The organism is Novosphingobium sp. RL4, from assembly GCF_035658495.1.
Taxonomy (GTDB): domain Bacteria; phylum Pseudomonadota; class Alphaproteobacteria; order Sphingomonadales; family Sphingomonadaceae; genus Novosphingobium.
This window is the reverse complement of the sequence record NZ_CP141945.1, coordinates 575438-688980: the sequence shown is the minus strand read 5'-3', so window position 1 is coordinate 688980 and position 113543 is coordinate 575438. Positions and strand designations below refer to the sequence as shown.

Here is a 113543-nt window from a genome sequence, read left to right as displayed (position 1 = left end):
GCCATCGCGTTTGTATATTCCAGAATTCTGATCGTTCGGCAAATCGCTCGGTGCAGAACCATATCAAAGCCAGATGTCAGCGGTGCCCGCTGTCGCGCCGGAAAGCCCCTTGAAACAATGTCATATGCACTAAGTCTCACGGCCCAAACGCACGAAGAGCTGAAACGGCTTGGTGATCTTCAGGCATTCGATCTCGAAGGGCTCGAGGACAACCCTGTGCTGAAGTCGGTGACAGATTTTGCCGCCAATTTGTGTGACACGCCGATTGCCTTGGTCAGCTTCGTCGAGCGCGACCGGCAATGGTTTCCGGCCAAAACCGGCCTGGATGCCCGGGAAACGCCCCGAGAAACATCGTTCTGCGTGCATACGATGCAAGGGCAGGGTATCATGATTGTGTCGGACGCCGCGAGCGATCCTCGGTTTCTCGACAATGCACTTGTCGTCGGGGAACCCGGCATCCGGTTCTACGCCGGAGCGCCTCTGGTCTCGGAAGACGGCGTTCAGCTTGGTGCCTTGTGCGTAATCGACCGGAGCCCGCGCAGCGATCTGACTCCCGTTTAGCGTGAAGGCCTACAGGTGCTTGCGACGACTATCGTGGTTCAGCTTGCCGAGCGGCGATCCCGTCGCCGCCAGAATGCGGAACTTGGAGAGCAGGAATCCAAGTTCCGCATTCTTGCCGATACGATGCCGCAGATGGTGTGGTCGACCCGTCCGGACGGTTTCCACGACTATTACAACGCGCGTTGGTACGAATTCACAGGTATGCCGGCCGGCTCCACCGATGGGTCCGGGTGGAACGGCATGTTTCATCCTGACGATCAGGACCGGGCATGGAGCGCTTGGCACCATTGCCTGGAGACCGGGGATCCCTATGAAATTGAATACCGGCTCCGCGATGCCAGCGGTGAGTACCGTTGGACCTTGGGGCGAGCCTTGCCGATCCGCGACAGGAACGGAGCTATTACCCGGTGGTTCGGAACGTGCACGGACATTCACGATCACAAGATGAGCCAGGCTCAGCGCGAGATCGTCGCGCAGGAACTGAGCCATCGGATCAAGAACATCTTCTCAGTCATCAGCGGCCTCATCAGTTTCTCGACACGCCAGCGCCCCGAACTGGCGGACGTGGCTGGTGACCTGCGCAATCGCATCCTTGCGCTCGGGCGGGCCCACGACTTCGTCAGGCCGCACAGCGAAGCATCGCGACCCGAGAAGCGACCGAACAGCCTGTCGGGGATGCTGGCCGATCTGTTAGCCGCCTATGCCGAACGCGTCACCATCAGCGGCGAGGAGATGATCATCGATGACCATTCCGCGACGCCGCTGGCTTTGACGTTCCATGAGTTGGCGACGAACGCGGCCAAGTACGGCGCACTTGCAGCCACTGACGGTTCCGTGTCGATTGTCTGCACGATCGAAAACGATCACGCCTGCATCGTATGGATCGAGCGCGGAGGAGCTGTGGTCTACGAACCTTCCGACTACGGCTTCGGCAGCAAGCTTATCGAACTGAGCGTGATGCGGCAAATGGGCGGCACGATGGAGCGCACCTGGTCGCAACAGGGGTTGGAGGTTCGCTTTGAGGTTCCGCTTTCCGCAATGCTGAGACGATCAAATCGCGGTCCGTAGTTCAATGACGCCCTCGTGGGTGAGGGAGACATTCTCCGCTCCCGCCGCGACCGCAACTGCTGTCAGGATGGCATCGTCCGTGAATGGCTTGCGGATGCAAGCGAGCGCAGTGGAGGCAGGATTGCCGATTTGGGCAGGATTGGCCGTCACGTAAACCACGCGCACGCCGTACTGCTCGGCAAGTTCGCGCGCAATAACGGGACCCGTCGGGCCATCGCGGAGATTGAGATCGATAAGCGCTAGATCGGCTTTGTCGCCGGCGCGCAATGCCTCCTGGCGATCGGCGGCGATCGCAATCACGCTATAGCCGGCTTCCTCGAGTATGCGTTCAATTTCCATCGCTATGAAAATTTCGTCTTCGACGATCAGCACCGACTTCAATGTTTGGATCCTTGCAGCCTAACGGATGACAAATGCCGGAAGCGGGATGTCGTTCCCCATACATGGCCAGTTCGGCCCCAGTCCTATTGGCGCCACAGGGGCATTCTCGCGGTAAGGTCCATTCATTACGAAAGGCCGGTTCGTCCGATGCACGCTGGTAGCTAATGATCTCGCATTCAAGGCTCGCTGCAGATTTCGGCAATTGTTTTGTCGGTTGGCGACCAACTCAAGCCATTTCGACACCGAAACGCGAACGACCGGTTGCATCAGGTCCCGACATAGCGGCTTTCACCTGATTGTCGTCGCTCAATGCCGCTTTCCTGCAAAGGATCGGATTTTGAAAAAAGCAGATACCCTTCCCAAAATCCGTCAATGACCTGGCAATTGAGAAAATTTACCGCCTCAGATGGCTGGCCCATTCGGCGATGACGTTAGCGACGGCTGGATCGCTTTGCGTTTTTAGGCCCATCGATTGCATCGGCGTCAGGCCCGGAGGAGCGACCTTGTAGAAGTGCGTTAGGTTCGGGAATGTCGCGACCTCCGTTGGCTGGGTAGTCCTGCCGGCACGCAGCATGTCGGCGTGCGCTGCCGGGACGGAATCATCTCGGCCGCCTTGAACGATCAACACCGGGGCTTTTACTTGTGCCAGCGCGACAATCGGATCGACCCGATCGGCGCTGCGCAAATAGGCGAGCCCAGGTTCGGGCATGGATGCAAGCATGCCGGTCTGCGGGTCGGACTTTGCCTCGTCCGAGGGAGCCTCGCCTGCCCGGATGGCAGCCGCTGTGCAATCGAACATCGTCATATCGGGCGCGACGTCGGGAGGTGGCATGCCAGCGACTTGCGCGCGGAGGATCGACAGGATTGGCAGGGCGGGGCCGGAAAGGCTGACGACACCATCTATCCCGGTGCCAGCGCGGCCTGCTGCGAGCAGCGATGCGACCACGGAACCCTCACTATGCCCAGCGACGATGACCGGCCGCGTCTGGACGGTACGGCGCAGTAGGTCTAGCCCGGCCTGTGCGACCTCGACCCGAGTCAGAAAGTCGATATGCCGTCGCGCCGCCTCGGCATCGATCGTGCGCGAGCCGGTGCCAGGTCCGATCTTGGCCATTCGCAGGACGACAAAACCACGCTCGCCGAGTTGCCTCGCAAGGTCGGCATAGGCGTGTGGCCGTACGTTCATAGACGGATAATTGCCGTCCACGTCGCTGTAGAGCGATCCAGGCAAGAGGAGGACCGCGCCGTGTGCGGTGCCCTGCGGCATCGTGAAACGGCCCGCGATCTCGACACCCGACACAGTGACGGTCGCATCGCGCTCCTGCGGAGCGGCGGCCTGTAGATTACTCCCGGTCATGCATGTGACTCCGACAATCATGGTAGCGAGGAGGGCGCGGCGGTTCATCGAACGCCCTCGTGAAGAGTGGTCCGGGCGTAGTGGGCCATCGCCTGTTCCATGAAGACGGCCATGCGGGGATGCAGGGCATCGTACATCGATCGGAAATCCGCATGATCGGCGTACATCCGGCCCAAGGAGGCATAGGCCTCTGCATCGGGCAGCCATGAACGACATACCCAGCGGTAGTGTCGGCCGATCCATCCGTGCGCCGCATCCGAGGAAGGGGTGCCCCCTGCCTCGATCAGAGCGATTATGCCTGCGTGAATGGCATTGATCTCCGCCTTGAAATCGAGCAGTTGGGCCGGTGACAGGCCGTCCATCCTCGTCTTGGCATCGCGTATCGCTGCATCACCAACATCGCCGAAACGGGCCACGATCTCCGCTTCCCATTGGACCTGTTTCTCAGCCGACACTCCATAGAAGAGGCGGTAGTCATCCAGCGCCTTGCCAGCATCGAGCGATGCTAGCGTCCGGTCGATCGTCTGCGCCAGATCGCGTCGCTGGGCGATCTCTTCTTCAACGCGACGGCGCAAATCGAGCAGCGCGGCGCGGGTGTCGAAATTGGGATCATCGAGGATGCGGGCGATCTCTGCAAGCGGCAAGCCAAGTTCGCGGTAGAACAGAATGTGCTGAAGGCGCATCATCTCCGTCTGCCCGTAATAGCGGTATCCATTCTTACCGACGTCGGGCTTCAGTAGTCCGATATGATCGTAATGGTGCAAGGCGCGAACGCTGACGCCCGACGCTTTCGCTACCTGTTTGACCGTCCGCATGACTTCGCTCCGAATCGCTATGCCACGTTTGTGGGGGATGACGTTGCGTCAGTGTCAAGGCGTCGGTGCGACTGTAGTTCGCTTTCCCTGGTTGGGAACGTTCAGCGAGTATGCGTGCCTGATAATCGAGTTTACGGTCGCGGACGGACCCTATTTTCCTATAATCTGTCCCCAAATTGCCAGTTTCCTAGGCTCAGGACCCATTGATTGGCAGGCGGCGATATGATTCAGGCTCCGCGAGGAGACTGAGTATGAGCGACCTGTATTGGCTGAGGGATGAGCAGATGGCGCGTCTGTCGCCGTATTTTCCCAAGAGCCATGGAAAGCCACGGGTTGATGACCGGCGGGTCCTGAGCGGGATTATCTTTGTCAACCGGAACGGCCTGCGTTGGCTGGATGCTCCCAGGGAATACGGGCCCCACAAGACATTGTATAACCGCTGGAAACGGTGGGGCGAGATGGGTGTGTTTGCTCGGATGATGGAAGGCCTGTCCGCCCAGAGGGCCGAACCCCAGACCACCATGATCGACGCGACCTATCTCAAGGCTCACCGCATGGCTTCCAGCCTTGGGGTAAAAAAGGAGGCCTCGGGCGCCTGATCGGGCGGACCAAGGGCGGCATGAACACCAAGCTTCACGCCGTCACCGTTGCCAACGGCCGTCCCTTGAGCTTCTTCATCACGGCTGCCCAGATCAGCGACTACACGGGCGCGGCGGCCCTGCTCGACGACCTGCCAAAGGCGAAGTGGATGCTGGCCGATCGGGGTTATGACGCCGAATGGTTCAGGGACGCGCTTGAGCAAAAGGGCATCAAGCCGTGCATTCCAGGCCGCAAATCCCGCTCCATGCCGGTCAAATACGACAAGCACCGATACAAGCGTCGCAACCGCATTGAGATCATGTTCGGTCGCCTCAAGGACTGGCGCCGCGTCGCAACCCGCTACGACCGCTGCCCAACCGTCTTCTTCTCGGCCCTCGCTCTCGCCGCCACCGTGCTCTTCTAGCTGTAATCAGTGAGTCCTGAGCCTAGTGGCTCGTCGCATGCCGCCGGCCAGATAGGCATTGCGCTCCGCCTCGACCCCGTTTTTGCAATTGATGGCGGGAGCGATCTGGCGGCAGGTTCCCACGAAAACAAACGTTGCAAACGACACCGCGCTGTCTGATCGCTGTGTGTAGCACGAAGTCCTTCGGTTCGAACATCTGTTGACGCCTCGATATCGAAATGCCCCTGAAGCATTTGGTCAAGGCTTGTTCAGCTGGCGATGATTGCTCCATCGCTGCTCCACATGCCGTGTTTAAGAAGACGGTCGGTTTTCAACCTGACTGGAAAAAGCGATGCATGCGGACCTTGCGAGAATTTCAATCGAATCGGCTTCACGATCTGAATTCTGGAATACGTCAAGATCGCCAGCTCCCTCCTGCAGGCGACCGTTACTGTGGCCGCTGACGGCAGGATTGGCTGCCGGTTCGGTATGTTTTCTGTCGGGGTGCGGGCTGGCGACATTGCCGGTTAAAGCAGTGAGCAAGACGGTCGACTGGACGACCACCAGTCAGGACGAAGCGGATCGTAATCGCGGGCGAGAGATGCGCAAACGCGATGCGGCCTATAGTGAATGCGCGCGGCGGCACTTGTCGGACTGCTAGTTACGCGCCTTGTACTCTAATCATTCCAAATAAACTGGCAGGCTTGGCCGTGCGCGAATGCCACGCCCGGGTTTCATTAAGCGTCGGGACTTGCGCGATCGTCGGTGTCTGCCTGAAACAGTAAGGCAAGAAAATGTATTGTCTTCGCCATAACGCCTGGTCGTCGCGTCTGGCGTACTGGCTCGTTTTTGCTGCCCTGACGATAGGCTCTACCGGACAAGCAGTGCGAGCCGAAGTCTTGAGCGACGACACCGGTACATTCCATCATGGAGCTATGATGTCGGCACCGGTCGTTGTTGAAGGTGCGGTGAATATCATCGGTTTCGCTGGTTTGGCGGCAGGCACGGCCGGGCGGCTGGAGATCGATGGTGATCTCATCCGCTTCACCGGCAAGACGGCGTATGGCGTGATTCCCATGGATGCGGTGCGCGGCATGTCTCTGGAGCACTCCAACAAGGGGCTGATGCGCGGCGTCAAAGGCAATGTTGCGAGCATGGCGCCGCAGGCAGGGCAAATTTACAGCATGATCAGGCCGGGTGCGGAGACACTGACACTGTTCTACGTCGATGAGCGCCAGGGATTTCACGGCGCCGTCCTGCTCTTGCCGAAGACGAGCAGGCAAAGCGTGCTTCAGGCCTTCGACCAGGCGGGCATCCAGCCTGCGTCGGTTATGGACGATCGCCTTGGTGATAGTCTGCGACCTGATGGCGTGCGCTTAGCGGCACGGGGTCACCGCCCTCGCGAGCATAGCGTTCGGATAAACCTGCCCGGTTCCAACGGTAAGCTGCCACCAGCCTTTGTAGCGGCGACTTACGAGGAACTGGTCGTACAATTGAGAAAGAGCAGCATGTTCGAGACCGTCTGGCGGCAAGGTGACATACGCAGCGATGACGATGCTTCCATGCTCGACCTGGACGTCACGCAGTACAAGAAGGGCAATGCTGGAGTACGTGGGGCGTTGCCCGTTGTCGGCATGGTAGCCGGCAAGACGCTCATCCGGGCCGACCTGCGATTTACCGACGCCCAAGGCACCGTGGTTGTGCAGCGGGAAGTGAAGGGTTCGGTGCGCATGATGGGTGAAAGCATCGCTGCGAGCAAAAGTCTCGCGCAGCGTGTCTCCGCTGCGCTCAAGAAGGAAGCGGGCCATTTTGAGGACGCTGCGCTTGGGTATGACACGTCTCATGCTTCCGAGATTGCCAACCAGGATCGGTGACGAGGCCGACCTGGCTGATATTGCTATGGGGCGAGGGTCAGCTGCAGCACACGGCCCTCGCCTCCAGTCGCAGCCGTGATCGCAAGTGTTCCGCCGTGAGCATCGACGATCGCCGCCGCCAGAGCCGGGCCGATGGCGCAGGTCATTTTTGTGCCCGCCCTGCCGTCGGCGGGCGAAAAGGGAATAAGCAGGTCCTCGTCTTCGCCGGGCAAAAGCTGATCCGCCGCGCCCGTGATACGCAGTACCGGCTGCGGGAACACTTCCACTTCGACAGTCAGGCACCCGCCTGACGGCGTGCAATCGACAAGATGTCGCAGCAGGATCGAGACAGCCTGAACAAGGCACGCGAAGTCTCCCCGTCCCCGCGCCGTTCTCGTGTTCCCTACAATTTCCACGGCGGCCGCCTGCGCGATCGGCTGCACATCCGCAATGGCACGCTCCACGACAAGCGCCAGATCAATAGGCCGGACGTCCAATGATATTTCGCCCGAGTGGGCCCGGGTGAACAGGCTGACTTCCTCGACGCTGCGCAGGACCTGATCGACGAGTTGCAGCAGACGGGCGCATTCCCCCGTAGATGGCACCATCACCGCATCGTCCAGCGCATGAAGCCTCCCTTTCAGGATCGTCAGCGGGGTTCGCAGTTCGTGGGCGAGGGCGGCTGCGAAGATATGGCGGTCTTGTCGCATTACCCTTCCAGCCAAAGGCGATACCCTACACCCCGTACTGGCTCGATAATGTCCGCGCAGCCGGCTACTACCAGCTTCTGGCGCAGTTTGGAGAGGTGACTGTCAATGACGCGGTCGTAGGCTTCGCTGCCCGGCGCTGCCGCCTCCAACAATTCGGCGCGGGTGAACGCGCGGCGCGGATAGCGTGCCATATGCGCGAGAATGGCGAACTCGGTCGGCGTCAGGTTGAGACGTACGGAGATGGCATCCTCGCCTGCACAGCTAACAACCCTGGCCTCAAGGTCGATCTCTAGCGGTCCGATCGTCAGCCGCTTGGGTTCGCGCTCACCATTCGCGCGGCGCAGAACGGCGCGGATGCGCTCGATTACCTCCGAAGGATTGAAAGGCTTGATGACATAATCGTCGGCGCCGATGCGAAAGGACGATAGCTTGGAGACGTCGTCGTCGACGGCCGTCAGCATAATGACCGGCGTGTCCGTGCGGCGCCTGATTGCGGCAAGAACGTCCAGTCCGTCGCCGCCGGGCAGGCCGATATCCAGGAGCACCAGATCCGGCCCACCCTGGTGATGGGTCATCACCGCCTCGTTGACCGAGGAGGCCCTCAATGCCTGCATTCCTGCCCGCTCGATGTACGCAACCAGAAGTTCGGCGATCTCCCGCTCGTCTTCCACCACCAGAATCTTCGACGTCATTCTTCCACCTCGCGCCCCATATGGACGCGATCGATGGAGGAATCGTGGAGAAACCGCGCTGCTGGCACCGCGCGGTCAAATCGGAAGCGCGACGAGCGGAATAAGTTATCGATCAAGTGAAGGTAGGGTGAGAACGCTGCCGGGCCGTCTCCCGCTTGGAAAGACACTCTTTCGTGACGGAACAGGCATGAAACCTTCATCGCTATTGACATTCGGCGGCCCTACAAGCGGCAGTAGTGGTGCTCAGATTGCTGTCTCGCTGCGGTATTCGCAGACAGGCGCCCGTCTGCAGCGAAGCGCCCGTCTGCCCGTTTTCCTTCCTGCCTGGAGCGCAATGTCGGTACCAGATGCCGTTCATCCGGCGCAGCGCGGGTCTGGAACCGGTGAGGGCGCGTGCAAAGAGCAGGGCAACCGGTGGCTGGCGGCAACGCTGATCGCTTTGGGATCCGTCGTTCACAATCGGCTGGTCCTGGATGCCGTGCGTGTAGTGGTCCGGTGGCTGCGGCTTAAAAGAAAAGCCGTGGCAACGCAAAAGACCTCCGAGGCGGCGCATACACGCGATCGGCGCATGATGATAACGGCAGGTGTGACCCATGAGCTGCGCACGCCGCTGACCATCCTCAAAGGGCGATTGCATGGTATCGAGGACGGCGTCATCAATCCTGATGTCGGTGAAACGTCGCGCCTCCTGCGTCAGGTCGAGCATGTGCTAGCCATCGTCAACGATCTCGATACCCTGGCCCAATACGAGCTCGGTCGCATCACGATGAACCGCCGCAGCGTCGATCTCTGCGAGATCGTGGGCGGGGTGGTGGCCGACCTGAAACCGCTGCTCGCGCGCCACGATGTGACGATCGTCGAGGACTATGCCCCCGTCGTTCTCTATGCCGATCCAGTGCGGCTCACGCAGATCGTGACTAATCTGGTCACCAACGCGGCAAAACATTCGGTTGCCGGTGGCCAAGTCCTGGTCAGGATCACCGTCCAGCGAGGCGATGTAGTGATCAGTGTGCTCGACGAGGGGCCGGGCTTTGCCCCTGAAGATAAAGAGAGCTTGTTCGCTCCGTTCTGGCAGTCGGAAGCCACGATCAGGCGTCCGGGATGTTTCGGCACCGGAATGGGTCTGGCGCTGTCGGCTCGGCTAGTGGAAGCCCATGGTGGGCGCATCACGGCTGAAAACCGCAGCGATGGTCCTGGAGCCCGCTTCGACGTGATGCTCCCTGTCTCCTGAGGTGCTGTGCCGATAGGGCCAGGCGCTCAGAAGCTGCGCTCGATCCGGATCATCAGCGTGCGCGGTCTGGGCGGCGTGCGCTGCGGCTGGGTTCGATAAGTAAAGGGATTACCGAAGGCAAATGTGTTCCGGCTACTATCCAGGAGGTTGGAAACGCTTGCTACGAGACGCCAGCCATCGCGGCCGGCCATCATCCCTGAGCCGAGCATCCACAGCGAGGGCATGTCAAGCGGACGGGTGGGATCATACCCCAGACGCGAGCTCCCCGAATAACTCGCGGACAGGTATGCTCCCAGATTCCAGCTTCCGATCTTTCCGTCCCAACTCAGCCTTGCCTTGGCGGACCTGTCCGGTAGCACGGGCAGGCGTAGATCGTCATCCTCGATGAGACCGGAACGCAAGCGCCCGTGCTGCCTGATCAACGACACGTCGAGACCAAAGCCCCCCCAATGCCCCTTGGATCCGAATTCCACGCCGAGATTGCGGGCATCGCCGATGTTGGTCGTGACCACCAGGCCATCGAGGCCGACGCGGTCGCTCTGGACATTGCTCCAGCGCAAGGCGAAGGCGGAGAGATCAAGATCGAGATGGCCGTCGAGCAGTGACATCCGGCTCCCCAGTTCAACGTCCTGCAGCCTGTCTGCCTGAAACGTCGTCAGCTCTCCGGCCGCATCCAGGCTGCGGCCTCCCGCGCGCACTGCCGTACCATATCGCAGCCAGACCAAGGCGCCATCACGGGGGCGCCACGACAACGAAAGGCTGGGGGAAAAGCCGTTCTGGTCTATAGACGGTCCCGTGGTCGCACGCGGATCATCCCAGATGTTGGAAACGTAGGCTCTCAGGCCGGCAGTGAGGTCCAGCACCGAGTTCAAGGCCAGTGTACCCTCTGCATACGCCGAAGCCTGCAAATTGAGATTGGCCTGGATGCGACTGGCGACGGGAGCGGTCGACGGCGCTACGAACAGGCCCTGAGTGACGTTGATGGCATCTATGACCGAAACGCCGGCCAACCAGTGAAACCGCCCTTGCGCTCGGCTCAGGCGAAATTCCTGGCTGATCAGATAGACGCGCCGCGTCTCGTCATAGAAAGTCGCTTCAGCTGCGGACTTCGTGCTCCCCGTGCTGCCGGCATCGTAGTGGCTGACCACGCGGTTGTTTTCGATCGTCGTGGATGACAGGAAATCCAGCCCGCCGATCGGCCCGCTGGCTTCGATCCGGACAAGCGTGAAGTCGTTTTCGCTGGGCTCCAGTATCCGGGAGACGCGGGCCATTCCTTGCGTCGCATACTGCGCATCGCGGGTCTTCAGGTTCTGCTTTACGATCGACAAGTCGATGGTCCAGTCAGGGCCAGGCTTCCAGCGGAGATTTAGGCGCCCTCCTTCCATATGCGAACTGTTGGTATTGGTTCGGCCAAGAGCTGGATGATCGATCCAGCCTCCCTCCTGCTCGGCATAGCCAACTGCCCGCAGGCCGAGCGTGTCCTTCACCAAGGGGATATTCACCCAGGCTTCGCCTGCGCCACCCATGCCGCCATGGGCGACGTCCGACGCTTCGAGAGCTATCGAGCCGGCGGTGCGGTCCAATTGCGGTCGATTGGTGACGATGCGCACGATCCCGCCGAGCGCCCCCGCTCCGTAAAGCGTTCCTTGTGGTCCCCGAATCACTTCCACCCGGTCGATATCGACCAGGCGCAGGTCGGGGTCAGGCAGTGCGAAGTTGATCCGGGCATCGTCGAGAAACAGGCCGACGGTGGACTGCGTGGGACCATTGAACGGACTGTCGGCCACACCGCGCAGGAACAGGCGTTCGCGCCCTGGGCCCAGATGGGTCGAAAAGACGCTGCCGGCTTCCTCGGCGATATCGCTCGAGCCGCGCGCACTCGATGCGCCGGCGAAGCGCTTACCGCCCAGAACTGAGATCGAGACCGGCGCATCCGAGAGCCGGAGGTCGCGCTTCAGCGCTGTCACGACGATGTCAACTGGAGGGGGCAGTGGAGGAGGAGGCGGCGGTGGGGACGGTCGGGGCGCCACTACCTTGGGCACAGGGCGCTGCCGCACTAACTGCCATAGTGTGGGCGCAACCCGGCGGGCCCGCCAGTCCGAGCCGGACAGAAGCCGATCAAGCGCGGTCTGAGGCTCCATCCGCCCGCGCACGGCAGGAGTACGCAGATCGGGGAGTCGCCCCTGGACCGCCACCGAAATACGCAACTGCCGAGAGAGGACGTTGATCGCCGACTGCAGCGAGCCGGCAGGCACATCGACGAGTACCGTATTGGCGGCTGCCGGGTCAGCGACCAGCGCGAGCGACAAGGCGAATACGCCCGCCGCTACGCTGTGCCTCGACCGGGAGTATCGCGGTAATCTGGTCGACAAGATCGGAGCCATTCGTAATGGAGAATACGCCTGAAAGCTTGAGATTGGCGACGCCCGGATCGACTTCTACCGGAACATTTACATGGCGCGCGAGATCCGAAGCAACCGTCGAAAGCGAGGCTTCGTCATACACCAGCCTGCCGTTCCGCCAACTTCCTACGGCTTCCGGGGTAATTCGCTCGACCGTACTGGAGCCGGTCTGCTCGTCGCCCTCGAAAGCTTGCCCTGCCTTGAGGTGTGCCGCCGCGTCGCCGTGCCATGATATATCGACAAGCCCCTGTTCCACGGCCACGAAAAGCTTGCCCTGATTGCGGGCCACGGTGAAGCGCGTACCGATGTCGCGCACGATGAAGTCGCCCGACGCGATCTCCAGCTTGCGGGGTGCGTTGCCGCGTATGTCGAAATAGGCTGCGCCCTTGTCCATCCGCACGTGTCCGCCCGATCCCATCGCAAGCTGGCTTCGTGCGTCGAGATGTATCTGGCTGCCCTGGCCCAAATCGATAGTCTTCTGCGCATTTGCCGTCGCATAGACGGTCGCGTTGACGCCCGCAGGGCGTGTGAGGAGGGGAACGCTGGCGACCAGCGCCACAAGGGAGGCGGCAATGGCGCCACCGATCCACCACGGACGCATTGATTTTGTCGAATGGGGCACGACCTTGGCCGCTTCGAGCACACCGTTGTACCGCGCCCATTCAGCCACCTCGGTGTCCAACATCGCTAGCCGGTCGTAGGTCGCCTGGTGACTGGGATCGGCATCGAGCCAGGCGGCGAATTCTTCCCAGTCGACGTCGCCGCCCAGGACCTGCGCGTGCCAGTCCGCTGCGTCATACTCGGTTCGGGGGTCACGCATCTGCATCACCGCTGGGGCCTTATGTTGTCCGGACACCTGTATCTGTAGAGAGACGACGCGGTCATGGTTCCACCCCAGCTTGCTTCTATCGTCATTCGCTGATTTCCCTGCCCAGGTGGCGCAGGGCGGTCGCCATGTGTTTTTCCACGCCCTTGCGCGAAATTCCCAGCTGGCTGGCAATCTGGGAATGACTGAGCCCATCGATGCGGTGCAGGCGGAAGACCTGCGCCGCGCCTGGGGGCAGTGCGGCGATCGCGGCACCGATCTGCTCGGCCCGTTGGCGCGCCGCCACTTCGGTGAAGGCAGATGGGCGCTCATCAACGTAGTCCTCACCCAGACGGGAGGTGTTTACTTCTGCCCAGTCCTGTTCTCGCCGCGCCCGGCGCTGCCGCTCGCGGGCCCGGTCGACCACGAGATTGAGGCCGACGCGGTGGAGGTAGCCCAACGGATCTCCGACCGGCCCGGAGCTGAGGGCGATGCGTAGATAGATTTCCTGAACGATTTCCTCGGCCTCGGCACGATCGCGCGTGCGGCTGGTGAAGAAGCGCAGCAAGCGATCCTTGTTCGCGATGAACGCGCCCGCGAGACCGGGGGTAATATCGGGCGGCAGATCAGCCATAGTCTTCCCGCATCATCCTTTGCGTCCGATGTCGCTCCGAGCGTGATCTATCAAGCGATGCGTCCCGATCCATACGCCGACCTATGGCGCGACATGATGGAGGAACCGTGGAGACGGCGTTCTTCATCCTACGTCCATCAAAGCCGCGTCCAAAATCCATCCCCCTCCGATAGCTGTCTCCCACGCGGCGGATACAGGCTCGTCAGCACCTGTGCTTACGCATTTACAAGGAGCAGTCAAAATGAAGTTACCGGTTTTTGCGGCATTGGTCGCCATTTCCCTGCCGGCGACCGCAGCAACCTCGGCCGCGCAAACTCACGAACTTCGCCGAGATCGGCAGGATATACGTGAGGCCGAGGACAACCTCGACCGCGCTCGGCGCTACGGTGAACGCCGTCATGTGCGAGAGGCGCAAAAAGATCTGCGGGACGCCCACCGGGAATATCGCGCAGACTGGCGAGAACATCGTGTGCGAAACAGAAACCTTTACGCGCGCGGCGATTGGCATGCACCTTTCCGCTACCAGTGGTTCGTGCCGGGCGCGGGCATCGGGCCGGGCTATTACAGCCGCAGGTATGACATCGGCGACTTCCGCCGCTATCATCTGCCTGTTCCGCCGCGCGGCGCCCGCTGGGTCCGGCACTATGACGACGTCGTATTGGTTGATTTTAAGAACGGTCGCGTCGTGAACGTGATCCACGATTTCTTCGGATAGCAGGCGCAGCCCGCCGGCGAGCCGAAAGGCTCCTCGGCGGGCTTCTCGCGCGTATTGTCGCTGATGCTACCTGTTGGACATCATGAAGCCGCCTAGGCCGTTGAGGTACTGCATCCTGACGGCAACGCTGCGGGGCGTATTGCCCACGAATATCGTGGCCTGCTGCACCTTCGGGCGTGACCTGCCGATCGATCGCGCCGCGGGCAGGGCGGCCCCGTCCTTGGATATGCTGAACTTGTCCTTTCCGTCCCGGTTGTGGATGATGATGAGAGCGTAAGTCCCAGCTGCCGGAGCGATGACGCACAGCCTTGGCGGGTCGGTGGGGCTGATCGGGATGGTGACGCGCCGGAAGGTCTTGCCGCTTTTGACCAGGTCTTCGGCGTCGTCCAGGAAGTCGGTCTCGTTGGCGGGATAGAGTTCTGCCACCAGCATGCCGATGCGATCCTTGAGACCTTCTACCTCGATCTCGAGGGCAGGACCCTTGCAGTTCGCGATCGTAGCTGCATGTGCGGGCTTGCCGCTGGCCGCCATCAGGATCGTCATCCCGGCAAGAGCGTACGAGATAGGTTTGCGCATCACGCGTCTTCCACGAATGGGCAGGGTGATGCCACGCCGCCCCGAGGGCGACGTGGCATTCCTTCGGAGCGACCCGATGGCTTATTTCGAAAGCTCCGAAAGGGCGAGGCGATCAGAACTTGTAGCGAACGCCGAGCGTGCCCGACAACGTGCGCATGGTTGGCTCGTAGACGGCCGGAACGCCGTTGTTGACGCCGTCGAACTTGAGCCCGCTGATCTGCGTGTAACGGCCGCCCAATTCGACCGTGACCTTGGGCGCGACCTTGATGCCGACGCCGGCGTCGACATGCCATAGCAGGCCCCAATCCTTGCCCGAATAGCTGCTGGTGTCGCCCAGGAGTTCATCCGTACGCCCCAGGCTCGCATCGACGCGAGCGGCGCCGACGCCGCCGCCGATGTAGGGTTCGACGATCGATCCGGTCGGGATGTCGACGAATGCACCGATCGAAGCGAACGTCGCCTTGTTGCGGCCGCTGCCAGAATAGTCATCGTCGCCAAGGCCCTTGGCCTTCAGGCTCATGTAGCCGCCAGTCTGCTCGACACGGACAGGGCCGAAGTCGTAACCGCCGCCAAGTTCGCCAGTGAAGCCGGATTTGTATTTCGTCTTGTCGTCGAAGGTTGCCGAGGCCGGAAGGTCGCTGTCGTCGAACCTCTGATCAGGCTTCACCGCCATGCCGACACGTGCGACGGCGTAAATGCCTTTGTCGTCCTCGGCATGCGCCGCCGTTGCCATTGCCGGCAGCATCAGGGCACCCGCCACGCTCAACATCGTCCAATTACGCATTTGCTTGTCTTCCTGTTTGCACGACGTTCAACTGCGAACGGCGTTTGTCAGCAAATGGGCGCGAGCCGTGTAGCCGGTTCGTATGTTCGATGGAGAGTCGATGGATATCGGCAGATTTTCGGGCTTCGATGAGAAATCGCGAGTTTCCAGCTCCTTGTAAATCAAAAGCAACGCCTGAGCGCCGCAAAACCACGGTTCGCCCCTATGCGGGTACGTCGCAACAAGACCTCCACCGGCTCTCCACGACGCGGTGCTGACGAGGCGGCGCATCGCGAACTGTCTGCAACGCGGCAGCCGGGCGATGCGCAACGCACCGGAGAACCATCATGAAGAAGTCAGTCTTTTCTATTGTTCCCGTCGCCGCCCTCGTCGCCATCTCGGGCTTCGCTGGTAACGCTTCGGCGCAGACTGCGCAGGAGGCCCGCCAAGCCGCCATCGTCGCGACCCAGGTAACACGCGCGGCGGCCGTGAAGACAGCAGCCGACGCGCGAGCTTTGGCAACCGAATCGTCGGCAGAAATCCGCGCCGCCGCCAAGCAGGCGGCTGCAGAGGCGCGTACGAAGGGCGCCGAGTCCGCCCAGTCGGCGCAGGAAGCTCGTGTCGCAGCCCGGCAGTCAGTGGAGGAAGCGCGCGCCAGCGCAAAGCAGGCTTCGCAGGACGCCCGATCCGCCGCGCGCCAGGCCTCCGATGAGGCCCGCGCCGCTGCCAAGCAGGCGGCGCAAGACGCCCGCGCCGCCATAGCGGCAGCTCGCGGCTGACAGCCATCGGCAGCCTGTAATCCAGGAAGTGGAGCGCGCTTCCGCGCGCTCCACTTAGTTCAATGGGTGCGAACATGACAAAGTACAAAGCGCTGGCGGTCACCGGCGCGATGCTGGGGCTGATCGGCGCAGCTCAGGCCAAGGCAAATAGCGGCGACGGCATTGCCGCGAGCGTCGGCGGTGACTTCTCCAGCGGGACGTATGGCGGCGACACAAGGACCGATATTCTCGTGGTGCCGTTGGCGTTGCGTTACCGCGCCGGGAATTTGCGCGTTACGGTCGCTCTTCCGTGGCTGCATATCGCCGGCTCGTCTGCCGTGGTGTCCGACGGCGACGGCGGCGTCATCATTGATCCGCATGCGCCGGGTTCATCGCGCAGCGGTGTCGGCGACATGAGCATTGCGGGCGCCTATTCCATTCCGGAAGAAGCTCTTGGTCTAAGGTTGGAGATGGGCGCTAGGGTGAAGCTGCCGACCGGTTCGCGGGCCAAGGCGCTCGGCACCGGTAAAGTGGATTTTGCATTGTCCGCCGAAGTCAGCAAGACGCTTGGCAAATTCACGCCTTTCATTAGCGCGGGTTACCGTCTCCCCGGCCAGCCCAAGGGCTCAGATCTGCGCAACTCTTGGTCAGCTTCGGCGGGCAGTAGCCTGATGATCGGCAAATCGGTGCTGATTGGATCCTACGACTACCGTCAGGCAAGCAGCGCGTTGGCTAGCGGTTCGCATGAAATCTTTGGCGCATTTAGCGCGCCTGTGTCGCACCGCCTGACGTTGACCGTCTATGGCAGTGGCGGATTGAGCAAAGGAGCACCGGCCTACGGCGTCGGATCCAGCCTCACTCTGAAAATTTAAGGTGGCGATCCTCGTAGCCCTCCGAAGAAGAATGGCGTCCTGCCTCCACACAACCTCCATCGTGTCTGGGTATGCACAACCACAATACTTCAACACGTGCTTTGAATGAGGATATCACCCATGCGTTTGTCGATCATCACGGCCTCGACCTTCTTGGCTTCGGCTGTCCTTCTCCCAACGTCGGCTAATGCCCAGGCTGCCGGTAAATGGCGAGTGACTGGCGAGATCAACGGCAAGGCTTTCACTGTGGACTGCCAGTTCGGTGAACAGGGCGTCCGGCTCGCCGGAGCGTGCATCGATGTATCGTCCGAGGAAGGTAAAACCAAGCCGGGCAAGTCTCACGTCCTGACCAAGGGCATGGTGCAGGGCCAGACCGTCAGCTGGACCTACCCGACAAAAGTCATGATCATGTCGGTGGATATCAACTTTGCCGGCAAGCTTGATGGCTCGCATATGCGCGGCACTGTCAGCGCCAAAGGCCGCGAAGGGACGTTTTCTGCAACTCGGCTTTGATGCTTGAAGCGCTTGAACGCCGATCACTCGGCAGCCGGCATTTCTGCGAGGCGCCGGCGAGGCTACCCGAGGCCGCCGCGCTCGTCACCGCCGAGTTCGCAACGCTACGTCTGCGGCTCATTGAGTAACCCCTAGATTTTTGGATGCCTTCTATCCTAATTTTGACGACAGGAGACGACGATGGGGAAGCCGAACTTCAGCGATGAGTTCAAGCGCGATGGGGTGGCCCAGATCACCGAACGTGGGTATCCGGTAGCGGAGGTATCCGAGCGGCTCGGCGTCAGTCAGCATTCGCTGTATGCCTGGAAGCGGCAACTGGCGGAGGTGGTGTCTGGCGATGCCGGCAAGGATGCTGAGATCCGCCAGCTGAAACGCGAGCTCGCCAGGGTGACCGAGGAGCGCGAAATCCTAAAAAACCGTCCCGGGTCTGGCCCGGCTGCGCGCGGTAGAAACGGGTTGTGTTATGGTGCCAACCGGAGGGTCGCGGCCGATAGCTTATTGGTAGCATGATACCCCGTTAAAAAACGTGGCCCGCGGGCATTTGCGCACTTGAGAGTGGTGGCGCCGCGTCGCGGTGACCCCGGTTAGGAAAATGACGGTTTGCATCGCCCATACCCTCCGGACCTGGAGGAGAATGTGGAATGACTGGACCAAAATCGGGGAGCATGGACGCCCTGTCCATGGTCAATCCGGGCGCAGCCGCCGTTGATATCGGCTCGACCATGCACGTGGCAGCCTGATGCTGACGATCAGGTCTGTCGCCGCGCGGCGCACTTCGTCGGGCCTTGGGCCGTGGGCGAGGAATTCGGCCATGATAGCATCGAGCCGGGCGGTTACTGCCGCCGGGTTCACACCGGGGCGGACCATCACGCGAATGTCGAACATACCCGCATGGGCATTGCTGGCATTGCCGGCGGTGACGCTGACCGCCAGCTTTTCCTGCCGCACCAGCGCTTCGGCAAGGCGCGAACTGGCAAGGTTGCCGAGGACGCCTGCGGCAATGTCCAGAGCCGAGGAATCTGGGTTGTCCATGCCCGGAACCGGCCAACTGCGATCGATCATCACGGTAGCCACGCGGTCGGTCATGGTCTCGGTGACGGCTTTTGCCAGCGGCGTGACGGGCGCGATCGTGGCCTTTGCCTGAGGCCCGCGTGCAATCGCGCCGAAGTACTTGTCCACCAGTGGGCGGGCGGCAGCGGCATCGATATCGCCGGACAGCACGAGCACGGCATTGTTGGGGCCATAATGATCGTGGAACCACGCCTTGACGTCGGCGAGGCTGGCGCCGTCGAGATCCTTCATCGATCCGATGGGATCGTGGGCATAAGGATGACCTTGAGGGTACAGAGCCGCCACCTGACGGTACGATACAAGCCCATAGGGCTTGGTTGTCGCGCTGGCGCTTCTCGTTCTGGACCACGCCGCGCTGCACATCGAGCACGTGCTGTGTGACGGCGCCGAGCAGCCAGCCCATGCGGTCGCTCTCAAGGTAGAGCGTGCGCTCCAGCGCGTCAGTCGGTACCGTTTCGTAATAGTTGGTTCGGTCGAAATAGGTGGTGCCATTGTAATCGGTGGCGCCCATCGCTTTGAGCGGGGCGAAGAAGTCTCCCGGCACGTTTTCCGTGCCGTTGAACATCAGGTGTTCGAAGAGGTGGGCGAAACCGGTCTTGCCCGCCGGTTCGCTGGTCGATCCGACATCGTACCACACGCCGACCGCGACCACCGCAGTGCGCCGGTCGGTATGGACGACGACGCGCAGGCCGTTGTTCAGCGTGAAGGTTTCGAACGGAATGTCGAGCGGCGCGATCAGGGCGTGCAGCGGGGCGATTGCGGAGGCCGGTGTCAGCTTTGGGGACGGGGGCGCAGATGGAGCTGCTGCCACTGCCATTGCGTGCACGCTAAGGATGGCCGTCGTGACGGCGGAGAGTAGAAACCTGGTCTTCATGGCCGATAATCTTTCCGAAAGCGGATGCGGGGAGGGGGCTCCGCGCAGCGGTCAGTCGAGTATGTCTTGGCTCACTTGGCTTGCACCAGTCTTGCAGCGCAGACTCATCAGCAGATCGGTTACGCTTGTTTCCCGCTCGTAACAGGGATCGCCCATAGCGGCGCACGACCTGACCCTAGGGGAGAGATGGAATGCACAGCGCAACAAGCCCGGCTAGTGCCCATCACTGGGCGCGTCCCGACCTTGATCTGGCGTGCCGCAGCGGGAATGGTCGGTATGGCGTCACCGCGGGTGGGCTTACTGTTCGGCCTACGGGGGTGAACAAGGATGCCAATTTGACGGGAATCTGGATGACTTGTTCAAGGGGGGATGGCAATGCCTGTTCCTGCCATCTTGCCCTGCCGGCGCGGCAAGCGAGGTTTAGCGAATTCGTCTATTCCGGCGTGCACTCGGTTTTCATGGCCTTGAGTGGCTGCACGCCGGAAGCGCTGCCTAAAAACAAGGTTGAGGGCAAGGCTCCGCTCGCGATGAGCCGGGCTGCTGCTGGTTTAGAGTAGAGGCCGGTGACTATCCGGGGGCGCTATCTTCGGTAGCGGCGACCACAACCTCGCACCCGCGCAGTTGGCGATGGGCCGAGCATCGCGCCCGCGAGACAGACGTGCCAGCATGGGTGCAGGGGCCAAAAAAGGCCGGCTGGGAAAGTATTTGGGAGAGGATGCCTGAAAGCCACCCGCCATATGTGGCGACAGGTCCCATTAGACAATCAAGCAATTTGCAATCTCGGTTGCCTGTTTTGCTTGCGTTTCAGGAAACCGGCGAATGCGTGAGATAACGGCTGCGGGCGAAGCGCAATCGATTGACCGCTCGCAGTGGAAGTGGTCTGTGCGAATGCGGCGATAATCCTTCGGGAATGTGCGCGCTGACCGCTCGCATAGGTCCGTGGATCGGGATCTGATCCGTATCTGCATCTCTACTGTTATTGCCGGCGATGCGGATTGCTTCGAGGAACGCCCTATTCTGAAATAGACTTATTTTAAAATATCAATCAATGGGTTAACATCTACTCCGAATCCCGATTTCCGTAGGTCGATGCCGGCGGGTGGCAGTATTTTAATCATGAAGGAGTGCTCTGTTCGGTTTGGCTTAAGGGCCGGTTATTCGGGAGTCTGGTGATGGTCGGACTCGTTATCTTCAAATATGCATCGGCGGCCCTCAGGCATGGGGCATTCCCAATGCCGTGATGAGCCCGCCGGATGCTCTGTCCATGGGGCTGGCGCGAGATGATCGAGGATCCCCCCGATCCGAATAATTCCAACGCTGCGCGCAAGCATGATGCGTCTCCCGATGAAGAACCCAACGAGGTTCTCGAGCGCACATTCCTTACCATGTACCGCGAATTGCTTCCCTATCTCGAAAATGCGCTCGGCTCGAGTGACGCAGCGCTGGACGCGCTGCAGGATACCTCGGAAAAACTGGCACGTCGGCCGGCGATCGATACGGTTCGCGATCCGCGGTCCTACCTTCGCAGAATGGCGCTCAACTTTGGACGAAATCGACGCAAGGCGGGAGCCCGTTTCCTGTCCGTTCAGCAAGCCTGGCTGGAGGGCATCGTCGATCCTGCTCCCGATCCCGAAATGAGAGAGGCCGCTCGTCAGGATCTTGCGATTGTCCTGGACGCGCTTGCGGAATTGCCTGGCCGGCAGCGCGCGATCTTTTTCGACAAGTGGAGAGACGGCCTCGCGCTTGGCGAGATCGCAAAACTGCGGGGTTTGCATCGTCGGACTGTCGAGAAGGAACTGAAGCGCGCCATCGATCATCTTCGCCTCAGGGTGGGCAGGATGACGTAACCCTTCGGCTCCATGAATAGGAGGGTTAAATGAAAATGGCGGAATTCCGGGTTTTTTTTTGGGTGTTTTTCGAGTGGTTTGCGGATTCACGATCTGTTTCCTCGCTCCAATTTGATGATGGCCGCCTCCGACAAAGCTCCCTGATCGACCTGCTTGGCATAGTGCATTACCATTTCGACGCTCTGCCCCGTGATGGCCTGTACCTCAGGGATGGTGCATCCGGCGCGCAAGAGGCTGTTGACCGCGTTCTTGCGGAGACCGTGCGGCACAACAGAATGCCCAAGCTTTGCAGCGAACCCCTTCAGGAGGTTCCGCAGGAAGTCAGCGCCCACCGGCTTGCCGGTTGCATGGCTGATGATCGTCATTCCAAGGCGCGGCGCCTGATCGAGTTCAGCAATCAGATCGCGGTGCATGCGGATGATCATAGGTTTGGCCGTCTTCTGCTGGGTCATCACGACATTGCCGCCGCGGATGTCTGACCAGCGCAGCTTGAGAACGTCGCCTAGGCGCTGGCCGGTGAAATTGAGCAGATGGACAGACAGACGGATCATAGCTTCGTCCGCCGCCAATGCAGCGGTGAGTAGATCGTCGGGCCATGGCTCGTGCTCGCCTGTCTTCGCCTGCCGGATATCCTTGATCGGGTTCGCTTCGGTCATGTCGCGCGAGCGGGCGTAGCGGAAAAGAACACCCAGCATGGCCACGAACAGGTTTCTGGAGGCTGGCCCTGGAATTTCATCAAGCACGTCGTAGACTCTCTTGCGGGTCACGTCCTCCAGGGGGAACTCCCCAAATTCTGCCAGGACCTTCTTCAGGGTGATTCGGTACACCTTCTTGGTGCCCTCTGACCGATCCTTGAAGTCGTCGCTGTTCTGGTAGAGTTCCGCCACGCTGGCGATCGTGGGGACATTGGCCATGCGCTTGGTTCGCGCGCCGAGGAATGACGAATAGCTATCGTAGAATCCGACCGTGCCATACGGCGGGAGCGGCAATCGAATTGGCTCACCGTTGGATTTCTTTCTCCCCGTGTCGAAGTAGGCGTAGATCTTCCCCTTCGACCGGGTGAATTTCACGTATTTCAGTTTAGGCAGCCTTACCACGCCTGCGCTCCTCGAAACGAGCGATGTGGTCGGTGACCAGTTCGCCGGAAATGATGGCCAAAGCCTTATCGAGCGCGTCACGACGCCAGTGGGGCTTCCCGCCGAACATGATCCCCTCAGGGATGCGACCGGCAGCGATTTCGCCCTCGAATGCGGTCTCGCCCACATCGAGGTATTCCATCGCGGTCTTTCGGCCCATCATTGCAGGCCAGCGGGCGATGCTATGGGGGGGCATGCCACCTCCCCAATCATCCGCCCCTGAACACAGCGCACCACATCCCCCCACCGACTGCCATCCGCGTGCGGTCTTGTCGCACACATGGATTCCGAGGGTGTTCTCGATATCGAGAGCAATGGAGTCGCGCTCTACGTCGGTGAGGTGGAGTTTTTCGAAGGTGGAATCGTCTGTGACAGGGTGCAGGGTGTAGGGCTTGCACGATCTGGGTGACCTGTGTGGCGAGGGTCTTCATGCCGGGTCTCCGGGGATATTCTGATCTGCCGGGCTGCCAGTTTCATGAGACCAGAACTGCCGGTAATCGCAGGCTGGGCAGCGCCAACCTCGCGTCGTCGGGTAAAGCTGGCCCGGCTCCTCGCCAGCTTCCTCTGCATGGAAGGTGTGCGCGTAATCCGAGCGTTCACCGCCGCAGGTATACGGGTGCAAGGTCCCGTCTTCCTGACGGGCTACCAGCGCTGCAACCTGCTCTTCCGTCCAGACAACCGGATACTGCATTTCCAGCGCAGCATCAGCCTCGTCGAGCAGCGAGCCGTCGATGCAGCAGGGCAACTCTTCCATGCCGTCTGCCTGATAGCAAGCGTCGAGGAGGTTTTTCAGCGCCTGACGGAGCGCGACGAGCTCCACGGCTTCCGGCGTATGCTCAGTGCGGGTGTTAGGCATTGGATACCTCCAGCTTGCGGATGTCGATGCCAGCAGCAGCCATGCGCTCGTTGTATTCGGCGACGGTCGGCTCTTCCCGATGATCACGATAATGGGGCTTGTGGGCTTGGCAGCTCTGGCCCGGCTGCAAGCGCTTGGGCTGAGCGCGTGGGAGCTTCTCCACGCACACAGGGCATGGCAGGCCGAATACCTTTCGCTCGGCTTGCTTGATTGCCTTCATGTCGCGGAAGCCGTCGATCATGTCGCCCATGCTCACCCCTCCTCGATCTGAGAGGGGGCGGCGCTTGATACCTCCGATGCGCGCTGCATGCCCGGCTGGGTCACCGGCGACAGATCGCCATGTTCGACGAGGCTGCCGAAAACACAGCCGCGTGAAGCTATGACAATTTTGTAATCGGTCAACGCTATTAATCGATGATAATAATCGCTTAACTCTATCCCGCCTATCCTAACGAAAAATAGCCGCGGTCGCCAATGTGCACAAATGTTCCCACATTCGGAGAGACAATGACTATGGTTACGGAAATGACGCCTCGGATAGAAAATTTGGAACGAGCTGCGCTTGAATTTGAGGGCGCACAGTTCGCCATCAGCCACATCTTGGCCAACCTGCTTTCGCGACTTGATCGGCACGAGGCGGAGGACTGTCTGCGCGAACTGCAGGACATGGGACGTGCACATGCTCTGGAACTGGGCGAACACAGGCTGACCGGCTACCTTGACGAACTGGAAGCAATGAAGGTCGCTGCCAATTCTGTGAGAAAGGTGACGCCGCCCTCGCTTCGGGCAGTTAGCTGAAAGGGCGAGCGCCCCAGATGCATTGAAGTGGCTCATGCCGTTACCTCCATGGCATGAGCGCGTCCCACGCGGCCGTCTGTCGGGTCAACGCGCAGTTCTAGGTGGTGGGGTTTCATGCGGCGTGCCTTTCAGCGGGTTCGCTCCATTCGACACCGTGCTCGGCGCCGAAGGCGTACAGACTTTCGATCATGTCGCTCATCTCAGCGACGGTGAGGCGGGAGGAACGGAAGCCGGTGTTCACGACACCATCGCCGTCGAGCGAGGGGACCCAGTTCGCCTGGTGGCCCATCGCGTCGAGGAACAGGCACTTCCATATTTCAGGCTTGAGGTTGCGGCCCATCGGCTTTGCCCGGCTGATGTCGGACAGCATGGCGTGCAGCAGGTCGGCGACATGTGTGTCGATCGCGACGCGACCGTCTACCTTCGGCGCCGGGGTTTCTTCGGGCGGATGGTTTCCGCCGATCACCGCGCGCGGATTGGCGTCATCGCCACCGGCCAGAACCTTCGCCTCGGCCTAGGCCGTCAGGCGGTCGACATGCTCCTGGAGTGCATCGATCTCAACTTTCCGCTCCGGCTCGCTGCGGATCAGCTTGTTAAGCGCGTTCTTCGCGTAGGAGAGCGGCATCGAGGCGATCTCTTTGTCGCCCTTGCTCGACTTGTACATCATGGTTCGGTCGCCTCTCAGTAAGGGATTTTGTCGTCGGCAATGTCGTTCGCCGCCGAACAGGCTGAGCTGGCCGCCGCACAACTCTCTCTCTCTCTCTCTCTCTCTCTCTCTCTCTCTCTCTCTCTCGATTCCGCCGCCGCCGGCCGGTCTGCCTGGATTGCTGATCGCGCCCGCGACGAACCCCTGATGCTTTGAAAGGACCATCTACCATGGCCGAAACCACCGATGATCGCCTCCGCCTCCTGATTGAGCGGATCGAGCGCCTTGAGGAAGAAAAGAAGGGCGTCGGCGATGACGTGAAGGACGTTTACGCAGAGGGCAAGGCCGTCGGATACCCGTTCCGACGAGACGCAGGCGTGGTTCGCCGCCCTGGCCCGCAAGGCCAAGCTCCTGCGCATCGGTATCCCCGACCTCGACAGCCGAGACCCGGAGCAACTGAACAAGCGCATCGAGGTCATAGCGCTGGGCGAGAGCAGCCTCAACGCCACGGTCTATCGCTGTTCGGGAGGCCAGGACGACGCGGGCGAGACGATCACCGACTATCAGGTAACCTGGACAGGCATCCCGGCGATGATGGATGCCTTCGACCAGCGCGTCTCCGCCGTGTCCGACATCCCTTTCACGCGCCTTATAGGCCGCTCCCCCGCTGGCATGAACGCCACCGGCCAGCACGACATGGACAACTGGAACAAGGCGGTCGTCTCTGGTCAAAAGCTGGAGACCCGGCCTTGTCTTGAGCAGCTGGACCCGTTCCTGATGCGCTCGGCAGGCGCAGATCCGGCCAAGGTGACATGGAAGTTCGCCCCGCTCTCGGTCCCGACCGAGAAGGAAGAGGCGGACACCTTCAACGTCACCATGGACGCGGTGACCAAGCTACAGGCCACCGGCGCGATTCCCGACGAGGCATTCGCGAAGGGCCTCCAGAACTTGATGACCGAGCGAGAGTATATCCCCGGTCTCGATCAGGCGCTCGCCGAGATCCCCGAAAACGAGAGGTTCGGGTTGACCCCGGACGACGACGGGACTGACCCGTCTGCCATTCAGGCCGAAGGAGGTGATCCCAATCTAGCCGGCGGCGGGGGTTCCGCGCCCTCCCGCCGTGCTACCGCAGATGGGGGTGTGCCGACCGGCGGGCTCCCTTTTGAAGACTCAAATTCGAACCGATATCCGGCGGGATCTCGCCGGGGTGGGCAGTTCGCCCCCAAAAACATCGGCGGTTTCACCTCTGCGCTTCCTACTGTCCCGATCCTCAATGCAGCCCTCATCAAGCAGCAGACTGGGATGGAAGTGGGCCATTTGCTGCGAGAGGCCAGTCCCGACGGCCTGAACCACGCTTCCAAGTTCTCGAAGGGCGGCCGCACTCCGCCAAGCAAGTCGGTGCTGAAGAGCTACGCGACGCACGCCGCAAACGCGCACTTAATCCGTTCACAGGGCCAGCGAGGCCACGGCGCCGGCCTGCGCATCCGCTCGGACTTCTCGATTGGTAGCCGCGATTACACGCTGATCGAGCGCGTAGGCGAACGATCCGGGAAGCTGGCGTTGGTTACGATGTGGGAAAATGTCTAGGACCGCCCCGGCTGATGCAAAGCCCCAGCCACTACGCCTGAACGTGGAGCGATCCTGTCCTCTGTATAGCCCAGGAGGTGCGCCGGTTCAATGAAATACGACCTCGCCACCATCATTCGCCGTGCAAACCCCGGCATCCGCCGCAAGAGCATCGTCCTGCGAGATATTGCGCCCCCGGCCGTGCTGGCGACGAACTTGCATAGGTCTGTGTATAAACCTGTGGCGGATGCGTGGACAGCCAGTGCAGATCGCATCGCGATGCTTACGCGCGCACCGTCGCGGAGATGACCACTGACGCCCCGGCAGACGTGAAGGCCGAGATCGATGGCGCTGCAGAGCAGGTGAACCGCCTGCTCCTGCTGCTGACGCCGGAACTGCGCGGCTGGGCACTGAAGGTGGAGCGCTGGCAACGTGGCAAATGGCGCGGCGCGGTCCTGTCGGCCACCGGCGTCGATCTTGAGACGATTATCGGTGCTGGCGACATGCGCGCCACGCTCGAAACCACGATCGGGTGGAACACGGACCTGGTGCGCAATGTGTCCGACCAGACACGCTAGCGCATCAGCAGCGCCGTGTTCGATGGCCCGCTGAGCCGGACGCCCGCGCGCGATGTGGCCAAGTCGATCAGCGAGGCCACGGCGCTTGGCCGGGGCCGGTCGATTCGCATTGCCTCGGACTAGCTGAACAAGCTCACGTCATCGATGGCCGACGAGCGCCGCCGGGAAGCGGGCATTGATACGTGGATCTGGCGGCATAGTCGAAAGGCCCACCCGCGCGCGGATCACCAGGCGCGGGATGGGAAGGAATACACCGATGACACAGCGCCGCAGGATTTGCCGGGAAGGCTTCCTTATTGCGGCTGCAGATCCCAGGCGGTCATCAAGTTCGCTTAGACAATGGTGTCCGTCTTGCGATTATTGAAACCGATTCCGCTCCTGTCGCTTATCAGGCGTGAGAACACAGGAGCTTTCATGCGAAAGACAACGATCGCCATCGCGGTAGCAGGGACCACACTCTTGCTCGGGGCCTGCGCTGCCATCCCTCGGCCGGGACCAGTAGGGAACAATGCAGTTCCCCCACCAGCCAAGCCGGTTGATGTGAGCCGCTACATAGGCCGCTGGTACGAGCAGTACCGCTACGAAGCCTCGTTCCAGAAGGATATGGAAGGCGTCAATGCGAATTACTCGCTCAATGACGACGGCACTTTGAAGGTCGTCAACCGCGGCCTTCGCAAGGGGAAATGGAAGGAATCCATAGGTAAGGCCAAGATCGTGGACGCTGCGACAAACGCAAAGCTGAAGGTGTCGTTCTTCGGACCATTCTTCGGCAATTACTGGGTCCTGGATCATGGCGATGATTACGAATGGTCGATCGTCGGAGAACCATCGGGCCGGTACCTCTGGGTGCTCACTCGTGACGCCCGCCCCAGTGCTGAACTGCTTTCGAGCCTAGAGTCGCGGGTGAAGGCACTGGGATACGACTGGTCGCTGGTCCGTCGGACGCAGCAGTAAGTCGCGACCAGGCACGCGCCGATGCGAGGGCACCGCAGAATCTGCCGGGGCGGCTGCCCTGCTGCGCGTGCCGGTCGCAGGCTGTCGTGAAGTTCGATTAGCTCACCAAGCGTCTTGATAACCAATCCGCGGCATCTGCGGCAACTTTGGCAGGGGCTGTAGGGGCGGCAGTGGCGGAATAGGCGGAATTCGGGGGAGGCGGGGGAGACGTGGCATGGCCGAGGTCTGGCGCTGGATGTAAGCGTCATTGACCAATTGCCCGAGATAATGTCCGTCGCTTCCCCAGGCATCATTGCCTTCGAGGTAGCCGCGGTAATTCCCTTGCTCGTCGAATATGTTCACGCCGCTGGTGTATCAATCATAAGTACCGTCCCACCGAAATAGATGTGCCATAATAAATCCTCCGATACGTTTTCATTCTGAATAATAACACTTGTGGAGTCGCGTTCCAGATCGTCACAGCTTCATACTGGCACACTTCGAGCGCGGTAAAGTCGACCTAAGGCTCATCCTACCGTCCCGGCTATGCAATTTCAGGACAGCCTCACCCTTGACGCACCCCGCCGGATCGAAGGCGGCGCCATGGCGCGTTCGCGCACGCGCGGCGCGCACTGGCGTGTATCAGTACGGCCGCTCCGAGGTAGATCCGGACAACAAGCACGGCCTGCGCGACACCGCGCTAGTCAACGTGCTCCGCAACGACGGCACCGTCTTCGACGAGAAGTCCGTCCGCAGCTTCATCGGCAAGCCGGTCACCGACGATCACCCCGCCGCCCCCGTCACGACCGAGAACTGGCGCGATCACGCGCGCGGCACGATCATGGGCGCGATCCGCGACGGCGATTACCTCGCTTTCGACCTGCTGCTGACAGACGCCGAGGCCATTGCCAAGGTCGAGAGCGGCAAGCGCGAGCTGAGCAACGGCTACAGCAGCGACCTCGAATTCGGCGACTTCACTGCAGCGGACGGCACTAAGTGCCAAGCCCGGCAGAAGTCCATTACCGGCAATCACGTTGCGCTCGTCGATCGCGGCCGCGCCGGTTCCGAATGCGCCATCAAGGACGTGTTCGCCATCTGCGACACCCTTCCCACCAACCTTCTCGATTCACTCACTCAGGAGAGCCCTGTGCCGAAGATCGTTCTCATCGACGGGCTTTCCGTCGACGTGTCGAACGCGGACATCGCCGCTACGACCATCACCACCCTCATGACCGCCCGTGACACTGCCAACGGCAAGGTCGCGAGTCTCGAAACCCAGGTCGCCACCCTCACCGCCGAGGGCCAGACCAAGGACGCGAAGATCACCACGCTTGAGCAGGAGGTGAAGGACGCGAAGCCGACCCCCGCCCAGCTGCGCGACGCGGGCAAGGCGCTGCTCATCACCGCTGGCAAGGCCAAGGCCCTGGGCGTCACCGTCTCCGACGATATGGATGAAGCCGCGATCATGTCGTCCACCGTCTCGAAGCAGATGGGCGATGCCGCCAAGGGCTGGACCGCCGACCAGATCGCCGCCTCGTTCGCGGTCCTGACGAAGGACGCGAAGGTCGAGGACAACGGTGTTCAGTCGCTGGGCTCGCCCATCAACATGTCGGACGGCGCAGCGGCGTGGAACGACAACGTATTCCAGTCGGCCGGTGTGGCCATCAAGAAGGAAGCCTAAGCCATGGCAACTCTCACCGAGGGCATCCACACCGCTGGATTCCTGATTTCGGAGGCGCAGGGCATGTATCGCTCGCGCGACCAGGTTACGGTCGCGGGCGGCGCAGCCCCCGGCCTCTTCGCTGGCACGCTGCTCGGCAAGCTGACCGCCGGCGGGAATTTCGTCCGCCATGCACCCGGTGCATCGGATGGCTCGCAGACTGTGGCGGGCATCCTTTTCGAGGGCGTCGTCGGCACGGCCAAGCGCACCATCGTCTCGCGCGATGCGCAGGTGGTGGGGGCTCACCTCACCTATTCAGCGGGCGCTGACGCCGCAGCCATCGCAATCGCCAACGCGGCCCTCGACGCGCTCGGCATCATTCGACGAGATGGACTTCAACCCGCAGCTTCTCGGGCAGCTTGGCCTGTTTGACGCAATGCCTGTCAACACCCGCGACATCTGGGTTGATCGCCGGGGCGCGACTCTCGCACTCATCCCCTCGTCGCCGGTCGGCGCGCCGCCCGCCGAACTGGTACGCGACAATCGCGATGCCGTGCCGCTCAAGACCACGCGCCTCGCCAAGGGGTTCACGATCTACGCGGAAGAGGCTCAGGGCATCCGCGCCTTCGGATCGCAGACGGAACTTCAGTCGGTTCAGGGCGAGTACCTGCGCCGGATGTCCGATATGGAACTGACCCATGAGTTCCACCGCTTCGGCGCGCTGCAAGGCCTGCTGCTTGACGCTGACGGCACCACCGGCATCTATAACTATTACACGGCCTTCGGTGTGGCCCAGCCTGCTGCAATCAGCTTCGCACTGAACGTCGACACGACCGACGTGCGCGGCAAGTGCGCGCAGCTTATCCGCTTGATGAAGCGGGCATCGAAGGGCGCCTTCACCCCGGCGACAAGGTGCATGCTCTGGTCGGCGATGCGTTCTACGACGCGCTGATCAACCACCCGCAGGTGCGCGAAACCTACCTGAACTGGTCGGCCGCCGCTGACCTCCGCGGCAACATCAGCTTCGGCGACTTCGAGTACGGCGGCATCACCTGGCACAACTACCAGGGCACCGACGACAATTCGACCGTCGCTGTCGGCGTGGACAATGCTATCTTCTTCCCCGTCGGCGCGCAGGACGTGTTCAAGAAGTCGATGGCCCCCGCCTAGTTCGGACCCTACGTCAACACGCCTGGTCAGGACATCTACGCCCTGAACATCCCGGACTTCCAGCGCGCAGCATGGTCGCGCGGCGAACTCTACAGCTACCCGCTGTCCTTCAACCAGCGGCCCGATCTCATCGCCCGTGGCACGAGGACCTGAGGCATGAAGTACAAAGTACAAAGTGACCAACAACGACTTCCGCGCGAATGCCTTCCAAACTCCCGATGGGGTTAAGCTGCTGGAGCCTGGCGATACAGCCACGATCCACGTTTCCCAGCCCATCGGCGAAGTCGAGGGGCTGAAGGCCAAATTGCTCGACGACGAGGGCTACGAGGATGTGGACGCGCCGGACATTTCGAAGATGACGATGGCGGAACTCAAGGTCTTCGCTGAAACGAACGGCATCGACTTGGGCGAGGCGACCAAGAAGGACGACATCCTCGCCGCCATCGAATTGGCGAACGAGCCTAAGCTCTGATCCTATTGCTTTCGTCAAACGATGGGGCCGCCTCGCATTGTCGCGGCGGCCCTTTTCCTTGAAACGCAGGATTGAGGGTCGCCTAAACGATTGCCCCTCCAGAAAGTTCCCGAGAATCGACCGGGAATGATTGTTCGAGGATGGGACGATGAAACCGCTTGTCATCCACTGCTGTTTAGCGCAGCAATACATGGCGACCCGAAGGGATGAGCGAAAGCGAAATCTCAAAAAAACTACCCGGCCTATTTGTTAGGCCGGGTATTTTTTTTGGTATATCGCAATCTGCCAGAAGTGTGCACAAATACACGCCTGTTACAATGTTTTCGTATAAAATCGTTATCATCGGTTCTATATTGGACGCATGCCCCGTCGGGTCGCACCAAGGGGGCGCCGGTGAGTGTCTGGGCACCACCGGCGCTTGCTCCATGCTGATTGCGGTAATTTCCCCGATCCTTCCCGGCGTTTTGCAGTATGGCTTACGCTCGCCTCCCGCTCGCCCAATTCCAAGCAACCTACCCGGCGTTCTCCACGCTGACCGCAGAGCCTTACGCCGCCTGGGCAACCAAGGCCGAGGCGCGCGTCGGCGAGAACTACGGCTACGAGCAGCAGGATGCGACCGAGCTACTGACCGCCCACCTGCTCGCGCTCAACGGCGTGGGCCTGGCCCCTGGAACAGGGACGCTCGCTGCGACCGGCGTGACCAGCTTCAAGAGCGGCACTTTCAGCGCGACCCTGTCTGACAGCGTCGTCGCTCAGCACGCCAAGGGTGGATATCAGGCGACCCCATACGGCCAGCAGTTCGCCGAGATCCAGCGTCGCCTGTTCGGTGGCCCGCGCTTGGTCGGCTTCACCGGGTTGCCCTGCTGATGAACCTGCCCGCAGCCTTCGCAGAGATCGGCCTTGGCTTCTCGTCGCTGATCGGTGGGCCATACTGGCCTGCGCGCGTGATCGAGCAGATTGCCCCGGTCTACGGTGACGGCGGTTCGATCGTCATGCCGGGCGGTGTCTCCTATCGAGCCTGCCAAGCGCAGATCGACACGGCCACCCAGCGCATGCGCGAGGCCGAGGGTTACGTGGAAACAGACGCCGCTTTCACCGTCCTCACCGACACGCTGGAGGGCACCTTGAACACCGAGGCGCGGATCCAGATCACCGATGGGCCGCATGCTGGCATTTGGTCGGTCGAGCTGATCGAGCGGGACACTGCCGCCGCCGGGTGGGTCGGGCGCGGTCGCCGTGCCTAAGTCTCGGCTCATAGGCGCCAAGGCCCACGCAAACCGCCTCAAGAAGCTATCAGGGGAGAAGATGGTCCGCGAGGTCGGAAAGGCCCTGTTTGCCGCCGGTGAAATGATCCAGGTCGAGGCGCAAATCAGCATCACCGCCGGAGCGGTCAGCGGGAAGAAGCACGTACCTTCGGCGCCCGGTCAGGCACCGAACAACGACACCGGGACGCTGGCCGGGAACATCGAGACAAACCAGACGGCCCCGCTTGTCGTCGAGGTCAGCAGCAACGCGCCCTACGCGGGTGATCTGGAGTTCGGCACATCGAAAATGGCCGCCCGGCCGTACATGGCCCCTGCCCGTGACGCTAAAAGGAAAGAGGTCGAACAGCTCGTTCGCCGCGCCGTCGATAACGTCGTGCGCCAGAGCAAGTCAGGAGATTCGTAATGCAGACGGTGACCTTCGCTCGTGAGTTCCGGTACCCGCTGGGGAACAACCGCGAGGCGCGCTATCCGCCCAACGTCGAGATCGAGGTGACGGATGCCGTTGTCACCGCCGCCAGGAAGGCCGGCGCATTGAAGAAGGAGGAAAAACCGCGTGCCAAGCGACCTGCTGCGACAGACTGAGCGCGCCGCCGTCATCAGCCTGAAGGCAAATGCCGCGCTGCTGGACATAGTGGCAAAGACATCGATCGATCCCGTCGCCGAAGCGCCAGAATGGCCGTTTGTCCGCCTAGACGGAACGCAGTCGATCCCGGCTGGGCGCGGCTGCACTGCCCGCGCCGAGGTCAGCTTCATGCTTCACAGCTTCGCCAAGCCCCGATTCGTCGATGCCAACCCGGCCGGCGCAATGATCGAGACGGCAAAAGACCACGCCGCGCGGCTGAATAGCGCAGTCGTAGAGGCAATCCACAACCACGCCTTCACCGTCAGCTCTCGGCGCTATCGCTTCACTGTCCGCTCGTCCCGCCTGATGCGCGACGGGGCGGAAGCAGACGCTTGGCACAGGATCGCATTCATCGTGGCGAAGGCATACCTAGGTTAACGGCTCCCGCTCAAGAGGAGGAACCATTACATCGTCTAGATGCTCGTTCCTGTCCTTAACCAAATGACCAAGGCCCCTTCATGACGAAACTAAAGTACGCAGCTGCCTTCACGTTCGCCGCTTTGTCGCCAAACATAGCGCACGCTTCGGAGATCTCGACCCATGTCCTCGATCTAGCGCGGGGCGTCGGGGGCGCCGGGGTGCCTGTTGTACTCTACAAGTCCGAGGGCGGTGGCAAATGGTCAGAGGCCGGGCGCGCGCAGACCGATGAAAACGGTCGAGTGCGCAGCTTTGGTGCCTCTGCCGATCACGCCCCGGGTGTCTACAAGCTCCAGTTTGATATGTCCAAATACCCAGGCGTCGGCGCAGAACCGTTCTTCCCTGAGATAGACCTCGTCTTCCGGGTTACCGATGCCCAAGGACACTACCACGTACCGGTGGTGGTAAGCCCGTTTGGGTACTCAACATACCGCGGCAACTAAGGACTTTATGGGCAGGTGCCTTGCGGCACCCCTTTCTGCTGGTATGATGATTGGCGATGGACGCCCCTCTCGCCGAGTGCATGCTGCGCGCCTTCCTCACGCAGATGATCCGCACAGAGGCGGTGGACCCCGAAGACATTTCGGAAGCGGCCGACCGCCTCGACCGCGAGGGTGATGAGGAAGCGGCGCATGCGCTGCGCTGCCTTATCGTCCAAGCCTCGGCGCCGGAACTTTCTGATTGGAACGCCGACCGCGCCCGCGCTCGGATCCACGCCATTGACGGCGGTAAGGCCGAAGACTGAAGCGTTCTACCCTCCGGCAAGCCATGCTGGAGATTGCCCGTGTCCGAGCCGAATAGCGCCGACTTCGCCCTCATCAAGATCAAGACTGCTGACGGCCCGCCGGTGGTGATGACGCTGCTGTGCGGCATCGAGGGTGTGAATATCAACCGCACCGCCCAGACCAGCGAGCGCTATCGCCGCGACTGCGCCAAACCTAACCGCCCCGGCACCCGAAAGCTGCGGGTCACCGGCTCCTCGTGGCAGGTTACCGGTTCCGGCAATGACAACATCGACCTCGAAACCGAATGGACCGACGCTTTCGGCGTGCGCAAGGTCTACGAGGTCGAACTGTACAAGGACGACGGCACCGACGGTGGCGAGCTGATGGGCACCTATGGCGGCACCGCGATCCTGACGACCCGCAACCAGGCTTATGCGCAAGACGGCGACAGCGGCACGACCGAGGTTACCCTTGAAGGCGAAGGCCTGTTGACCTGGACCGTCGCGCCGTAATGCCGGACACTCGGGTCGAACTCGATTTTGCTGATGGCCGTTACTCGTTCTGGCTTGCCCTGCCTCATGTGATCGAGCTGGAGCGGAAATGCGGCGGGAAGTCGGTGTTCGCCATGTACGATGCGATGGGCGCCGGGCTCGGCACGGCCGGCGACGATCCCGTATATTTGGGCGTCGGCACCGCAATGGTGACCGAGATCCGCGAAACGATTCGGCTCGGGCTCATCGGCGGAAACTCCGGCTTCATCGACGGGGCTGAAATTGAAATCGGGCCCAACGGAGCGCGCAATCTCGTCGATGCATACACCTTCCCGGCGCGCCCGCTGATCGAAGGTCTCCATATTGCCTGGACCATCCTTCATGCGGCGATCGTCGGCATCGACCTAAAAAAAGCGGACGGCGCTGGGGAGAAGCCGCCGGCCCCCTGACCGGCCCCCACCGAGTGGTCCGGGTTGTTTGTTAGTGTAAGATTGCCTCCGGCGCCATGGCTGGCCGTAGGTGCAGCGTAGCGGAACCGGAGGGCAGCCATGGCGCCGTCGCCGTCTCCGGGGCCGGCGGTCGATACCCCAGCGAACTATGAGGCCTGACGGTGTTGTAGTGCCGCCGCCAGGCCTCGATCAGGATCTTCGCCTCGGCCAAGGTGTAGAAGATCTCCCCGTTCAAGAGCTCATCACGCATCGAGCCGTTGAAGGACTCACAGTAGCCATTTTCCCATGGGCTGCCGGGTGTAATGTAGAGCGTTTTCACGCCGATCTTCGCCAGCCATTGCTGCACGGCATTGGCGATAAATTCAGGGCCATTGTCTGACCGTATGTGCGCCGGCGGCCCCCGTGTGACGAACAACTCGGCGAGAGCCGCCAGCACGTCCTCGCTGCGCAGCCGTCGCGCGATGGGTAAGGCGAGGCACTCGCGGCTGGCCTCGTCGATGATCGACAGGATGCGGAACTTGCGGCCATCATGTGTGCGTCCCTCGACGAAGTCGTAAGACCACACATGGCCCGGATATTCCGGTCGCAGGCGGATACATGATCCGTCGTTGAGCCAGAGCCTTCCACGCTTCGGTTGCTTCTGCGGCACCTTGAGCCCTTCACGGCGCCAGATGCGCTCCACCCGTTTGCGGTTCACATGCCAACCGGCATCGCGCAGCAAGGCCGTCACCCGGCGATAGCCATAGCGGCCATACTGCCGGGCAAGCGCGATGATATCCTCGGTCAGGGCTGCTTCGTCATCCGCCCCACGCGGCGTTTTGCGCTGCGTCGATCGATGTTGCCCGAGCACGCGGCAGACCCGCCGCTCGGACACCGGCATCATGCCCCGGATATGATCGATACAGCGCCTGCGGCGCGCGGGGCTCAGAAGTTTCCCCGCGAGGCCTCCTGTAGGATCAACTTGTCCAGCGTCAGATCTGACACCGCCCGCCGCAACCGGGCGTTTTCCTTCTCAAGCTCTTTCATGCGCCGAGCCTGGTCCATCTTCAGGCCGCCATACTCCTTGCGCCAGCGGTAGTAGCTCTGCTCGGTGACGCCGATCCGGCGACACGCATCCGCCACCGTTCCGCCCTGCGCCAGCACGATCTCCGCTTCACGCAGCTTGCCGATGATCTCTTCCGGCTTGTGCTTCCTCGCCATTCAAGTCCTCCTTCGTGGCCAAATCTAAAACAGATTTTGGGCCACTCAGAAGGGGGCAGATCAGATGGGCGCGAACGGAAGTGCTGTCGATCATCTGGATATCGCCATCATGCGCGGCGGTGATGGCATCCATCATCCGGTCCCACACTCCGGCCTTCCGCCATCGCACGAACCGATTGTAGCAGGTAGTGCGCGGGCCATATCGCTCGGGCAGGTCGCGCCATGGTGCGCCGGAGCGCAAAACCCAGAAGATCCCGTTCAGCACGCGGCGGTCATCTACGCGCGGAACGCCTCGCGGCTTGTTGGGCAGCAGCGGCTCGATCACGCGCCACTCGAAGTCAGTTAGGTCGTATCGGCTCATGCCGACGCTGAATCAGCCTTGGGCATGAGATGCAATCAGATAGCGGTCAGCACCGGATCGTGCCAAAAATGTCCATATGAAGCCAAAGGCGAGCCTATACCTGCGGATGCGCCGTTTCGTGGATCACGATCAGTCCACGCGAATGCGACCGGCCACACCATTCCTCGGCATTTTGCCGATCGCACTTGCTGGGATGGTACAATCACGGTTGAGCGATACTGCGGCGATGTGGGCATGGATCATTGCTGTCACGATCGGCGGGGCCTGGACGGCCTTCGCTTGGTGGCGGGGCTATCGGCTTTTCAAGGCGTTCGGCCTACGCGGTGATCGTCAATTTGACGAGCGCGACAAGTTTGCTCTGGCACCTGAATACCACGGCAGCGAAAGTGCGACGAGGGCCAAGCAAAAGCGGAGGATCGGACGGCAGCGCGAGCGCTAATCGTCACACGCCCACGCTGCCGTTTATGAGTTTACGACCTAGCACTACTTTGGCAGAATTTGGTTAGATGGTTTAAACAGCGCCCCTCCGCAATGAGGGCAATGTCTTGGCGGTGAGCGCGACAAGCGGTCAAGGATGGCTTGGCGAACTGCTGGCAAACTGGGCTGAGGTGGCGGCCCGGAGACTCTTTTTTTTCCGGCCCGCCTGAGCGAGCCTTTGTGTTTGTAGAAACGCGTATGCCATCATTGTCATGAGCGCGTGTCGATGCAGCCCCGTCCATGACCTTCCCTCGAAGTGATCGAGGCCAAGTTCTTCCTTGAGTTGCTGATGAGCCTGTTCGCAAACCCAGCGGGCCTTGATCGCGCCTGCTAGCTCGCGGATCGAGGTTCCTGCGGGCAGATTGGAGAGGTAGTATTTGCGCTCGCCGTTCGAGCGATGCTCGCCCACCAGCCAAACCTCTTCGCCGGGCATATGCTGGGCTCCTGCAGAGCCAATCCGCTGGGGCGCGCCATCGGCGATGCGCACGCGCATGGCGGCAAAGCGGGCGCTCAGCATCCCCTTCGTTCCCCGCCTCCAACTGACCTGTCGCCATTTCGCATCCTCGAGCATGGCATGGGCCGCTCGGGATTTGACATCAGGCACGTGCCGGACACGTGGCCGGCCCCGTGTCGCTACCGGGAAAATCAATTGCACATCGGCTGGATAGACCTTCTGGTGCCGGGGAATACCGACCGCCCAGCATAGATCCCGGGCGGTGAGTGCCTGTCGGAACGACGCCGAGAGCCCATAGCCGGCATCGGCCAAGACGCAGCCGAAGCGAACGCCGGCAGCGATTGCGCGGTCGATTTCCTCCACTGCGATCTCGGGCTTTGTGCGGTAGCTCTGCAAAGGCTCAGGCACGCCAGCTTTGGTCATCCGCGCCGCATCGTCGGTCCAGCTTTCCGGCAGGAACAGGCGCAGGCTCAGCATGATGGGTACTTCGCCTGATGCGAGCGTTACCGAAACCATCGTCTGACAATTCGCATTCTTGCCGAGCACCGTTGCATATTGCGGGGCGACACCGACCGAAGCTTTGCCCTTCTTGGGCAAGGCCGTATCGTCGATGATCAGCCAGGCCTTGTTGCCGCCGACCAATTGATCTGCCTGGCTCCACAAGATCGCTTCCAGCGGGGCGCTGTCCCACAGGCCGGCACCGATGAAATGATGCAGCCGGTCATAAGGGATGGCATCAGTTCGAGCTGCCATGGGCTGAATGCTCTTGCGATCGCCAGGCCCAATCAAGCCGGCAATATAGGCCGGGCACATCCGCCGCCGCGTCTTGTTCGCCAGACTTCCCAGATATGGCTCAAGCCAACGCTCCAGATCTGCTTGCCAGTCCTCGTCCATCGCCAGCCTCCATAAAAGCTGGCTCCTCATGAATCACGCATTCAACGCCAAGGGAATCCTAAAAATCAACGTTCTGCCAAAGTAGTGCTAGAATTTCTCTTTTTCGAACTCGCGAACTCGCTGGTCCTATCCACGCAGGAATGGAAACGACAGGGACGCATTTTGAAAGTCATCCTGTTCGGCGCCTATGCACGCGGTACTGGAACGCGGGAGTTACCGGGCGGGCGTACGCCAAAGTACTCGATCCTTGTGGTGGTTAGCGATGACCGGCTTGCGCAAAAATCCGACTTTCCATTGCATGCAGAAGATCGACTCATGCGTGAACATGCCATCACGCGGCAACTTGCCGTACCGATCAGCCTGTCGATCCGCGGTATCAAGTCGGTCCACCGCGATCTGTCGCACGGTAAATCGTTTGTGTGTGGGGCGGTGGCTGACGGCACAGTACTCTACGAACTACCAGGTCATCCCCTGTCATTGCCAATGGTGCCGGACCACGCTGCCGTGCTTCAGGAGCGCCGCGCGGATTTCGATTACTGGTTCTCCAGCGCGAGCGAATTCCTGGAGTTTGCCCAGATTTCGCTCGCCCGCAAGTGGCTCAATCGGGCGGTCTTCCAATTTCATCAGGCGACGGAGGTCCTGTACCACACCGTACTGTATATGCTGACGGGAGACAGTCCGCGATCGCAAAACGTTACCTGGCTTCGTGACCGAAGCGAGGACATCGTGCCTGCGTTGGCGAGGGCGTGGCCTAGCGAAACGAAGTCGGAAAAACGCTGCTTCAAGCGGCTGCACGACTCCTACGTGAAGTCGCGATACGATCGCCAATATCGGATCTCTGAAGACGAGCTGGCTTGGATTGCGGGGCGTGTAGATTACCTGCATTCCGAAGTTCAGGCATTGTCTTGCGACCGATTGGGAGTAGATTTTATGGTGCGCGGCGAGACCTAAGTATCCCTGATATAGCTCTTCAGACTGGACCTTGGATGCATTTGTACCGGCGTCCCGCTAATATCTGAATGGCGCTAGAAATGTTGCAGAGAGCATTCGAATGAATTTTTTTGGGCCGACAGAGGAATGTCGCGTTTGGAGAAGTGAAAGTGAGATAGCTGCCGGTCGCTAAAAGGCAGGGCAGAATGTGCGATAAAGCTTCGCTCAGAGTATAACGCTATCAAATTAGTGCTTGAGCGTGGTCACATTGCTGAATGTTATGCTCTTGGCGCTGTCAAAAGTGTCGCTGTACCCACGCAGTTGCGATTCATTCGCAACATCGATAGGGCGCATTTCGCCATGTCGAGCAACTCCGCCTTGCTATCCCGTCTGCTGACCACCGAGCGCGCCGCCCTGGTGCGCTGGCTGGCGAGGATGGTGGGCAGCGTCGCGGCAGCAGAGGATGTCGCGCAGAACCTATATTTGCGCGTGCAGAGCGTGAAAGACGATCCGCCGATCATCAACAAGCGCTCCTTCCTGTTCCGCCTCGCCTCGAACCTGGCGCTGGATCATCTACGCGCCGCGCGGCGACAGGCAGCCCTGTTTGTCGAGGAAGCCGATGGTCACGGCGTCCCTTCGCCGGATCCCAATGCTGAAACGCGCCTGCTCGATCAGGAAAAAGTTCGCCAGATTGCTGCGGTAGTCGATACGATGCCGCTCCGCTGCCGACAGGTCTTCGTGCTGGTCAAGATCGACGAATTGAGCGTCTCGGAAGCAGCGGAGCGGTTGTCGATCAGCCAGGACATGGTGCGCAAGCATATCCGTCATGCCCTGGTGCTGTGCCATCGGGCTTTGTCGGACGCGGCCGAAGCATGAGCGATCCTGCGATGACACCCTATCGTTTTGCTTGCGCCGAACGTCATGGGATGAAAGCGGAATGCAGATTGGCGGCAATTTCGCATGGGAAATGACTGTATGCCGCGTGATACCGAGGCGCCTTTGCCGAATTCGCTTGCCGATGAAGCGGCCTATTGGGTTTCCGCCGATTTCGACGGCGAACTGCCTGCCAAAAAGCGAGCCGAGCGCGATGCCTGGCTGGCCCGAGATCCAGAACACGCGCGCGCCTATGCGCGGATGCAGGACCTCTGGATGCAGATGGGCGCCGTGCCCGAGACTCCGGCGCTGCGCGCATCCCTGCCGCAAGAGCCCGTTCGCAAGACCCGAAGGCTCGCTCGGCCAGGGGCACGCGTGCGGCGGCGCTGGGCAATTTCCGCGATCGCCGCAAGCCTCATTTTTGCGTTGGTCTGGTCGGCGCAGGGCTGGATGACGATGCTCCAGGCTGACGCGATGACCGGAACCGGCGAGAGGCGCACGATGCGACTTGCCGATGGTTCCACGATGCAGTTGGGGACACACAGCGCAGTGGCTTTCGAATTTGCAGGCAACCGCCGCGTGGTCCGGCTACTGACCGGCGAGGCTGCATTCACCGTGGCACCCGATCCATCGCGCCCGTTCCGCGTGCAGGCGGGCGCGGGATCGACGACGGCGCTCGGCACCCGTTTCCTCGTCCGGCGCGACGGCGCCGAAACGCGTGTAACCGTCACCGAACACAAGGTGCGCATTCGCTATCCGGCCGAGGACGGCACCTCTGCCGTCCTGCACGAAGGCAAGAGCCTTTCCTATGGGCCCGCAGCAGGGATCGGCCCTGCATTCACGGTCAACCCGGACGATGCCATGGCGTGGACCGAAGGAGCGCTGGTGTTCAAGGATGCGCCGCTCAGCGAGGTCGTCGCCGAGATCGGGCGCTACCATCGAGGCTATCTGGGGGTAGTCGGTGCGGCGCGTGACTTGCGCGTCAGCGGGGTGTTCCACATCGACGATCCGGTTGCGGCCATCGCTCAACTCCGCAGCTCTCTGGGGCTGCGTTCGGCCCAGCTCACTGACCGCATGATCTTGATTTTCAGCTGATTTTCCGGTCAGGCGAAAAAATTTTCAACCTGAGCTCTCGTTTCGCAAACCATGATCGTCATAGATGCAAGGCGTTCGCATTAGCAATAACGCCTCGAGTTCAACGACGTTCGGGGATTATCCAGAGTGAAGATTTCGACAAAGGCGCGCGGCGGGCAGCGCGCGAGCGGCAGGCTGATGGCCGCCGTACTCCTTGCCGGTACGACGATGGGGCTTTCGGCCGGGATCGCCGCTCCGGCGCTGGCGCAAGAAGCCCGGAGCTACGATATTCCCGCCGGCGCGCTGGCCGATGTTCTCAACAGCTATGCCCGGCAGGCCGGTGTCGAACTGGCCTATCGCGCCGAATTGACAGCGGGCGTTTCAAGTCCCGGTCTCAAGGGCAGCTTTGCCCCGGCGGAAGGCCTTTCGCGCATTCTTGCCGGTAGCGGGGTGACCTTCCGCCAGACCGGGCCGCGCGCCTTCACGCTGGAGGCTGCACCTCGAACCGCGGATGGCACCATCCAGCTTGGGCCGGTGCAGGTTCAGGGCAGTGATGGCGGAAACGGCGGCAGCCTGGCTGGACTGACCAGCGATCCTGCCGTGAGCGAGGGAACCCGTTCCTACACCGTACGCAGCACCTCGACCGCCACCAAGCTGGCTCTCTCCCCGCGGGAGACGCCCCAGTCGGTCTCGGTCGTCACGCGCCAGAAGATGGACGACCAGAACGTTCAGTCGCTCGACGATATTGCCCGCACCACGACGGGGATTACCTATACCAAGCTCGGGACCGACCGCTCGACCTATTACGCGCGCGGATCGGAGATCACCGATATCCAGTTCGACGGAATTCCGAGCAACATTTCCGAGAACTACTCGATGGACGTGATGTCCACCGCGAACATGGCGATCTACGACCGGGTCGAGGTGGTGCGCGGTGCCAACGGACTGTTGCAAGGCACCGGCAATCCTTCCGCAGCGATCAATCTCGTGCGCAAGCGGGCGACGCGCGACTTTCAACTGGGTGTCGAGGCAGGCATTGGATCATGGTCCAACTATCGCGGGCAGGTGGACGTTTCCGGGCCGATCACCAAGGGCGGCGACGTGCGCGCGCGCGCCGTGGCTTTCTACAACAACGCGGGCAGTTACCGTGACGGCGCCAGCAGGGACAATCGCCTGCTGTACCTGACGGCGGAAGCCGATCTTACCCCCGGCACGTTGCTGCGCGTCGGCGGCACCGCGCAGCGCGATTACAACCACGGCTACGACTGGGGCGGGCTCAACACCGACGTCAGCGGTGCGTTCTACGATCTGCCGCGTTCGGCCTCGCTGGCGGGCAAGTGGGCCTATCTCAAGCGCCGCAACTATTCGGCCTTCGGCGAACTGCAACAGCAGATCGGCAGCGACTGGAAGATCGTGGTCGCCCCCAGCGCGATCTGGTCGGACGCGGACTTTCGCTCGTCCTATCCGGCACGTTCCTCTGGCGACATCTACCGGCTGGTGGTCTCCGACGTGGACTACCGGGACCGGCAGGTGGGGCTCGACGTCTATGCCACCGGCCATTACCGGCTGCTGGGCGGCGAGCATCAGCTAGTCCTCGGCGGCAGCCTGCGGCGCGACAAGTTCGATTTCACGATCCACACCGCATCCAATACGCCGACCGTCGACATCACCGACTATGACTATGCGTCGATCACAGCCCCGGTGCTCAACACCGCCAGCACTTATTACAATTACAACCGCAAGGAAGGCGGCCTTTACGGTTCGACCCGTCTGGCTCTGGCCGATGGGCTTCATGCCATTCTCGGCGCACGCCTGAGCTGGTCGAGCTACACCGTCCTGAGCCCTTACGTGAACGACGAATACAGCTCGAAAGCCCGGTTCCTGCCCTACGCCGGGGTTGTCTACGATCTCGACAACCACCATTCGCTCTACGTCAGCTACACGGAAGTCTACAAGACGCAGAGCTACTACAGCGCGGGCAATACGCTGCTTGATCCGATCCAGGGACAGAACTACGAAGCCGGGGTAAAGGGCGAATACTTCGACGGGCGCCTGAATGCATCGTTGGCGGTGTTCCAATCCAGCCTGCTCAACATGCCCGAGGCCACGACGGCGGACAAGACGTGCGGCGTCACCGGTACGTCCACCTGCTACGTCGAAGGCGGGCGCGTACGCAACCGCGGCTTTGAAGTCGAGGTTTCCGGCTCTCCGCTGCCGGACTGGAACGCGACGCTTGGCTTCACCTATAGCGATCCCGAATATGTCGCAGGCGTCAACAAGGGGACGGACTACAACACCCGCATTCCGCGCAAGCTGTTCAAGTTCTCGACCGACTACCGCCTGCCGGGCAGCTTCAACCGCATGCGGCTGGGCGGCGACCTTTATGTCCAGAGCAAGATGTATACCCAGACCGCAAGCTATACGATCAAGCAGGGCGGTTACGCGCTGGTTGGACTGCACGCGCGCTATGATGTCAGTGAAGCGGTCGAACTGGGTCTCAACGTCAACAATCTGCTGGACAAGACCTACTACCAGTCGATCCCGACCTCGAACAACTTCGGCGGATTGTTCTACGGCGATCCGCGCAGCGTGATGGCAACGGTGCGCGGACGTTTCTAAGTGCCATCCAACAAGCCGATTATACTGTCACCCTCCTCGGACAGCCCTGCGCTACCCGAGGAGTGTGACCCTGCGCGAGATGACACTGTCGGCTGGCGATTTGCGAGCGATTCAAGAACCTTTCGCTACGCGGACCAAACGGATTCGCTGACCACGCGTCTGGTCGGATTGGGCGGGACAAGCGCGATCGGCCTGGCCATTCTTGCTGGGCTGTTCCTGACCTGGCAGACTTATACGGCCATGCCGCCGCCTGCGACGCTGACGGCGTTCAATGTCGCACGCCCGGCTGCTCCGCCCGAACCCGTTCGCGAAGTGCCGCCAGGGCCGGAGCAGGTGAAGAAGGACAAGCCCGTCCCGAAGCCTCAAGTACCCGAGATCGAAGCGCCGAAGATCGTCATTCCGACCGCCAATGTCGTGGCAGCAACGCCGCCTGCCAAACTCGTGCCGCCCGATCCCGGCCCTCCGGTGAAGGATACTACGGCGCCAGCCAGCAAGCCCGTGCCGCCCGCCCCGCAAGTTTCGAGCGGCAGGCCGACATGGCAGGGCCTCGTCCTCGGCGCCCTCGACAAGGTGAAGCGCTATCCGCGAGACGCCCATTTCGCACGGCAGCAGGGCGTTCCGTACATCCGCTTCGCCATGGACCGGCAGGGCAAGGTACTGTCGGTCAGGTTGGAGCGCTCGTCAGGTGTCCGCTCGCTGGACAACGAGGCTTTGGCGCTTCCGAAGCGGGCGCAGCCGCTGCCCAAGCCGCCAGAGGATGTGAAGGGCGAAGCTATAGAACTGGTCGTGCCAGTTGAGTTCCTCATAACCTGACGGGGACCATTGCATGACCGTATCGACGCTCCCGATCCACCGCCGCACCCGCGCCGGCGCGGGCTGGCATTGAAGTCATGCCTCCCGGCAGTTCTTATGTCAGTCAGAACGGATTGATGTTGCTTTGCTGGATCGCGGAAGCTCAGAGAGGAGCAGGGTCAGTTTCGTCTTGGACAATCGCTGTCTGACCGCCGTCGTTGGGCGTTGCGTACTAGCGTTGGATGCGCCCCCTGCGCGAGTCTCAACTGACACTGTATTTTTCCCGCTTTCCGAAAGTCTGGCTACGACTGGTTTCAGGAGATGGCCCTGTCTTGCGGTATGACCGACTTGGGCGCGTTGCTGCCGTCTTGGTTTATCAGGGCCAGAGCGCCGTTCCAGCGAGCAGATGCCTGCGCGGCCATGGCGCTGTTCGCCTTGCGTCATTGCCCGGTTCCCGAGGTGACGCCTCAGATAAGCACGAGCCGTGGGAAGCCGGCAGCCTTTGCTTGCTGCATGATCCGAGGCTCGATTTCGGCGCCAGCCGTGTTGAGAATGGCGGCGAGCGCAATGTAGGCCCCGATGACGAAGACCAGTTCGATGACCTGCTGCGTTGTGAAATGCTCCACGAGTTGGGCGAGCGTCTGTGGCGCTATGCCACCCTCCGCGTAGATCTCGTCGGTGGCGCGTATCAGCAGGATTTCCAGGCCGGACCATTGGTCATCGGCATCGTCGTTCTGCAGCGCATCGAGATTCGCCTTGGTCAAGCCGGCGCGCGCTGCCGAAAGCGTGTGATGGATCCATTCGTAATCGGAGGCCCGCCGCCACGCGACGCGCGAGATCGCGATTTCCCTATACCACGCACAAAGTACGAAGCCTTCCGCGACCTTGGCGTTGAAGCGGAGCCAGGGATCAGCGAGCCCCGGTGCGCCAAGAGCAGGATCGAGTTGAAGTCCGAATCCGTGGTGGTCGAACCGGGCGGAAGCATGAGCGGAAATAGCGCCTCGACTTCCGGCGTCCACTGCTCTTCCGGCAAGTTCGATATCCGCTGGCCGTTCTGAAGTGCGCTGGCGCTCATCATTCCGGAAGGCCTTCGACGATGACGACGCGCCACTCGGCTGCATTTTTCCGGAAGGCTAGCGCCTCCTGGTAGGCAGGGCTTGCGTACCAGGCCCTTGCCTTTTCGATTGAGGGGAACTGCAGCATGACGACGCCGTCGGGATTGTCGCCTTCCAGTGCCTGAGAGGTGCCGTAGACCACCAGAGGACGGATTCCGAATTGCTGCTGGAAGGCTGCCGCGCTCTCCCGATTGCGCCGGGAGTATTCCGCGATCGCAGTCTCGTCCCGCACAGGGCTTTCGCGATAGACAATGATATAGGCAGGCATCGGTAGGGTCTCCCGTGTTCAGGCGATGGGTTCTTCACCGACAAGGGTCGTCCGGCTGAGCAGGCGGCCACTGTCGGCCGAATAGGCCTCGACGCGGTGCATCACGCCGGTATTGTCCCAAATGATCAGGTCACCCGATGTCCATTCGTGGCGATAGACGAATTGCGGCTGGGTGGCCCATGCCTGCATGTCATCGATGATCCTGCGGCCTTCCTCCTCGCTCATCCCGTCGATGCGGCCAGCGGTGAGGCCCAGCAGCAAGGACTTGCGCCCCGATCGATGCGTCCAGACCATCGGATGAACCTGTTCAGGGTGCTCGCGCCAGCGAGCCAGTTGCGCCTCGCTCGGATCGGGATGCATCGCGCGCTGGATGTATTCCTGCGAGTGGACCACGCGCAGGCTGTCCGCCTCTGCCTTTCGATCTGCCGGGAGATCGTCATAGGCGGCGTAAGTGTTGGCGAATTCGGTCTGGCCGCCGATTCTGGACAATACGCGCGCGGTCAGCAGCGAAGCCCGTGTTGGCACCATGTCCTGAGCACCGTCGACATGCCAGTGGACAGTGGCATGGAGGTAATCGGCGGTGTCATTCAGCGCGGGATCGAGCGAAATCTTGTAGATGCCCTTCATGCCCTGGTCGATCACCTCGCCGAGGGTCCGGGCGAAAGCGAGTTGCTCGTCATCGGTCAGGTTCAGTTCGCGAAACAGCAGAACCCCGCGCTGTTCCAGCAGTTCCCGTATATCCTCGCCCAGGCCCCCTTGGAGCAGATCCTGCTTGCTGGCCTTGATCTCCGTGCCGATGCGCGGGGTCAGGTCTGCGGTTTCGAATTTCATCATCTCTCTCCGATTGCGGTCTAACGGCAGCTCGATCACCCGCCTGCGCGTCAGACGAATTGCGCGAGGGCATCCGTTGAAAAGGGAACCATTTCGTCAAACCGGCCGGTCTGTGCCTTGTGGGCCCAGTCGGGATTGGTGATCAGCGCGCGGCCGATCGCGATCATGTCGAACTCGTCACGCTCCATGCGTTCGACCAGACTGTCGATGCTTGCAGGCTCAGAATGCTGGCCCTTGAATACCTGAAGGAAATCGCCGTCCAGCCCAACCGATCCGACGCTTATCGTCAGTGCACCGGTCAGCTTCTTCGCCCATCCTGCGAAGTTGAGGCCCTGCGCGCCGTCCGCTTCCGGAAACTCGGGCTCCCAGAACCGGCGCTGCGAACAGTGCAGCACATCCACACCGGCTTCGACCAGCGGTACGAGCCAGTCCGCCATCGCTTCGAGGGTCTGTGTCAGGCGTGCGCTGTAGTCCTGCTGCTTCCACTGGCTGACGCGCAGGATCAGCGGGTAATCGGGCCCGACCTCGGCGCGGATCGTGGCAATGATCTCAGCCGCGAAGCGCGACCGCTCCTTCAGTGTGGGGCCGCCATAGCGGTCATCGCGCAGATTGGTACCTGCCCAGAAGAACTGGTCGACCAGGTAACCATGGGCGCCATGGACTTCCACGCAATCGAAGCCGAGACGCTTGGCATCCGCTGCCGCCCGGGCAAAGGCGGTGACGGTATCGGCAATGGCTTCCTCGCTCATGGTGTCGCCGCGTGCCTGATCCGGTGCGATAAGGCCCGAAGGGCTTTCCACCGTGAAGTCAGGTTCCCAATCCATACTGCTGCTCCGGACCGCGCCAGTGTGCCAGATCTGCGGCGCTATCGCACCGCCGGCACCATGGACCGCGCCGACGACATCACCCCATCCTTCCAGATCGTCGCCGTAGAACCTGGGCACATTGGGCTCGTTCCGAGAGGCCGGCCGGTCCACCACGACGCCTTCGGTCACGACTAGCCCCACGCCGCCTTCAGCGCGCTTGCGATAATAGTTGGCATGCGCAGCGCCGACAGCTCCATCGATGGCGAAACCGCGCGTCATCGGCGCCATGACAATGCGGTTTTTCAGGGTCATCGACCCGATGCGCAGGGGGCGGAAAAGAACGTCGGCATTGCAGGCCATGGGGCGTGATCCAGTGTTGCGGCAAGATGGCCGCTTCCTGGCCGATGCCCTCGGCCGGTATCAATCCCGGATTGTTCAACCCCTTAACTATCCCCCCGCGTGACCGGCAGAAAATCACGGTCCATCATCGTGTGCAACTGTGCGATGATCCGCTCCAGTGCGTCGCGATCGCCCTGCGGCAACTGCCGATAGTGATGCACGAACCGTCCGGCATGCTCGAGGTCGCTGCCGATGCAGCGCACCTTCTCGGCCCCTTTGCTGGTATGCAGCAACATCTTCGTGCGACGATCGGCGGCCGCTTCCGTGCAAGTCAGCAGCCCCCGCTCCGCCAGCCTGGCGACCCGACCCGACAGCGCAGCGTTCGTGACGTTGAGAGCGATGGCGAGATCGGTTGCCCGCATCGGCACTGGATCGTTCATCATCAGGGCGCTGAGCAGGTGGAAGTCGGCAATGCTCAGGCCATGTTGCCCGCTTATCTGGTTGAGGTCGATCCCCATGAGCTGGCCCACCTTGAACAAGTGCCAGATCGCGCCGAAGTGGCTCACATCAAGCCCCAGATCGGCAAAATAGGCCTTCCCGGCTGCAACCTGATCGACAGGGCGCACCGACTTTGTAGGGCGATTGGTCATCGCCGGATCAAGCCGCCATTAGCCCCATCTGGCAAGCATGATTTCGTCATCTCGGCATAGCGCCCAAGCATCACCTCATTTGCTCGGATCAGACACTGGGCAGCGTTGAAAAATGGGGTGGCGTCAACTCGATGGCGCGCAAAGCTCCAGCTGGTCTGAGCCCGTGGATTTCCTCCAGATTTGAGTAGAGTCCTGCCCTTGGATTCGGATGGCTATGAAGCGGAGCAGGTTCAGCGAGGAACAGATCATCGCGGTGTTGAAGGAGCAGGAGGCCGGAATGGCGGCCTGGATGTCTCCGAAGCCCGGCGGCTGCGTTCGCTGGAAGAGGAGAACGCTCGGCTGAAGCGTCTTCTGTCTGATGCGATGCAGGATAACGCCATGCTCAAGGAGATCAGCCTGAAAAAGTTCTGACGCCTGGAGCGAAGCGTCAGGCGGTGGGTCATCTCCAGGAGGTTTCCGAGGTGAGCCGGCGCAGGGCTTGCGAGACTCTGGGCGTAGATCGAACGAGCGTGCGCTACGACAGCCGCCGACCGGACGATGCTGCGGCACGGGCACGCATCCGCGAGTTGGCCGGGCTGCCTCGCCGGTTTGGCTATAGCCGCTTGCACTGGCTGCTGTGCCGAGAAGGATGGACAATGAACCACAAGAAGTTTCGGCGGCTGTATCGAGAGGAACGCCTACAGGTGCGCCGGCGCGGTGGCCGCAAGAGGGCCTTAGGCACGCGAGCATCCATGACGATGCCACAGGGCCAAACCAGCGCTGGAGCCTCGACTTCGTATCTGACACCCAGAAGGTCATGAGGTTCGGCTGATCCCGCCAATCTACGTGAAGCCTTTCGTGAAGCGGCAGAAGAACGACGCTGCAGACGCGGCGGCCATTGCCGAAGCCGCTGTACGCCCGAACCTGCATTTCGTTGCGGTCAAAAGCGCGGAACATCAGGCGAGGGCTGTGGCCTATCGCACCCATCAATGTTTTGTGAGCCAGCGAACGCAGACTATCAACGCGCTACGAGGACACTTGGCCGAGTTCGGCCTGGTGTTCCCCCAAGGGATTCCTCATCTGAAGGAAATCCGCGCAGCCATGGACGACGAGGATGTCGACGTGCCTTCCAGTATCCGGGAGATCGCAGGCCTCTACCTCGAGCATATCGACACCCTGTCCGAATGGGTCAAATCGGCATTCGCAAACTTCTCGTCGTCGGTGCGATGAGCAGGACACGATGGATCGCGCGCAAAGGCATTCTCCCCGACAACTGGCTGGGCCGCATGATGGCTCGCCGGCCCAGGATGGTGTTCGCCGTAGCACTGGCAAACAAAATGGCGCGGACAATCTGGGCGATGATGACCCGCGAGGAAGACTACCGTTTGGCGTGATGGCGTAACTGCCATAGCGCTCGGGGCCTCGGTCCCGACAAGGAGATCGACTGATACTATGCGGCAAGGACTTCAATGTTCACGATACGGCTAACCAGTCACAGTGCCAGAGCAAACCAAGCTCGCTGAACCGATGTGGCCCGGATCGTTCGAACTGCATAACGGCCCTTGGCGTCAGCAAGCCACATCGGAGGCCTGACACACGACTGATGAAGCGCTCTGCCGAGCAAAGTCAGAAAATTACCTTGCAATCTCGGAGGCATCCACGCGCGCGGGCGCCAGCGTTCCGTCAGCGTGGATGGCAAGTATTCTGGAATACCGGAAGGTCTCGAACCAGTCCCTGTATCTCTCGGAACGGTCCCGGCAATTTCAGCTTGCGAATGACGTATGCCGCAGTTTCACCCTTGTCGGCCGGATTGATCCAATGCCTGAATGAGGGCGTCCTCTACCCGTTGGTCGTCAGACTGCGCCACGTTGAAACGCATGAACGGCGCCGCAGACTGCGATACGCTGAATACGTTGCCCGGGGCCAGCACTATGCCAGCCTCCAGACAGTGCCGGGCGATATCCGCAGAATCAAGGTCTCCAGGCAGCCGGCACCATAGATAGAAGCCACCTCGCGGCATGAGCCATGGCACGATTCCCAGCTTCGCCAAACGTGCGGCGGTGCGGTCCCGCGCCTGTGCCAATCGCTGTCGGAGTTCGGCCATATGCTTTCGGTAGCTTCCACCCGCCAGCACATCGGCGATCAACTCTGTTGCCACCGGACTGGGCCCGCCGAAGCTCGTCGCAACCTGAAGATCAATCAACCCCTCGATCCAGTCGCGACGCGCAGCGATATAGCCGCAGCGCACGGATGCGGAGAGTGTCTTGGAGAAGCTTCCTATGCGGATGACCCGGTCGAGCCCGTCCAGAACGGCAAGACGCGGCGACGGCGATGGTTCGAAATCGGCGAAGATATCGTCTTCCACGATCGTGAGGTTATGGGCTTCGGCAGCGCTCAGCAGTCGGTGCGCCGACTGGTGGGAAATACTGGCCCCGGTTGGATTGTGGAGCGCGGAGTTGGTAATATAGAGCCTTGGCGTATGTGCAATCAGCGCCGCCTCGAATGCCGCTATGTCGGGACCGGTGGGCGTGTATGGAATGCCGACCAGCTTCACACGGTGAGCGCGGAGCAGCGCCTGGAAATTGAAATAGCCGGGGTCGTCGACCAGCACTGTGTCGCCGGGATGCAGCAGATAGCGGCAGATCAGATCAATGGCCTGCGTGCCGGATCCGGTCAGCAGAACCTGGTCAGCGCTCGCTTCTATTCCCTCTTCGGCGAAACGACCGAGAAGCAGACGGCGCAGCGCCGGGGAACCACGCGCGCTGCCATATTCGGTCAGCAGCGCATCCTCGCCGCGTGCCAGCGATCGCAACGCCTTGCGGAGTGCTGCATTGGGCATCCAGTCCGTTGGAAGCCATCCGCAGCCCGGCTTGACCATGGAAGTATCGGCGTCGAGCGATTGGCGGGAAATCCAGAATGGGTCAAACGGCCCGGTCGCGGCGTGGCCCCATCTCGCTGACCGACATCGGTGGGATACTGCCTCCCGTCACGTAAAAGCCTGAGCCTCGACGCGCGGTGATAACCCCCTCGGCCGCCAATCGGTCATAGGCCTCGACCACGGTGGATGGAGACGCGGACATCGTCTCGGCAAACCCGCGGACAGAGGGCAGCCGATCCCCGGGGCCGATCGCGCGGCTTGCGATCTTCGCACGGATTGCATCCATGAGTGCTTCGGTTCGGGTTCCGCGACGCAGCCGGACCATTATCATGCCCTTTTGATTGTACGGTAGTTTTTGGACATACAGTTACCGAGTTTTGTATGGAATTGTCCCTGCCTTGGCCAGACCTTTCCGGATAGTCCGATCGCGAAAGCGAGGAATCATGGAACGGACTACAGCCGGTTGGGGCAGCGGCATCCTGGGCGTCATCATCTTCAGCGGGTCTCTGCCGGCGACGCGTCTCGCCGTCGCGGATTTCACGCCCCTGTTCGTGACATCGGGACGTGCCGTCATCGCGGCGCTGCTCGGCGCTGTCTTCCTCATGGCACTCCGGCAGGAGCGGCCTGCGCGCTCCGACCTGCTGCCCCTCGCCATCGTCTCGATCGGCGTGGTCCTCGGCTTTCCGCTTCTGACCGGTCTTGCCCTCCAGCACATCACGGCTGCGCATTCGGTGGTTTTCGTGGGGCTGCTTCCACTGTCCACGGCCATCTTCGGCGTACTGCGCGGTGGCGAACGCCCGAAACCCGCCTTCTGGTTTTTCTCGACGATCGGAGCTGCTTCGGTGGCCGGTTTCGCCCTGTACTACAGCGCAGGCGGTTCGCTGACCGGAGACCTGCTGATGTTAGCATCGATCGTGCTATGCGGGCTGGGCTATGCCGAAGGTGCGTCACTTTCACGGCGCCTTGGGGGATGGCAGGTCATAAGCTGGGCTTTGCTCCTCTCGTTGCCGGTCATGGCCATCATAGCTTTCGCTACCATGCCAATTAGCTTGGGCGACATTGGCTGGCGTGCCTGGTCCGGCTTCGCTTATGTCTCGGTCTTCTCGATGATGCTGGGTTTCGTGTTCTGGTATCGCGGTCTTGCCATCGGCGGCATTGCCGGCGTTGGCCAGCTTCAACTCCTACAGCCCTTCTTCGGGCTGCTCCTTGCGGGTGTTGTTCTCGGAGAGCCGGTTGCATGGACGATGATCGCGTCGACCGTCATCGTCATCCTCTGCGTCGCCGGCGCGAAGCGTTTTTCCTGATCGCCAGCTAGAATCTCCAGTCACGAGACATTGCTGTGGCCGAAGAATTCTATCGCATAGAGAGATGGGCCTGACGCCGCCACTTGCGTGGGCGGCGTCAGGCGCGGGTCAGGCGACCATGGCGATCAGGGCCTTGGCCACATCCTCGCTGCTGGCCGGGTTCTGGCCGGTGACCAGCGTGCCGTCCTGCACCACGAAGGGCGCCCAGTCAGGGCCTTTGCGGTAATCGGCGCCCTGCGCGATGAAGGTGTCCTCGATGAGAAAGGGCACCACATCGGTCAGTTCCACGGCTTCTTCCTCGCCATTGGTGAAGCCTGTAACGGTGCGGCTCTTCACGAAGGGTTCGCCGTTGACGGCCTTAACATTCTTCAAGACGCCCGGCGCATGACACACCAGACCGAGTGGCTTGCCGGCCTTGGCGAAGCTCTGGATCAGGGCGATCGAGAGTTCGCTCTCGGCCAGATCCCACAGGGGCCCATGGCCGCCGGGGTAGAACACCGTGTCGAAATCCTCTTCCTTCACCGTTTCCAGCTTCACGGTGGACGCCAGAACCGCCTGCGCTGCCGGGTCGGCCTTGAAGCGCGCGGTCAACGGCGTCTGGAAATCGGGCAGATCGCTCTTGGGATCGAGCGGGGGCTGGCCGCCGGCGGGCGAGGCGACGGTGATATCGGCCCCGGCGTCGAGGAAGGTGTAATAGGGGGCAGCGAATTCCTCCAGCCAGAAGCCGGTCTTCTTGCCCGTATCGCCCAGCGCGTCATGGCTGGTCAGGACCATAAGGATTTTCATGTGTGTTCACCTCTCTTGTCCGCCCGGCGCTTCATCGCACCGGATGCGGAAGGAATGAATGGGATGTGTTTCAGTTCTTCGGGCTCAGTATAGTTTCCAGCGCAGCCTTTTTGTCGGCGTAAGGAGCGCGCAACCGCAGTCCGCTCAGCCCTTCGACAGACTGCCGCACGGTGGGGCGGAAATGGCTGAACCGGCGGAAGCCATGCACCCCGTGGTAAGCGCCGATGCCTGAGGCTCCCACGCCGCCAAAAGGCAGGCTTTCGATGGAGGCATGCGACATGATGTCGTTGATGACCAGGGCGCCAGAGGTGACCGAGGCGGCGAAGCGTTCCTGCACGGGCTCGCGGTCGCTGAACAGGTAGGCGGCCAGCGGTCGGTCATGGGCGTTGATGCGGGCGATGGCCTGGTCCACGTCCACGGCGACGACCGGCAGCAGCGGACCGAAGATCTCCTCCTGCATCACGCGCATGTCTTCGGTCGCGTTCAGGATCAGCACGGGGGCTATCTTGCGCGTGGCGGCGTCATGCACGGGCTCTCCGACGGCGTTGAGCGGCACGATGGTCGCGCCCTTGGCTTGCGCATCGGCGATAAGGTCGAGGAGCCGGTCGAAATGACGCTGAGCGATGATCGAGGTGTACTCGTCATTGGCCTGAATGGCCGGGAAGGCGCGCGTCATGAAAGCCTTGGCCGATGCCACGAACCCCTCCACGGCATCCTGTGGCATCATCACATAATCAGGCGAGAGGCAGATCTGCCCGGCATTGAAGGTTTTGACCGTCAGGGTGCGCTCTGCCGCCGTAGCGATGTCGAAACCATCGTCCACCACCACCGGGCATTTCCCACCCAGTTCCAGCGTCACCGGCACCAGATTTTCCGCCGCGGCGCGCATCACATGGCGACCGACCGACGTGCTGCCCGTGAACACCAGATGGTCGAAGGGCAGCGATGTGAAGGCCTGCGCCACATCAGGTCCGCCGATCACCACGCCTAACTCATCGGCGTCGAACGCATCGCCAACCAGACGCGCAATCAGGTCCGAGGTGTGCGGCGTGAACTCGGAGGGCTTGATCAGAGCCGTATTGCCCGCCGCGAAGACGCCGGCCAGCGGAGCAAAGGCCAGATTGATCGGGAAGTTCCATGGGCTGACAATGCCCACCACCCCCAGCGGTTGCGGTTCGATCCATGCGGCCACGGCAGGGTCGGTGACCGGGGCGCTTTCGCGTTCCATCCACTGGTCAACATGGGCGGCGCTGTGGTGCAGCCCGGCCGCGGTGGTCGCGATATCGGCGGCCAGCGTGTGGTAGGCGGCGCGGTTGCCAAAATCGGCGCTGATGGCGCTGACCAGAGCGGCGCGGTGGTCGGTGATGAGGCGCGCGGCGCGTTGCAGGCGGTCGCGGCGCAGGGTGGGGCTGGCGGGGCCGGCGGCGAGATGCGCCTTCTTCATGGCCCGCAGGATGTTGCTCAGATCGTTGAAATGGTCGGTCATGGTGTGTCTCGCAGATTTCAGGCCAGCGTCAGGGCGACGTCGATGTTGCCGCGCACGGCGTTGGAATAGGGGCAGACCTCATGGGCAGCCTCGATGAGCCGCTGGGCGGCGGCGCGCTCCACGCCAGGCAGGTCTGCGGTCAGCGCGATCGACAGGCCAAAGCCCTGCGTCGCCAGCGGGCCGATGCCGACAGTGGCGGTCACCGTGGTTTCTGCGGGCACCTTCATGTCGAGTGATCCGGCGATGCTCTTCATCGCGGAGAGGAAGCAGGCGGAGTAGCCGGCAGCGAAGAGCTGTTCGGGGTTGTTGCCATGGCCGCGCCCGCCCAGTTCGACCGGCATGTCGAGCCAGACATTCAGAGAGCCATCCGCAGTGCGGGCGCGGCCATCCCGGCCCCCCGAGGAGGTCGCGGCGGTGGTGTAGAGTGTCTTGGTCAGCATGGGGGCTCCTTCGAAGCGCCGGGTCGTTTCCGTTGCCGCCCTTCTAGACGGAGTTGCAGGCATTGACTCACAAGGCTAGTGCAAGCAGCCATCAGAAATCTGATGGAACTTTACCCATGTCCCTTGTTCGCCTGCGCACCTTTGTCGAAGTCTACCGTTTGCGCTCTATTTCCGGCGCGGCGCGCAGCCTGGCTCTCACCCAATCCAACGTTTCGCAGCACATCGCCGGATTGGAAGTGGCATTCGGCCGCACCCTGTTCGAGCGCCGGTCGCGCGGAGTGGAGCCTACCATGGCCGCTGACGAACTCGCGCAGGACCTGGGCGACCTGCTCGACCGGGCGGAAGAGGCGATGGGCAAGGCGCGGGCACGCTCGTCCGATCTGGCCGGGGTGATCCGCATCATCGGTCATGCCGATTTTATCGCTGAAGAGATCGTGCAGCATCTGCCCTCGTTGATTGCGGCCGGGATGCGGGTGCGGCTGCAACCGGCGCATCGTGATCTGGTGCAGCAGATGTTGTTGGAGGGGCATTTCGATCTGGGGGTTTCGGCCTATCCCATCGTCGACGCTCGTCTGCACAGCGAAATCATCCGTGACGAGCCGGTTCATGCCGTAGCCGCACCGCAGGTTGCCGCCCGCATAAAGGCGGCATCATCGCTGGAAGCGGGGCTCAGGGGAGAGGTCATGGTGGCCTATAATCTGGACCGTCCACTGATCGACACGTGGCTGCGGCATCAGCGCCTGGGACATGTCGATACATCGCCGGGTTTGACGAGCCCGGATTTGCGAGTGCTACGTCAGATGTTGCAGGCCAATGTGGGCTGGTCGGTTCTGCCTGACTATATGTGCCGTGAATATATTGCCGAAGGACGTCTGGTGAAGATCGCGCCGACTTCTACGCCATTGACCAATCCCTACTCGCTGGTCTGGCTGCCTACGGCTCTACGCAATCCGCGCGTGGCGCATGCCCGCCAGACGCTATTGCGGGGGTTGCGCGGCGGATAAGCTGTGGGGTCCGATGCCGGTGGATCAAGATCTGGAACTGCGAACTGCACGACGACCCTGCCTGTGGGGTTTCCCGTCACGCGGTTCGCAAGTCTCGAACACGGTTCCTTGGGCAGGATGGCAGGTCGTCCTAGGCTGTATGCCATGTTCGATGGAACATCGCGGCGTTTATCGGCGGGGGGGCATCGATCAGCCCGGTTCCATTTCCAGCAGTGCCAACGCGCCGTCCACCAGCCTGACGATCTGCCGTTCGGTCAGTGTGGTGCGCAGCACCGCGACATGGAAGATGATGTTTCCGATCAGCGTATTGAAAGCGAAGTCGCGCACCTGTTCGTTGGTGCCGGGGCGGGCACGTTCCAGCTCGCGCAGGTAGAATGCCTGCTCGTTTGTACCGTGGCGAGCGATGGCGGCGGAGAGGTCGGCATGGTGTTCGGCACTCACCGACATCATCAGCATCGCTGGGCCGCGCGGACCGGCCATGTAAACGCATAGCGCGCGGGCGTGGGCCAGCAGGATTTCGCGCGGGCTCATCGTTTCGTCGATCTTCGGTTCGATCCGGCGCGATGTCTGACCAAGTATCGCCTCGACCAGTTCGGCCTTGTGGGCAAAGCGCCGATAGAGCGTGGAACGGCTGCAACCAGCCAGTTCCGCCACGCCTTCAAAGGTCAGCCCTTCATACCCTTTTTCGGCGAGAATCCGCCAGGTAGACTCGGCAATGGCCACGTCCTTTTCTTCATCGCGTGGCCTTCCTCGACCGCGTGTCGGCGCTTCCGTTTCGTCCTTCATCGACAGCCCTTCTACCAAATTCAGTCTCACAAATCTGTCACATAATAACGATACACGTCCGTATCGTATTTCGGAATTGTAAATAAGGGATTCGGGTCGTGATCGGAAAATTCGCCTTGTTCTCAAGCGTTCTGGCGCTCAGCGCCGGGCATGCCCATGCCGGGGAGGTTCCTGCACAGTCCCTCCCGGCGGAAGATGGGTCCGGCGACGCCATCGTCGTCACCGCCCGCAAGGTGAAGGAAAAGATCGGGGACGTTCCGCTCGCCATCACCGCCATTGGCGCGGAGGACCTGCGCCGCAATGACCATATCCGGTTGGAGGACCTCAACCAGCTCGTCCCCAGCACCAATGTCGTCGTCACCAACGGTCACCAGACCAGCATCTCGATCCGCGGCATCGGCAACAATCCGGGCAGCGACGGGCTGGAGAACAGCGCGGGTGTCTTCATCGACGGCATCTACCTGGGCCGTCCGGGCATGGCGGCGAGCGACTTGATCGACATTGCGCAAGTCGAAGTGCTGCGCGGTCCCCAGGGAACGCTGTTCGGCAAGAATACGACCGCAGGCGCTGTCAACATCACCACCGAACTGCCGCAGTTCGATTGGGGTGGCCGAGGGGCAGTGACGAACGGGCGCTTCAACTACCAGCAGTACCAGGGCACCGTCACCGGCCCGATCAGCGACAATCTCGCTTTCCGCCTGACCGGCTATGACACCACGCGCAACGGTATCGTCAAGAACATCACCAACGGCGACAAGGTCAGCGATCTTGGGCGGCGCGGTGCGCGTTTGCAGCTTCTCTACAAACCTTCCGCCGATCTCAGCATCCGGCTGATCGGTGAATATGCGCGCGAGCAGCAAAGTTCGGGGGCGGTCACTGTGATCCCGAGCTGGGGTCTTACCCCATCCGCTATCCAGACCAAGCTGGACGCCACCGGCGCCACGCTCGCGATTGATCCGGATGGTCTTACCACCGCTGCCGCCGGCCCATACAGCACTGGCACCCGTCAGGGAGCGGGCTCCGCCGAAATCAACTGGAACTTCGGCAGTGGCTTCACGCTGACGTCGCTCACCGCCTATCGCTATTGGCAATACGACAGCGCCTCGGACACCGAAGGCAGCAGCGCCGATGTCATGTACGGCGGTTATCACATCAAGAACGACCAGTTTACGCAGGAAGTCCGTCTGGCCTTCCCGCGCATGGGCAACGTCGATGCGGTGGCGGGTATCTATTACTTCTATCAGAAGGTCGATACGACGCAGTACGTCTCCTATGGCGAGGATGCGGCGGCGTGGCTGGCGGGCATGCCCACCGCGACGATCAAGGCCTATGCTCCTTACTCGGCGGCGCTGGCGACCCTGCTGGCCTACAACGGCACGCGCTGGGATACGCATGCCGCGCCGGAAACCAACAGCATCGCCGGCTTCGGTCAGGTCAACTGGCATGTGACGCCGAACTGGAACGTGACTGGCGGCCTGCGTGTCACTTACGAAACCAAGCAGGAAGACGTGACCCGCCCGGTGCCGGTCAGCACCGCGACCGGCGATCCTGTCGCTGCGCTCGCCTCGCAGGCGGCAGGACCGATCCATGCGCGCATTTCCAACACGGCGCCTTCGTTCCTGTTCAGCACCGACTACCGCTTCAACCCTGAAGTGATGGTCTATGCGCTGGTTTCGCGCGGGCAGAAGGCGGGCGGTCTCAACACCACGCTGCCGCCTTCAGGGCTTGGCGCCGACGCGCTTAAAGTGAAGCCGGAAACGGCGACCAGTTATGAAGCCGGCATCAAGGGCGACTTCCTCAACCATGCGCTAACCGTCAACCTTGATGTGTTCCGCACCGATATCCGCAATTATCAGGCCAACGTCCTGATGGAGGTGAACGATCAGGTCGTGCAGCTTCTGACGAACGCCGGCAGTGCCCGCACGCAGGGTGTGGAAGCCGAAGCGACGTTGCGCCCGATACGGGGATTCACGCTCCATGGCTTCGTCGCCTACAATGACGCCAAGTACCGCGAGTACACCGAAGGCCCATGCCCTGTCGAAACGACCGGACAGGCGACCTGCGACCTCTCGGGCCGCCCGATTGCGGGTGCTCCGAAGTGGACGGCCGGTATCAACGGCTCCTACGAGCATGAAATCGCCTCCCGCCTCATCGGCTATGCCAGCGCCGAATTCTCCTATCGTTCTAGATACTTCGGTTCGCTTGACGATTCCGCGCTCACCCGCACTGGCGGTTACGGGCTGCTGAACCTGCGTGCGGGCGTGCGCATCGACGACAACTGGGATCTTTCGGTCTGGGGCCGCAACGTCACGGACAAGAAGTACGCCACCAATTACTTCAACTACGGCTCGGTCCTGCCGGGCACTTACGTTGCCTTCTTCGGCGATCCGGCGACTTACGGCGCGACGCTGCGCTTCTCGTTCTGACCTTTCCTGACATCTCTCGGAGCCATGGAATCATGAAAACGCTTTCCCGCCTGCTCGCCCTTTGCACTTGCCTTACCGGTGTGGCGCTTGCTTGCGCGCCTGCGACAGCCGCAGACAAGGCCGACGACAGCTTCACCATCGCGGTAATCCCCGATACGCAGAACTATGTCGACTACACCCACCAGACCGGTGAGGGCTTTGCATTCGACGCCAGCAAGATGTTCCTCGACCAGATGGCCTTTGTCGCCGCCAACCTGAAGAGCGCCGGCGGCGATATCGCTTTCGTGGACGGTCTGGGCGACAACTGGCAGCACCAGTCGCTCATGATCGATCCGGCCCACGCGGCTCGTGGCTTCAAGCGCGCCCCCAACCCGATGATGGATGCCCACTTCGCGCCGACCGAGAAGGTCCACACTGTCGAAATGCCGACAGTCCGCCAGGGCTGGGACATGATTGCGGGCAAAGTGCCGTTCTCGGTCGTGCCGGGCAATCACGACTATGATGCGATGTGGACGGATTGGAACCATCCGCCGGCCGCGCAGGTCCGCAGCGCGGCGGATGTAGGCATGCTGCATTCGGGTGGCCTGTCGAACTGGAAGAAGGTCTTCTCGGACCAGTCGCAGTACTTCAAGGACCAGTCGTGGTATGTCGCCAGCCATGACGACGGTGCCGACAGTGCGCAGATTTTCACGGCCGGCGGCTATCGCTTCCTGCACATCGGCCTGCAGTTCGATGCACCCAATGCCTCGCTGAAGTGGGCGGCGGACGTGATCGCCAGATATCCCGGCCTGCCGACCATCGTTTCGATGCATGACTTCCTGGACACCGCCGGCGAACGTCTGGCCAATCCGATCATCGACAACGCAGCCGCCGATCCGGAGGATAACAGCCCCCAGATGATTTGGGACAAGCTCCTCAGTCAGCATGATCAGATATTCATGGTGCTCTGCGGACACGAACACGCGCAAGCCTTCCGCACGGACTTCAATAAATTCGGCCATCCGGTCTACCAGGTGCTGGCAGACTATCAGGACCGTGCGCAGACTGCCAAGGATGCCGGGGCAAAGCTGGAGCCAGGCATGGGAATCGGCGACGGCTGGTTGCGCCTGATGACTTTCGACCTCGCCCTGAAGGTGCCGCAGGTGAAAGTGCGAACCTATTCGACGCATTACAAGGTCAATAGCGTGGACGCGTCTGACTATGCCAAGTGGTACAAGGCCGATGAAAAGCCCAAGTTGACAGATGAGGAATATATGAAGGCGGACGATTTCACGATCGACCTCACCGATTTTCGCACGCGTTTCCGCAAACCTGCGCGATCCGTGAGATAAGCATCCGTAAACATGATGAGCGGGAGAGGGCGTTCGAAGCCGCATTCGCCCGCTCATCATGCAGGTGCTCGGAAATCATCAGCGCCGCTGAGCTTGCTGCCACCGCTGGCAGCGAACGTGTCCACGACTTCGATGATGGCCCGGGATTATCAGCCTCTGCCGTGCAGTGCCGGCGGCGGCGTGGAGGCGATCCAGGGGGATGCCTTCTCGTAAGCGTGACCCACCTGAAGAACGCCCAGGTCGTCGTGTCGCTTCCCGATGATCTGGAGGCCGATGGGAAGCTTCAGTGCGCCGCCGAAGCCCGCGGGAACGGCGAGTGCAGGCAATCCGGCCATCGTCGCGGGCAGGGTGACTTCCATCCAGCGGTGGTAGCTGTCCATCGGCTTCCCCGCGATCTGCGTGGGCCAGCGCTCCTTGACGTCGAAAGGGAAGACTTGCGCGGTGGGCAGGACAAGGAAGTCGAAATGTTCGAAGGCGGCGTCGAAGGCCTGATAGATGCGGGTTCGCCCGGCAGATGCCTCGGCCAGTTGCGGGCCTGTCAGCTTCATGCCGCCCTCTACTTCCCAGATCGCCTCGGGCTTCATCTGCGCGCGCTTGGCCGGATCGTCGTAGAACGCCTGGAGATCGGCACCGACCGACCACTGACGTAGTATCTTCGCCGTGCGCCACATATCTGGCGCCCGTTCGGCAAGCCTGGCCGCCTCTACCTTCATGCCGATCGCCTCGAAGGCCTTGAGCGCCCTGGCGCATGTGTCGAGGATGCCCGCTTCCATCGGCAAGGCGCCGTCGAGATCGCCCAGCCAGCCGATCCTGCCGCCCTTCCAGTCCCGGTCAAGCGGCCGCGCGAACATGGCGGGATCGTCGCCAAGCGAGAACGGTGATCTCCTGTCGCCACCCGCCTGGACCGAAAGCAGCATGGAGAGATCCGCCACCGTGCGGCCAAGCGGCCCCGATGTCGCGAAGTTCTGCCAGAAAAAGTCGGTGTTGGGGACTGAGGGGACGCGGCCGAACGAGGGGCGCAGGCCGAAGACATTGTTCCAGCCGGGCGGGTTCCGCAGCGAGCCGCCGAAGTCGCTGCCATCGGTCACAGGCACCATCCGCAGTGCCAGCGCGACCGCGCCGCCGCCGGTGCTGCCACCGGCCGCACGGCCGTGGGCATAGGCATTGTGGGTGGTCCCGAACACGGGGTTGAAACTGTGCGAGCCCAAGGCGAATTCGGGAACGTTGGTCTTGCCGATGAACACGGCGCCGGCCTGACGCATCCGCGCCACCACGAGGCTGTCGGCGGTCGGGATATTGCCGCGCAGGAGCGGCGATCCTTGCGTCGTGCGTATGCCCTTGACCGGGGCGGTGTCCTTCACGGCATGCGGGAACCCATGAAGAGGACCGTGGAAGCGGCCGGCGGCGGCATCCTCGTCCATCGCTGCCGCCTGTCGCAGCAGCACATCGCCATCCACGCGCGAGACGATGGCATTGAAACGCGGGTTCAGCTTGTCGATATGGGCCAGATGCGCGGCCATCACTTCACGGCTGGAGAGATCGCGCCGATGGATCGCGGCGGAAAGGTCGGTTGCGGTCATCGTGACGATATCGCCCGGACCCGAGCCGTTCGGCCGCGCTCCGGCGAGAGCGGGCGTGGTGCCGGCGGCAAGCACCACGGGGGTCGCTGCCAGAACCGTCCTGCGGTCCATGGTCACGCGTTCGAGGATCGTATCGCCCATTCTCATTCTCCAGTATCGAACGCGGCCGCTTCTTCGCCGTGATATTGGAGCCGTAAAGGTCCAATATCACATTGAAGTGCGGGTCCAGGCGCGTGCTTTCCCCGTCAGGCGGCGGCGCGCTGAAGCATGCCGAACAGGTCACGGGGATCGTCGGGATCGGCAAGGATGTCCAACTGCTGGAAGAATTGCGTGCCTTCCAGCTTGCCCAGTACATAGCGCAGCGCCGAAAAGTCCTCCACCGCGAAACCGACGCTGTCGAACAGGGTGATCTGCCGGGCATCGGCACGTCCCGGCGCCTCGCCGTTCAGGACCTTCCAGAACTCGGTCACGGGATAGGAAGCTTCCATCTGCTGGATCTCGCCTTCGATGCGGGTCTGGGGCTCGAATTCGACGAAAGTCGAGGCGCGCGACAGGATGTCCTTGTGCAGTTCGGTCTTGCCGGGGCAGTCTCCGCCGATGGCGTTGATGTGGATGCCGGCGCCGACCATGTTGTCGGAAAGGATCGTGGCATAGGCCTTGTCGGCGGTGCAGGTCGTCACGATCTGCGCGCCCTCGATCGCCTCCTGCGAGGTTTCGCAGGAGACTACGCCGAGACCGGACCCTTCCAGATTGAGCGCGACCTTGCGGGTGGCGGCGGGGTCGATATCGAACAGGCGCACTTCCTCGATGCCGACAATGGCCTTCATCGCCAGCGCCTGGAATTCCGCCTGCGCGCCGTTGCCGATCATTGCCATGACGCGCGAGTCCGCCGGGGCGAGCTTGCGCGCGACCATCGCCGAAGTCGCGGCGGTGCGCAGGGCCGTTAGCAGGGTCATCTCGGCCAGGAGCAATGGGTAGCCGGTGTCGACGCGCGCCAGCAGGCCGAACGCGGCAACCGTCTGCAGGCCCCTGGCGATGTTGCTCGGGTGACCGTTCACGTACTTGAAGGCGAAAGCCTCTCCATCCGAAGTCGGCATCAGTTCGATCACGCCTTCGTCCGAATGGGAGGCCAGCCGGGCGGTCTTTTCGAACATGGGCCAGCGCAGATAGTCCGCCTCGATCGCGTCGGCGAGTTCACGCAGCATGGTCTCGATCCCTAAATGATGCACCAGGCGCATCATGTTCTCGACGCTGACGAAGGGAATGAAGGCGAGGGGGGAAGGAGGCGGGGCCATGAATTCTGTCCTTTGGGAAGTGATCCGGACGGATCGTAAGGCGGCACGCTGTTGGTATAAATGGCAAGGTTGCCTTGCAATTCGCCCAATTTTGGAGAATTTTTATAGTCCAATTAGGCAAATTGCATGAATGAAAGTGCTGCTGCGTGGTGTCTGCAAAATTCATCCCCGATGATCTCGATCGGCGCATAATCAGTTATCTGCGGGTGGACGGGCGCGCGTCCCTGTCCAGGATGGCGGATGCCCTGGGTGTGGCGCGCGGCACCGTGCAGAGCCGTCTGGACCGGATGGTCGATACCGGGACGTTGCTGGGTTTCACCATCCGCGTCCGGGACGATTACGACGACTTGTCGGTCCGTGCGGTGATGCTGATCGAAATCACGGGAAAATCGACGACCGAGGTCATCCGCAAGCTGCGGGGGATCGTCGAGATTCGCACCCTGCACACAACCAACGGTAGCTGGGATCTGGTCGCCGACATCCGTGCGGCGAGCCTCTCGGATTTCGATCGCGTGCTGCGGCAGGTGCGCATGATCGACGGGGTGCTCAACAGCGAGACCAGCCTGCTCCTCAGCACGGTCTGACCGGCCGATCCGGCACGCCGGCAATGGTCCCCTCGCCGGATGCAAACTGGATGTTTTGCGGGCGGTGCCCGGACCGCAATGGAATGTGCCCCGATTTATGACGTGAAAGGTGATGCGGTGAACAGGTGGTTGGCGAATTCGGCGATCGTGACGGCCGCGGCGCTGCTTGCAAGCCCGGCGGCTTGGGCGGATACGTTACCGCCGTTGACCGGGCGGGTGATCGAATACGATACCCGGCAAGTCACCTGGCCCGCGCTTGATGTCGCGCCGGATGGCAACACCATCCTGTTCGACTTGCTCGGCGATATCTATGCCCTCCCCGTGCAAGGGGGGAGGGCCCGGCCGATGATGACCGGCGCCGCCTTCGACACCCAGCCGGTGTTTTCGCCGGACGGCCGCCATATCGCCTTCGTCAGCGATCGTGACGGGCGTGACAACCTGTGGATCGCGGATGCCGACGGCAGCAACGCTCGCCGCGTGTCGAAAGACGAGAGCGGGGCGCCGCACTACGGCTCGCCGGCATGGTCGCCAGATGGAAGGACGCTTTACGTGTCGCGCATGATCTGGGGTGTGCTGGCGTTCGAGCTGCTGTCGTTCGACGTGGCGAGCGGTGCTCGCGAAGTGCTGGTCAAGGCGCAGCCGAACGGCGATGATCCTCACCCGGAGCGGCGCAATGCGATGGGCGTGGTCGCCTCGCCCGACGGCAGGAGCCTGTACTACGCCACCAAGGCGGGAACCACATGGACCAGCGGGGCGCTGCCGCACTGGACGATCGTGCGCTTCGATCTGGCGACCCGCCAGCAGCAGGCTTTCATGACCACGCCCGGCGGTGCCATGCGCCCGGCACTGTCGCATGACGGCCGTTTGCTGGCCTATGCCACGCATGAGGGCCAGCAGACCGTCCTGCATCTACGAGACCTTGAGGACGGCTCGGACCGCGTGGTTCATGGTCCGCTGGACCCGGACGGCCAGTCCGGCGGATACTATGTGGACCTGCTGCCCCGCATGGTGTTTTCCGCCGACGATCGCAGCATATACCTTGGGCAGGGCGGCGGTCTGAAGCGGCTCGACATCGCGAGCGGGTCGCTGGCGGACATCCCCTTCGAGGCGCACGTCCGGCACGAGATGGGGCCGGACCTGCGGCGCCAGCACCGCATCGATCAGGGCCCCGTCCATGTCCGCGTGATCCAGACGCCGCGTCTTTCGCCGGACGGCAAGCGCGTGGTGTTCGGCGCCCTGGGCCGTCTCTACATTGCCGAGAACCGCAAGGGCGCCAAGCCCCGGCGCCTTGAGGTGCCCGGTTCCGCATGGCAGCCGAGCTGGTCGGACGATGGCCGTTTTGTCACTTACGTTACCTGGACCGCGAAGGACGCAGGCCATATCTGGGTCGCGGCGGCCGATGGCAGGACCGCGCCGCGCCGCATCACGTCGCAGGCGGCCTATTACTCGGAACCGCTGTTTCTGGCGGGCAACCGGGACGTGGTGGCCTTCAGCGCCAGCCAGCACGACCGGCTCTACCGCTCCGCCGAGAGCCTTGGGCCGATGCCTTCCTCGCTGGTGCGCGTGCCGGCCGACGGGGGCGTGATGACCTCGCTCGGCAGTGTCGGGGCGGCGATGGACCTGCGGCGCGATGCTGATCCGGGGCGGGTGCGCTACTATGCCGATGGCTGGATTTCCTCGCACCCGGTTGACGGCGCAGCATCGGCTGGGGACGCGGCCCGCCATCTGGTCAAGCTGGTCGCGCGGCCCGACAGCCAGTATTTCGACGCGCCCGCGCCGCTGAAGAACGCGCAGCTCAGCGCGGATGGCCGAACCGCGCTGGTCCGTTATGCCTCGCAGCTGTACCTCGTCCCGGTGCCGGAGGCGAAGCAGGGCGAGGCGCCGACCGTCACGGTGAGCGATCCGGCGTCCGGTGCGCGGCGGATTACGGCGATCGGGGCGGACTATATGGACTGGGCGCCGGACATGCGCTCGCTGGTATGGTCGGTGGGCTCGACGGTGCGGCAACTGGCTCTGGGCGCCGCCGAAAGCGGGAAACCGGCTGCCGTCGAGGCGCGGGCGCGCAGTGCGCTGATGGACGTGCAACTGCCGCGCGACGTTCCGAGGGGCAGGCTGCTGTTGCGCGGCGCGCGGGTCGCCACGATGAAGGGGGCGGAGGTCATCGACGATGCCGACCTGCTTATCGTCGATAATCGCATCGCCGGCATAGGACCTAAAGGCACCTTGAAGGTACCTAACGGCACCGAGGTGCGCGATGTGACGGGCAAGTTCATCGTGCCCGGCTTCATCGACGCTCACGCCCACTGGTTCGAGACACGCCGCCGTATCCTCGACATCGGGCACTGGGATTTCGCCGCCAACCTCGCCTACGGCGTGACCGCCGGTCTCGACGTGCAGACCTTCGACCCCGACGTGTTCGGCTATGCGGACATGATCGACGCCGGGCTCATGATCGGGCAGCGCGCCTTCTCGACCGGAGAGGGCGTGTTCCGCACCAGCCCGATGGGCGATCGCGAAGAGGCCATCGCCACGCTGCGGCGCTATTCGGATTATTACCGCACGCCGAACATCAAGGAGTACATGGTCGGCGACCGGGCCGAGCGGCGGCATCTGATCGAGGGGGCGCAGGCGCTGGGCCTGATGCCGACGACGGAAGGCGCGAGCGACTATCGCCTTGATCTGACGCAGATGCTCGACGGTTATGCCGGCAACGAGCACAGCCTGCCGATCGCGCCGATCCATGACGACATGATCCAGATGCTGGTGCGTTCGCGGATCGCCACGGTGCCCACGATGCTGGTGCTCTACGGTGCGCCGGGGCCGCTGGGCGCGATGGTGGCCGGGCATCAGGACGACTTCGACAGCAAGCTTGCCCGCTTCGTGCCCGAGTTCGCGTTCGCGGCAAAACGGGATTCCGCGCAGTGGAATCGCGCGGACGGGCAGGGGTTCGCCCTGTTCGCCCGGCAGGCGAGCGACATCGGCAGCGCGGGCGGTCTGCTGGGCGTCGGCGCTCATGGCATTGTCCAGGGGCTGAGCTATCACTGGGAACTGGAGGCGATGGCATCGGGCGGGGCCAGTCCTGCGCAGATCCTTCAGGCGGCGACGATCGGCTCGGCCCAGGTGATCGGGCGGGCGCTCGATCTCGGTTCGATCGAGCCGGGCAAGCTGGCCGACCTGTTGGTGCTGGACAAGGACCCGCTGGCCGACATTCGCAACACGCGTTCGCTGGAGCTGGTGATGCAGAACGGCCGTCTCTACGACGCCGCCACGCTGGACGAACAATGGCCGCGCCGCAAGCCGAAGGCCGCGCCGTGGTTCGCCGGCATGTCCGGAAGCGAGGTCGCGCTGGCCATGAAGACGGCGGCCGCCTTCGAGGAAGCACAGGGCAACGCCGCCTCGTTCGAGTACTGAGCCTTTTGCCTGGGCGGAAGGCCCCGGAGGGGCCTGGGACCATCCGCCATTCTGGACCCCGCTTTTTGACGATACTGGACCTTGAGATGGACCAGTGCCTGACCCACTGCACGGATCGGCGCGGTATCTATCGCCGCGTGCACGAGGAGCAGCGCTTTGAATGAATCATTCGCGGCCTATGGCCCGCAGGACGTCCGTTTCCTGATCGAACGGTACCCGCTCGCCTGGGTGCAGTCATGGGCCGGTGGGAATGAGGTTCAGGCATCGCTGCTGCCGCTCGTGGGCGAATATGATGAACAGGGGCAGCTGACTGCACTGATCGGGCACATGGCCCGGCACAATCCGCTCCACCGCGCCTTGCGCGCGCGTTCTGCCGCCCATGTGCTGTTCACCGGGCCGCAGGGCTACGTTTCGCCCGAGCACGCGGGCCTTCGCGACTGGGCGCCCACCTGGAACTATGTGCAACTGAAGATTACCGCAGACCTGCGCTTCGACGATGCACTGACCGGGCCTGCGCTGGAGATCCTGATAGACGAGATGGAACGATGCCGCCCGGAGCCGTGGAGCAAGGAGGAACTGGGCGGGCGCTATTCCCGACTGGCAGATGCGATCATCGGCTTTCGCGCGGAAATCCGTTCGTGCACGGGCATTTTCAAGCTGGGGCAGGACGAACGGCCCGAGGTTCTCTCGCATATAATTGCCTCGCACCATGACCCGGTGCTGGTGGAATGGATGCGCCGCTTCAATCCCTGACTTTCGATGCTACAGGCCAAAAAAAGGCGGCGGGTGTGAAACCCGCCGCCTTTCCTTTTTGCCGCCGGGCGTTCTTCAGAACTCCAGACGCGCGCCGACCGTCATGTATCGTCCGATCACGTCGTAATACGGCGAGAAGGTCGAGTAGAGCGGCGGGTCCTTGTCGAACAGGTTCGACACGTTGCCGTAGATCTCGAAATGCTTGCCGCCGTCGCCGAAGGGAACCTTCTGGCTCAGTTGCAGGTCGACATAGGCATAGGCGGGGATGCGGTTGTTGGTCAGCGCGGTGCTGGTGCGGTTCCAGTAGCCGGCCGAGATGTAGCGTGCGCGCACCATGCCGCTGAAGCCGTCGCTGGCATAGCCGACCGAGGCATTGGCGCGGATGCGCGGCACGCCGTTGACGAAGGCATAGCCTTGCGATTTCACGTATTCGACCTTGGTTACGCCATCGTCGGTGGTGAAGTGGTTCACCCAGGTGCCCACCAGCCGGAAGTTGAAGCGGCCGTTGGCATCGTTGTTGACCGGCAGCGTATAGGCCACTTCGGCGTCCACGCCGTCGCTCTTGAACTCGGACAGGTTGACCGAGGACGACGCGACGCTGGTGATGCGGTCGGTACTGTCACGGGTGATATAGTCGCACAGGCTGGTGTTGCCGCCATCGCAGCGATCGATCAGCACTTGCGCGCTGATGCTGGTGATGACATCCCTGATCGCGATGTTGAAATAGTCGATCGAGGCAGTCAGGCCGTGCAGCGGGGCGGTGGTGATGCCGGCCGTCCAGGTGTCCGACTTTTCGGGCTTCAGCGAAGGGTTGCCGCCGCCATAGACGACCACGCTGCGGCTGCCGTCATCGGTGTAGCGCGGATCGACGATGTTGACGTTGCTGACCGTCTGGTTCGTGTAGAGTTCGCTGACGTTGGGTGCGCGGATGTCTCGCGAGCGGGTGACGCGGCCGATCACGCCGGGCAGGAATTCGTTGGTGGCGCCCAGTTTCCACGACCATACCGTGCCGCTGGTGCTGTAGTCCGATGCGCGCACGGCGCCGTTCAGTTCCAGCTTGCGCAGTACGGGCACGTCGCGGATCACCGGCACCACCACTTCGGCGAAGGCTTCCTTGACGTCGTACTTGCCGCGCAGCGAGTTGAACCAGAACGAGGTGAAGGCCTTGGCGGCATCGAGTTCGCCGACCTTCGACACGGTGGACAGGTTGCGCCCTTCGGCGCCGATCGCGATCGAGACCGGCCCGGCCGGAAGGTCGAACGGCTCGCCGCGCAGCGAGACGCCGTAAGTGTCGATCTTGTTGAGGCTGTTCAGGCGCGGCGTGCCGGTCACGTAGTCGATCGCTTCCTGCGAGGGCGCGCCTTCGCCGAACAGGTCGATCGGCACGCAGCCCGCCGCGCCGGAACGGCAGACCGCCTCGCCGGTGGCCGGGTCGATCACCGCGTCCACCGCATTGTTGAAGTTCTGGGTGATCAGGAAGCCCGGGGTGTTGATCTTGTTGCGGTACTGGCCGTGGCTGTAATAGGCCCCGTAGCGCCACCGCCCGTCACCGAAGCTGCCGTCGAGCGCGAGCGTGCCCTGGATGCTGCGGCGGTCGAGGTTGATGGTGCTGTACGACAGGTCCGCGTTGTAGCGGGCCATGGTGAAGCTGCCCTGATCCGCATCCGCCAGCATCTGCCTGATGTCGTCGTTCAGGAAGGCGTTGTCGGACTTGATGGTAACGCTGCCGGTGTGGTCGCCGAACCAGGTGTAGCTGTTGTAGTAGCGCGAATAGCGCAGGTCCGCGCTGAGCTTGAGCGTGTCGGTCAGCTCGAACGATGTCTTGGCCATCAGGGTGTAGCGCTGCTGCGGCGTGATGAGCGGGCTGCGTTCGTCATCAGACGGGCCTTCGCCGCCGACCATGTTGGTGCCGACTACGGTGCCGATATCGGGCGTGCGCAGGCTGCCGTCAGGGTTGAAGCCATAGCCCTTGAGCACGCCCGAGGTGATGTAGCCGCCGATCAGGCGGGTGGCCAGGCCGACATCGGGGGTCAGCGTGTTGCTGATGGTGGCGAAACGGCCGGTGTTCTTGCGGTCGGTCTTCTTGAGGATGCCCTTGTTGTCGAGGTATTCGCCGCCGATCACCAGATGGCCACGGCCCCCCGCGAAGGCGGTGCCGTACTTGCCCTCGAACTTCACCTGGCCCGCGTCCCCGCGTGAGGACAAGCCGCCCTCGGCGCCGAGGCGCACGCCTTCGTAATCGCTGTCGATGATCATGTTCACGACGCCGGCGACGGCATCGGAACCCCAGGCCGCTGAAGCGCCGCCGGTGACGATGTCCACGCTCTTGACCATGATCGAAGGCACGGTGTTCAGATCGTTGTCGCTGACCAGCCGGCGTCCGTCGACGAGAACGAGCGAGCGTGTCTCGCCGAGGCCGCGGATGTTGATCGGGAAGCGGCCGGCCTGCGCATTGGTGCCCGAGGTCTGGGGCGACTGCGAGGCCTTGAACTGCGGGAGATCGGCCAGCGCGGCGCCGACGTTGGTACGGCTGACCACGTCGAGGTCGGCCTGGGTCATGTGGAGCAGCGGGGTGGGCGATTCGTAGCCCGGGCGGTCGATGCGCGATCCGGTGACGACGATGTCGCCGGTCTTGTCCGCATCGGCCGAAGAAGTTTGCGCGCCCGTCTGGGCAAGGGCCGGCGTGGCCGCTGTGCACAGGGCAAGAAGCGCGGTGCCGGCCAGGAAAGGCCGGCGGCGCGCGCGAAGAAGCTGTTCCGTCATTTTAAATCCCTGATTCACGGTCGCCCTCGTCATGGTGAGCGATCTGACAAGGCTCTGTGGCCCGGCGGGGGGATGAAGCAGGTGGCCGGTCCAGCGGAACATCCACTTCAGGGAAATGGAGGGGACCAAGCTCGGACCGGGCTATCGCCCGGCCGGAATCCGGCGCCGGGCCGATGTACGCTGCGAGGGCGGTTCTAGTCCGGCAAGATCAGGCAGAATATCGTCTGATCGCTACGCCAGGTCGAGAGTGTCCCGCCATGGGCATGCGCGATCTGGCGAGCGAGGCTGAGGCCGATTCCGGTGCCTTCGGGCTTGGTCGTGTGGAATGCCCGGAACACCAGCGCCTCGTGTTCGGGCGGGATGCCGTTGCCGTTGTCGCGGACTTCGAAGGCCAGCCCCTGATCCCGATGGCGCACGACCAGTTCGATCCGGGCGTCCGCGCCGCGATCGGCGGTTGCGGCCTCCGCTGCGTTCTGGATCAGCGCCCACAGGGCCTGGCTGATCTGGTCGCGGTCCATCAGCCGGGAAGGGCCTTCCTTGACGTCCACAGAAATCGCGACCTGCGGCCAGCGCCCGGCGCAAAGGCGCGTAAGGTCTTCGATGAGCTGCTCAACCGGGATGGAGCGGAGTTGCGGAGCAGGCAGGCGCGCCAGAATGCGGTAGGCTTCGACGAAACGTTGAAGGCCTTCCGCCTGCCGGGTCAATGTGCCGAGGATCTCGCGAAGCAGCTGCGTGTCGGGCGCGGGGCTGTCGATCGCGGCAAGGCCGCTGTCCGCCAGCGAGACGATCGGCGCCAGGCCGTTCAGCAGTTCGTGGCCGAGCACCTGTATCATTTCGGCGGTCGCCCGCGCTTCCGCCGCGCGTTCTTCCTGCTCGATGTCGATCAGCGTGACCACGGTGCGGCTTTCGGCTGCCAGCAGAACCCTGTCTATCCGCCAGCTGCGTCCCTGATGGCGGAAATGGCTGGCCTGGCCATCGGCCAGCGCGGGCGGCACGGGCAGAACCCTGTCGTCCGTCGCGAAGAGCTTGCGCGCCGCACGGTTGAGGGCATGTGCATTGTTCCCCTGTATCGCGAGCATCGGGGTGGGCGCGGCATCGAGCAGCATACGATGCGAGCCGATTTCCGGCGGCGCGGGCAGAACGGCTTGTGCAGCGGGCACCCGTTCCGTTCCCGAGCGCCAGGCGCGGATCAGGACGATCCAGACCGCGAGCAGGGCGGCGCCGGTCAGCGTGCCCCACATGCCCCGATGCCAGGCCTCGGTCGCCACCGCACCGCTCAGGGCGAGCCCGATCCCGGAAGGGATGGCGCCCAGCCTAAAGCCCATAGCGCGCCATGCGACGATAGAGCGCGCCCCGGCTGAGGCCCAGCGCGGCGGCGGCATGAGTCACATTGTGCCGATGTTCGCGCAAAGCCGCCTCGATCATCGCTTTCTCGGCGTCGGTAAGGTCGAAGCTGGCATCCGGGGAACCGGCGGCAACCGGCGCCATCGGTAATGCCAGTGCCGCCGCATCGACCGTTCCGTCCTCCGCCAGCAGCACCGCGCGTTCGATGGCCAGCGCCAGTCCGCGCACTTCATCGTCCCACACGGTCGAGCGGACTGCCTCTTCGGCCGCCGCCGTCAGCCGGGGCGGGGGACGGCCAAAGCGCTCCGCGGCCCGGCGCGCAAAGTGCCGCGCCAGCAGGATGCCGTCGCCTTCCCGCCGGACGAGTGGCGGCACCGCGATTTCGACGGTGGCGATGCGGCGCCGCAGCGCCGGTGACAGGGTGGCGAGATCGTCGGCGATCGCGATGCAGCGCACGGCTGACGGCAGACGATCCAACAGGCGAGCCTGCGCCACTTCGCCCAGCTTGTCGGGGTGACGCAGGATTACCGTGCCGGTGCTGTCCTGAAGGCGAACCCATGCGCCGTCGTCGCGCAGGTCGATCCTGGGGGGCTCCTCCTCGCCCCGCCCGGACGCCGCATGGACGGCCAGCGCCGTGAGCGTGCGCCCGCTGCCGGATGCCCCGGTCACCGTCACCCCGGCTGGGGTGGGGGCCACGCGGCGAACCAGTTCGCGCAGGGCCTGCATCGCCGCGCTTTCGCCGAGCAGCCGGACAGGCTCCGCTTCGGGCGGCATCGAGGTCGGAACCGGGGCGGCAGGGGCGTCCCGCGCGATAGCGGCCTCCACTTTGGCCACCAGTTCGCTGTTTCGCCATGGCTTCATCGCAAAGTCCCGCGCTCCGGCCTGCATGGCCGCCACCGCGATCCGGATGCCGCTGTGCGCCGTGATGACGACGACGCAGGCCGCCGGATCGTCCGCCATGATCCGCGAGAGCAAGGCCAGTCCTTCCTCCCCGTTGGACTGGCCGGGCGTGAAATTCATGTCGAGCAGGATGGCATCGAACCGCCGGCTGGCAAGGCGCGACAATGCCTCTTCCGGGCCGCTGGCCGTATCGAGCCGCCGCCCGGCCAGGCGAAATGCGATTTCCATGGCCCCCGCCACGGCAGGGTTGTCGTCGATCAGGAGAATCGTACCGTCGCTTGACAAGGCGCCTGACTGTCCATTTGCGGACAGTGTGTCCGCGGCCGGACGGTCACTGGGACCGGCATCTTCAAAAACTCCAGCATTCATTGAGGTTTAGGCTTTCCGGCGGACATGGGTGACACTGTTCCCATGATGACCGAACAGCCCGTACATGCAACCGTTTCCCCCGGCGCGGAGATGGATCGCAAAGTCGAGCGCCGCCGCGCGCCGCTATGGCGGCGGCCCGCCGTTCTGGCGATTGCCGGCGTCGCGGTGGCCGCCGTGCTGCTCTGGCGGCTGCTGCCGGCCAGCGGATCGACCGATATCGCCGCTGCCCAGATCGAGACCGGCATAGTAAGCCGCGCGCCTTTCGCCGACTATCTGCCGGTGCGCGCGGCGGTTGCGCCGAAAGTCACCACGCTGGTCGGCGTGCTTTCGGGCGGGCAGGTCGAGAAGCTGCTGGTGCAGGACGGCGCCATGGTTTCCGAAGGCCAGCCGCTGGCCTCGCTCGCCAATCCCGAACTGCGGCTCGACGTGCTGACCCGCGAGGCGCAGATCGCCAGCCAGCTTGGCGGCGTTGCGGGGGAGAACCTCGGCATCGAGCGCAACCGCATCGACCGCGCCGGGCAGGTTGCGCAGGCCAATTACGATCTCATCAAGGCCCGCCGCGAACTGGCTATCCGCCAGCAGCTTTACGATCAGGGCTATCTCTCCGATGCCGGTGTGCGCAGCTATGCCGAAGAGGCCGCCTACCAGCAGAAGCGGCTGGCCCAGTTGCAATCGGGCAGCGCGCGCGAGGCGGGCATCACCGCCACGCAAGGCGCGCGGCTTGGTGACACCCGCAGCCGTCTCGAAAGCAATCTTGCGGCCGTGCGCGCCAGCCTCGATGCGCTGACGATCCGCGCGCCGATGGGCGGCCGCCTCACCAATTTCACGATCCAGCCCGGACAGGCGCTCAAACCGGGCGATCCGGCCGGGCAGGTCGACAGCGAAGGTTCGTGGAAGCTGACCGCCGATGTCGACGAATATTACCTGCGCCGCGTCGCCGTGGGGCAGACGGCCATTGCCGATGGCGCCCGCCTGACTGTTTCGAAAGTCCTGCCCGCCGTGAAGGATGGGCGTTTCCGCACCGAACTGGATTTTGCGGGCGCGCCGCCCGCCGGGCTCAATCGCGGGCAGACGCTCGACATCCGCATCACGCTTGGCAGCACCGCGCCTGCGCTGGTCGCCCCTGTCGGCGGCTGGCTGGAAGCGGGCGGCGGTTCCTCGGTCTTCGTGCTCGACGCCGATGGCGCCCATGCCCGCCGCCGCGCCGTGAAGACCGGCCGCCGCAATCCCGAACAGGTGGAGATCCTCTCCGGCCTCCAGCCGGGCGAGCGCATCGTCACCTCCAACACCTCGTCGGTCACCGGCGACATCCTCAATATCCGCTAACAGGGAGCCATTCTCATGATCCGACTGGAAAAGATCCAGCGCCGCTACGTTTCCGACGAAGTGGAAACGACGGCCCTTCGCGATATCGACCTTGAGGTGGCCGCCGGGGAATTCCTTGCCATCATGGGGCCATCGGGCTGCGGCAAGTCCACCCTGCTCAACACGCTCGGCACGGTCGACCGGCCCACGGGCGGGCGCTACCTGTTCGGCGATCGGGATCTGGCGGCGATGGGCGAGAAGGACCTGGCGAAGTTTCGCGGCTCCACGCTCGGCTTCGTGTTTCAGAGCTTCAATTTGATCGATGAACTGACCATCGAGGAGAACGTGGCCCTCGGCCTTGCCTACCGCAGCAACGGCGGGGATCGCCGCGCGCGGGTTTCGGCGGCGATGGACAAGGTCGGCATCGCGCACCGCGCGCGTCACTTTCCGCACCAGCTTTCGGGCGGCCAGCAGCAGCGCGCGGCGATCGCCCGCGCCATCGTTGGCGATCCCCGGCTGATCCTTGCGGACGAACCGACCGGCAACCTCGATACCGCCAATGGCGAGCAGGTGATGAACATCCTCCAGGCGCTGAACGACGAAGGCGCGACCATCGTCATGGTCACGCACTCGCCCAGCCATGCCGACATGGCCAGACGCCGCATCGACATGCTCGACGGGCGCATCGTCGCCTCGGCCATGCGCTCGATCTGAGGGGCCGGGGATGAACCGCTTCGCCTTGCTTTCGCTCTACCGCTCGCTCACCCGCCACAAGCTCTATGCCGCGCTCAATGTCGGCGGGCTGGCGGTGGGGATCGCGGTGTTCCTCGTCCTGGGGCTCTACGCCCGGTTCGAAACCAGCTACGAGAAGTGGCTGCCCCGGCATGAGGGCATCTATGTGGTGCAGACCGTGTGGAACCTGCCGGAAAGCCCGTTCAACGGTGCCTATCCCTATACGATGAGCGGCCTGCTCGAACAGATGCGCGAGGACTTTCCCGGCCTTGTCGGCACCCGCATCCGGGGCGGCAGGAACGGCGGCGTCGTCATTCGTGGCGGCGTTGCCGCGTCGGTCGATGTCGCGCAAGTCGATCCCGCGTTTTTCGACGTGTTCGACCTGCCGATGGTGCGCGGCAGCGGCACGGCGCTGCGCCAGCCCACCAGCGTGCTGATCAGCGAAACCCTGGCCCGCCGGTATTTCGGGACAAGCGATCCGATCGGCCAGACCCTGACGATAGCGATGGACAAGACCATCAATTACCGCGTCGCCGGGGTTTTCCGTGATCTGCCCAGGAATACCGATTTCAAGCTGTCGCTGCTGGTGCCGATGCCCACCACGCCGCCTGTGCCGCAGTGGTTTCATTGGGGCAGTTCCTCGCTCCAGACGTTCCTGCGGTTCGACACGCCGGAGGCCGCGCGCGCTTTCGAACAGAAGCTGCCGCCTTTCGTGAACCGGCGGGGCCTTGCCGATCTGGGCAAGGATGCCTGGAAGACGCAGCAAATCTCGCTGCTGCCGCTTGCCCGCATGCATCTGGAACCGGAAGGGCAGGCCAGCGCCAGCCAGAAGATCACCGTCGTCACGCTTGCGATCGTAGGACTTCTGACGCTGCTGGTGGCCACCGTGAACTACGTCAATCTGGCAACGGCACGCGCCAATCTGCGTGCCCGTGAAGTCGCCATGCGCAAGGTGCTCGGCGCGGACCGGCTTGCGCTGGTGCGGCAGTTCCTGTCCGAAGCCATGCTGACGGTCGGCGTCGCGGCCCTGCTGGGGCTCATTCTGGCCGAACTGAGCCTGCCGCTGGTCAATGCCGCCGGCGGCCTGACGCTGTCGATCCCCTATGCGCTGGTCGTTCCCGCGCTGGTGGTGCTGACGCTCGTCGTCGGCCTGCTGGCGGGCTTCTATCCGGCGCTGCTGCTTTCCGGATACCCGGCTGCGAGTGTGCTGGCTTCTGCCCGTTCGCCCGGCGGCGGCCGCGTGGGAACCCGCGTTCGGGAGGGGCTGGTCGTGCTCCAGTTCGGCCTTGCCATCGCCTTCATGGTCGGCACCGGCGTGCTGGTCGCGCAGACCCGCCATGTCCGGCAATCCGATCTCGGCTTCCAGCGAGAGGGGCTGATGGTGGTGCTCTCCACCCGCGACAGCCTTGTCGCCACCGCACAAACGCGCGCGGTCGTGGCGGCGATCCGCGAACTGCCTTCGGTTCGTGCCGCCGCGCTCGGCAACAATGCGGTGGGCGGCAGCGGCGAGAACAACGCCGATAACGTGCCCCTGCCGGGGCGCGCCGGAGACGGGCCTTCGCTGCGCTGGATGATCGTCGGGCTCGATTTCTTCAAGGTTCACGGCACCCGAATCCTTGCCGGCCGGGTGTTCGACGAGAGCCACCGCGACGACGATGCGCTTTCCCGCACCGACGGGCAGCAACGCAACATCGTCATCAACCGCCGCGCGGTATCGACGCTCGGCTTCCGCTCGCCAGAGGATGCCATTGGCAAGACTGTCGGTGGCAATCGCCCACGCACGATCATCGGCGTGGTCGAGGACATGCGCTTCTTCTCGCCGCGCGAACCCAACAGCGCCAGCTACTACGTCTATTACAGCGAGCCGGAAAAGGCCTACACGACAGTCGCCTCGATCCGCTTCGCCGGCGATCCGCGCGTGACGATGGATGCCGTGCGCGCGATCTGGCAACGCACCGTGCCGCAAGTGCCGTTCGAGGCGGAAACCGCCGACACTCAGCTTGGCAAGTTCTATGAGGCGGACGACCGCGCGACGCGGCTCTTCGCCATTGGCGCGGGCCTTGCCGTGCTGATCGGCTGCGTCGGGCTATGGGGGCTGGCGTCCTACAACACCCAGATGCGGATCAAGGAAATCGGCATCCGCAAGACCCTTGGGGCATCCTCCGGCGATATCGCCAGGCTGCTGGTCGGCCAGTTCCTGCGCCCCGTGCTGCTGGCCAACCTGCTGGCATGGCCGCTTGCCTTCGTGGCGATGCGGACATGGCTGGCCGGCTTCGACGACCGCATCGCGCTTTCGCCGCTCTTCTTCATCGGTGGCAGCCTGCTGGCAACGGTGATCGCGATCCTGACGGTACTGGGCCAATCGCTGCGGGCCAGCCGTGCGGCTCCGGCGTGGGCGCTGCGCCATGAATAGGGCCATGCAAAGAGGATCGGCGTGGGCCGTGTCCGCCTTGCTGCTCGCCTCTCCGGCTTCGGCCGAAACCCTCGGCGAGGCGATAGCCGCCGCTTACGAGACCAACCCGCAGCTTGCCGCCGCCCGCGCCCGGCAGGAAGCCCTTGCCGAAACGCCTGAACAGGAGCGGGCACTCGCCCGGCCCACGGTGTCGGTCGATGGCGATGCCGGCTACGACCGGCAGGGCTATGGCAGGGCAGGATCGCTGACCGCGAACCTGGCCCTGCCGGTCTGGACCGGTGGCCGGGTTTCTTCGGCGGTGCGCGCGGCGAACGGGGATGTCGCCGCCGGGGAGGAAGGACTGCGCGACACTGCAGCGGCGATCCTGCAAGGCGTCGTCGCTGCTTATGCCGCGCTGCTCTACAACCAGCAGGCGGTGGAAGTGGCCCGCGTCGGCATCGAGCGGCTGGATACCCAGGTCGCCGAAACCCGCGCTCGCTACGATCTCGGGCAGGCGACGCGCACCGACGTCGCGCAGCTCGAAGCACAGCGTTCCACCGTCATCGCCAACCTTGCCGATGCCGAAGGCGCGCTTGCCACGGCGGCGGCGACCTATCGCGCGGCCGTGGGACGTGACGCGGGCGTGCTGACGGCCGATGTCCCATCGCCGGCCGCGCTGCCCGCCAGCAACGACGATGCGCGCCGGGCGGCGGAAGCGGCCAATCCCCTGCTGCTCCAGCAGCGCCTTGCGGTGGAAGCCTCGACCGCGCGAATTGATCGGGCGCGGGCGGAAGGCGCGCCTTCCGTCGATCTTGGCGGGGCTTACGGGCGCGGCGGAAGGCTGGCCGGCGGGAACCTGCGCGATTTCGAAGGCGCCGCCTCTGTCGGGATGACACTGCGGGTGCCCTTGCTCACGGGCGGTCTCGTCTCCTCGCGCGTGCGGCAGGCCGAGGCAAACAATCGGGCAGAGCGGTTTCAGGCCGATGCGGCTGAGCGCGAAGCCGTGCGCCGCGCGGACACGGCCTGGGCCATGTTGAAGGCGGCACAGGGCAGGCTTCGCGCCAATGGCGAAGGGCTCTCCGCCGCCGATCTCGCGCTCAAGGGCGTCCGCGCGGAATATGGCTTCGGCCTGCGTTCTACGATCGACATTCTCGTTGCGGATCAGAGCTTCCGCGCCGCACAGCTTGCTGTCGCCCTGGCCCGGTCCGACGTGCTGGTGGCCGAGGCCGCCTTGTTGCGCGCAACCGGCAGGCTTGACAGGACGGCATATGAGTAGAGCGGCGGCGCTTCGCTCTCAATTCCCCGAACGGCGGATAATCGCGCAAGAGCTGTGCCGGTTCTTCGGTCATGGGCAAGAATAGAGCTTCCATGACGCGGGGTGTGTGATGTCCAGCATGTTCGATATTGCCCGGCCGGGGCGGCGAGACGCCTTGAAACTGGGGCTGGGGATGGCCGCGTCTACCGCGCTGCCATCGGTAACGGCAGGAGCGGCGGCGCGTCAGCTTGATCCTGCCGACCCTGCCGATGCCCGGCTGATCTATCGCAAGCTGCGCTACCGCACGGATGACGGATTGCTGTTTTCCTGGATCAAGGGGCCATACATGGCATCGACGGGCGGTGACCTCGTTCCCATGTACGCCCTGAACCTCGGGGCCATCCAGCGTGTGACGCAAAATGCCGACGGCAGCTTCGAGCTCATCGATCTGGAGATCAGTTTCCGCGTCGATGTACAGACCGGCGAGCGGTTGAAAACCTTGCGCAACCCCGTCACCGGAGAGACGGTGACGGTCGGCGGGCGCGGGCCTGTTCCCACTCACCTGAAAGTGTCGGCCGACAACGAGTTCGTCATCCCGGAAGTGCCCGGCCAGCCGAAATACGAGCATGAACATATGCCGGTCAGCTTCTTCCCGCTCGGCCGTACCGAACTGGCCCTTCGCGACCGCTCGCACGCGCGCGTCACCGCGCCGGACGGCTCGGTATCCTTCCTCAACGAAGTCAGCACGATCGCCGGTCCGCGCGAAATCGTGCTCGACCCCCGAACCACGACCGTCAACGCCCGCGTCCAGTCGAACGATGTTCGCAGCTGGCCGGCATGGCTGAAGATGGACGACCGGCCCGGATCGCTGGCGCTGTTCGCGAACGGGGGCAAGGTCAGCCGCTTTGCCGACCTGCCCGACGATTGGCATGCCATGCTGAAGCGGTACTATCCGCAGATTGCCGCGGATCCGATCGCGGTACTGGATGGCAAGGTCAAGGTGGAAGCTGCGACCTGGTGAGCCTGACGAGGGACCGGCGCACAGGCGTTCAGGCCAAGGGGTGCACTACATGTACATGCCGCCGTTCACGCCGAGAACCTGGCCGGTGACATACCTCGCATCCTCGGATGCGAGGTAGGCGCATGCTCCAGCGATGTCTGCGGGCGTGCCGGGGCGGGAGATCGGGATCATCTGGACGATGGCCTCCAGCGGAAAGCCGCTGCTCTCCGCGTGGCGGTGCATGGTCGGCGTCTCGACGAGCGAGGGCGGGATGGTGTTCACCGTGATGCCGTGCGGCGCGAATTCGCGCGCGAGTGCCTTGGTCATGCCGATGACGCCGCCCTTCGATGCCGAATAGTGGACCTGCTGCGGCCCGCCGGACTGTGCGGCCTGCGATGAAATCGTGACGATCCTGCCCCAGGACTGGTCGATCATGTCCGGCAGGGCGGCCTGCACCGTGTGGAATACGCCGGTCAGATTGACCGCCAGCATGCGATCCCACAAGGCCTGGCTGAGGTCGGCGAAGGGTACGAATTCGGAAATGCCGGCGTTGGCGATGACAATGCCGATCGGGCCGAATTCTGCCCGGACCCGGGCATAGGCGGCATCGATGGCTTCGCGATCGGTAATGTCGAGCGCATGGGTGAGGACCTGATGTCCCTCTGCCCGCAAAGCTTCCGCTTCGTTTTCCAGCAGGTCTGCGTTCATGTCGAGCATCGCGGTCGGATGGCCGTCGCGGGCAAAGCGCTGGGCAATACCGAGCCCGATGCCACCGGCTGCGCCGGTGACGATGACTGTTTTCCTGGTCATGTAATTTCCTCGCAAAAAGGATGGGGGATCAGGCCGCGGCCGGCGTGAATTTCAGATGGAGCTCTTCCAGCCCGCGGATGATGAAGCTCGGTTCGTAGCTGAGATCGGGTGCGGACGCGGAACCGTGCCGGGCTTCGTCAAGGGCGATGTGGCTGGTATGTTCCAGAAACCGCTCGATGATGATGCGGATTTCCACTCTCGCGAGCGGGGCCCCCGAGCAGACGTGGCCACCACGACCGAATGCGACCTGCTCGCGCAGTTTTGGGCGGTTCAGCTCGAACTGATCGGGATTGTCCCAGCGGGCGGGATCCCGATTGGCGGCCGCCAGTGCGAGCATCACCTTGGTTCCCGGCGCAATTTCCATCTCGCCGATCTTCGTCGGTCGGCGCGCCAGACGGAATGTCACCTTGCTAGAGCCCTCCAGGCGAAGGATTTCCTCGATGAAGGCCGGAATCAGGCTGCGATCTTCGCGCAGTTTCTGCTGCAAATCCGGCATGCGGGCCAGATAGAGCATGGCATTGCCGAGCAGCTTGGCGCTCGTATCCGCACCGGCTCCGAACAGGAAAGTGCTCATCTTGACGAGATCGATGATGTCCGGAAGCGATCCGTCGGGATAGGTGGCCGTCGCCAGGTCGCTGAGAACGTCACCGTTTGGAGCGGCCCTGCGCTCCATGAGGTAGCGGACGAAGTAACCGGCCATGAATTCCAGCGGACCGACATCCGTCGTCGCCCCTTCCGCCGCGATGCTGCCCGGAGGCGGACCCTGATCGAGGATATTGCTGAACACTTCGCGGTCCTCGGACGGAACACCGAGCAAATCCGCGATCACGAGGGTGACGAACGGAACCGAGATCTCCTTGATCAGTTCGCATCGACCCGTGCGAACCACATCGCGGACGATCCGGTCGGCAAGATGCTGAATGTATTCCTCGTTCGCCTTGAGGCGGGAGGGAACGAACAGGCGGTTGAGCACGGCGCGTGCATTGGAATGATGGACGTCGTCAAGCGCGACCAGAAGATCGCCGGCAACGATCTGGTCGCGATGCGCCTCGATCTGCGCGGTGATGTCGTTGCCCTCGGGTGTGAAGGGCAGGGGGAGCGCCGGGCCGCCGGGGGCGATGGAGGAGGAGAAGTCCCGGGGATTGTTCAGGACTTCGAGCGTCTCGTAAAATCCGGTAACGATCAGCAGATCCCGGGTCTTGGGCTGGTAGACCGGGCCTTGCGCACGCAGGGCCCTGAAATATTCGTAGGGGTCCTTCAGGAGCGTAGGGTCCGTAAGGTAGTCGCGGTCCTTCAGGGCCAGTTCCTCGGTCACAATTCTCTCCAGGACTTTATCGTTTTCGGGCTGCTCACCTCGCCGCGGACGCTGGCCCGGCTGCGTTGTGCGCATGATTTTCGTCACGCGAGAATCCTGACGTAAAGATCCCCGGTCTCTCGACTGAAAACAAAGCTACCAACCAGTTGGTATATCGTGCAACCGAAATCGTGCCACTGCTGCGCGCGCCAGGCCGGAGATTGATCCGCGCGTAAGGGAATGAGCCGGAAAGCGGCACATTTTAGCCGGACAATGTGCGGCGAATAACGTGCAGGCGATTGCCCGCATGTGCGCGGTGCTGTCCTGCGGGCTGCTGATGAGCCCGCCGGTGGAGAGGAGCAGTTTATCGGCGCCGGCTCATCTGCCGAGAGAGGCGCCGAGGAACGCCGTGCTTACTTCACCTTGTAGGCCGCGAATTCCGGGGTGGGCGTGTCGGTCGTCCTGCGGACCGAAAGCGGGTAGTTGCCACCGCGATCCTTTATCTCATACTCCCGGCCGACTTCGGCGCCGATGACGACCTTTCCGTTCCAGCGCTCCATCATGCGCGGATCGTTGAACATCGCCCAGGCGACATGGCCCGTATATTCGGTGGATTCGAGTTTGCCTTCAAGGTGGCCGAACTTTTCCGGCGCAGCCTCCATCATCTCGAGAAGCCGTTCGGTCGTCAGTGGGCCCATCCAGATCGAAGCTGCGGCAACATGCGATCCGGAATCGGCAAAATCGATGCCCATGTCATGCGCCATCTTGTCCACGCCAGCCTTTTGCGCGCCATAGCAGGGGCCGAAGCAGTAGTGGTTTGCGCCGGGTGAGGAGGTGAACAGCACAAGGCCCTTGTCCTGCTTCACCATGTGCGGTGCGGCGTACCAGCTTGCGACAAAGCCGCTGCGCAGGCCCACATTCATCATCTCGGCAATCTCGAGGGGCTTTTCCCAGAATTGGCCCGGCGCCGAAATCGCATGGCTTTGATAGCAGGCATTGTTGATGAGTATGTCCAGGCGCCCTTGCTCTTCGATGATCCTGTCAATCAGAGCCTTGACCTGTTGATCGTCGCCATGGTCGCACTGAACCGCGATGCCGTTTCCGCCGGCTTCGGTCACTTCAAGAGCGGTTGCATGGATGGTTCCAGGCACTTCCGCGTCTCCGGGATTGAGCGTGCGGCCAGTGACGTAGACGGTGCAGCCATGAGCGCCGAGAGCCCGCGCAATCCCTCTGCCCGCGCCGCGGCTGGCGCCCGTGACCAATGCGACGGTGCTGTTTACGGCCATTTGCATTCTCCCAATTCCCGATGGTTCTGACTTCGCGCGGAATCGCGGGTGACCGCGCGATCCCTGTCTGCCGGAGTGGCCTGCCTACCAGCAAAAATTGCGGAGGCGAATAGGCGGGCCGATTCATCCTGTATACGATCATCGCGTATATCGTGGGCGCCCAAAGGTAAATTGGCGTGTTCAATGGGTGCTGGAATAGCATTGAATACAATATCGGGTTTGGGATCGACGGGGCAGTGACGGCTGACCTTGCCATGAAAACCAACTGGTCGGTAAGGTGCTGTGGCGCTCGCCGCGAATCGAAGTTCGCCGGGGAGATGTCGCGGCTCGGTACGTTCGGGAGCTAGCTTGACCGCACAGCGCGCCCTGAACGGGCGGCACAAGGGAGAGAGTCATGCCGAAATTCTCGCTGGACAGTCTTACGCTTACCGACACCGAACCGATGGAACTGATCGAAGCGGCCGCAGAGGCGGGCTTCGGAACGATCAGCCTGTGGGTTCAGCCGCCGGCGCTCTATCCATCGTCTGCCTGCACGGCGGAAAAGGAAGCGGATTGTGCGCGCCGCATCCGGGACACGGGCATCGCGATAGAGACGCTGGAGGTTTTCGATCTTCATTCCTTCGAAGCGCTCGAAGCCTATAGGCCCGCGCTTGAGCGCGGCGCCCGGCTTGGTGGGAAAACGGCCCTTGTGCTCAACTACTCCAATCCCGACCGCGGGCAATCCGCCGAACTGCTCGGCAAATTTGCAGAGATCGCGGCGGAATACGGCATCGGCGCCAATCTGGAACCGGTTGCGGGAGGGAAGACCAGCTCGCTGCAGCAGGCCGCCGAACTCATCGCCGCGTCCGGCGCGGATGCCGGTGTCGTCCTCGATCCGTTCCATCTGATCAGATCCGGGGGATCGGTGGCCGATATTGCGGCACTTCCCGAAGGAATGATCCGTTACGTCCAGCTCTGCGACGGGCCTTTGCAGGTGCCGCCGGAAATTGCCGCGAGCGAGGCGATCGGGCATCGTCTTTATCCCGGCGAAGGAGAATTCCCGTTGCTGGAGATCCTGCGCGCTGCGCCATCGGATGTGACGATCGGGATCGAGTGCCCCAGTCTTGCGCGTGTGCGGGCAGGGCAAACGGCCTCCGTGCAGGCCAGGGAAGCGATGGCGGCAATAAAGCGGATTTTGCAGGAAACCTGATGCAGGACGCGGCCGAAAGTCCATCGCTGTGCCGATATCGACGGGTCGGGGTTGCCGCAAAGCTGCGCGAATCCACAATCGGCTGTCCTTGGTTATCGCTTTCCAGTCCGGCGATTCTCGCAACACTGTCCGGCCATGGCGATTTGCGTTGAGGAACCGAACGGTTGGTATATCAGTCTGGCTGCCGAAGGCTCTGGAGGAGTCGCTCCCGGTGCAAGGCGGGATGCGGTCCGGATCAGGGTACATGAGGCAGGGACAAGGGATGGAGTGCCGGTGGCAATGTGCCGGCTCGGAGAGATCAACCTGAAAGGAACTGAAATGGGAATGTTTCGCAACCTGATGCTTGCAGGTGCAGCCGCGCTTGCCGTGCCCGTGGCGCTTTCGCCCGCGATTGCTGCCGAAGCGCCTGCGGCGCCGGTCTATTCAATCAATACCGATCTCGGCACGTTGCTGGACAACCCGCAGACCAAGGCCGTCCTCGACAAGTATATTCACGAGATGATCAGCAATCCGCAGATCGATATGGCGCGTTCCATGACGCTGCAGCAGCTCCAGTCCTATGCCGGCGATGCGCTGACTGACGAGAAGCTGAAGCAGATCGATGCGGATCTGGCCAAGGTTCCTGCCGCAAAGTAGGGCCTTTCCGGCACCCGGTATAAAAAAGGGGCGGCGAAGGCTGCCCCTTTTTCTTTCATGCGATCCTCAAGCTTTCATCAGTTGAGATAGCGGCCGCCATTCACGCTCAGCGTATGGCCCGTGATGTAGTCGGCGTCTTCCGATGCCAGAAATGCCACTGCGGCTGCGATGTTTTCGGGCCGTCCCGCGCGTCCCATCGGTGTCATCGGTGCATATGCCGCTACATCGACGGGAGATTCCTGCAGCCCTTCGGTGTTCACGAACCCCGGCGGAACGGCATTGACGGTGATGCCGCGCTGCGCGAATTCCATGGCGAGCGCCTTCGTGAAACCCAGAACCCCACCCTTTGACGCAGCGTAGTGCGCCTGATTGGGCGTCCCTGCCTGTGCCGACGACGATGCGATATTGATGATCCGCCCCCAGCGGAGTGCCAGCATGTCAGGGACGATTTCCTTGACGCAGAGGAACGGGCCCTTGAGATTGATGGCCATCAGCTTGTCCCATGTCTCCTCGTCGAGTTCCTCGAACTTCGCGAATGGAGAGAGCGCGGCATTGTTCACCAGTATCGAAATCGGGCCTAGCGCTTCGCGGCTCCTGACCGCCGCATCGCTGATCTGGCCCGCGAGGGAACTGTCCGCCGCCAGACCTATGGCCTGCCCGCCGCGTTCGGCGATCAATTGAGCGGTCTCGCGGGCTCCGGCCTCGTTCAGGTCCCAGACGGCTACTGAAGCACCGTCGGCCGCGAGCCGAAGAGCGATGGCGCGGCCCAGTCCGCGTGCTCCGCCGGTGACGACGGCTGTCTTGCCTTCAAGCGACAAAGTCATTCTCCCATTTTTCAGATTGTATACAATACCTGTCGCATGGTTCCATGGTGTTTGCAAATCGGGAGGCGCCTTGCCCCGGAAATGCAGGAAGTCTACGATGCGGGGCTAACGATCTTGAAGGGCAATGGAATGGGCGATGAATCCGATCTGGCGGGCGACCGAGTTGCCAGGATCATCGCTGAGCGGATCATGACGGGGCATCTTGCCGCCGGCGAGCCGATCAAGCAGGACGAGCTTGCGGTGGAGTTGGGAACGAGCCGGATCCCGGTGCGCGATGCGTTGAGGATACTCGAAAAGCGGGGAATGGTTTCGCTGCGCGCCAATGCGAGCGCGAAGGTGGTCAGCCGGACCGTGGAGGACATGGATGTTTCCTATCGCATCCGCGAGGTTCTCGAACCGATGCTGCTGGCCGAAAGCATTCCCCATCTTGACGAGGAGGCGATCGACGCGCTTCGCCAGCTCAAAGATCGCCTTGCCGATGATTTGGGGTATGAGGAATATCTCGCGCTTACTCGCGAATTCCATGTGCTCTGTTTCAGCGGGCATCGGGCGCCGCTGCTGTCTCACATCATAGAATGGCTATGGGATACCACTTATAGTTACCGCGCCGCCTTTGCGCGCATGTCCGTCGCGGATGAGGAACGTCTGCGGGCGATGCGGGTGGAGCGCGAATTGCTCTTCGATGCCATTTCTCACCGGGAAGTGGACTTGGCGCAGCGGATCTGGGCCATTCAGGTGAGGCGTACTCACAAGGCGCTGCTGCGTTACGCGGATCGGGCGGATTTGCTGGGAAGCGAAACGCCGGCAGGCGCAAGGGGCAATTCTTCCCGCTGATTTCGAAGTGGATACAGGGTGCGGGCGTGCCGGAACGCCGCCTGCGCGCCATTGGCATTTCCGCTCGCCATTGACCAACCTCATTTGGACTGACAGAGTTGGACCGATTGGTCCATGATGGTCAGTCCAAAAAGTTGCAATGGGGATGCTCCGGTGACAAGATATGCGAAGGGCAAGCGCGCCCTGTTTGCGGCACTGCTTGGCTGCTGCTGTTCTGCTTTCGCTCCTTCCGTCGCCCAGGCGGCAAGCGCCCAGCAGCCCGCGGCGCAGGGCAGGTCCGTGCTCGATCTATCGCAAGGCTGGCGGTTCCAGGTCGGCGATCAGCCGGAGGAGGCCAGCCGGCAAGGTTTCGACGATGCGGCCTGGCAGACGGTTTCCGTTCCGCACACCTGGAACCGGCTTGGGGAGTATGTGAAGGAGCGATCCTCGTCCGCCAACAACTACCAGGGGGCGGGCTGGTATCGACTCCACGTCAAGGCGCCCCGGGCAGCCGCGCGCGAGCGACAGTTCCTTGACTTCGCGGGCGTGGGCAAGATTGCCGACATATGGGTGAACGGCACGCATGTGGGGCGGCACGAAGGAGCGTTCGCGCGCTTCAGGATCGATGTTACAGCCGTCTGGAAGCCGGGCCTGGACAATCTGGTCGTCGTGCGGGCGGACAATTCGAAGCCTACCGCGGACAACGAAAGCGGGCAGGTCATACCGCTTTCGGGCGATTTCTTCGTCAATGGCGGAATCTACCGGGGCGTGACCCTGCTGACGGCGCCGGATGCCGGTGTCGATCTGCTCGATTTCGGCGGGCCCGGCGTTTACGCGAAGGCCACTTCGGTCACGCCGGAAAGCGCAAGCGTGGACGTGCTGGTTCGCCTGCGCAATCAGGGCGCATCACCCCGAAAAATGGTGATGACCACAACCCTTCGCGATGCCGGGGGGCGAACGGTGGCAACACAGTCGCAGACGTTGAGCCTGGCGCCGGGGCAGGATTCCCGGCAGGTGAGCCTGTCGCTTCCCCGCCCGCACCTGTGGAACGGCCGGGCCGACCCCTACATGTACTCCATTGCGGTCGAGACAAGGGAGCCGGGGGCGGCAAGGCAGACTGTCACCGTGCCGCTGGGCGTGCGATCGTTCTCGTTCGATGCCAATGCCGGCTTCTTCCTGAATGGCAAGCATGTGAAGCTGCAGGGGGTTTCCCGCCATCAGGACGTCATGGGCAAGGGATGGGCGCTTTCGGATGAAGACCATGCCCGCGACATGCGCATGATCGAGGAACTGGGGGCCAATACCGTGAGGCAGGCCCACTATCAGCACGCCGATGCATGGTCGGACGAGGCAGATCGCTCCGGCATGGTGGTCTGGGCGGAGCTGCCCTATGTCACGACGCCTTCGCTGTCGGGCGGGAAGGGCAGCGACCGGCTATGGGCGAATGCGGAGCAGCAGCTTCGCGAGCAGATCCGGCAGAACTACAACCATCCCTCGATCATGATGTGGTCGGTGGGCAACGAGGTCGATTCCGCCAAGGGTTTCGGCGTCCAGGGAGAGCCGCCACAGCCGCTTGCGCTGCTCAGGCATCTCAACCAGATCGCCAAGCAGGAAGACCCGTCACGCCCGACCACTTTTGCTGATTGCTGCGAAGGGCTGACGATGTTCAAGACGGCCGGCGAAGGGCTGGCCGGGGCCGCCGATCTTATCGGCTACAACCGTTACTACGGCTGGTACATGCCCAACCCGACCGATGCGCGCAGGCAGTTCGGCGAAGCGCTGGACAAGCTTCATGCGGATCATCCCACCTTGCCGATTTCGGTTTCGGAATACGGCGGCGGAGGATCGCTCACCCAGCACAGCGACAATGTGCGTGCCGGCTTCGTGAACATGGCGGGACGCCCCCAGCCGGAAGAATTCGAATCCTTCGTTCATGAAGAGAACTGGCCGGTCATTCGCGAGCGGGATTATGTGTTCGCCAGCTGGGCGTGGAACATGTTCGATTTCCCCAGCGACTTGCGGCAGGAGGGCGATGCGATCGACCTCAATACGAAGGGGTTGGTGAGCTTCGATCGCAAGACCCGGAAGGACGCCTTCTACTACTACAAGGCGCAGTGGAATCCGGAGCCGATGATCCATCTGACGGGCAAGCGCTACGTCGACAGGGCCTATGCGGTCATGGAGGTCAGGGCCTATTCCAACGCCGCGAAGGCCCGGCTTACCGTCAATGGCCAGATGATTGGCGAGACCGACTGCCCCGACCGCATATGCATCTGGCCGGATGTCAGGCTTGCTCCCGGGGAAAACCGCGCGGTGGTCGATGCCGAGGTCGGCGGCGCGAAGGTGAGCGATGCCACCGTGTGGACCGGTCCGAATCCGGCCCTTTCCGGCATTGCGATCGATGCCGGCGATCTGGCGGGGCGGGTCGTGGCGGGGCGCCGGTTCGGCTCGGACAATTTCGTGACCGGCGGCGCGCCCATGATCCTCAACATGGAGGGCTTCGGCCGCAAGGCGGCCAATCCGCGCCGGGTCGAAGCCGGGTCTCCGGAGCTCTTCGAGTTCTGGCGCGAAGGCGAGGCGTTCTCCTATGCGATACCGGCTCCGGACGGCCGCTGGAAGGTGACGGTGCTCACCTTCCAGCCGAGCCCGGCGGCACCGGGCAGCGCGATGATGGCAATATCGGCGAACGGCGCTCTCGCAGTGCCGGCCTTCAATATTGCCGCATCGGCCGGCGGCGCGCTGAAGGCAAAGTCGATCACCTTTGCTGTAGATGTCAGGGGCGGCGTGCTGAAGCTCGACTTCGCCGGCAAGGGCGGCAAGGCGGTCGTCGCCGCGATCACGCTCGACAAATGATGTGAAAAGGGCGCCCCAGGGGGCGCCCTTCGATCACCAGTTCCACATCGTGCCGTCTTCGAGGCGGGCGACGGGAAGATAGGCCGGCTTGTAGGGATACTTTGCCGCCAGCTCCTCGTCGATGTCGACGCCGTGTCCGGGCGTTTCGCCGCAGATGAGATGGCCATCTTCGAAGCGGTAATCGTGCGGGAACACCGCATCGGTTTCCTCGCTGTGGCGCATGTATTCCTGGATGCCGAAATTGGGGACCCAGGTGTCGAAATGCAGGGCGCAGCCCATCGTCACCGGGGAAAGGTCCGTCGCGCCGTGGCAGCCGGTGCGGATCTGGTAGAGGGCGGCCAGATCGGCGATGCGGCGCAAGTGCGTGAGGCCGCCCGCGCCGACGACCGTGCAGCGGATATAGTCGATGAGCTGGTTCTGGATCAGGTCCTTGGCATCCCAGATCGTGTTGAATATCTCGCCCACCGCCAGCGGCGTGGTGGTATGCTGGCGCACGAGGCGGAAGGCCTCCTGATTTTCGGCAGGCGTGCAGTCCTCCAGCCAGAACAGCTGGAACGGTTCCAGCATCTTGCCGAGGTTGGCGGCCTCCTGCGGCGTGTAGCGGTGATGGCCGTCATGCAGCAGGTGGTGGCCGAAGCCGTAAGTCTCTCGCAGCTTTTCGAAAAGGCGGGGCACGTGGTTGAGCGCCTTGCGCGTATCCCAGCCCGTTACCGAAGGAAGCGCGGCGTCGGCAGGCTCGTAGAACAGCTTGCCCCGGCCCACGCCATAGGCGTCCTTGATGCCGGGAATTCCGGTCTGGGCGCGGATGGCCTTGTACCCCATGTCGATGTACTGGCCCACGGCATCGACCGTTTCGGCGATATCGCCGCCATTGGCATGGCCGTAGACCATGACGCGATCGCGGCTGCGCCCGCCCAGAAGATCGTAGACCGGCATTCCGGCCATCTTGCCCTTGATATCCCACAGCGCCATGTCGACCGCGGCGATCGCGCGCATCGTTACGGGGCCGCGCCGCCAATAGGCTCCGCGATAGAGATATTGCCAGATGTCCTCGATGCGGCGCGGATCCATGCCGATCAGGCAGGGGATAACGTGATCCTCCAGATAGGATACGACGGCCTTCTCGCGCCCGTTGAGCGTAGCGTCGCCGATTCCGTAGACGCCCTGATCTGTCTCGATCTTGAGAGTCACGAAGTTGCGGCCCGGGCAGGTCACGATGACCCTGGCGCTATGGATAAACATCTGGCGTTCCGGCTCCCTGTTCCGCCCGCCTTGACGGCGCGGTGTCGTTCTGTACAACTTCTCGTATATTGGTCAGGCCAAAAGAGAGCAATATGTCTGAACGTGAAAATGCCTCCGGAGGGCGGCTCTATCAGGAGCTTGCCCGCAAGCTGATGGAGGAACTGGTGGCGGGCCGTTACGTCGTGGGGTCGCGCCTGCCCGCGGAAAGGGACATGTGTACCATCTACGGCGTCAGCCGGCCGATCGTGCGCGAGGCGATCATCGCGCTCGAAGTGCAGGGCTTCGTGGAGACGCGGATTGGATCGGGTGCCTATGTCGTGCGCCTGCCCGGCCATAACGATGTGCCCGGCTTCGATATGACCGCGTTCGAACTGACCGAGGCGCGTCTCATGGTCGAAGGGGAAGTGGCGGCTCTTGCGGCAACCCAGGCGACTGCCGAGGATCTGCGGGAAATTTCATCGCTCGTTGACCAGATTGCCAGCGAGAATTGCGATCCGCTTGGCAAGGAACGCGCGGACCGGGCTTTCCATCTGGCAATCGCAAGGGCGACGCGCAATCGCGCGATGATCGATCTTGTCGAGCGTTTGTGGGACCTTCGCGAGGCTTCGCCCGAAAGCGCCCTCCTGCACGACAAGGCCAGAACGGCCAATGTGAAGCCCGTGGTGGACGAGCATACGGCAGTACTTGCCGCGATCGAGGCGGGCGATGCGGCGGCGGCAAGGGCGGCCATGCGCGGCCATCTGGCATCGGTGCTAGACAGCCTGTTGTTCGCGACGGAGGAAATGGCCGTGGAGGAAGCGCGGCGCGCAACCGAGGCGAAGCGCGCAAGGTACATTCGCACGAACTGAAGACTTCGGCGCGGCAGCAATTTTCCGCTTCCGCGCCAAATCATATGCCGATGGGTCGCCCACAGGCATACGGCGATACCGCGCAAAGCAGGGTCGCGACAAAGAACATAGATCGAATGGGAGAGAGATTATGGAGGATCGACAGGTTCGTTTCGACCGCCGCAAGGCAATGGCTGCGACTGCTGCAATGGTCGCGGGCGCTGCTGGCATCGGCGCATCCGCCGCACTGGCCGCACCGGCTTCGCGCCGGTTTCCCAAAGGCTTTCGCTGGGGCGCTTCGACGGCGGGTTACCAGATCGAAGGCAATAACGTGAACGCGGATCTGTGGCTGATGGAGCACGTCAAGCCGCAGACGTTCGCGGAGTTTTCCGGCGATGCCGACGACAGCTATCACCGTTGGCGGGAAGACATTGCGGTGATGAAGGCGATCGGGCTCAATTCCTATCGCTTTTCCATCGAATGGTCCCGCATCGAGCCGACGAGAGGTCAGTTTTCTCAAGCCGAGATCGACTATTATCGCCGCTTTGCAGAAGCTCTGCGCGAAGCGGGGATCGAGCCCGTCATGACCTTCTATCATGTCGCGGCGCCTCGTTGGTTCGCTGAGGCAGGAGGCTGGCTCAATCCGGATTCGCCGGACCTGTTCGCCAATTATTGTGACCGGGCCGCGCGTCAGCTTGCGTCGATCATCGGCGTTGCCTGCACGATCAACGAGCCGCAGGTCGGCCTCACCTATCGGACCATGCCCCAGTCACAGGCCTACTTCGGAAAGCTGGACGAGGCGCAGGAGGCCGCACACCGGGAGGCTGCGCGCGTGACGGGTAGCGCGCGCTTCGTCACGATGAACCATCCCGATATCAAGGGCATGACGCCGCAACTCATGGCCGCCCATGAAAAATCGGTGCAGGCGATCAAGGCGGCGCGGGGCGATCTTCCGACCGGCGTCACGCTGAACCTCGTCGATTTCCAGCCCGCGAACGAAGGCGCGAAGCACCAGGAACTGCGCAAGGCCGCTTATGGAGACTGGCTGGAGGTTGCCAAGCGCTCTGGAGACTTCGTGGGGGTGCAGACCTATCGGCAGGTTCGGATTCCGGGCGAGGGTGCCAAGCTTCCCGATCTCCCGGACATGCCTTACGTTGATCGCGCGCATCTCGAAGAGATGATCAAGCAGCCGCAGGCGCTGCGCAATACGGTCGAATATGTTCACCAGCAGACCGGAAAGCCGATCTTCGTAACGGAAAACGGCCTCGAAACACCCGATGATCGCAGGCGCGCCTGGTACATTCCGCAGGTCCTGTCCCAGCTTCACGATGCGATGGATGCGGGCGTACCCGTTATGGGCTACATGCACTGGTCGCTGATCGATAACTTCGAGTGGCTTCAAGGTTATAAGCCCCAGTTCGGGCTGGCCGCCGTCGACCGGCAGACCTACGCGCGTAAGCTCAAGCCAAGCGCTGCCGTCTACCGGCAAATCATCCGCGCCAACGCGGTCTGAGGGCGCGGCCCGCGGAACCACGCGAATTTACCGCGATACTGCAACGCCTGGCGCTGCGGTATCGCGGCGCTTGGTATTCAGGCCAGAACCTCCTTCCTTTGAGAAACGAACAAGCGGTTTCTCTCCGGCACGTGCCGATCCCGAATTTGGCGTTGGAAACCGCATTGTCCGAGGCCGCGGACTATTTCTGGCCCGGCAATAAATTCGTTGTAACTCCCCTCGGTCTAAATTATCTACCGATTAGTCGGTAAAAATAATGCCGAAGCTGCCTGCAAGGGCGGCGGATCGGGAGGGAGAACGAAATGATCGGATATCGCGATTTCACGCGCGCACGGTATGTGGCCTGCAGCGTACTGGCGATTGCCTTGTCGGGTTGCAGTACAAGCGACGCCCCGCTGCCGGTTGCTGCCTCAGGGCCGGAGCCCTCTTCGATCAATGACGAGACTTTGGCTGCCGCCTGCAGCGCCGCAGCACTGCAAAACGTCGCATCCGTGCTGGGCCAGGGTGTTACGGTAAAGGCCATTCCCAATGGCGCAACGGTGCCTGGAGGCGCAAGGTTCTACGCTTCGACCGCCACGACGCCTGCATTCTGTCAGGCAGTCGGCAGCTTCGTGACCAACCCTGCAACCGGCAAGACCGCGAATTTCATGGCGACTTTTCCGGCCAACTGGAACGGGAAGTACATGCAGGTCGGCTGTTCGGGGCACTGCGGCCAGTTCTTCGTAAGCGATCCGGCCATGCCGACGATCGTCATTACGAGCCAGGGCAAACCGATGGACGCGATCACAAAGGGATACGCGATCTTCGCGACTGACGAGGGGCACACCGGAATGGCCGGCGGAACCTGGGCGGTGAAGCCGTCGGGCGAAGTGGATGAAGACGCGATAGAGGACTTCTACTACCGGGCAGACAAAGTGCTCTCGAAAATGGGGAAGGACTTCACGAAAGCGTTCTACGGTTCGCTGCGAAACCGGCCGCAATCGATCGCCTATTCCTATTTCAACGGCTGTTCCGGCGGCGGACGCGATGCGCTTGTCGCCGCAAGCCTGTTTCCTGAAGCATTCGACGGCATCATAGCGGGATCGCCCTACAACACGTCAGGTGGGGCGTTCCAATTCGCCGGTGTCCCGATCGCGTCCTTGCGATCACCGGCGGCGCAAGTGACGCCTGCTCTCGTTTCCCTGATCCAGCCCATCGTCATGGCGCAATGCGACAAGCTCGACGGCGTTCAGGATGGGCTGATCCAGAACCCGGCCGCCTGTAATTTCCGACCGGAACGCGATCTGCCGATCTGCAAACCGGGGCAAGCATCGGGCACCTGCTTTACCAAAGAACAGGTCGAGACTGTGAGCACGCTCATCAGTGCAGTCACCGATGAACGCGGCGCGGTCGTGCAGCCGGGCCTTGCCGTCAGTGAATTGCAGGGAACGTCGTTCATTACGCCCAAGCGTCCTGCAGACCTTTCGGCCGCGGAACCTTTTCCGGGCTCGGACAATGGCGATGTCGCGAACAACGGATATTGGCCCCTTGCCGATGCCATGCTCAAGGTCTTCGTCCATGACAACGATCGCAATTTCCATACGCGTTCGGTCGTCAGCTTCGCCAGTGGAGGGACCGGTCAGGTCTCGAACTTCCACATCGTCGTGCCCGGTTCGGAAGTTGCGCTCCTGCGGCGCAAGGCCTTTTCGGGCATTGGGCACCGGCCGGAGGGGTTCGACAATCTGCTCAAGTCCAGGACGCGTCTGCTGATCTGGCACAATCTTTCCGACAACGTACTCACCCCTTACGCTTCGACGAACCTCTACAACCAGCTTGCATCGCGCCATGGCGGTTATGCGAAGGTGCAGCAGAGCGTACGTCTGTTCGGGCTGCCCGGAACGCCGCACTGCAGTATGGGCGGCATTGGCCCGAACACGTTCGATGCCATCGGAGCAATGGAGAAGTGGGTTGAAAACGGCCGGGCTCCCGACGCGCTGATGGCGACGCTCTATCCGGTCAACGGATTTGGCGTGAAGGATTTCTCGAAGGCACCGGGACGGACCATGCCGCTCTGCAAGTATCCGGCAATGGCGCGGTACAAAGGCGCTGGCGATGTCAACGACGGCGCAAACTGGGAATGCCCCGCCAACGATCGCAGAATGCTGGAAATCGGCGAGAGCGGAAGGCAGGCAGGAGTCATCGGCCCGAAAATCTGACCGGCCGGGGAAGGGGGGGCTCTGGAATTCCCCCTCGACTGCGCTTGACTGTTGCTGTGAAAGCCTGCGCGGGCGGCCCGGTTCGCTGAAAGGGGAATGCCCAGGAGGGGGCGGCAGACTGGATGCCTGCGGCCCCCCTTGTCTGGCTTAATCCAGGAAAGCGCGCATGATGCGGGACCGGCTCGGGTGCTTGAGCTTGCGCAGGGCCTTGGCTTCGATCTGGCGGATACGTTCGCGGGTAACCGAGAACTGCTGGCCGACTTCCTCAAGCGTATGGTCGGTGTTCATGCCGATGCCGAAGCGCATGCGCAGCACGCGTTCCTCACGCGGGGTGAGCGAGGCAAGGACGCGGGTCACCGTCTCCTTGAGGTTCGCCTGGATCGCCGCGTCCACCGGGATGATCGCGTTCTTGTCCTCGATGAAGTCACCCAGATGCGAATCTTCCTCGTCGCCGATCGGCGTTTCGAGCGAGATCGGCTCCTTGGCGATCTTCATCACCTTGCGCACCTTTTCGAGCGGCATGGACAGGCGCTCGGCCATTTCTTCCGGCGTGGGTTCGCGGCCCTGCTCGTGAAGGAACTGGCGGCTGGTGCGGACCAGCTTGTTGATCGTCTCGATCATGTGCACCGGGATGCGGATCGTGCGGGCCTGATCCGCGATCGAGCGCGTGATCGCCTGCCTGATCCACCAGGTGGCATATGTCGAGAACTTGTAGCCGCGGCGGTACTCGAACTTGTCGACCGCCTTCATCAGGCCGATGTTGCCTTCCTGGATGAGGTCCAGGAACTGCAGGCCGCGGTTGGTGTACTTCTTGGCGATCGAGATCACCAGACGCAGGTTCGCCTCGACCATTTCCTTCTTGGCGATGCGCGCCTCGCGCTCGCCCTTCTGGACCATGTTGACGATGCGGCGGAACTCGGGAAGCGCCATGCCGGTGGTGGCGGCGATGTCCGAGACTTCCGAGCGGATGCGTTCGACAGGATCGGCCTCGGCCTCGGCGAAGGCGGCCCACTTCTTGTCCTTCTTCGCCATGTCGGCGAGCCAGGTGTCGTCCAGCTCTCGGCCCATGTAGGTTTCGAGGAAGTCTGCGCGCTTGACCTTGTGACGCTCGGCAAGGCGCAGCATCTGGCCGCCCAGCGTGGTGAGGCGCCGGTTGAAGGCATAGAGGTTGTCGACGAGATACTCGATCTTCGACGCGTGGAACTTCACCGATTCGACCTGCGCGGTGAGGTCTTCGCGAAGCTGCTGGTACTGGTCTTCCTTGGCGGCCGGGAAATCGATGCCCAGCGCCAGCGCGTCGAGGCGCTCGGACTGGAGGCGTTCGAAGGCCTGGAACAGCTCGGTGATGAGGATGAACTTCTCAAGCGCTTCGGGCTTGAGGGCCGCTTCCATCTGCGCGAGGCTGAGGGTGTTGTCTTCTTCCTCTTCCTCGGCCTGCCGCTTGGGGATCGGATTGCCGTCCTCGTCGACCTCGGAGGTTTCCTCCTCGACGTCGTCCTCGTCCTTGAAGGAGGGACCGGCGGTCTTTTCGCTGATCTCGCCGTCGTCGTCGCCGTCTTCCGTCAGGCTTTCAGGCGCGGGCTCTTTCGAAAGCATCGCGTCGAGATCGAGGATCTCGCGAAGCTGCATCTCGCCGTTGTTGAGCGCTTCCGACCACTGGATGATGGCGTGGAAGGTGATCGGGCTCTCGCACAGGCCCAGGATCATCATGTCGCGACCGGCTTCGATTCGCTTGGAGATGGCGGCTTCGCCCTCTCGGCTGAGCATCTCCGCCGCGCCCATTTCGCGCAGGTACAGGCGAACCGGATCGTCGCTCCGGCCGAGGGCTTCCGCACTCTTGCTGTCGGCCGCGCGGCGTCGGGTGCCTTCGCCGCTTTCGGCGAAACCGCTGTCTCCGTCGCGATCCTCGTCCGCGTCCAGTTCCGGCTCGGCATCGGCCGCATCGTCATCGTCTTCATTTTCGACGATTTTGACGCCCATTTCCGAGATCGCGGCCATGATGTCCTCGATCTGTTCGGAAGACATCTGGTCCTGCGGCAGCGCAGCGTTCAATTCGCTGACGGATATGACACCGAGGCGCTTGGCCCGCGCGATCAATCGCTCGACCGAGCCCCGGCCGGAATCGATCAGCGGTGCGTCGTTCTCCGCGCCATAATCTTCGTTGCTCATTCTTGTTCGCTTTTTATCCATTGTGCGCCTTCGGCGGCGTTGCTCCGCCAGGACAAAGACGTCGGTCTGAAAGTGCATTGCCTGACACAGCGGCAAAGCGCCAGCGATCTGTCACACGGCAAACCGGCAAGGGCCATTTTGAACGCCGACAGCTTTCCCGTCTCTATCATGGGTATCAAGCAGGCCGCAGGCAATGACGCCCATGCGTTTTCATGTCTCGGGGCATAAAGAAGGCTGTAGTTCGTGATTCCGATCAGCCGCCAGAGCATGGCCTTGGCCGGTGGAAACCGGCCAAGGCCCGCGGACCTCAGCGAAGGACCAGATTGACCGCCGAGGACTTGCCGCGGCGATCGATCTCGATTTCGAACTCGATCTGATCGCCTTCATGCAGGCCGGACAGGCCCGAGCGCTCTACGGCACTGATGTGCACGAAGGCATCGGGCTGGCCGTCATCGCGATTGACGAAGCCAAAGCCCTTGGACGCATTGAAGAACTTGACCGTGCCGCTGGCGCGTTCGCCCGTGGACTGGCGCTGTGCCGGCGCGGATTCCCGCCGAGTGGCGGTGATGACTTCGCCGACGATCGAGAGATTCGTTGCGGAGACCTTGCCGCCACGGTCGACCAGCTGGAACTCAAGCTGCTGACCTTCGGCAAGCGTCGTGAGGCCGGCGTCCTGAACGGCGCTGATGTGAACGAAGGCATCGTCGCCGCCATCTTCGCGCTGGATGAAGCCGAAGCCCTTATCCGCGTTGAAGAACTTGACCACGCCGCTGCCCTCGCCGATGACCTGAGCAGGAGCGCCGCCGCGAGGGCCGCCGCCGCCGAAACCGCCGCTACGCGCACCGCCAAAGCCGCCGCGCTGCCCGCCACCGAAACGGTCGTTGCCGCCGCCGAAGCGGTCGTTACCGCCGCCGAAACGGTCATTGCCGCCGCCGAAACGGTCGTTGCCACCACCGAACCTGTCACGGCCGTTACCGCGATTTCCTCTGTCAAAAGACATGACTAAAACGTACCTTCGTTGCGCTCGGTGAAAAAATGGCCCATGCGCTTGAACGCGGCGCGCCGGGCGTAATAACAATCAGCTTACAATACGAAGTGTTCTGACAGGGCTGTGATACCCTGTGGCTGATTGTCAGATAAAAATTTAATGATGTATATCTATTTCGAAATATTTTGGCACGTAAATGCTGCATTTGCCAAAATCCCGGGCAATTTTGCCTTTGGGTTCGAAAATATTTCCTGCAATTGCAGGTGCATATTGTGGGGCGCGGCGATCGATGTCTTGATTCCTTTAACGGTCATCACGGCGCGTGCATCATGATTGGCGCGCCTTTTTTGGACTTGTCTCGCTGCATCGCTGCCCCATAGCACCGAATTTCCTATCAGACCATCCGAGAGCCTCGTACAGTGAGGTTTTCCGAGATCGGCGCGGCAGTTTACCGGGAATCCTTGAAAAATCCGGCTGAATCGGGCTCGGCGGGGCAGGAAATACGATACCTGCAACACTCCGTCGCTTCGCATCGCGGTGAAAATCTTGGTGTGGCGAGCCATGGTGCCAGCTTGCGCTTGCGGGGCGAAGGGAATCGCAGCCGCCCGGATTCTGTCTTGAGAATGAGAAAAGGACGGGCAAGGCGTGGCTCGGCGGACTTTGATCGATCGGATCGATGGTCAGGCCTTGCCATGCGGCAGGGCACGTCGGGGGATGCCTGTGATGCGAACCCATATTGAATGGCTATGCAGGATTTCCAATCGCCACCGGTGAATGGGCGGATTTCCGCGGTTTTCCCGGCAGGAGAATGAATGCCGCGGATCCTGAATTCCGATGATTCCCGTGTACGGTGAAGGAGGGGCGGCCGAACGGGCAAGTCCAAGTGTCTATAACGGCGGGATATATAGGCGTTCGGTGAAGCGCTCGTTCTCCCCCCGGCCCGAGGAATTTACCTTGCTCGATTTTCTGAACAATTGGCGGCTTTCTAAAAAGCTGCTGGCAGCCTTCAGCCTGCTCATCGCGCTTCTGAGCGTAGTGGGTATCAATGGCCTTGTTTCGACAAGGACCATGAACTCTATCGCCCAAAGCCACGTCGATCACGGCATCGCCAGCATGTCGGCGCTGGAAGCGGTGATCAGCAATGCGCAGGCGCTTCGCTCGCTGGTCTATGCCAGCTACATCGCGAAAGACGCCGGCGAAGCGCGCGATCTCAAGCAGCGCTATGACACCGCGCGGGCCGATCTCAACAAGGCGGTGGAAGAATACAGCCAGGTAGCCGATGTCAGTCTGGCAGGCGACCTTACCCGGCTCAAGAGCGGGATCGATAGCCTCTATGCAGTGAACGAGCGCACGCTGAACCTGCGAAGCGCGGGCGATCTCGAGGGCGCGCTGGCGTTGATGAACACCGATGGTCGCGCTGCCTCGCGCGATGTGACGACGCGCACGGATGCTCTGGTGGACAAGGTTCGCGAGCTTTCGAGCCGCCGAGCCGAGCAGGGGCAAGCCACTGCCGAACTGACGACCTGGCTCTCCGCCGGCCTTGCCGTGATCGGTATCGCTGGGATTCTGCTCATCTGGCGCGTGCTCGTGCGCACCGTCGCCGCGCCGATGAGCCGGATCACCGAGGTCACCACCTCGCTTGCCGAAGGCGGCCACCAGGCGGTGCCCTATCGTGAGCGTCGTGATGAAATCGGAGAGATAGCGCAAGCCGTCGAGCAGTTCCGTGTCGCCTCCGAAGCCCGTGCCGAGATCGATGCGCGCCACGCCAAGGAGCAGGAAGTCGTCACCTCGACGCTGCGAGCCAGCCTTCAGGCCATCAGCGAAGGCGACCTGACGCGGTCGATCAACGCCGATTTTCCGCCGGCCTATGGCGAACTCAAGAACAACTTCAATTCGGCTGTGGGAGCGCTGCGCGATCTCATCGGTGCGGTCGCTGAAAGCGCCGTTACGATCCGCACCGGCTCCAGCGAGATCGCCCAGGCATCCGAGGACCTGGCCCGCCGCACCGAAAGCAATGCGGCAAGCCTCGAAGAAACCTCGGCGGCCATCACCCAGATGGATCAGCGCCTTCGCGCCACCGCCGAATCCGCCGGTCGCACCGTACAGCGGGCCGATGGGGCCATGGGTGTGGTTCAGACCGGCCGCTCGATCGCCGATGAGGCCGTGCAGGCTATGGGCCGCGTCAGCGAGAGCGCCAAGGGTATCGATTCGGTGATCGAGGGGCTCGACAAGATCGCCTTCCAGACCCGGGTTCTTGCCATGAACGCTGCCGTAGAGGCAGGCCGCGCAGGCGATGCAGGGCGCGGTTTCGCGGTGGTGGCCGATCTCGTCTCCGCGCTCGCCATGCGCTCGGAAGAGGAAGCCAAGCGAGCCCGGGAGCAATTGACGGCGACGCAGACCGATATCGGTACTGCTGTCGGAGCGGTGCAGCGCGTGGACGGCGCGCTCCAGAACATCTCGGGCGACGTGACCGAGGTGCATACACTGCTGAGCGACATCGCGGCTGACAATCAGGTGCAGTCATCGACGATCACGCAGATCAGCGCAGCGATCGGCACGATGGACCAGGCGACGCAGCAGAACGCGGCGATGGTGGAGCAAACCTCGGCAGCGGCGCGCACTCTCAACAGCGAAGTCACCGCTCTTTCGGACCGCGCTGCAATGTTCCGCACCGGAAATGGTGGCGTGTCCCATTCCCCGCGCTCGTTTCCTGCCGCTACGCCGCGCGGCGCAGGGGCGGCGATCCCTTCCATCTCAGTTCGAAGCCCCAAGGTGGCCGCGTTGGCAACCGGGCAGGACGATGACTGGATGGATTTCTAACCGGGATGTGAGGGCGCGAAGAAGGCGCGGATCGGAGGGTTGCCGTTCTTTGGACGGGCGGTAACCTCCATCAAACTTGTGCCTGTCGCAGGTTCTCCCGGATTTGTGCGATAGCCGATAATCAATTATGTGAATGAAAAATCATCATATCTATTGATTTTTGATATGAGGTGCGATGCCGCAATCCCGAGGAAACAGCGCAAGATAGTGCGCGGTTATTCAAAGGGAGAGACTAGGCTCAGGACCCATTGATTGACGGAGGTCGATGTGATTCAGGCTCCGCAAGGAGACTGAGCATGAGCGGCCTGCCAATCAATGGGTCCTGAGGCTGCAATGAGTGCTAAGGGGACCCGCCTCGCTGCGCCAGAATCTGCTATCGCGGGCTAACCTGCGGAAGGGTCGATCAGGAACTTCTCGCCTGTGGCCTTGCGCTCGTATGCTTGCAGGACGTCCGGCTCCAGGGCTTCCGCCAATCCGATCACGCGGGTGTATTTGCTGGCGAATGTCGTTGTCAGTTCGTCGATCACGCGGCGGCGCAGGCGGGCTACGACTTCGGGGCCGGCTTTCTGGAGGAACGGGAACAGCAGCCAGCCCGACACGCCCCACTGGAAGCCGAAAGCCAGCCGATTGAGGATCGTCGGCGAAGTGTCCAGTGCGCCGTAGATGTAGAGCTGTTTGAACACGGGTGAGCCGTAGCGGTTGTATTCGGGCATCGCGCGGACCTGCGCCTGTTCCATGGCCTGCATGATGTCGCTGCCCAGCGTCCCGCCGCCGATGGCGTCGAAGGCTAGGGTTGCGCCGGTTTGCTCCACGGCTTCCGCAAGCCGGGCGGCGAAGTCGTCGTCCTTGCTGTTGATCACGTGCGCGGCGCCGATCTCGTTCAGAATGTCGGCCTGCTGCGTAGAACGGACGATGTTGACCAGCGGTATGCCGTCCCGCAGGCATACCTTCTGCAGCATCTGCCCGAGGTTCGATGCGGCGGCGGTATGGATGATCGCCTTGTGCCCCTCGCGCCGCGCAGTTTCGACGAAGCCGAGCGCGGTGAGCGGGTTGACGAACATCGAAGCGCCGCTTGCCGCCGTCGCGCCTTCGGGCAGCGGGATCACCTCGCTCGCCTTGATACGGCGATAGTCGGCATACATCCCTCCGCCGATCATCCCGACCCGCCTGCCTTCCAGCGCGGCGGCGTTCCGTCCGGCTGCGACGACGGTTCCGGCGCCTTCGTTGCCCACGGGCATCGACTGGCCAAGCCGCGCCGCGACACCGGCCAGACGGGCCGGCGGAATATCGAAAGTCAGGCTTCCGTCTCCGCCATCGCGCCGTTCGAGTGTCGCGATATCGGCAGGGCCGAGCAGCAGTCCCAGGTCGCTCGGGTTGATCGGCGCGGCTTCCACGCGGACGACGATCTCGTCGTCCGCGGGATCGTCGATCCGCACCTGTTCCAGCGACAGTGTCAGCTTGCCGTCATCGATCGTGGATCGCAGTTCGCGTCCTGTGAAGCCCATGACCTTCTCCGCTTGTTTGGCCGCGGCCGAAATTGCCGCCAGTCGGCGGAACATAGGCAGCGCGCCGGCCCGCGCAAGGATCGGGCAAGAAAACGGCCTGCTTCCAACAATAACATTGCCTTGCAGTTTGCCGAGGTCATAGTTGGCGCCAACGAGAAGATGGGAAGGGTAGAGGACGTGCAGAACGAAGCCGATACGACCACGTCGTTGTCCGCGATTGCCTCCGATCCGCGTTACCGCAAGTTGGTGGCAAGCCGGTCTCGCCTTGGCTGGCAATTGGCGGGAATAATGCTGGCGGTCTTCTTCGGCTTCATTCTCGTGATAGCCTTTCGCAAGGACCTGCTGGCGGAACCGATCGGCCAGGCGACCACGACTTGGGGCATCCCGGTGGGTCTCGGGGTGATCCTCGTAGGGATCGCGCTCACCGGCTTTTACGTCTTCCGCGCAAATCGCGATTTCGATCCGCTGCTCGAAGCCATTCGCAAGGATGCCGCGAAGTGAGCGGCCGCCTTGCCGCAGTGCGCTCCGGATCGGTTCTGGCTGTGCTTGGCATGGCTGTTCCCGTGCCGGCATTCGCCGACGCCCTGACCGGGCAGACGCAGCAGCAGCCGACGAACTGGCCTGCGATCCTCATGTTCGGGGTGTTCGTGCTGGCAACTCTCGGGATTACCCGCTGGGCGGCACGAAAGACCCGTACGACGGCGGATTTCTACACGGCGGGAGGCGGTATCACGGGATTCCAGAACGGATTGGCGATTGCCGGCGATTACATGTCGGCGGCATCGTTCCTGGGGATCTCCGCCCAGATTTTCGCCGACGGCTACGATGGGCTGATCTACTCGACGGGCTTTCTGGTGGGCTGGCCGATCATTCTCTTCCTGCTTGCGGAACGCCTTCGCAATCTCGGCCGCTACACGTTCGCGGACGTGGCATCCTTCCGTTTCGCCCAGACCCCGGTCCGTCTCTTTGCCGCTTCCAGCACGCTCGCCGTCGTGCTGTTCTACCTCATCGCCCAGATGGTCGGCGCGGGGCAGTTGATCAAGCTGCTGTTCGGGCTGCCCTATTCCTATGCCGTGGTGATCGTGGGCGTGCTGATGACGTTCTATGTCCTGTTCGGGGGCATGATCGCGACCACATGGGTCCAGATCATCAAGGCGGTACTGCTCCTGGGCTGCGCCACGCTCATGGCTTTCGCCGTGCTTGCCAGCTTCGGCTTCTCGCCCGATGCCCTCTTCGCGCGCGCGGTAGAAGTGAAGGCGGCGCTGGCACTCGATGCCGGCGCCGACCCGGCGACGGCGGCGGCCAAGGGGCGGTCGATCATGGGGCCGGGCAATTTCATCAAGGACCCGGTTTCCGCGATTTCCTTCGGCATGGCGCTCATGTTCGGGACAGCGGGCCTGCCGCATATCCTGATGCGCTTCTTCACCGTTCCCGACGCCCGGGCCGCGCGCAAGTCCGTACTCTGGGCCACCGGCTGGATCGGCTATTTCTACATCCTGACTTTCATCATCGGCTTCGGCGCGATCGTGATGGTCGCGACCGAGCCGGCCTTCCTCGATCCGGCGACGGGCGCCTTGCGAGGCGGCGGTAACATGGCCGCGCTTCACCTGGCTGATGCGGTTGGTGGCAACCTGTTCCTCGGCTTCGTCTGCGCGGTCGCCTTCGCCACGATCCTTGCGGTCGTTGCCGGGCTGACCCTGGCCGGTGCGTCGGCCGTCAGCCATGATCTCTATGCGTCGGTGCTGCGCAAGGGAGAGGCGAGTTCCGAGGATGAACTGCGCGTATCGCGGCGAACGGTGGTGGTCCTCGCGCTCGTCGCGATTCTGCTGGGCATCCTGTTCGAGAACCAGAACGTCGCGTTCATGGTCAGTCTGGCTTTCGCGCTGGCCGCCTCGGGCAATTTTCCGGTGCTGCTGCTGTCCGTGCTGTGGAAAGGCTGCACCACGCGCGGGATTGTGTGGGGCGGGTCGATCGGCCTTGCGCTGGCGCTTGTCCTGACGATCCTGTCACCCGCGGTCTGGGTCTCGGTGCTTGGCCATGCCGACCCGGTGTTCCCCTTCACTTCGCCGACGCTGTTTTCGATGCCACTGGCGTTCTTCACGATCTGGATCGTTTCCCGGCTTGACAGGAGCGGCCGCGCGGCGGTGGATCGTGCAGGCTATCTTGCGCAGCGTGTCCGTTCCGAGACCGGGATCGGTGCCGCCGGGGCAAGCGCGCACTGATCTCCCCGGCTCCTTCGGAAAACCGGAAGCGTCGTCTGGACTGGGCCGGGGACGACGATATGAAGTGCCGGAATGAAATCTCGAAGCGATATCACAGGCCTCCTCGATGCTGCCCGGACGGTGATTGCGGCCAGGGGCATCTCGGGCATGAGCCTGCGCACCGTCGCAGAGGAAGCGCAGATTTCGGTCGGCTCGATCAGCTATCGTATCGGTGACCGCGCGGCGCTGATCGCCGCCGTTCTCGATCGCGAAGTCGAACTCATGGCCGAAGCGCGCCGTGAATGGCGTGAGCGGGTGGGGGATCACGACCCTTTCGGCGCCGGGAGCCTGGCCGATCTCATCTGCGAATGGCTGGACCAGGGCGCGCATTCCCGGCGCACGTCCGCGATCGTCACGTGCGAACTGGCCTTGCTGGCCAGCCGCGAGCCGCAATCGCTTCGCGCGATCGACGCGCTGCTGGATGAGGGGCAGGGGCTCTGGCGAGACGTGCTGCCCCTCACCCCGCTGGGCGGGCGACTGGCCCATTTCATCGCCAGCTACTGTCTGGACGAACAGGTCTTCTCCATTCTCCTGGCCGATGAGACCGATTACCGGCTGCTGCGCCATTCGACCGTGCGTGCGATGCTGCGCGGCAGCGGGGCGTCCGGCGATCCCGCCGGTTCGCGGTGGCACATGGCGCTGGTGGAACGGCTCGCGGTGCCGGCCTCGGCCGCTTATGACGAAACCGCGGTTCCGCCGCAGGGCGCCAAGGGTGCCATTGCGGAGAATATTGCCGATATCATCGTGGAGCAGGGGGTGGGTGCCTTGTCCCACCGCACCGTGGCGCAGGCGGCGGGCGTTGCGACCTCCAGCGCCGCTCACCACTTTCCGACGCACCGCGATATCCTGTTCGCAGGGGTGGAGGCCGTCTATCGCCGCCTGCGCAGCCGCATCCATGCCAGCGGTGCGAAGCTGGGCAGCAGCGACATCATCCGTCTTACGCACGAATGCGCGCTGGCGGCGCTGGGCGATCCGGCATTCCGGCCTTTCGCGATCGACATGCGGCGCAGGCGGGCGGAAAATGTCCATGGCCAATATGCGCAATGGCTGGGAATTCCCACGGACAGCGACCGGGCGCGCATCCAGGCGATTGTCATGGCTTCCATCGGAAACGGCCTGCGCAGCCTGGCGACCGAGGCGGAATGGCAGGCCGCGCCGGATCTCGTTCACGCTTTCACTGGCGGCAGTACGAGTGTTTTAATTGAACGAAAAATGAAGTGAAATAACCAATACGATTGTCCTGAAAGAGTCATGAAGCGCGCTTAGAGGCGCGTCCTGAAGACCCGTGGTCAACAGGACGGAGCCCCTATGTCTGCCTTCAAGCGCAATCGCAGTATCCACCTTCTCTCGACCATTCTGGCAGGTGCGATCGCGCCGTGCTGGGCGATGACGGCGCAGGCCGCCGAAGCCCCCGTCAGCGATGACGCGCTGCCCGAAATCACCGTCACGGCCGAGCGCCGCGCGGAAAGCAGCCAGAAGGTGCCGCTGGCGATCCAGTCCATCGACGGCGAGACGCTGGCCAAGACCGGCTACACTTCGGTCACCGATCTGCAGTACACGATGCCGGGGGTGCAGTTCGACCCGACCCAGGGCGCCGCGTTCCAGATCCGCGGCGTCGGCAGCACCTCTTTCGACTTCTCGAACGCCAAGTCGGTCAGCGTGGTCGTGGACGACGTGGTCATGGACGGCCAGCGTGCCAACGGCCTTACCGGGCTGGTCGATATCGACCGGGTGGACGTGCTGATGGGGCCGCAGGGTACGCTGTTCGGCAAGAACGCCACCTCGGGCGTGATTGCGGTGACCACCACAAAGCCGAAGATCGGCGAATGGTTGCTGCGCGGCAGCGCCAGCTTTGGCGAGCATGACGAGCGCATCCTGAACGCTACCGTGAACGTGCCGCTCGGCCCCATCGCCGCGCTGCGCGTCTCCGGGTTCGACCAGGCCTTCGACGGGTTCGGCCGCAACGTGACGCTGAACCGCAAGGTGGGATCGCAGCACGAGTACGGCGGCCGGGCGCGGCTCTATCTGGAACCGTCGGACAGCTTCAACCTGACGCTTTCGGGCGACTATGCCTACCACTGGGACAGCAGCGTGCGCACGCCGGTTTCCGGCCAGTCGGCGGAAGTGACCGCGATCCTCAAGGAATTGGGCGTCGTTCCCGGACCGAAGAGCGCCGATACCGCGGATTCCTCGTTCGGCCAGATCATCACCGAGGAATACGGCACCTCGCTGCGTGCCAATGCGAAGCTGGGTGACCACGAGCTGACCTCCATCACCGCCTACCGCGCGACCCGCTATGACAACTGGACGCCCGCCAGCCTCACGCCCTACGATCGCTACGCCTACATCCCGTTCAATCTCGGCCAGCTCGATACCGACAAGTTCAGCCAGGAAATCCACCTGGCCTCGCCGACCGGCGGCTTCGTGGAATATCTGGTCGGCGCGTTCTACAACCGGCTTCATGCTCGCCAGACACAGCTTCAGTGGTCGACCGGCGGGCAGCCGCTCTACGATGCCGCCGGCACGCCGCTGCCCACGCTGATCGCGCTGACGGGGGCGATCGGCAAGGATGGAAACGCCTCTCTGTTCGATTCCGTGAACGAAACCGTGGCCGCGTTCGGCCAGCTCAAGTTCAATTTCACCCCGCACCTCAGCCTGACCCTGGGCGGCCGTTACACGCACGACAATAATTCGCAGAGCATCGATTACGTCTATGTAAACCCGCAGGCGATTGCCGGGTACACGCCGAACTTCGTGGCTTCCAGCGCGGCTCCGGCTTATGATTTCGGCCGCGTGAAGGGAGACAACTTCTCCTTCCGCATCGCGCCGACCTATCAGCTTGCCGACAATGTCATGGTCTACGCGACATATTCCACCGGCTACAAGCCGGCCGGGATCGCCTTCGTCGGCAACAAGTACGCGCCTTACGAGGACGAGACGGTCAAGGCATGGGAAGCCGGCATCAAGTCCGAATGGTTCGGACGCCGCCTGCGCTTCAACCTCGACGTGTTCCGTTCGGACTTCAAGGACTTCCAGGCCACGATCCTGACGCAGATACCCGATGGATCGGGCGGCACGATCAACGCCACGGTCATCGGCAATGCCGGCGGCCTGCGCACGCAGGGCGTGGAAGGGAACCTTGTGGTCCAGCCGATGCGCGGCCTGCAATTGTCCGGCGCGGTGACTTACACCGATGCCAAGTTCACGGACTACGTCTACAATGCGACCACCAACTACACCGGCTCGCGCCTGACGAATTCGCCCGAATGGTCCGGCACGGCAGCGGTCGACTACGATCACGAGTTCGGCTCCGGCCTCGGCCTGCGCGCCCATGCCGACTATGCCTATCGCAGCGAATACTGGACCGTGGTGGGCCAGCCTGCCTATTCGCATGTGCCGGGCTACGGACTGGTCAACGGCCGGGTGAGCGTGAAGCTGCCCGATCGCCCGGTGGAGATCGGCGTCTACGCCCGCAACCTGTTCGACAAGTACTTCTCCACCGGCTGGCAGCAGTACGGCGTGCTGGGCCTGTTGCACTACACGTCGCCCAATGCGCGCCGCACGGTCGGCGGCTTCGTCAACGTCAGCTTCTGACCCGCGCGAACCCGAGGGAGCACGCATGAAACGGATGAAACCGGCCATGGCGATCGCCGCCATGGCCGCGCTCTGGGCCAGCGCGGCCATGGTCAGCGCGGACGAAGCCGGCCCGCTCGGCACGCCGCCGGTAAACGCACCGGCCGCCGAAGGGGAAAGGCTGCCGATCAACGCGCTGCAGGTGGTGGGCACGCACAACAGCTATGCGCTTCCGGCCGACCCGCGCGCGATGGCGGTAATGGCCCCGCGCCTCAGTGCGCTCATGCAGGCGATGACCGGCGGCATGAGCGCCGAGCAGCGCGCCGCCATGGAGGACGAGCATCCCGGCGGCCTCGGCGGGATGGCGCAGGCGCTCGACTATGTGCAGATGCCGCTTCAGGCCCAGCTTCGCAGCGGCGTGCGCAGCGTGGAGATCGATCTCCAGCCCGATCCGCAGGGCGGGGCCTATGCCGATCCGCTGCCCTATCGCGAACTGCGGGCCCGGGGCGTGACCGATCTTGCGCCGATCTACCGTGACGAACTGGCCCGGCCCGGCCTGAAAGTGCTGCATCTGGCGGACCTCGACTTCCGCAGCCAGTGCCCCACCTTCCGGTCCTGCCTGACGCTGCTGCGCCAGTGGTCGGACGCGGAACCGAACCACAGCCCTGTCTTCGTCCTGCTTGAACCCAAGCTTTCCGGACTGGACCGCGTCATTCCGGGCGCCACCCGGGTACCGCCGTTCGACAAGGCGCAGTTCGAGGAAGTGGACGCGGCGATCCGCGAGGTTCTCGGCCGGGAACGTGATCGCGCCCGACGACGTGCGCGGCGCGATGCCGCGGCTGGAAGACGCCGTGCTCGCCGGGCGCTGGCCAACGCTGGGCGAGGCGCGGGGCAAGTTCGTCTTCCTGTTCCTGGTGCCCGCGATGAACCTGGCGGCGTTCAGGCCCTATCTCGATGGTCGGCCCTCGCTGGAAGGACGAATGGCCTTCGTGCAGGGCAAGCCGGGCATGGCCCATGCCGCGTTCATGCTTTACGATAACGCGCTGACGCATGGCGCCGAAATCCGAGATGCCGTGCGCAAGGGCTATCTCGTCCGCACCCGTGCCGATATCGACACCGGCGATGCCCGCCGCGACGACGCCGGCCGCCGGGATGCGGCACTGGCCAGTGGCGCGCAGATCGTGTCGACCGATTATCTCACGGCGCCCAACATTTACGGCAATGGCTATCACCTTGCCCCGTCGGCGCGCGGCTGGCGATGCAATCCGGTCGTGACCGGTTGTCCCCGCCCCTGAATATCCGGATTCATTGGAGAACATCATGACCACGCGCAGGGCGCTTCTTGTCGGTGCTCCGACGACCTTGCTGGCCGCTCCGTCCGCTTTCGCGCAGGCGCTTGGCGAAGCCGGTGTTTCGGGCGGCGACCTGTCCGCGCTCGAACGGCTCATGGCGCAGACGCTGAAGGGCGAGCTGGGCGACGAGGCCCTGGCCCATGAGCTTGCCGCTCATGTCGCCGATGCCGGTTTCCGCTGGGGCTATCCGATGTTTCCGGTTCGCGCGGCGGACAGCGTCGTGGCCTACAGTTTCGGCTATCGTTCGGCGACGGGGAAGGTGAATCCCGATACCGGCCTTACCGACGGCGAGGAAGCGCCTGAACCGGGGCCGATCAATGCGATGCTGGCCGATGCCGTGCAGGCCATTCGGCGGTTGCGCAAGGTGCGGGTCTACGCGCAATGGGAAATCGCGCAAGTCCTCGCCGACAGGCACGGCATGAAGGATGTCGTGCCGATCTACCCCGCCAAGGGCGAGGATGGCCGCAAGACCTACCTCAGCACCGATGGGGTCGCGCGCGGCGTGATCGCTCATGCCGGCACGGCGCAGGCACTGGGCAAGGTCGCCGTCGTCGGGCACCGCGATCATGTGAAGCGCTGCATCCTGGTCTCTCGCGCCAACGGCATGGCGGCCGCCGCCGCCCGCGAGGTGCCGCTTCCGGTGGATTACGACCCTCGCTCCGCCCAGCCCTGGACCCGGCGGCGTGACGCCTACCTGCTCAGCGATGTGATCGCCCAGCTCACGATGGCGCGGGCGCGGATATTGTCCGACCTGCCGGGCTGAGCACGCGGACACCGCTCATGCGGCTGGGCCGCTGTTTCCACGGCGTCAAAAAAGCGAAGCCAATCGCGGCTAGGGCAACCTGCATGGCCACCGCGTTCGAATCCTCCATCCCGCCGCCAGCGCGGCCCGGCGCGGCCACGGCGATGAGGCTTGGTTACAGCAGCGGCAACATGGGCAAGAGCCTTGTCTGGAGCAGCTTCGAAAGCGTGCTGCTCTATTTCCTGGTGCTGCATGGCGGGGTTCCCGTCACTCATGCCGGTGTGTTGCTGACCTTGCTCATGGTGTGGGACGGGCTGGCCGATCTCGCCATAGCCTACCGTACCGACCGGACCGGGAGGCAGGACGGACTGGCACGGCTGATCGGCATCGGGGCACCGCTTTGCGGCGCCTGCTTCGCGCTGATTTTCGCCGCGCCGGTGCTGGGCGGCACGGCGTTTTCGCGAACGGCCATCGTGGTGGCCGCCGTGATCGGCAGCAGGATCGGCTATACGCTTTGCGATGTCGGCCACAACACGCTGATGGTCCGCATGGCGGCGAGCGAACGGGACAGTTCCGGAATTTCGGCGCTGCGCCTGATATTCAGTGCCCTCGGCGCGGGATGCACCGGGCTGGCATTGGCGCAAGTGCTGGCGATCCACGATCCTTCGGACCAGCGCCGCGCTTTCGTTGCGTTCGGCGTGGCGGGGGGAACGATCTATCTTTCAACTCTGCTCATCGCCCGCGGGGTGACGCGGCATCTCCCAGCTACCGGGCGCGAACCCTCACGAGGCGGCGCGGTACGGATGGTACGCAGCCTGCTTGCAGACAGCGGCTATCGGCAGATACTGGGTATCGTCGCCGTTCAGGGCGCGCTGGTGCCGTTCTTCATGCGCGCATTGCCGTTCCTGGGGCGCGCCACCATGAGCGAGCCCGCATGGCCGGGATGGGCCTTGTTCGCGATCACGCTTGGCCACGGCGTCTCGCTTCCGCTCTGGATGAGCGCCGCGCGGTGGCGCTCATCGCGGGACATCCTCGCGCTGGCACATCTCGGCTTCATCGCGGCCATGGCCGGGTTCGCCCTCGCTTTCCGGCAGCCCGCCGCCACGGCGTGCCTGTTCCTGCTTGGCGCGAGCCTGGCGGGCATGAGCATGGCGGTCTGGGCGCTTCTGGCCTCCCATGTGCAGTCCGGCCGGTTTTCGGGCGCCGGAGGAGAAGCGCTGCCGGTGGGGCTGTTTCTCGCCACGCTCAAAGTCGCCTCCGGCATCGGCACCATGCTGCTGGCGGCCGTCCTTTCCGCGTGCGAGGGCGCGGCAGCGGGTGCGGGCGCAGGGAACCCGGTGCTGGCGGCCTCTATCGGCCTTCCCGCTATCGGCTCTGCCTGCCTGTTGCTCGTCCACTGCCTTGGCCGGTCCCCGGGCCGACCGGCATAAGGGCCGCAGCGGCGGCTTCCGGTCAGTCCTGCGGCATTTCGGCCATGATCTCTCGGCGGATCGCCGCGATCCCCATGGGGCTTTTCCAGCGCATGCCGATGTCGCGGGCCGGTGCGCCGGGGCCGCTGGAGGACAGCTCGGCGAAACGCGAATCCTGCGCCCGGAACACTT

At 62.8% G+C, this 113543-nt stretch carries 104 protein-coding genes and 9 pseudogenes (1 of these 113 cut by a window edge); 68 read left to right on the top strand and 45 right to left on the bottom strand.

The window, feature by feature from the left end:
- Window positions 1-117: 117 nt before the first annotated feature.
- A pseudogene (locus U9J33_RS20290) lies at window positions 118-1629 on the top strand (sensor histidine kinase).
- Here the strand turns inward: U9J33_RS20290 and U9J33_RS20285 are convergent.
- From U9J33_RS20285 to U9J33_RS20275, 3 genes are all read right to left on the bottom strand, one after another.
- Window positions 1612-2010, bottom strand: coding sequence for a response regulator (locus tag U9J33_RS20285; RefSeq protein ID WP_185999990.1), 399 nt, complete (start codon window positions 2008-2010; stop codon window positions 1612-1614). The pseudogene U9J33_RS20290 and the gene U9J33_RS20285 overlap by 18 nt on opposite strands.
- 394 nt (window positions 2011-2404) lie before the next feature.
- Window positions 2405-3367, bottom strand: a complete 963-nt coding sequence (locus U9J33_RS20280; RefSeq protein ID WP_324699813.1) for an alpha/beta hydrolase — start codon at window positions 3365-3367, stop codon at window positions 2405-2407.
- A 44-nt stretch (window positions 3368-3411) separates the two neighbouring features.
- Complete coding sequence (locus tag U9J33_RS20275; RefSeq protein ID WP_185999989.1) at window positions 3412-4182, bottom strand: MerR family transcriptional regulator; 771 nt, start codon at window positions 4180-4182, stop codon at window positions 3412-3414.
- Between the two features lie 251 nt (window positions 4183-4433).
- Here U9J33_RS20275 and U9J33_RS20270 point away from each other — a divergent pair.
- From U9J33_RS20270 to U9J33_RS20260, 3 genes are all read left to right on the top strand, one after another.
- Window positions 4434-5185 (top strand): IS5 family transposase gene (locus U9J33_RS20270; protein ID WP_324699812.1). Its coding sequence is split into 2 segments (ribosomal slippage): window positions 4434-4755 and window positions 4755-5185, totalling 753 coding nucleotides; the frame shifts between segments, so codons are not numbered across the junction.
- A gap of 514 nt (window positions 5186-5699) precedes the next feature.
- Window positions 5700-5825 (top strand): hypothetical protein, encoded by a 126-nt coding sequence (locus U9J33_RS20265; protein WP_324700001.1) that lies wholly within the window; start codon window positions 5700-5702, stop codon window positions 5823-5825.
- 274 nt (window positions 5826-6099) lie between these two features.
- Window positions 6100-7038: a DUF4410 domain-containing protein gene (locus U9J33_RS20260; RefSeq protein WP_324699811.1), complete on the top strand. Its 939-nt coding sequence runs from the start codon at window positions 6100-6102 to the stop codon at window positions 7036-7038.
- Between the two features lie 23 nt (window positions 7039-7061).
- Here the strand turns inward: U9J33_RS20260 and U9J33_RS20255 are convergent, their stop codons facing one another.
- Window positions 7062-7727 carry a HAMP domain-containing sensor histidine kinase gene (locus tag U9J33_RS20255; RefSeq protein ID WP_324699810.1) on the bottom strand — a complete coding sequence of 222 codons (666 nt, stop codon included), beginning with the start codon at window positions 7725-7727 and terminating at the stop codon, window positions 7062-7064.
- Window positions 7727-8419: a response regulator gene (locus U9J33_RS20250; RefSeq protein ID WP_185999986.1), complete on the bottom strand. Its 693-nt coding sequence runs from the start codon at window positions 8417-8419 to the stop codon at window positions 7727-7729. The genes U9J33_RS20255 and U9J33_RS20250 overlap by 1 nt, the downstream gene beginning before the upstream one ends.
- Window positions 8420-8606: 187 nt before the next feature.
- Here U9J33_RS20250 and U9J33_RS20245 point away from each other — a divergent pair, with 187 nt between their 5' ends.
- A complete protein-coding gene (locus U9J33_RS20245) occupies window positions 8607-9650 on the top strand; it encodes a HAMP domain-containing sensor histidine kinase (RefSeq protein ID WP_324699809.1) in 1044 nt (347 codons plus the stop codon).
- A gap of 26 nt (window positions 9651-9676) precedes the next feature.
- On the opposite strand, the gene U9J33_RS20240 is transcribed toward U9J33_RS20245, so the two are convergent.
- The 3 genes from U9J33_RS20240 to U9J33_RS20230 all read right to left on the bottom strand — a co-directional run bounded on the left by U9J33_RS20240 (window position 9677) and on the right by U9J33_RS20230 (window position 13491).
- Window positions 9677-11959: a TonB-dependent receptor gene (locus tag U9J33_RS20240; RefSeq protein ID WP_324699808.1), complete on the bottom strand. Its 2283-nt coding sequence runs from the start codon at window positions 11957-11959 to the stop codon at window positions 9677-9679.
- Window positions 11937-12872, bottom strand: coding sequence for a FecR family protein (locus tag U9J33_RS20235; protein ID WP_324699807.1), 936 nt, complete (start codon window positions 12870-12872; stop codon window positions 11937-11939). Before U9J33_RS20235 ends, U9J33_RS20240 begins: the two co-directional genes overlap by 23 nt.
- A gap of 91 nt (window positions 12873-12963) precedes the next feature.
- A complete protein-coding gene (locus U9J33_RS20230; RefSeq protein WP_185999982.1) occupies window positions 12964-13491 on the bottom strand; it encodes an RNA polymerase sigma factor in 528 nt (175 codons plus the stop codon).
- Between the two features lie 241 nt (window positions 13492-13732).
- On the opposite strand from U9J33_RS20230, the gene U9J33_RS20225 reads away from it, so the two are divergent.
- On the top strand, window positions 13733-14206 hold the full coding sequence (locus U9J33_RS20225) for an RcnB family protein (RefSeq protein ID WP_185999981.1): 474 nt from the start codon (window positions 13733-13735) through the stop codon (window positions 14204-14206).
- Window positions 14207-14272: 66 nt separating this feature from the next.
- Here U9J33_RS20225 and U9J33_RS20220 read toward each other — a convergent pair whose 3' ends face one another.
- Both U9J33_RS20220 and U9J33_RS20215 read right to left on the bottom strand, forming a co-directional pair.
- Window positions 14273-14782 (bottom strand): DUF2141 domain-containing protein, encoded by a 510-nt coding sequence (locus tag U9J33_RS20220; protein WP_185999980.1) that lies wholly within the window; start codon window positions 14780-14782, stop codon window positions 14273-14275.
- A 112-nt stretch (window positions 14783-14894) separates the two neighbouring features.
- Window positions 14895-15566 carry an outer membrane protein gene (locus U9J33_RS20215; protein WP_324699806.1) on the bottom strand — a complete coding sequence of 224 codons (672 nt, stop codon included), beginning with the start codon at window positions 15564-15566 and terminating at the stop codon, window positions 14895-14897.
- Between the two features lie 326 nt (window positions 15567-15892).
- Here U9J33_RS20215 and U9J33_RS20210 point away from each other — a divergent pair, with 326 nt between their 5' ends.
- The 4 genes and pseudogenes from U9J33_RS20210 to U9J33_RS20195 all read left to right on the top strand — a co-directional run.
- Entirely contained in the window at window positions 15893-16324 is a 432-nt protein-coding gene (locus U9J33_RS20210; protein WP_185999978.1) for a hypothetical protein, read from the top strand.
- A 74-nt stretch (window positions 16325-16398) separates the two neighbouring features.
- Complete coding sequence (locus U9J33_RS20205) at window positions 16399-17175, top strand: transporter (RefSeq protein ID WP_324699805.1); 777 nt, start codon at window positions 16399-16401, stop codon at window positions 17173-17175.
- A gap of 120 nt (window positions 17176-17295) precedes the next feature.
- Window positions 17296-17688 carry a hypothetical protein gene (locus U9J33_RS20200; RefSeq protein WP_185999976.1) on the top strand — a complete coding sequence of 131 codons (393 nt, stop codon included), beginning with the start codon at window positions 17296-17298 and terminating at the stop codon, window positions 17686-17688.
- Window positions 17689-17868: 180 nt separating this feature from the next.
- A pseudogene (locus U9J33_RS20195) lies at window positions 17869-18102 on the top strand (transposase); the annotation flags it as partial.
- Between the two features lie 342 nt (window positions 18103-18444).
- On the opposite strand, the pseudogene U9J33_RS20190 reads toward U9J33_RS20195, so the two are convergent.
- Window positions 18445-19576, bottom strand: a pseudogene (locus U9J33_RS20190) (M16 family metallopeptidase); the annotation flags it as partial.
- A gap of 374 nt (window positions 19577-19950) precedes the next feature.
- Between U9J33_RS20190 and U9J33_RS20185 the strand changes: the two are divergent.
- Window positions 19951-20190 (top strand): hypothetical protein, encoded by a 240-nt coding sequence (locus tag U9J33_RS20185; RefSeq protein WP_221937332.1) that lies wholly within the window; start codon window positions 19951-19953, stop codon window positions 20188-20190.
- A 723-nt stretch (window positions 20191-20913) separates the two neighbouring features.
- Window positions 20914-21480: a sigma-70 family RNA polymerase sigma factor gene (locus tag U9J33_RS20180; protein ID WP_324699804.1), complete on the top strand. Its 567-nt coding sequence runs from the start codon at window positions 20914-20916 to the stop codon at window positions 21478-21480.
- A gap of 86 nt (window positions 21481-21566) precedes the next feature.
- Here the strand turns inward: U9J33_RS20180 and U9J33_RS20175 are convergent, their stop codons facing one another.
- The 4 genes from U9J33_RS20175 to U9J33_RS20160 all read right to left on the bottom strand — a co-directional run bounded on the left by U9J33_RS20175 (window position 21567) and on the right by U9J33_RS20160 (window position 23722).
- Entirely contained in the window at window positions 21567-22577 is a 1011-nt protein-coding gene (locus tag U9J33_RS20175; RefSeq protein WP_324699803.1) for a tyrosine-type recombinase/integrase, read from the bottom strand.
- Window positions 22561-22758 carry a hypothetical protein gene (locus U9J33_RS20170; RefSeq protein WP_324699802.1) on the bottom strand — a complete coding sequence of 66 codons (198 nt, stop codon included), beginning with the start codon at window positions 22756-22758 and terminating at the stop codon, window positions 22561-22563. The genes U9J33_RS20175 and U9J33_RS20170 overlap by 17 nt, the downstream gene beginning before the upstream one ends.
- Before the next feature lie 285 nt (window positions 22759-23043).
- Complete coding sequence (locus tag U9J33_RS20165; protein ID WP_324699801.1) at window positions 23044-23472, bottom strand: hypothetical protein; 429 nt, start codon at window positions 23470-23472, stop codon at window positions 23044-23046.
- Window positions 23465-23722: a hypothetical protein gene (locus U9J33_RS20160; protein WP_185999969.1), complete on the bottom strand. Its 258-nt coding sequence runs from the start codon at window positions 23720-23722 to the stop codon at window positions 23465-23467. The genes U9J33_RS20165 and U9J33_RS20160 overlap by 8 nt, the downstream gene beginning before the upstream one ends.
- 257 nt (window positions 23723-23979) lie before the next feature.
- Between U9J33_RS20160 and U9J33_RS20155 the strand changes: the two genes are divergently transcribed.
- Complete coding sequence (locus U9J33_RS20155) at window positions 23980-24270, top strand: hypothetical protein (protein WP_324699800.1); 291 nt, start codon at window positions 23980-23982, stop codon at window positions 24268-24270.
- A 112-nt stretch (window positions 24271-24382) separates the two neighbouring features.
- On the opposite strand, the gene U9J33_RS20150 is transcribed toward U9J33_RS20155, so the two are convergent.
- Both U9J33_RS20150 and U9J33_RS20145 read right to left on the bottom strand, forming a co-directional pair.
- Entirely contained in the window at window positions 24383-24736 is a 354-nt protein-coding gene (locus tag U9J33_RS20150) for a recombination protein NinB (RefSeq protein WP_324699799.1), read from the bottom strand.
- A gap of 48 nt (window positions 24737-24784) precedes the next feature.
- Window positions 24785-24937: a hypothetical protein gene (locus U9J33_RS20145; RefSeq protein ID WP_185999966.1), complete on the bottom strand. Its 153-nt coding sequence runs from the start codon at window positions 24935-24937 to the stop codon at window positions 24785-24787.
- A 209-nt stretch (window positions 24938-25146) separates the two neighbouring features.
- Between U9J33_RS20145 and U9J33_RS20140 the strand changes: the two are divergent.
- The 19 genes and pseudogenes from U9J33_RS20140 to U9J33_RS20050 all read left to right on the top strand — a co-directional run.
- Window positions 25147-25272 (top strand): annotated as a pseudogene (locus U9J33_RS20140) (GapR family DNA-binding domain-containing protein); the annotation flags it as partial.
- Between the two features lie 34 nt (window positions 25273-25306).
- A complete protein-coding gene (locus U9J33_RS20135; protein ID WP_324699950.1) occupies window positions 25307-26503 on the top strand; it encodes an anti-CBASS protein Acb1 family protein in 1197 nt (398 codons plus the stop codon).
- A gap of 90 nt (window positions 26504-26593) precedes the next feature.
- Complete coding sequence (locus tag U9J33_RS20130; protein ID WP_324699798.1) at window positions 26594-26791, top strand: hypothetical protein; 198 nt, start codon at window positions 26594-26596, stop codon at window positions 26789-26791.
- On the top strand, window positions 26788-27060 hold the full coding sequence (locus tag U9J33_RS20125) for a hypothetical protein (protein WP_185999963.1): 273 nt from the start codon (window positions 26788-26790) through the stop codon (window positions 27058-27060). The genes U9J33_RS20130 and U9J33_RS20125 overlap by 4 nt, the downstream gene beginning before the upstream one ends.
- Before the next feature lie 414 nt (window positions 27061-27474).
- A complete protein-coding gene (locus U9J33_RS20120; RefSeq protein ID WP_324699797.1) occupies window positions 27475-28014 on the top strand; it encodes a lipocalin family protein in 540 nt (179 codons plus the stop codon).
- Between the two features lie 550 nt (window positions 28015-28564).
- Window positions 28565-29674 (top strand): DUF2213 domain-containing protein, encoded by a 1110-nt coding sequence (locus U9J33_RS20115; protein ID WP_324699796.1) that lies wholly within the window; start codon window positions 28565-28567, stop codon window positions 29672-29674.
- A gap of 3 nt (window positions 29675-29677) precedes the next feature.
- Window positions 29678-30085: a head decoration protein gene (locus tag U9J33_RS20110; protein ID WP_324699795.1), complete on the top strand. Its 408-nt coding sequence runs from the start codon at window positions 29678-29680 to the stop codon at window positions 30083-30085.
- The gene (locus U9J33_RS20105) at window positions 30042-30605 is read left to right on the top strand and encodes a major capsid protein (protein WP_324699794.1); all 564 of its coding nucleotides are present in this window, start codon (window positions 30042-30044) and stop codon (window positions 30603-30605) included. Before U9J33_RS20110 ends, U9J33_RS20105 begins: the two co-directional genes overlap by 44 nt.
- Complete coding sequence (locus tag U9J33_RS20100) at window positions 30566-30823, top strand: major capsid protein (RefSeq protein ID WP_324699793.1); 258 nt, start codon at window positions 30566-30568, stop codon at window positions 30821-30823. Before U9J33_RS20105 ends, U9J33_RS20100 begins: the two co-directional genes overlap by 40 nt.
- A gap of 175 nt (window positions 30824-30998) precedes the next feature.
- The gene (locus U9J33_RS20095) at window positions 30999-31295 is read left to right on the top strand and encodes a hypothetical protein (RefSeq protein ID WP_324699792.1); all 297 of its coding nucleotides are present in this window, start codon (window positions 30999-31001) and stop codon (window positions 31293-31295) included.
- 471 nt (window positions 31296-31766) lie between these two features.
- Complete coding sequence (locus tag U9J33_RS20090; RefSeq protein ID WP_324699791.1) at window positions 31767-32162, top strand: DUF4054 domain-containing protein; 396 nt, start codon at window positions 31767-31769, stop codon at window positions 32160-32162.
- Window positions 32162-32539: a hypothetical protein gene (locus tag U9J33_RS20085; RefSeq protein ID WP_324699790.1), complete on the top strand. Its 378-nt coding sequence runs from the start codon at window positions 32162-32164 to the stop codon at window positions 32537-32539. The genes U9J33_RS20090 and U9J33_RS20085 overlap by 1 nt, the downstream gene beginning before the upstream one ends.
- The gene (locus U9J33_RS20080) at window positions 32532-32963 is read left to right on the top strand and encodes an HK97-gp10 family putative phage morphogenesis protein (RefSeq protein WP_082370240.1); all 432 of its coding nucleotides are present in this window, start codon (window positions 32532-32534) and stop codon (window positions 32961-32963) included. The genes U9J33_RS20085 and U9J33_RS20080 overlap by 8 nt, the downstream gene beginning before the upstream one ends.
- Entirely contained in the window at window positions 32963-33142 is a 180-nt protein-coding gene (locus tag U9J33_RS20075; protein ID WP_054436290.1) for a hypothetical protein, read from the top strand. The genes U9J33_RS20080 and U9J33_RS20075 overlap by 1 nt, the downstream gene beginning before the upstream one ends.
- Window positions 33114-33560: a tail completion protein gp17 gene (gene gp17 / locus U9J33_RS20070; protein ID WP_324699789.1), complete on the top strand. Its 447-nt coding sequence runs from the start codon at window positions 33114-33116 to the stop codon at window positions 33558-33560. The genes U9J33_RS20075 and gp17 overlap by 29 nt, the downstream gene beginning before the upstream one ends.
- Before the next feature lie 80 nt (window positions 33561-33640).
- Complete coding sequence (uraH, locus tag U9J33_RS20065; protein WP_324699788.1) at window positions 33641-34042, top strand: hydroxyisourate hydrolase; 402 nt, start codon at window positions 33641-33643, stop codon at window positions 34040-34042.
- 56 nt (window positions 34043-34098) lie between these two features.
- Window positions 34099-34344, top strand: coding sequence for a hypothetical protein (locus tag U9J33_RS20060; protein WP_324699787.1), 246 nt, complete (start codon window positions 34099-34101; stop codon window positions 34342-34344).
- 39 nt (window positions 34345-34383) lie between these two features.
- On the top strand, window positions 34384-34836 hold the full coding sequence (locus tag U9J33_RS20055) for a hypothetical protein (RefSeq protein ID WP_324699786.1): 453 nt from the start codon (window positions 34384-34386) through the stop codon (window positions 34834-34836).
- A complete protein-coding gene (locus tag U9J33_RS20050; RefSeq protein ID WP_324699785.1) occupies window positions 34836-35264 on the top strand; it encodes a GTA-gp10 family protein in 429 nt (142 codons plus the stop codon). The genes U9J33_RS20055 and U9J33_RS20050 overlap by 1 nt, the downstream gene beginning before the upstream one ends.
- Window positions 35265-35295: 31 nt before the next feature.
- On the opposite strand, the gene U9J33_RS20045 is transcribed toward U9J33_RS20050, so the two are convergent.
- Together U9J33_RS20045 and U9J33_RS20040 are read right to left on the bottom strand one after the other, a co-directional pair.
- Window positions 35296-36464 (bottom strand): IS3 family transposase gene (locus tag U9J33_RS20045; RefSeq protein ID WP_292637164.1). Its coding sequence is split into 2 segments (ribosomal slippage): window positions 35296-36203 and window positions 36203-36464, totalling 1170 coding nucleotides; the frame shifts between segments, so codons are not numbered across the junction.
- A gap of 64 nt (window positions 36465-36528) precedes the next feature.
- Window positions 36529-36825: pseudogene (locus tag U9J33_RS20040) on the bottom strand (IS5 family transposase); the annotation flags it as partial.
- A 208-nt stretch (window positions 36826-37033) separates the two neighbouring features.
- Between U9J33_RS20040 and U9J33_RS20035 the strand changes: the two are divergent.
- The gene (locus tag U9J33_RS20035) at window positions 37034-37264 is read left to right on the top strand and encodes a hypothetical protein (RefSeq protein ID WP_165913397.1); all 231 of its coding nucleotides are present in this window, start codon (window positions 37034-37036) and stop codon (window positions 37262-37264) included.
- A 129-nt stretch (window positions 37265-37393) separates the two neighbouring features.
- Here the strand turns inward: U9J33_RS20035 and U9J33_RS20030 are convergent, their stop codons facing one another.
- On the bottom strand, window positions 37394-38650 hold the full coding sequence (locus U9J33_RS20030) for an IS701 family transposase (RefSeq protein WP_185997635.1): 1257 nt from the start codon (window positions 38648-38650) through the stop codon (window positions 37394-37396).
- A 162-nt stretch (window positions 38651-38812) separates the two neighbouring features.
- Here U9J33_RS20030 and U9J33_RS20025 point away from each other — a divergent pair, with 162 nt between their 5' ends.
- From U9J33_RS20025 to U9J33_RS20005, 5 genes are all read left to right on the top strand, one after another.
- The gene (locus tag U9J33_RS20025; RefSeq protein ID WP_156336404.1) at window positions 38813-39601 is read left to right on the top strand and encodes a HEPN domain-containing protein; all 789 of its coding nucleotides are present in this window, start codon (window positions 38813-38815) and stop codon (window positions 39599-39601) included.
- Between the two features lie 339 nt (window positions 39602-39940).
- Window positions 39941-40456, top strand: a complete 516-nt coding sequence (locus U9J33_RS20020; protein ID WP_054434582.1) for an RNA polymerase sigma factor — start codon at window positions 39941-39943, stop codon at window positions 40454-40456.
- Between the two features lie 99 nt (window positions 40457-40555).
- Complete coding sequence (locus tag U9J33_RS20015; protein WP_054434584.1) at window positions 40556-41548, top strand: FecR family protein; 993 nt, start codon at window positions 40556-40558, stop codon at window positions 41546-41548.
- A 126-nt stretch (window positions 41549-41674) separates the two neighbouring features.
- A complete protein-coding gene (locus tag U9J33_RS20010) occupies window positions 41675-44146 on the top strand; it encodes a TonB-dependent siderophore receptor (RefSeq protein WP_221937324.1) in 2472 nt (823 codons plus the stop codon).
- A 240-nt stretch (window positions 44147-44386) separates the two neighbouring features.
- The gene (locus U9J33_RS20005; protein ID WP_243692795.1) at window positions 44387-44959 is read left to right on the top strand and encodes an energy transducer TonB; all 573 of its coding nucleotides are present in this window, start codon (window positions 44387-44389) and stop codon (window positions 44957-44959) included.
- 446 nt (window positions 44960-45405) lie between these two features.
- Here the strand turns inward: U9J33_RS20005 and U9J33_RS20000 are convergent, their stop codons facing one another.
- The 5 genes from U9J33_RS20000 to U9J33_RS19980 form a co-directional block, all read right to left on the bottom strand.
- Window positions 45406-45957 (bottom strand): carboxymuconolactone decarboxylase family protein, encoded by a 552-nt coding sequence (locus U9J33_RS20000; RefSeq protein ID WP_054434586.1) that lies wholly within the window; start codon window positions 45955-45957, stop codon window positions 45406-45408.
- 55 nt (window positions 45958-46012) lie between these two features.
- Window positions 46013-46321: a DUF1330 domain-containing protein gene (locus tag U9J33_RS19995; RefSeq protein WP_054434588.1), complete on the bottom strand. Its 309-nt coding sequence runs from the start codon at window positions 46319-46321 to the stop codon at window positions 46013-46015.
- 18 nt (window positions 46322-46339) lie between these two features.
- Window positions 46340-47155, bottom strand: coding sequence for a TauD/TfdA family dioxygenase (locus U9J33_RS19990; protein WP_324699784.1), 816 nt, complete (start codon window positions 47153-47155; stop codon window positions 46340-46342).
- 47 nt (window positions 47156-47202) lie between these two features.
- Entirely contained in the window at window positions 47203-48318 is a 1116-nt protein-coding gene (locus tag U9J33_RS19985) for an NADH:flavin oxidoreductase (protein ID WP_185999947.1), read from the bottom strand.
- A gap of 83 nt (window positions 48319-48401) precedes the next feature.
- On the bottom strand, window positions 48402-48947 hold the full coding sequence (locus U9J33_RS19980; RefSeq protein ID WP_185999946.1) for a MarR family winged helix-turn-helix transcriptional regulator: 546 nt from the start codon (window positions 48945-48947) through the stop codon (window positions 48402-48404).
- A gap of 214 nt (window positions 48948-49161) precedes the next feature.
- Between U9J33_RS19980 and U9J33_RS19975 the strand changes: the two are divergent.
- From U9J33_RS19975 to U9J33_RS19965, 3 genes and pseudogenes are all read left to right on the top strand, one after another.
- Window positions 49162-49731 (top strand): annotated as a pseudogene (locus U9J33_RS19975) (IS3 family transposase); the annotation flags it as partial.
- A gap of 8 nt (window positions 49732-49739) precedes the next feature.
- Window positions 49740-49997 (top strand): annotated as a pseudogene (locus U9J33_RS24895) (IS110 family transposase); the annotation flags it as partial.
- Window positions 49998-50152: 155 nt separating this feature from the next.
- Window positions 50153-50320: a hypothetical protein gene (locus U9J33_RS19965; protein ID WP_324699783.1), complete on the top strand. Its 168-nt coding sequence runs from the start codon at window positions 50153-50155 to the stop codon at window positions 50318-50320.
- Window positions 50321-50718: 398 nt separating this feature from the next.
- Here U9J33_RS19965 and U9J33_RS19960 read toward each other — a convergent pair.
- A pseudogene (locus U9J33_RS19960) lies at window positions 50719-52129 on the bottom strand (PLP-dependent aminotransferase family protein).
- A gap of 118 nt (window positions 52130-52247) precedes the next feature.
- Here U9J33_RS19960 and U9J33_RS19955 point away from each other — a divergent pair.
- The gene (locus U9J33_RS19955) at window positions 52248-53108 is read left to right on the top strand and encodes a DMT family transporter (RefSeq protein ID WP_185999943.1); all 861 of its coding nucleotides are present in this window, start codon (window positions 52248-52250) and stop codon (window positions 53106-53108) included.
- A gap of 108 nt (window positions 53109-53216) precedes the next feature.
- Here U9J33_RS19955 and U9J33_RS19950 read toward each other — a convergent pair whose 3' ends face one another.
- The 3 genes from U9J33_RS19950 to U9J33_RS19940 all read right to left on the bottom strand — a co-directional run bounded on the left by U9J33_RS19950 (window position 53217) and on the right by U9J33_RS19940 (window position 55820).
- A complete protein-coding gene (locus tag U9J33_RS19950; protein ID WP_185999942.1) occupies window positions 53217-53894 on the bottom strand; it encodes a type 1 glutamine amidotransferase domain-containing protein in 678 nt (225 codons plus the stop codon).
- 70 nt (window positions 53895-53964) lie between these two features.
- Window positions 53965-55380: a coniferyl aldehyde dehydrogenase gene (locus U9J33_RS19945; RefSeq protein ID WP_185999941.1), complete on the bottom strand. Its 1416-nt coding sequence runs from the start codon at window positions 55378-55380 to the stop codon at window positions 53965-53967.
- A gap of 17 nt (window positions 55381-55397) precedes the next feature.
- Complete coding sequence (locus U9J33_RS19940) at window positions 55398-55820, bottom strand: organic hydroperoxide resistance protein (RefSeq protein ID WP_054434600.1); 423 nt, start codon at window positions 55818-55820, stop codon at window positions 55398-55400.
- A 116-nt stretch (window positions 55821-55936) separates the two neighbouring features.
- Between U9J33_RS19940 and U9J33_RS19935 the strand changes: the two genes are divergently transcribed.
- Entirely contained in the window at window positions 55937-56824 is an 888-nt protein-coding gene (locus U9J33_RS19935) for a LysR family transcriptional regulator (RefSeq protein ID WP_132469181.1), read from the top strand.
- A gap of 189 nt (window positions 56825-57013) precedes the next feature.
- Here U9J33_RS19935 and U9J33_RS19930 read toward each other — a convergent pair whose 3' ends face one another.
- A complete protein-coding gene (locus U9J33_RS19930; RefSeq protein WP_324699782.1) occupies window positions 57014-57547 on the bottom strand; it encodes a helix-turn-helix domain-containing protein in 534 nt (177 codons plus the stop codon).
- A gap of 161 nt (window positions 57548-57708) precedes the next feature.
- Between U9J33_RS19930 and U9J33_RS19925 the strand changes: the two genes are divergently transcribed.
- Entirely contained in the window at window positions 57709-60036 is a 2328-nt protein-coding gene (locus U9J33_RS19925) for a TonB-dependent receptor (RefSeq protein ID WP_185999939.1), read from the top strand.
- 32 nt (window positions 60037-60068) lie between these two features.
- Window positions 60069-61367, top strand: a complete 1299-nt coding sequence (locus tag U9J33_RS19920; RefSeq protein ID WP_324699781.1) for a metallophosphoesterase — start codon at window positions 60069-60071, stop codon at window positions 61365-61367.
- Between the two features lie 149 nt (window positions 61368-61516).
- Here U9J33_RS19920 and U9J33_RS19915 read toward each other — a convergent pair whose 3' ends face one another.
- Together U9J33_RS19915 and U9J33_RS19910 are read right to left on the bottom strand one after the other, a co-directional pair.
- Window positions 61517-63088, bottom strand: a complete 1572-nt coding sequence (locus U9J33_RS19915) for an amidase (protein WP_185999937.1) — start codon at window positions 63086-63088, stop codon at window positions 61517-61519.
- Window positions 63089-63192: 104 nt separating this feature from the next.
- On the bottom strand, window positions 63193-64242 hold the full coding sequence (locus U9J33_RS19910) for an ornithine cyclodeaminase (protein WP_185999936.1): 1050 nt from the start codon (window positions 64240-64242) through the stop codon (window positions 63193-63195).
- 146 nt (window positions 64243-64388) lie between these two features.
- Here U9J33_RS19910 and U9J33_RS19905 point away from each other — a divergent pair, with 146 nt between their 5' ends.
- The 3 genes from U9J33_RS19905 (at window position 64389) to U9J33_RS19895 (ending at window position 68990) form a co-directional block, all read left to right on the top strand.
- A complete protein-coding gene (locus U9J33_RS19905) occupies window positions 64389-64826 on the top strand; it encodes an Lrp/AsnC family transcriptional regulator (protein WP_185999935.1) in 438 nt (145 codons plus the stop codon).
- A gap of 117 nt (window positions 64827-64943) precedes the next feature.
- Window positions 64944-68237 carry an amidohydrolase family protein gene (locus U9J33_RS19900; RefSeq protein WP_324699780.1) on the top strand — a complete coding sequence of 1098 codons (3294 nt, stop codon included), beginning with the start codon at window positions 64944-64946 and terminating at the stop codon, window positions 68235-68237.
- 156 nt (window positions 68238-68393) lie between these two features.
- A complete protein-coding gene (locus U9J33_RS19895) occupies window positions 68394-68990 on the top strand; it encodes an FMN-binding negative transcriptional regulator (protein WP_185999933.1) in 597 nt (198 codons plus the stop codon).
- 75 nt (window positions 68991-69065) lie between these two features.
- On the opposite strand, the gene U9J33_RS19890 is transcribed toward U9J33_RS19895, so the two are convergent.
- The 3 genes from U9J33_RS19890 to U9J33_RS19880 form a co-directional block, all read right to left on the bottom strand.
- Window positions 69066-71753, bottom strand: coding sequence for a TonB-dependent receptor domain-containing protein (locus tag U9J33_RS19890; protein WP_185999932.1), 2688 nt, complete (start codon window positions 71751-71753; stop codon window positions 69066-69068).
- 194 nt (window positions 71754-71947) lie between these two features.
- Window positions 71948-73078, bottom strand: a complete 1131-nt coding sequence (locus tag U9J33_RS19885; RefSeq protein ID WP_185999931.1) for a sensor histidine kinase — start codon at window positions 73076-73078, stop codon at window positions 71948-71950.
- Window positions 73068-74282 (bottom strand): sigma-54-dependent transcriptional regulator, encoded by a 1215-nt coding sequence (locus tag U9J33_RS19880; RefSeq protein WP_185999930.1) that lies wholly within the window; start codon window positions 74280-74282, stop codon window positions 73068-73070. Before U9J33_RS19880 ends, U9J33_RS19885 begins: the two co-directional genes overlap by 11 nt.
- A gap of 108 nt (window positions 74283-74390) precedes the next feature.
- On the opposite strand from U9J33_RS19880, the gene U9J33_RS19875 reads away from it, so the two are divergent.
- The 5 genes from U9J33_RS19875 (at window position 74391) to U9J33_RS19855 (ending at window position 81071) form a co-directional block, all read left to right on the top strand.
- On the top strand, window positions 74391-75692 hold the full coding sequence (locus U9J33_RS19875) for an efflux RND transporter periplasmic adaptor subunit (protein WP_324699778.1): 1302 nt from the start codon (window positions 74391-74393) through the stop codon (window positions 75690-75692).
- A gap of 15 nt (window positions 75693-75707) precedes the next feature.
- Window positions 75708-76385, top strand: coding sequence for an ABC transporter ATP-binding protein (locus U9J33_RS19870; RefSeq protein ID WP_185999929.1), 678 nt, complete (start codon window positions 75708-75710; stop codon window positions 76383-76385).
- A 10-nt stretch (window positions 76386-76395) separates the two neighbouring features.
- Window positions 76396-78816: an ABC transporter permease gene (locus tag U9J33_RS19865; RefSeq protein ID WP_185999928.1), complete on the top strand. Its 2421-nt coding sequence runs from the start codon at window positions 76396-76398 to the stop codon at window positions 78814-78816.
- Between the two features lie 28 nt (window positions 78817-78844).
- Window positions 78845-80071: a TolC family outer membrane protein gene (locus U9J33_RS19860; protein WP_324699777.1), complete on the top strand. Its 1227-nt coding sequence runs from the start codon at window positions 78845-78847 to the stop codon at window positions 80069-80071.
- A 109-nt stretch (window positions 80072-80180) separates the two neighbouring features.
- Window positions 80181-81071 (top strand): DUF1838 family protein, encoded by an 891-nt coding sequence (locus U9J33_RS19855; RefSeq protein WP_185999926.1) that lies wholly within the window; start codon window positions 80181-80183, stop codon window positions 81069-81071.
- A gap of 45 nt (window positions 81072-81116) precedes the next feature.
- On the opposite strand, the gene U9J33_RS19850 is transcribed toward U9J33_RS19855, so the two are convergent.
- The 3 genes from U9J33_RS19850 to U9J33_RS19840 all read right to left on the bottom strand — a co-directional run bounded on the left by U9J33_RS19850 (window position 81117) and on the right by U9J33_RS19840 (window position 84440).
- The gene (locus U9J33_RS19850) at window positions 81117-81860 is read right to left on the bottom strand and encodes an SDR family oxidoreductase (RefSeq protein ID WP_185999925.1); all 744 of its coding nucleotides are present in this window, start codon (window positions 81858-81860) and stop codon (window positions 81117-81119) included.
- Window positions 81861-81888: 28 nt separating this feature from the next.
- Window positions 81889-83175, bottom strand: a complete 1287-nt coding sequence (locus tag U9J33_RS19845) for a cytochrome P450 (protein WP_324699776.1) — start codon at window positions 83173-83175, stop codon at window positions 81889-81891.
- A 392-nt stretch (window positions 83176-83567) separates the two neighbouring features.
- Complete coding sequence (locus tag U9J33_RS19840) at window positions 83568-84440, bottom strand: SDR family NAD(P)-dependent oxidoreductase (RefSeq protein ID WP_186000171.1); 873 nt, start codon at window positions 84438-84440, stop codon at window positions 83568-83570.
- Between the two features lie 394 nt (window positions 84441-84834).
- Here U9J33_RS19840 and U9J33_RS19835 point away from each other — a divergent pair, with 394 nt between their 5' ends.
- Window positions 84835-85629 (top strand): sugar phosphate isomerase/epimerase family protein, encoded by a 795-nt coding sequence (locus U9J33_RS19835; RefSeq protein ID WP_185999924.1) that lies wholly within the window; start codon window positions 84835-84837, stop codon window positions 85627-85629.
- Between the two features lie 318 nt (window positions 85630-85947).
- Window positions 85948-86265 (top strand): hypothetical protein, encoded by a 318-nt coding sequence (locus U9J33_RS19830; protein ID WP_324699775.1) that lies wholly within the window; start codon window positions 85948-85950, stop codon window positions 86263-86265.
- Window positions 86266-86342: 77 nt separating this feature from the next.
- Here U9J33_RS19830 and U9J33_RS19825 read toward each other — a convergent pair whose 3' ends face one another.
- The gene (locus U9J33_RS19825; protein ID WP_185999923.1) at window positions 86343-87089 is read right to left on the bottom strand and encodes an SDR family NAD(P)-dependent oxidoreductase; all 747 of its coding nucleotides are present in this window, start codon (window positions 87087-87089) and stop codon (window positions 86343-86345) included.
- Window positions 87090-87170: 81 nt separating this feature from the next.
- Between U9J33_RS19825 and U9J33_RS19820 the strand changes: the two genes are divergently transcribed.
- Together U9J33_RS19820 and U9J33_RS19815 are read left to right on the top strand one after the other, a co-directional pair.
- Window positions 87171-87923 (top strand): GntR family transcriptional regulator, encoded by a 753-nt coding sequence (locus tag U9J33_RS19820; protein WP_324699774.1) that lies wholly within the window; start codon window positions 87171-87173, stop codon window positions 87921-87923.
- A gap of 153 nt (window positions 87924-88076) precedes the next feature.
- The gene (locus U9J33_RS19815) at window positions 88077-90755 is read left to right on the top strand and encodes a glycoside hydrolase family 2 TIM barrel-domain containing protein (protein ID WP_324699773.1); all 2679 of its coding nucleotides are present in this window, start codon (window positions 88077-88079) and stop codon (window positions 90753-90755) included.
- A 33-nt stretch (window positions 90756-90788) separates the two neighbouring features.
- Here the strand turns inward: U9J33_RS19815 and manD are convergent, their stop codons facing one another.
- On the bottom strand, window positions 90789-91997 hold the full coding sequence (manD, locus tag U9J33_RS19810) for a D-mannonate dehydratase ManD (RefSeq protein WP_185999922.1): 1209 nt from the start codon (window positions 91995-91997) through the stop codon (window positions 90789-90791).
- Window positions 91998-92089: 92 nt separating this feature from the next.
- On the opposite strand from manD, the gene U9J33_RS19805 reads away from it, so the two are divergent.
- From U9J33_RS19805 to U9J33_RS19795, 3 genes are all read left to right on the top strand, one after another.
- Window positions 92090-92845 (top strand): FadR/GntR family transcriptional regulator, encoded by a 756-nt coding sequence (locus U9J33_RS19805; protein WP_185999921.1) that lies wholly within the window; start codon window positions 92090-92092, stop codon window positions 92843-92845.
- Between the two features lie 169 nt (window positions 92846-93014).
- Window positions 93015-94337: a glycoside hydrolase family 1 protein gene (locus tag U9J33_RS19800; RefSeq protein WP_186000167.1), complete on the top strand. Its 1323-nt coding sequence runs from the start codon at window positions 93015-93017 to the stop codon at window positions 94335-94337.
- Between the two features lie 302 nt (window positions 94338-94639).
- Window positions 94640-96532 carry a tannase/feruloyl esterase family alpha/beta hydrolase gene (locus tag U9J33_RS19795; protein ID WP_185999920.1) on the top strand — a complete coding sequence of 631 codons (1893 nt, stop codon included), beginning with the start codon at window positions 94640-94642 and terminating at the stop codon, window positions 96530-96532.
- A 147-nt stretch (window positions 96533-96679) separates the two neighbouring features.
- On the opposite strand, the gene rpoD is transcribed toward U9J33_RS19795, so the two are convergent.
- The 3 genes from rpoD to U9J33_RS19780 form a co-directional block, all read right to left on the bottom strand.
- Window positions 96680-98701 (bottom strand): RNA polymerase sigma factor RpoD, encoded by a 2022-nt coding sequence (rpoD, locus tag U9J33_RS19790; RefSeq protein WP_324699772.1) that lies wholly within the window; start codon window positions 98699-98701, stop codon window positions 96680-96682.
- Window positions 98702-99008: 307 nt separating this feature from the next.
- Window positions 99009-99701 (bottom strand): cold-shock protein, encoded by a 693-nt coding sequence (locus U9J33_RS19785; RefSeq protein WP_054435959.1) that lies wholly within the window; start codon window positions 99699-99701, stop codon window positions 99009-99011.
- Between the two features lie 158 nt (window positions 99702-99859).
- Window positions 99860-100252 carry a hypothetical protein gene (locus tag U9J33_RS19780; protein WP_185999919.1) on the bottom strand — a complete coding sequence of 131 codons (393 nt, stop codon included), beginning with the start codon at window positions 100250-100252 and terminating at the stop codon, window positions 99860-99862.
- A 391-nt stretch (window positions 100253-100643) separates the two neighbouring features.
- Between U9J33_RS19780 and U9J33_RS19775 the strand changes: the two genes are divergently transcribed.
- Window positions 100644-102509: a methyl-accepting chemotaxis protein gene (locus U9J33_RS19775; protein WP_292636580.1), complete on the top strand. Its 1866-nt coding sequence runs from the start codon at window positions 100644-100646 to the stop codon at window positions 102507-102509.
- Between the two features lie 383 nt (window positions 102510-102892).
- Here the strand turns inward: U9J33_RS19775 and U9J33_RS19770 are convergent, their stop codons facing one another.
- Complete coding sequence (locus U9J33_RS19770; protein ID WP_185999918.1) at window positions 102893-104014, bottom strand: zinc-binding dehydrogenase; 1122 nt, start codon at window positions 104012-104014, stop codon at window positions 102893-102895.
- Window positions 104015-104173: 159 nt separating this feature from the next.
- On the opposite strand from U9J33_RS19770, the gene U9J33_RS19765 reads away from it, so the two are divergent.
- The 7 genes and pseudogenes from U9J33_RS19765 (at window position 104174) to U9J33_RS19730 (ending at window position 113372) form a co-directional block, all read left to right on the top strand.
- The gene (locus U9J33_RS19765; RefSeq protein ID WP_054435986.1) at window positions 104174-104515 is read left to right on the top strand and encodes a DUF485 domain-containing protein; all 342 of its coding nucleotides are present in this window, start codon (window positions 104174-104176) and stop codon (window positions 104513-104515) included.
- 50 nt (window positions 104516-104565) lie between these two features.
- On the top strand, window positions 104566-106236 hold the full coding sequence (locus U9J33_RS19760) for a cation acetate symporter (RefSeq protein ID WP_186000165.1): 1671 nt from the start codon (window positions 104566-104568) through the stop codon (window positions 106234-106236).
- 72 nt (window positions 106237-106308) lie between these two features.
- Window positions 106309-107496: a TetR family transcriptional regulator gene (locus tag U9J33_RS19755; RefSeq protein ID WP_292636578.1), complete on the top strand. Its 1188-nt coding sequence runs from the start codon at window positions 106309-106311 to the stop codon at window positions 107494-107496.
- A gap of 87 nt (window positions 107497-107583) precedes the next feature.
- Entirely contained in the window at window positions 107584-109869 is a 2286-nt protein-coding gene (locus U9J33_RS19750; RefSeq protein ID WP_324699771.1) for a TonB-dependent receptor, read from the top strand.
- Window positions 109826-111143: pseudogene (locus tag U9J33_RS24890) on the top strand (Ca2+-dependent phosphoinositide-specific phospholipase C). Before U9J33_RS19750 ends, U9J33_RS24890 begins: the two are co-directional and overlap by 44 nt.
- A gap of 25 nt (window positions 111144-111168) precedes the next feature.
- Window positions 111169-111963: a hypothetical protein gene (locus U9J33_RS19735; protein WP_185999914.1), complete on the top strand. Its 795-nt coding sequence runs from the start codon at window positions 111169-111171 to the stop codon at window positions 111961-111963.
- Window positions 111964-112046: 83 nt separating this feature from the next.
- On the top strand, window positions 112047-113372 hold the full coding sequence (locus tag U9J33_RS19730) for an MFS transporter (RefSeq protein WP_185999913.1): 1326 nt from the start codon (window positions 112047-112049) through the stop codon (window positions 113370-113372).
- Window positions 113373-113394: 22 nt separating this feature from the next.
- On the opposite strand, the gene U9J33_RS19725 is transcribed toward U9J33_RS19730, so the two are convergent.
- Window positions 113395-113543 carry the 3' end of a pectinesterase family protein gene (locus U9J33_RS19725; protein ID WP_185999912.1) on the bottom strand. Its footprint extends 964 nt past the window's final position, so only the last 149 of its 1113 coding nucleotides appear in the window; its start codon lies off the right edge, out of view; the stop codon is at window positions 113395-113397.

What these genes read in the sequence shown, in the direction of transcription:
- U9J33_RS20280 (WP_324699813.1), bottom strand. Translation starts at nt 3,367, where the DNA reads ATGACCGGGAGTAATCTACAGGCCGCCGCTCCGCAGGAGCGCGATGCG.
- U9J33_RS20275 (WP_185999989.1), bottom strand. Translation starts at nt 4,182, where the DNA reads ATGCGGACGGTCAAACAGGTAGCGAAAGCGTCGGGCGTCAGCGTTCGC.
- U9J33_RS20260 (WP_324699811.1), top strand. Translation starts at nt 6,100, where the DNA reads ATGATGTCGGCACCGGTCGTTGTTGAAGGTGCGGTGAATATCATCGGT.
- U9J33_RS20255 (WP_324699810.1), bottom strand. Translation starts at nt 7,727, where the DNA reads ATGCGACAAGACCGCCATATCTTCGCAGCCGCCCTCGCCCACGAACTG.
- U9J33_RS20250 (WP_185999986.1), bottom strand. Translation starts at nt 8,419, where the DNA reads ATGACGTCGAAGATTCTGGTGGTGGAAGACGAGCGGGAGATCGCCGAA.
- U9J33_RS20245 (WP_324699809.1), top strand. Translation starts at nt 8,607, where the DNA reads ATGAAACCTTCATCGCTATTGACATTCGGCGGCCCTACAAGCGGCAGT.
- U9J33_RS20235 (WP_324699807.1), bottom strand. Translation starts at nt 12,872, where the DNA reads ATGCGTGACCCCCGAACCGAGTATGACGCAGCGGACTGGCACGCGCAG.
- U9J33_RS20230 (WP_185999982.1), bottom strand. Translation starts at nt 13,491, where the DNA reads ATGGCTGATCTGCCGCCCGATATTACCCCCGGTCTCGCGGGCGCGTTC.
- U9J33_RS20225 (WP_185999981.1), top strand. Translation starts at nt 13,733, where the DNA reads ATGAAGTTACCGGTTTTTGCGGCATTGGTCGCCATTTCCCTGCCGGCG.
- U9J33_RS20220 (WP_185999980.1), bottom strand. Translation starts at nt 14,782, where the DNA reads ATGCGCAAACCTATCTCGTACGCTCTTGCCGGGATGACGATCCTGATG.
- U9J33_RS20215 (WP_324699806.1), bottom strand. Translation starts at nt 15,566, where the DNA reads ATGCGTAATTGGACGATGTTGAGCGTGGCGGGTGCCCTGATGCTGCCG.
- U9J33_RS20210 (WP_185999978.1), top strand. Translation starts at nt 15,893, where the DNA reads ATGAAGAAGTCAGTCTTTTCTATTGTTCCCGTCGCCGCCCTCGTCGCC.
- U9J33_RS20205 (WP_324699805.1), top strand. Translation starts at nt 16,399, where the DNA reads ATGACAAAGTACAAAGCGCTGGCGGTCACCGGCGCGATGCTGGGGCTG.
- U9J33_RS20200 (WP_185999976.1), top strand. Translation starts at nt 17,296, where the DNA reads ATGCGTTTGTCGATCATCACGGCCTCGACCTTCTTGGCTTCGGCTGTC.
- U9J33_RS20180 (WP_324699804.1), top strand. Translation starts at nt 20,914, where the DNA reads ATGATCGAGGATCCCCCCGATCCGAATAATTCCAACGCTGCGCGCAAG.
- U9J33_RS20170 (WP_324699802.1), bottom strand. Translation starts at nt 22,758, where the DNA reads ATGGAATACCTCGATGTGGGCGAGACCGCATTCGAGGGCGAAATCGCT.
- U9J33_RS20165 (WP_324699801.1), bottom strand. Translation starts at nt 23,472, where the DNA reads ATGCCTAACACCCGCACTGAGCATACGCCGGAAGCCGTGGAGCTCGTC.
- U9J33_RS20160 (WP_185999969.1), bottom strand. Translation starts at nt 23,722, where the DNA reads ATGGGCGACATGATCGACGGCTTCCGCGACATGAAGGCAATCAAGCAA.
- U9J33_RS20155 (WP_324699800.1), top strand. Translation starts at nt 23,980, where the DNA reads ATGACTATGGTTACGGAAATGACGCCTCGGATAGAAAATTTGGAACGA.
- U9J33_RS20145 (WP_185999966.1), bottom strand. Translation starts at nt 24,937, where the DNA reads ATGATGTACAAGTCGAGCAAGGGCGACAAAGAGATCGCCTCGATGCCG.
- U9J33_RS20130 (WP_324699798.1), top strand. Translation starts at nt 26,594, where the DNA reads ATGAAATACGACCTCGCCACCATCATTCGCCGTGCAAACCCCGGCATC.
- U9J33_RS20125 (WP_185999963.1), top strand. Translation starts at nt 26,788, where the DNA reads ATGACCACTGACGCCCCGGCAGACGTGAAGGCCGAGATCGATGGCGCT.
- U9J33_RS20120 (WP_324699797.1), top strand. Translation starts at nt 27,475, where the DNA reads ATGCGAAAGACAACGATCGCCATCGCGGTAGCAGGGACCACACTCTTG.
- U9J33_RS20110 (WP_324699795.1), top strand. Translation starts at nt 29,678, where the DNA reads ATGGCAACTCTCACCGAGGGCATCCACACCGCTGGATTCCTGATTTCG.
- U9J33_RS20105 (WP_324699794.1), top strand. Translation starts at nt 30,042, where the DNA reads ATGGACTTCAACCCGCAGCTTCTCGGGCAGCTTGGCCTGTTTGACGCA.
- U9J33_RS20090 (WP_324699791.1), top strand. Translation starts at nt 31,767, where the DNA reads ATGGCTTACGCTCGCCTCCCGCTCGCCCAATTCCAAGCAACCTACCCG.
- U9J33_RS20085 (WP_324699790.1), top strand. Translation starts at nt 32,162, where the DNA reads ATGAACCTGCCCGCAGCCTTCGCAGAGATCGGCCTTGGCTTCTCGTCG.
- U9J33_RS20075 (WP_054436290.1), top strand. Translation starts at nt 32,963, where the DNA reads ATGCAGACGGTGACCTTCGCTCGTGAGTTCCGGTACCCGCTGGGGAAC.
- uraH (WP_324699788.1), top strand. Translation starts at nt 33,641, where the DNA reads ATGACGAAACTAAAGTACGCAGCTGCCTTCACGTTCGCCGCTTTGTCG.
- U9J33_RS20060 (WP_324699787.1), top strand. Translation starts at nt 34,099, where the DNA reads ATGGACGCCCCTCTCGCCGAGTGCATGCTGCGCGCCTTCCTCACGCAG.
- U9J33_RS20050 (WP_324699785.1), top strand. Translation starts at nt 34,836, where the DNA reads ATGCCGGACACTCGGGTCGAACTCGATTTTGCTGATGGCCGTTACTCG.
- U9J33_RS20030 (WP_185997635.1), bottom strand. Translation starts at nt 38,650, where the DNA reads ATGGACGAGGACTGGCAAGCAGATCTGGAGCGTTGGCTTGAGCCATAT.
- U9J33_RS20020 (WP_054434582.1), top strand. Translation starts at nt 39,941, where the DNA reads ATGTCGAGCAACTCCGCCTTGCTATCCCGTCTGCTGACCACCGAGCGC.
- U9J33_RS20015 (WP_054434584.1), top strand. Translation starts at nt 40,556, where the DNA reads ATGCCGCGTGATACCGAGGCGCCTTTGCCGAATTCGCTTGCCGATGAA.
- U9J33_RS20005 (WP_243692795.1), top strand. Translation starts at nt 44,387, where the DNA reads ATGCCGCCGCCTGCGACGCTGACGGCGTTCAATGTCGCACGCCCGGCT.
- U9J33_RS19995 (WP_054434588.1), bottom strand. Translation starts at nt 46,321, where the DNA reads ATGCCTGCCTATATCATTGTCTATCGCGAAAGCCCTGTGCGGGACGAG.
- U9J33_RS19990 (WP_324699784.1), bottom strand. Translation starts at nt 47,155, where the DNA reads ATGATGAAATTCGAAACCGCAGACCTGACCCCGCGCATCGGCACGGAG.
- U9J33_RS19985 (WP_185999947.1), bottom strand. Translation starts at nt 48,318, where the DNA reads ATGGCCTGCAATGCCGACGTTCTTTTCCGCCCCCTGCGCATCGGGTCG.
- U9J33_RS19980 (WP_185999946.1), bottom strand. Translation starts at nt 48,947, where the DNA reads ATGACCAATCGCCCTACAAAGTCGGTGCGCCCTGTCGATCAGGTTGCA.
- U9J33_RS19965 (WP_324699783.1), top strand. Translation starts at nt 50,153, where the DNA reads ATGAGCAGGACACGATGGATCGCGCGCAAAGGCATTCTCCCCGACAAC.
- U9J33_RS19955 (WP_185999943.1), top strand. Translation starts at nt 52,248, where the DNA reads ATGGAACGGACTACAGCCGGTTGGGGCAGCGGCATCCTGGGCGTCATC.
- U9J33_RS19950 (WP_185999942.1), bottom strand. Translation starts at nt 53,894, where the DNA reads ATGAAAATCCTTATGGTCCTGACCAGCCATGACGCGCTGGGCGATACG.
- U9J33_RS19945 (WP_185999941.1), bottom strand. Translation starts at nt 55,380, where the DNA reads ATGACCGACCATTTCAACGATCTGAGCAACATCCTGCGGGCCATGAAG.
- U9J33_RS19940 (WP_054434600.1), bottom strand. Translation starts at nt 55,820, where the DNA reads ATGCTGACCAAGACACTCTACACCACCGCCGCGACCTCCTCGGGGGGC.
- U9J33_RS19935 (WP_132469181.1), top strand. Translation starts at nt 55,937, where the DNA reads ATGTCCCTTGTTCGCCTGCGCACCTTTGTCGAAGTCTACCGTTTGCGC.
- U9J33_RS19920 (WP_324699781.1), top strand. Translation starts at nt 60,069, where the DNA reads ATGAAAACGCTTTCCCGCCTGCTCGCCCTTTGCACTTGCCTTACCGGT.
- U9J33_RS19915 (WP_185999937.1), bottom strand. Translation starts at nt 63,088, where the DNA reads ATGGGCGATACGATCCTCGAACGCGTGACCATGGACCGCAGGACGGTT.
- U9J33_RS19910 (WP_185999936.1), bottom strand. Translation starts at nt 64,242, where the DNA reads ATGGCCCCGCCTCCTTCCCCCCTCGCCTTCATTCCCTTCGTCAGCGTC.
- U9J33_RS19890 (WP_185999932.1), bottom strand. Translation starts at nt 71,753, where the DNA reads ATGACGGAACAGCTTCTTCGCGCGCGCCGCCGGCCTTTCCTGGCCGGC.
- U9J33_RS19885 (WP_185999931.1), bottom strand. Translation starts at nt 73,078, where the DNA reads ATGGGCTTTAGGCTGGGCGCCATCCCTTCCGGGATCGGGCTCGCCCTG.
- U9J33_RS19875 (WP_324699778.1), top strand. Translation starts at nt 74,391, where the DNA reads ATGGGTGACACTGTTCCCATGATGACCGAACAGCCCGTACATGCAACC.
- U9J33_RS19870 (WP_185999929.1), top strand. Translation starts at nt 75,708, where the DNA reads ATGATCCGACTGGAAAAGATCCAGCGCCGCTACGTTTCCGACGAAGTG.
- U9J33_RS19865 (WP_185999928.1), top strand. Translation starts at nt 76,396, where the DNA reads ATGAACCGCTTCGCCTTGCTTTCGCTCTACCGCTCGCTCACCCGCCAC.
- U9J33_RS19855 (WP_185999926.1), top strand. Translation starts at nt 80,181, where the DNA reads ATGTCCAGCATGTTCGATATTGCCCGGCCGGGGCGGCGAGACGCCTTG.
- U9J33_RS19850 (WP_185999925.1), bottom strand. Translation starts at nt 81,860, where the DNA reads ATGACCAGGAAAACAGTCATCGTCACCGGCGCAGCCGGTGGCATCGGG.
- U9J33_RS19840 (WP_186000171.1), bottom strand. Translation starts at nt 84,440, where the DNA reads ATGGCCGTAAACAGCACCGTCGCATTGGTCACGGGCGCCAGCCGCGGC.
- U9J33_RS19835 (WP_185999924.1), top strand. Translation starts at nt 84,835, where the DNA reads ATGCCGAAATTCTCGCTGGACAGTCTTACGCTTACCGACACCGAACCG.
- U9J33_RS19830 (WP_324699775.1), top strand. Translation starts at nt 85,948, where the DNA reads ATGGGAATGTTTCGCAACCTGATGCTTGCAGGTGCAGCCGCGCTTGCC.
- U9J33_RS19825 (WP_185999923.1), bottom strand. Translation starts at nt 87,089, where the DNA reads ATGACTTTGTCGCTTGAAGGCAAGACAGCCGTCGTCACCGGCGGAGCA.
- U9J33_RS19820 (WP_324699774.1), top strand. Translation starts at nt 87,171, where the DNA reads ATGCAGGAAGTCTACGATGCGGGGCTAACGATCTTGAAGGGCAATGGA.
- manD (WP_185999922.1), bottom strand. Translation starts at nt 91,997, where the DNA reads ATGTTTATCCATAGCGCCAGGGTCATCGTGACCTGCCCGGGCCGCAAC.
- U9J33_RS19805 (WP_185999921.1), top strand. Translation starts at nt 92,090, where the DNA reads ATGTCTGAACGTGAAAATGCCTCCGGAGGGCGGCTCTATCAGGAGCTT.
- U9J33_RS19800 (WP_186000167.1), top strand. Translation starts at nt 93,015, where the DNA reads ATGGCTGCGACTGCTGCAATGGTCGCGGGCGCTGCTGGCATCGGCGCA.
- U9J33_RS19795 (WP_185999920.1), top strand. Translation starts at nt 94,640, where the DNA reads ATGATCGGATATCGCGATTTCACGCGCGCACGGTATGTGGCCTGCAGC.
- rpoD (WP_324699772.1), bottom strand. Translation starts at nt 98,701, where the DNA reads ATGAGCAACGAAGATTATGGCGCGGAGAACGACGCACCGCTGATCGAT.
- U9J33_RS19785 (WP_054435959.1), bottom strand. Translation starts at nt 99,701, where the DNA reads ATGTCTTTTGACAGAGGAAATCGCGGTAACGGCCGTGACAGGTTCGGT.
- U9J33_RS19780 (WP_185999919.1), bottom strand. Translation starts at nt 100,252, where the DNA reads ATGGCTCGCCACACCAAGATTTTCACCGCGATGCGAAGCGACGGAGTG.
- U9J33_RS19770 (WP_185999918.1), bottom strand. Translation starts at nt 104,014, where the DNA reads ATGGGCTTCACAGGACGCGAACTGCGATCCACGATCGATGACGGCAAG.
- U9J33_RS19765 (WP_054435986.1), top strand. Translation starts at nt 104,174, where the DNA reads ATGGGAAGGGTAGAGGACGTGCAGAACGAAGCCGATACGACCACGTCG.
- U9J33_RS19760 (WP_186000165.1), top strand. Translation starts at nt 104,566, where the DNA reads ATGGCTGTTCCCGTGCCGGCATTCGCCGACGCCCTGACCGGGCAGACG.
- U9J33_RS19755 (WP_292636578.1), top strand. Translation starts at nt 106,309, where the DNA reads ATGAAATCTCGAAGCGATATCACAGGCCTCCTCGATGCTGCCCGGACG.
- U9J33_RS19750 (WP_324699771.1), top strand. Translation starts at nt 107,584, where the DNA reads ATGTCTGCCTTCAAGCGCAATCGCAGTATCCACCTTCTCTCGACCATT.
- U9J33_RS19735 (WP_185999914.1), top strand. Translation starts at nt 111,169, where the DNA reads ATGACCACGCGCAGGGCGCTTCTTGTCGGTGCTCCGACGACCTTGCTG.
- U9J33_RS19730 (WP_185999913.1), top strand. Translation starts at nt 112,047, where the DNA reads ATGGCCACCGCGTTCGAATCCTCCATCCCGCCGCCAGCGCGGCCCGGC.